Consider the following 109,143-nt stretch of genomic DNA (forward strand, 5'->3'; position numbering starts at 1 on the left):
TCCTTTGGAAAGCAGCTGCCGCCATATCCGCAGCCTGGATAGATGAAGCTATATCCGATCCTTGAGTCGCTGCCGATGCCTTTTCTTACTAAATTTACATCAGCGCCTACGCGTTCACAGATATTTGCTATCTCGTTTATAAAGCTTATTTTGGTTGCCAGCATCGAATTTGCAGCGTATTTTGTCATCTCGGCTGATTTTACGTCCATACAAATGAGTCTGTCGTGATTTTTCATAAATGGCTCATAAAGCTCTCTCATCACGCTAAAGCCCCACTCACTGCTAGCTCCGATAACTACGCGATCTGGCTTTAAAAAGTCCTCAACCGCCGCACCCTCTTTTAAAAACTCTGGGTTTGAGACTACCTCAAATTTAACTTCTACATTTCTCTTTTTAAGCTCAGCCTCGATCACCTCATGCACCTTAGCTCCAGTGCCCACTGGAACGGTTGATTTATCAACTACGATTAGCGGTTTGCTTAAATTTTCTCCGATAGACTTGGCAACCGAGAGAACGTATTTTAAATCCGCCTGCCCATCAGCGCCCATAGGCGTGCCAACTGCGATAAATAGCACATCTGCATGCTCTAGCGCCTCAGTTATCTGCGTGCTAAATTTAAGCGAACCATTTTTGTAACAGTCACTTACGATATCAGCAAGCCCTGGCTCATATATCGGCACGATGCCGTTTTTTAGTGCCTCGATCTTTTTGTTATCAACATCAACGCAGATCACGCTATTGCCCATTTTGGCAAAGCATGCACCGCTTACTAGTCCAACATATCCGGTTCCAATTACTGCTATTTTCATACTTTCCCCTAAATTCTCTTTTCCCACTCAAGGGCAGTTTTTATGATGAGTGCTAGGTCATCTCTTTTTGGCTTCCAGCTAGTTAGTGAGCGTAGTTTGCTTGCGTTTGAGATAAGGATAGCTGGGTCGCCGTCCCTTCTTGGCGTATTTAGCACCTTAAAATTTACTCCACTCACTTTTTTGGCGGTTTCGATGACCTCTTTTACGCTAAATCCTCTGCCATATCCCACGTTAAAAGTTTCGCTGCCATTTTGGCCAATATACTCTAGTGCGCTAATGTGAGCATCTGCTAGGTCACTAACGTGAATGTAGTCTCTAACGCATGTACCATCTTTTGTCGCGTAGTCATCGCCAAAGATGCCCATGCTATCACGCTTGCCAAGTATAGTTTGCACAGCCACCTTGATAAGGTGCGTGGCATTTGGATAGTTTTGACCGATTAACCCCTCTTCGTCCGCGCCTGCCACGTTGAAGTAACGTAAAATCGCAAATTTAAAATTTTCATTTGAAGAGGCATAATCTTTGATGATCTGCTCACTCATAAGCTTACTTCTGCCGTATGGATTTATCGGATTTGTAGGCGTTGTTTCGCTAACTTCTGCCACGTCTGGCTCGCCGTAAACTGCGGCTGTTGAGCTAAATATAAATTTATTTACATTGTAAGCTTTTGCGTATCTTAGCACCCTTGCAACGTTTGCGGTGTTGTTTAGATAGTATTTTATTGGCTCGCTCATACTCTCAAAAACCTCGATAAACGCCGCAAAATGGATGATCGCATCAAATTTACTATTTTCAAAAATTTCACTTAGGTCATCTTCTAAATTTGCGTTTATAAATTTAAAATTTCCGATTTTTTGGAGCGCCTCAAGTGCTTTTTGTGAGCCCTTGCAGAGATTATCGATGATGGTTATCTCATCATTGCCTTGCTTTAAAAGTGCTTTTACTACGTGGCTGCCGATATATCCAGCACCACCTGTTACTAAAATTTTCAAGTTTAAGCCTTTCATAAAAAGTGGTTAATTTTATCAAAAATAGAGTAAAGCAAAAGTAAAGCAAGGCTTTTGAATAAAATTTAATCCTCTCTAACCCTTAAAAATATAGGAAATCTTGGCTTGCCATAAGACGTTAAATTTTGAAATTTATATGTGATTATGGAGCCTATCTTTGGGGGATTTGTGCGTTGCTCGTCGCTTAGTCCAGAGCCTATTTTAAAGATAGTGCCAGCTTTTGCCTCACTATCCTTGCCACCAATCGCTTTACAAGTGAGCGAGCCAATAAGATTAGCGTATTTACCGCTGCCTTTATTTATGGAGACCACTTCGCACTCAGCGTCTTTAAATTTCTTAAATTTAAGCGCATTCTTGCTTCTTTTTCGCTCATACGGCACATTTGGCTCACGCACGACTGCTCCCTCGCCGCCTTTTGCTACAATGTCCTCTGTAAATTTTAAAAACTGGGCGTTATCTCGCATTTTTATCTGTTTTATGATGATTAAATTGTGATTTGGCTCATTTTTTAGAAATTTGGCCAAAATTTCAAGCCTATTAAGCAAGCCACCACTTGCCTCTGGCACGTCAAAAATATGAAATTTTAGCCTCTGCCAAGCTTTTTCATCGGGTAGCTTATCCATCACGGTCGCTTGAATTTCTTCAAATTTAAGCTCTTTTGCGTAAAGCTCGCCATCGAGCGCAAATTTTGGGAAATTTTTAGTAAAACTTAGCGGTGCATTTAGCTTTTTACCCTGCCTTGAGAGTAAATTCTCTCCGTCCCAGTAGGCACGCACGCCATCAAGCTTCTCGCTAGCTAGCCAACCTGAGACGTTTTGATCTTTATACTCGCTAAGTCGCAGCAGGTCAAGAGAAAATGCAAAATTTAAAAGGAGTAAAACCGCAAAAATTATTCTGATCAAGCCTTGCTCTTACAAAAACAATAGTCCATATGATCGTCTATAACGCCCACACTTTGCAAAAAGGCATAGGTGCTAACAGAGCCCAGAAATTTAAACCCTCGCCTTTTTAGCTCCTTTGCCATAAAGTCCGACATAGGCGTAGTAGCTGGCACTTGTTTGATATTTTGATAGTGATTTATGATCTGTTTGCCGTCAAATTTGGGGTCAAATTTTTTAAGTAAATGCCCCCACAGATACTCGTAAAAGCTACCAAATTCTTTGGTTACGGATAAAAATGCAATGGCGTTTGCAGAAAGCGATTTTAGTTTTAATCTGTTGCGGATCAACCTCTCGTTTTGCATAAATTTCGCTATTTCGTCCTCACCGTAAAGCTTGATCTTTTCTGGATCAAAGCCGTCAAACGCCTCTCTCATAGCCTCTCTTTTTTGAAGCACCCCATGCCACGAAAGCCCCGCTTGAAAGCCCTCTAAAACTATCATTTCAAAAAATTTTCTATCATCTTTTACGACTTTGCCCCACTCGTTATCGTGGTAAGCTATATCAAGCTCGCCTTTTGCCCATTCGCATCGCCTCATCTGCTTTCCTTAAATTTTAACTCCGTAAAACTCGCAATACCACTCGACAAATTTAGCCACGCCGTCGTTTACTTTTGTATTTGGCTTGTAGTCAAAGTCAGCTACCAAATCGCTCACATCAGCAAATGTCGCTGGCACATCGCCTGCTTGAAGTGGGAGGAAATTTTTCTTGATCTCGCGGCCGATCTTTATCTCAACCGCCTTTATGTAATCCATTAGCTCGACTGGGCTGTTGTTGCCGATATTATAGACCTTAAACGGCGCTTTTGAAGTGGCAGGATCTGGGTGCTTTGCATCCCAATTTGGATTAGGTTTTGCAGGATTATCGATGCACTTAATGATACCCTTTACGATGTCGTCCACGTAGGTAAAGTCACGCTTCATCTTGCCGTAGTTAAAGACATCAATAGTTTTATCTTTAAGCGCTGCATCAACAAATAAAAATAGCGCCATATCAGGACGTCCCCATGGTCCATACACTGTAAAAAAGCGAAGTCCAGTCGTTGGTACGTTGAATAGATGGCTATAAGTGTGCGCCATCATCTCGTTGCTCTTTTTAGTCGCTGCGTAGAGGCTTATAGGGTGATTTACCGCCTCGTGCGTAGAAAATGGCATGTTTTCATTTAGGCCATAAACTGAGCTAGAGCTTGCATAGACTAAATTTTTGATCTCATTGTGACGGCAGCATTCGAGGATATTCACAAAGCCTGTGATGTTGCTGTCAATGTAAGCTTTTGGATTTATGAGCGAGTAGCGAACGCCAGCTTGTGCGGCTAAATTTACCACTACGTCAAATTTTTCTTTAGCAAAAAGCTCTTTCATCGTCTTTTCATCAGCGAGATCTGCTTTTATAAATTTTAAATTTGGATGCGTTTTTGAGACGATAAGCTTGCCATAGTCTATCTCGCTCACGTCAAAGCCTGCCGTTTTTAGGCGTGCAAGCTTTAAATTTACATCATAGTAGTCATTTATAACGTCATACCCAACAACCTCATCGCCACGTGCTACAAGGGCATTCGCAAGGTGAAATCCTATAAATCCAGCTGTTCCAGTTACTAAAATTTTCATATTTTTCCTTTCATTTTTGGCTTATTTTAGTGCAAAAATATAAATTTACGTATTTAGATCAGGGTAGTCCCAAGCGTTAAATTCGGCTCTTAAGTCGTCATTTTCCCAACCTTTGCAACATAACCACTCAAGCCCTGCACGTCTTTCCATAACGACCTCTTCGTCAAGTCCAGCAACCTTTTTACCATTTATCCTAGCATTTACACACGCCCAGTGATAGCGATAAACTAGGTCAAGCTTGCTTAAAATTTCATCCAAGCTGCGCAGTTTTGAGCGGTTTTTGAGCCCACCCTCTCTAAAAACATTCATCACAAAATCACAGTCACAAATTTTATCCATCTCACCGATATCTTCAGCTATGCCAAGCGCCCAAAGCAAGATCCAAAGCGACTCATATTTCCAGCCCATATTTACAGCAGCGTTTATATCAGCCCTGCCCTCTACGACCTCTTTTTCTTTTACACTTAGATCGCCATAAAAATCGCCCAAAAAGTCTTTAGCCCAGGCTATCTCATCTTCGCTTAAGTGGCCATTGTCTCGGATCGTGCAGGCACACATGATCGCCGTAAATGAGCAAACCGCACGAGCAATGATCTCATCAACGCTTCTTGGCGTAACTTCACTATTGTCATACCTTAGTGACAGACTCTCAAGCACAGCCACGCCCTCTTTTTTTAAAATTTTTATACTTTCATCTTTTCTTTGTTGTGCTGTTTTTGGCATATCCGCACCCTTTTTAAAAATATCAAACACTCCCATTTTTATTCAAAAAACTCAGCGTTAAATTTCTCTTCGTTAAAATTTTTACCTAAAAATTTACAGGCTTCGATCATATCAGTTCTTGCTATTTCAAAGCAACTCGTAGCACCAGGACTTGGAGTCATATTAAAACTTATGCCCTCGCCTGTGCTTATCTTGCCCTCGCCAAGCTCAAGGCACTTTTTATTACGGTCGATAACTTGTGGCCTTACACCGCCAAAATTTACAGCATAGCTTAGGTCATTTTCACTTAGGCTTGGTACGATCTTTCTAGCATCTTTTACAAATTCTTTTTTATTGATAAATGGCACTTCAAATAAGAAATTTCTTAAAATATAAGATCTGATGTCGCTATCTTTTAAGAGATTTGTAAAGACTTCAAAGACATTTTTATCAAATTTTAGGCATTTACAAAAGTCAAAAAAGCTTGAACAGCCGTGGTATCTCTCTAGTTTTGGTATGACTAGAGCTGTTGGTCCAAAGCGAGTGTTTCCGTTAGCTAGGATATCTGGATCGCCGTGAAGCGCGGCAAATGGTAGCTTATCGTTTTGCACCATATAGACTTTGCCATTTAGCAGGCGTTTTTTTGCGAAATAAAAGCTTCCAGCAACGGGCAGCGTGCTAAGATGAAGCCCATAACCCATTTTGTGAGCCAAAAATAGCGAGTGTCCTCCAGCATCTACTACGACGTAGTTTGCAGTAATCACTTCGCCATCATTTATCTTTATGTGAAATGTATCACCCGCCTTTTTTATATCAGTTACTTCTGAGTTTAGGCTGATCTCGTAGCCGTCTGCGCCTAAATTTAGCGCATTTTGCACAAGTGAGTTTGCTAAGCCACCAAAATCCATCGTCGTAAACTGCCCATTTTGCGTGCCTATGGCGATGATGTTTTCTGTCCTCTCATTGCCATTTGCGTCAAAAACGACGTTTGGCTCGATTTGTTTTAACTTCTCTTTGTCATAAATTTCAAGATAAGGAAAAAGCCCTCTAAAACTCTCATATCGCTCTTTCATGCGCTCTACTTCGGCATCTCCGATAGCTAGTGCCATCTTTTGATGAGCGAACATATATTTGCCATCAAGATTGTATTTTAGAGCATATTTTACTGGCATATTTGCCACACGAGAGACTTTTTTTGCTTTTTCTAGTGTGTAGTTTGTCTCGATATCACCACAGTGAATAGTCTGTGAGTTGCCTTTGCCGTTTGAATTTAGAGTAGCTACGCCGTCATATTTTTCTAAAAGTGCGACCTTTTTTATATCGCTAAATGCAGCCAACTCGTAAAAGAGCGCCGTCCCACTAATGCCTGCTCCGACAATTACCACTTCAAAGTGCTTCTGCCTCATTTTTTCTCCCAAAAAAGTTTAGTCGCCAAAATGATACTATATTAATTTTAAAACAAACAGTATGGTGAAAAAAGCTAGGATTTTTATATAAAAGAGAAATTTGGCAAGGCTTTCACCTTGCCTTGAAGTTAAAATTTATAAGATACGTTTACTTTGAAATTTCTACCCGGCTCCCAGTCTACATAGTTTGGATTGCCTGTATAATCAGCCATTCTTTGAGACTGCGAAGCATAAGTTTTATTAAAGAGGTTATAAATTCCAGCATTTATCTCTAGCCCTTTAAATTTGCCGCTACTTGGCGTATAGCTAGCATAGATATCGCTAACTGCATAGCTTGGTATCTTAGCGCTCTTATCATTACCGGCTGAGACGGTATTTTTTGATGCAAAGTAGATTAGGTTGTAGCCTATTAGCGTATCAATGCTAGAAAATGCGTACTCTGCGTTAAACGTATATTTATCGCCCTGATCGCGGTAACCGATAACGTTTGAGGTATAGTATCCGCCCCATTCTGTGTTTGCAACTCTATCTTTATATTTTACCTTTTGGTGAGTGTAGCTAGCAGCTAGGCTTAGTGCGTCTAAATTTAGCCTTGCAAGTAGCTCGACACCACTTATATCAGCTCCACCAGCGTTTATACGTCTGTATATAGTTATTTCATTTGGCGGCGTTCCAACTTTATAAGAGCTGTTATCTACGATTAAGTTTTTATATTTTGTCATGAAGTATTTTGCAGATAAGCTATATGAGCTAGCTTCATTTATATCGCCATGATATTTAAGACCAGTTTCATAGCTATTACCAGTCGTTGCTTTTAGATCTTTATTTGCTTCAAAATTTTTTGCTCTACTAGCATACATAGACTCCATGACATCAGGCCCTCTAAAGACTCTTGCATAGCTTGCAAAAGCGTTAAGACCTTTAAGTATCTCATAGTCAAGCGCAAGCGCTGGGGTAAATTCATTGTATTTATAAGTGTAGCTCTTTACATTTCCGGCTCTACCATCGTAGCTTTTTAGCTCGTAATGGGTGTATCTGATGCCTGGAGTAACAGTTAGCGAGCTAAAATTTAGCGCATCTTCTGCATAGATTGAGTAGTTATTTACCTTTTCAGGGTAGTGGTTGTTTGGCTTATTAAAATTTTTACTTTGGTAAAACTCAGCGCCGTATCTAAGCGTCTGTGTCAAAGCACCGGTCTCTACTACACTTTTAGCCTTTGCATTTATGCCGTTTGTTTTTACGCCTAAAATTTTTAAGACCGGGTCATCTTTTTTATGCTCGGTATTGTATACCGTTACATCTAAATTTAGAAGATCACTTGGTTTATACTCGTATTTTAGCGTTGTAGTATCACGTTCATATTTTCGGTTATCAACAGGAAATTGACCAGTATACCAGCTGCCAAACTCGGCTCTCATTGGATACATGCCTTTAAATTCATTATGTTCTCTTGAGATAGAAATTCTATGTGCATCAAGGAAGCTATAACCAAGCTTTAAAAGATAGCTAAGATCGTTGCCATCGCCGCCTATCTTTCTTTTGTTGCCGCTTTTGCCGTAGTCGTAGCCCTTGTGATTAATAGCAGCTATAAAATCAAGCCCTTCAACTGGTGCAGTAAAGAGCATAAGGCCTTGAGAAAATTCGCTGTTATTTGAGGCGTATCCTGTCTTTATCTTTGCGCCTATAATCTCACCATCATTAAGCAAGTCCTTTGTATCGACCGTTTTAAAGGCGACTGAACCGCCAAGCGCACCCGAGCCATTTACCACTGATCTTGAGCCAACCTCGACATCGACTGCTTTTATAAGATCTGGATCGATCAGCAAGTCAGCGTTGTGGTGAAATGTATTTCCGTTTTGCTTCGCACCGTCTATCGTGATATTTAGACCGCGGTCGCTAACGCCCCTCATATAAATTTTTTGGTTCATGCCGTTTGTGCCGCCTACATAAACGCCAGGAATATCTCTCATCACGTCTTTTACTAGGCTAGCGTTTCTGGTTGAAATTTTGATGTCATCAACGCCGTATCCACCACTGCTACTTGTTACCTCAACTCCGCTTAATACGCTCTCGTCTGCCCCGTTTGCACAAACTGCTATGCTTGCTGCAAGAGAGAGTTTAAATAAGCTTTTAAATCTCATATTTTCTCCTAATTTGGTTATTAAAATTACTATTTTAATTTTATAGCATAATTTTGAGATTGAATATTATAATTTTAAGTATAAATTTTGGATAAATTTTTGAGTTTTTTGGTAAAAATATAAACTATTTTTAAATTTTAATTATCTAATAAATTAATTAAATATCGAGATAAACAGCTAAATTAAATAATTTTATCAAAGTAATAAATAAGGTTAATTTTTAATAGAAAATTATTATAAGTATAAAAATTCTTAAATTTTGTAGATAATTTTTATCAAGAGAGGCTTAAGAAATTTAAAATAAATTTTACTTTTTTTAGTATTCGGAATTGTTTTTATAAACACTCTTAAGTAGCTTATGAATAATTTTTATAAATTTTAAATAAAATAGAGCAAAACTCCTGGATCTGCTGGAAGTATCATATAAATTTACTAGACACCCCTTAAAGGCAAAAATGAAAAATTCATTAATGCAAATGCTATCTTTTTTCATATCTTTTAGTCTTAGGCTTACGTTGATGTCTTGCTAAAGTATAGGTGGTAGCGCAAATATCGTCCTATCAAGACTAAAATTTCTCACATCCTCACACCAGACGTCCCAGCGATAAAGCTTGTAAAATTTAGATATACCGCCGCATAGCGCCCAGTATAAAAACTACGAGTAGCCAAGCTGTGCATCTTCCCATTTGCCGCTTGTCTGGCACGCAGTAAAAGATATTGCCGGCTTTGCCACCAAAGTCGACGCCATTTAGTGTGAAAAATTTACCCAAAATATCGTTTGCTACGAGCAAATAGCTAGGCATCTGTCCTACCTCGCTAAAGCTTTTGCCAAGGTTAAAGCTATAAATTCCACGCTTCATCTGCTCACATCCTGAACCAAGTAGGCGCAGCCAACCTCCATTCATCACGATGCCACCACACCCATAAACAAGCGCTCCCATCGGTGAGCAAGTAGTTACCTGAAGTCCTAAAAGCTCGCTTTGCGCCCCGCCCTCATCACGCAGTAAAATTTCACCCATTTTTAGCTTATTTAGCCGTTCTTCGACCAAGCTCCCAAGCCCGGCTTATTTGTATCTATAAGCCACCCTAGAGCTCTTATTGCGTACCGTTACAATAAATTTGATGAAATTTAAAAGAAGAATTTGGCGAGTCGCCCCGCCAAAAATTTGTATTAGCAGATTATTTTGCGTCCCAAGCTAGGATCGTATTGCCCTCGGCATCGGTAGCCACGTCGCCCATGCCCATGATGTTATAGCCGCAGTCTACGTAGTGAACTTCGCCTGTTACGCCGCTAGCAAGGTCGCTGAGTAGATACATCGCGCTGTTACCGACATCTTCAGTCGTGACGTTTCGTTTTAGTGGGCTATTTACTTCGTTGTAGCGCAAAATCATCCTAAAATCGCCTATTCCGCTTGCAGCAAGCGTTTTGATAGGGCCTGCGCTGATCGCATTTAAGCGAATATTTTTAGCGCCAAGGTCGTGCGCTAGGTAGCGAACCGAGCTTTCAAGTGCCGCTTTGGCAACGCCCATTACGTTGTAGTGTGGCACAAATTTTGGTCCGCCTAGATACGTGAGCGTAAGCACCGAGCCGCCCTCTTTTAGTACTGGCAACACCGCGCGCGTGAGGCTTAGTAGCGAATACACGCTCGTGCCCATCGCGATGTCAAAGGCCTCTTTGGTAGTATTTACGAACTCGCCCTCAAGCGCCTCTTTTGGTGCGTAAGCCACTGCATGCACGACGAAATCAATCTCGCCAAGGTCTTTTTTGATTTGACCCGCAAGCCCATCTAAATGTGCCTGATTATTCACATCAAGTTCGTAAACAAATTTGCTACCAAACTCCTCTGCGATTGGCTTTACACGCTTTTTAAGAGCATCATTTAGATATGTAAATGCCATCTGCGCACCCTGGGCGTAACAAGCTTCGGCAATGCCGTAAGCGATAGATTTGGCGTTAGCGACGCCGACGATGAGGCCCTTTTTGCCTTTTAAAATCATTATTTCTCCTTTAAAATTTACAATTCGAATTTTAAACCAAATTTGATAGCGGCAGTATCGCGAAGCTAGACTAGGCAACTTGAAATTTTGCGACGGGAGTTACCATATAGGTAATGACCGAGCAAAATTTTAAGACAACGAAGTATAGCGATGCGAGTGGGTGCTAATAAGTTCCAAGAAACCAGAGGCATCCCAGCTGGCTGTGCCTACCAAAACCCCATCGCAGCTTTTTATACCTGCGATATCAGCGATGTTTGCTGCATTGACGCTTCCGCCGTAAAGTAGCGGCACGTTTGCCTTTGTCTTTAAAAAACTTAGCACCTCATCTATCTGCTCTATGTTAGCGCTTTTACCGGTTCCTATCGCCCAGATCGGCTCGTAGGCGATGACTAAATTTTTATAATCTAGGTCTATATTTTCAAGCTGGCGGCTTAGAAATTCTTTGGTCGCTCCGCTTTCATTTGTGCTTAAATTTTCACCGATGCAGTAGATGACATTCCAGCCATTTTTTGCAGCAAAGTCAAATTTCGCTCGCAAAAAATCCTCGCTTTCGTTTAAAATTTCACGCCTCTCAGAGTGGCCGATCAGCACATCTTTGATCTCAAATTCATCAAGCATCGCCTTGCCGATCTCGCCAGTAAATGCCCCACTCTCGCATGGGTAGAAATTCTGCGCCCCAAGCCTAAAGAGATGCCTTTTTTCATCAAAGGCACTAGCTGGAGCAAACACGCTCACGTCGTCGTTTGCGCTTAAATTTGCGTCTAAAATTTTCGCGTACTCTCTAAAGCTTGCTCTTGTGTGGTTGCACTTTAAATTCGCTAGAAATTTCAAGACCTACTCCTCTTTTCTAAGCGGCTTTATGCCAGGCAGCTCTTTGCCTTCAATGAGCTCCAAGCTAGCACCGCCGCCAGTCGAGATAAATGTCATCTCATCAGCGTCTCCTGCGCGCTCGACCACGTCAGCCGTATCGCCACCGCCAACGACGGTTGTCGCGTGAGTGTCGATGATAGCGTGGCTCATTTTGATGCTACCTTTGCTAAATTTATCCATCTCAAAAACGCCCATAGGTCCGTTCCACCATATGGTTTGCGCATCGGCGATGACCTCTTTAAATAGCCTAATCGACGCAGGCCCGATGTCAAGCCCCATCCAGCCATTTGGGATCTCTTGAGCTGGGACGTATTTTACGGCACTTTCAGCTGAAAATGTCTGAGCAGCGACGACATCTACTGGCAGGTAAATTTTCACACCTAGCTCTTTGCCTTTTTGTAAAATTTGCCTTGCATCTTCGATGAGCTCTTCTTCAAGGAGCGAATTTCCGATGTTTTCACCAAGTGATTTTAAAAATGTAAATGCCATGCCGCCGCCGATTATGAGCTTATCGACGCGTGGCAGAAGGTTATGTAGGGCTTGAAGCTTGCCGCTCACCTTGCTACCGCCCACAACTGCGACAAATGGACGAGATGGATGTTTTATCAAATTTTGAGCGAAATTTATCTCTTTTTGTAGTAAAAATCCCGCTGCCTTGTGTTTTTCATCGTAAAATTTAGTGATCGCCTCGACCGATGCGTGAGCTCTGTGGCAAACGCCAAATGCGTCATTTATATAAAATTCGCCAAATCCTGAAAGCTCTTTTGCCAAAGCCTCATCGTTTTTGGTTTCGCCCTTTTCAAAGCGTAAATTTTCTATCATTAAAATTTCGCCAGCCTTTAGAGCTGCAGCCTTTGTTTTAGCGTCATTTCCGATCACATCTTCAGCAAATATCACCTCTCTATCAAGCAGTCTTGATAGCCTCTTAGCCACGCCTTGAAGTGAAAATTTCTCTTCATAGCCGTTTTTTGGACGCCCTAAGTGACTAGCCAAAACCACGCTGCAGCCATTATCCAAGCAGTAGCGGATAGTTGGTATCGCTGAGCGGATCCTGCGGTCATCAGTGATGTTTAAAAACTCGTCCATAGGCACGTTAAAATCGCACCTTATAAAGACTTTTGCACCATTAAGCTCAAGGTCGTTGATCGATAAAATATCACTCATTTTTCACCCTTTAAATTTACTTTGTAGCCACGATCTTAGCAAGATCGACAAGCCTTGTTGAGTAGCCCCATTCGTTGTCGTACCACGCAAAGACTTTTACCATATCATCAGCGATGACCTGCGTAGTGTCGCTCGCTACGATGCTGCTAAAGGTACTTGTGCAAAAGTCGCTGCTAACTCTGTAGTCATCATCAACAGATAAAATTCCCTTTAAATTTGACTCCGCAGCCGCTCTAAATGCCTCGTTTATCTCATCTTTGCTAGCTGGTCTTTTTAAAACCGCCGTTAGATCGACCATAGAGACGTTTGCCACTGGCACGCGAACCGCTTGACCGTGCAATTTGCCGCTTAGTTCTGGAAGCACTTTAGCGATCGCTTTTGCAGCTCCAGTTGTCGTAGGTCCGATATTTAGCGCTGCTGCGCGTGAGCGGCGGAAATCTTTAGCTTTTACATCAACTAGGCTTTGACCATTTGTATATGCGTGGATCGTGGTCATGAGCCCTTTTACGATGCCAAATTTATCGTTTAGCACCTTTGCAACTGGAGCTAGGCCGTTTGTGGTGCAGCTTGCGTTTGAGACGATCGCTTCGCCTGCGTATTTATCGTCATTTACTCCAACTACAAATGTCGCAGTCTCATCTTTTGCTGGAGCGCTCATAACGACTTTTTTGACACCGTAAGCAAGATATGGCTCACATTTTTCAGTGGTTAAAAACTTGCCAGTGCACTCTAAAACCACGTCTACGCCGTAGTCTGCGTAGCTAAGCTCGTTTAGATCTCTTGTAGAAAAAACTCTTATCTTTTTGCCATTTACTTCTATAAAATCGTCGCTTATCACCTTAACGTCTTGCTTAAATTCGCCATGTACGCTGTCGTATTTGAGCAAATACCTCGTCATATCCCTTGTTGCGGTGTCGTTAATAGCGACAAGCTCAACATCATCACGCTCTAAAATAATACGAGCAGCACACCTACCGATACGCCCAAAGCCGTTTATTGCTACTTTAACTGACATCTTAGCTCCTTTTGATATAATTACGCCTAATTCTACAAAAAAGAATTTTAAAACAAATATAAACAAGGTACTTTGATAGATGAAGTTAGCACTTTTTGGCGGGAGCTTTGATCCGGTTCATTTAGGACACGATAGCATTGTGAAAATGGCACTAAGCGGCCTTGACATCGACAAGCTCATCATCATGCCAACTTTTATAAGTCCCTTTAAGAGCGAATTTTCAGCTCCGCCAGAGCTTCGCCTAAAGTGGATAAGAGAAATTTGGGGCGGCCTAGAGAAGGTCGAGATCTCAGACTATGAGATAAAATTAGCTCGCCCAGTGCCTACCATAGAGACGGTTAAGTATTTGTATGAGAAATTCAAGATAGAGAAATTTTATCTCATAATAGGCGCAGACCACCTAGCCACGCTTGATAAGTGGCACGGATATGAGGAGCTAAAAAATTTAGTGCAGTTTGTGATCGCCAAGCGCAATCACATAGAAATTCCACGTAATTTACAAAAAATGGACGTGCACGTGGATGTTAGCTCGTCGCAGATCAGGCACCAAAAGGGGCTTGATGAGCTGCCTAGCGAGATAAAAGATGAAATTATAAATTTTTACCAAGGATACAAAATGCAAGAGAGATCGATGCAAGAGCGCACCGAAAGTATAGTTAAGGTTTTAGACGCAAAAAAGGCTGAAGAGATACAAGTGTTTGATATGAGTGGAGATGATTATTTCGTAAAAGCCGTAGTTATCGCTACTACGCTTGGCGAGAGGCACGCTTACTCACTGAGCGAGGATCTAAAAGAGGAGCTTAAACCTCTTGGAGAAAAATTTATAGGCACGGAGAGCTCGCCTGATTGGATCGTGATGGACCTTGGTGACATTTTGATACATCTTTTAAGCCCAGCTTATAGAGCAAAATACAACATCGAAGAGTTTTTGCAAAAGCTAAAAACTAGCAAAGAGTCTTAACAAAGACAAGCGAAGAGCAAATAAGCCATAAAAATATAAAAAATGCTAGCAAAAATGGCTTTTTGCCAGTCGCTTTAAATATACTCTTATCTATCCCAAACCCCAATGCACACATCGCAACGCAAAGGCAAATGCTAGCAGCTAGCTTCAAAATTTGCACCAAATTTTCAGGGAAAAATGACAAAGATCTAACGCATATCGCCACTAGGAAAAATAGCGCAAACCATGGTATGCTCTTTAGCTTTGAACTACCACTATTTTGGCTTAAATTTAAGAAATTTAGCAAAAACAAAAATGGTACTAGCATGATGACGCGAAGCATTTTTATGATGACGGCGGTGCTACTTGCTGTGCCGTCAAATGCTGCTGAAGCTGCAACTACATGGGCCACTTCGTGAAGTGAGCCTCCGATAAAAAAGCCAGTTTGGTGTGGCGTGAGAGCTAGAAATTTAGCGATAAATGGATAGATAAACATGCCAATCGTCCCAAAAAGCACCACCGTGCAAATAGCGATAGCAAGCTTGTTTGCGTCTGCTTTTATCTCATTTTGAGTAGCCATAACAGCAGCTGCGCCGCATATGCTAGCCCCTGAGCCAATGAGCACAGCACTATCCTTGCTAAGTCCCAAAGCTTTGGCGGCAAAAAGCGCAAAGCAAAAGGTTACAAAGACCATAAAAGCTGCATATGTCACACCAAGAGTGCCAACACTTGCGATCTCGCTAAGGCTTATGTTAAAGCCAAAAAGTACGATACCAAGTCTTAAAATTTGCTTTCCGGCAATCGCTACGATGCCGCTTGATTTTAAAATTTGAGTCTGTTTGGTGAAAAGATTTGCAAAAATGGCGCCAAGAATGATAGAGATGATGAGCGGGCTAGTGTGAAATTTGGCTAGAAGCGTGTTTGAGAGTGCAAAAGAAATGGCACAGATCAGCGCCAAAACAAGCACAGCAAGAAATTTATGAGACATATTTTAACCTTAACTCTTTTTTTAAAAATGCAATTAGCACGTTTGGGTATAATTGGACGAATTTTATAATGTGAATTTAAAATAAAAATAAAGGGATAGGACCATGATCATCCTTGGCGAAAAATATACTTTTACCAGCCTATAACTAAAAAAGCTTAGAAAGAAATTTGGCCAAGTAAATTTTTTATCCCATGAAAATAGCGACGCAAAAGCCTTGCGAAGTGCACTAGAAAATCTTATAAAATCAGGTGATCAAAGGCTTACTTAGTTATATTTTAATAAAACATAATAAATATTTTTTCGCAAAAGTTTTTAATTAGATTACATCCTATCTTTAGCTGTGATTCCCATTATATTAAATGATGTTTTTATAGAAACTGCAACGACTGCAAAGACTTTTAACAAACTATCTTCATTTTCATTTCCAACCACGCGGTTTTCATTATAAAATTTATGAAAGCTAGCAGCCAGTGACTTCAAATAGTCTGGGATCTTTTGAAGCTGTCTTGAGATAAAAGCGTCCTCTAAAATTTCAGGCAATATCAGTGCTTCAAAAAGTAAATTTCTAGCATTTTCATCTAGACACTCAAAGTCCGCATTTATCACATCACTAACGCTTTTTTCAGCCTTTGCAAATACCTGATTTATCCTAGCGTGAGCGTAGTTTATGTAAAAAATAGGGTTTGAGCTATCCTCTTTTTTAAGCTCATCCACGTCAAACTCCAAGCTACTCGTATTCGCCTTGCTTATAAAGATAAATCTAAGCGCCTCAGCACCGATCTCACTCGCGATATCGCTCATCAGCACCGCATTGCCAGCGCGCTTGCTCATTTTATATGGCTTGCCCTCTTTTAGTAGGCTAACCATCTGCATGAGTATCACTTCAAGCCTGTTTTCATCGTAACCAAGGAAATTTATCGCAGCCTTTAGCCTTGCGATATATCCGTGGTGATCCGCGCCCCAAATGTTTATGTAGTGGTCAAAATTTTTCTCAAATTTAGCGTTATGATAGATGATGTCGCCAGCTAAATATGTCGGTCTGCCGTCATTTCTAACCACAACCCTATCGTTGTCGTCACCAAGCGTGGTCGAAGCGATATAAGTAGCGCCCTCTTTTTCATACATTTGATTTGAACGTTTTAGCTTGTTTATAGTTGGCTCTAGGCCGTCATAAAGAGCCTTTTCACTAGCCCAGCTCTCTATAAATATCCCAACGTCCGCCAAATCTTTTTTAATGATTTCAAGTACGATATCCTTGCCAAACTCGGCAAGCTCAAGGTTTCTGCTCTCGTCATAAAAAATTTCCTTGCCAAATTTCTCACTTGCAAGCCTAGCAATATCTAAAATATAATCCCCGCGGTAGTATTTCTCTGGATAGACAACGCTTTCATTAAAAAGCTGCTCTTTGGCTGCAAGTGATATCGAAGTGCCAAGTAGGTCGATTTGATTTCCAGCATCGTTTATGTAGTATTCTGTTGAGATAGCGTAGCCAAGTCTTTTGCCAAGTCTTGCCAAAGTATCGCCATAAACTGCACCTCTAACGTGTCCGATGTGAAGTGGTCCAGTTGGATTTGCACTGATATATTCTATTAAATAGCTATCTTTTTTTGCATCTTCTTTTGCAAAATTTTCGCTGTCTAGCAAAATTTGCTTTGAAATTTCATCTAAAAACTCTCTTTTTAGCTTGAAATTTAAGTAGCCATTTACTGCACCAGCTTCAACTATTTTGCTATCACTAAATTTATCAGCAAACTCGCTAGCTATCATGGCTGGTGACTTTCTTAACTCCTTTGCTAGGCTAAAAAGTGGTGTAGCATAGTGGGCTAAATTTTTATCCTTTGGCTTTTCAAGCACAAATTCACGCTCTAAAACCCTTGAAATTTCAGCTTTTATTTTATTTTTCAACTCTAAAACCTATGCGTTTTTAGTTGTTTCTTCTATTTTTTGACTATCGGCATTCTCTTCTTTATGCTCGACTTTCTCACTTTTTTCAGTGGTTGTATCCTCCATCTCAGCCTTAAAAGTCTTTATACCTTTGCCTAGTCCTTTTGCAAGTTCTGGGATCTTCTTTGCTCCAAAAAGTAAAACAATAATCGCTAAAACAACTAGCCAGTGACCAATACTAAAAGAACCCATTTTTTCTCCTCAATAAATTTTTCAAAATGTTATCATAAATTCCTGAATTTCTAGCAATCTATCCACTCATCAATAACGCGTCTTAAGTCTATTTTCGCGCTTTTTAGCCTCATCGCTCTAAGAATTGATTTTAGGCCCTTATAACTCTTTTCAATGTCATCATTTACCAAAAAATAATCATATTCTAAGATGTGTTCCATCTCACCAACTGCGTTCATTAGGCGATTTTCTATCGTTTCGTCGCTATCAGTTCCGCGGTTTTTCAAGCGTTTTTTAAGCTCTTTTTTATTTGCAGTCGTGATAAAAACTGAAGTTATGTAGCTTCTAAATTTTTCAAGTGCGATGTGAAAGCCTTGTACGTCGATATCAAATATAACTATCTTCCCAGCCTCAAGCGCTGCTAAAACTGGTTTTAGGCTCGTGCCATAATAGTTTTTATGTACCTGCGCCCATTCTAAAAATTCGCCCTTTTCTATGCCGCTTTTAAACTCATCTTCTTTTATAAAATAGTAATCCACTCCATCGACTTCACCTTCTCTTTTTGCCCTTGTCGTGCTTGAAATAGAAAAATAAAGATCCTTCTCTTCCTTTAAAAGACGGCCCAAAAGCGTACTTTTTCCACTTCCACTAGGTCCAGAAACTACTAAAATTTGTCCTTGCAACTACTTTTCCTCAAAACTTATATTTATCTTTATGTTCATATCTTTTAGCACATCTCTTAGCGAGCTTTCATTTAACGACTCATGGACGTGTTTTGTGATCTTTTTGGTTAGCTCTTCTTTATAGTCAGCATCGATTTTTGTTTCATCGCATGAGCTAGTTTGTGGTGCATTATTTAATCCAAATGCTGCTTGCATCGTATTTTCATCTATTTCCTCAATAGACGCTACATCAAAATTTAGGCTACCCAACGTCTCTTCTTTAAAATTTTCTTCCTCAAACACCTCATCTACCATACCTAGATCTTCTTGAGCAAGGACTTCTTCAGAAATTTCTTCATGATCTTCTTTAGTTGGCTCTTTTTCGGGGTCTATATCTTCATCCAAAGAAATCTCCTCTGCTTCTTTGGTAGATTCTTCGTCTATATCTTCCTCTAAATTTTGACTAGCTTCATCTATCAAATTTGCCTCGCTGCTTTCAGGCTCAAATTTTTCATCACTACCAAAATCAGTCTCTAGCTCATCAAAATTTTCACTATCTTCGCTAGCTTCTTCGTTTAGCTCTTTATCCAAAGATTCGATCTCGCTGAGCTCTTTTTTACTTTGACTTATATCATCTACAAAATCTTCATTAAGCTCGGCAGTTTCTAAATTTTGAGAATTTTGCTCGACCATTTTATCAAGCTCGTTTTTAGCCTCTTCATCCGCTAAGTCGCTCTCGCCCATATCATCTATCTCATCTACAAGCGAACTAAGCTCATCAAAGTCATCGCTATGCTCTTCTTTTACCATAGGCGGCTCATTATTTTGTTCTAAGGATTTGTCTATATCTTCTGAATCAGCCATATATTTGCTAGCTATGTCATTTATAATATCATCATCTATGAGTTCAGTGTCTGTTTCATCAAAACTGATATCTTTATCCTTTAAATCCTCGGTCTCCAGTTCACTTAGCTGCTCTTTTAAAAACTCATCGTCTAAAGCCTCATTATCAAAATTCTCTGCTTCATCATCTTCTTTTGCTAAATTTTCAAGACCCATATCAATTTCTGGAAGCTCAAAATTTTCTAAATCATCAAAGTTTTTATTGCTTTCGTCAAAGTCATTAAAATTTGCAGACTCATCTAGCCCAAGCTCAAGTTCTTTATCATTGTCAGTATCTTTGTTTTGTTCAAACAAACTAATAAATTCTGTTGGTAAAAAGGGCTTTTCAAGCATAACATCAGCAAAATCTGGCTTTTCACCGCCTCTAGGTGCTAGATACATTATCTTTTGATTTAAATTAACATCGCTGCTATCCATATCACTATCGATGATAATATAATCAAATTGATCTCCAACACTATTAACATCGTCAAATTCGCTATATTCTATGCCTAGCTTATTTAAACTTAACGTTATAAGACGAGAAACTGCTGGGTTTTTGTTTACAAGTGCAACTTTCATGATCCCTCCTTGAAGAGCTTGAGGCTGTATTCTATGATAAATTTCATTGCTATTTACTTAAAAAAATAGTGCTGGCATATCGTTTAAAATCTGCACCATCATATCAGTTATGATTTTTATAATGCCAGCTAAAATAGCTATCAAAACCGAAAAGCCGATACTTACCTTAATAGGATAACCAACGACTAATAGGTTAAATTGTGGCATAGTTTTCATAAGCATGCCAAAAATAGCATCTGAAAGTATAGAAAGCGCGATAATAGGAAAAGCCAGAACAAATCCAAACATAAAAAGATTGCCAAAAAGCTTTAGGGTGTAGCTCATCACACCGCTTCTTGGATAAAAATCTCCAAGCGGTATAGCAGAAAGTGAAGTGGAATAAAACTGCAATATTAAATGGTGCCCATCAAGCATCAAAAATGCAAGAAGCGCAATAAAATTTAAAATATTTGCAATCACTGGCGAATTTGTACCAGTTTGCGGATCAAGCACCGAAGCCATCGAGAAACCCATAATCATCGAGATTTGCTCGCCAGCCATTTGAAGTATGGCAAAAACGATATTTAGCAAAAGTCCAGCGCAAAGTCCGAGCATGGCCTCACTTAAAATTTCCATGATCAAAAAATTTATAGCGTGCTCATGGGTGTGAGATAATGGAAAAAGCACGATACAAAGGGCAAAAACTAGTAAAGTTTTTACACTAAGCGGGATTTGATTGTGAGAAAAAAATGGAAAAAATACGATAAGCCCACTAAGACGTGCAAAAAGGAGCATAAAGGTTATGACTTTATCAGCTCCAAAAAACTCGACTAGTTCCATTCTTTTATATTAATGCCTCGTCCATCTCAGCTGGAATTTCAAGCCCCATGATCTTTAAAACACTAGGAGCGATGTTGTTTAGACCGCCGTTTTTTACTTTTTTTACGCCATCAGCCATCACAAAACAAAAGACATCATAAGTCGTGTGGTTTGTCAGTAGCTCACCGCTGCTATCGCGCATCTCTTCGCAGTTTCCGTGATCGCTCGTGATGATCATCGCATAGTTTTTCTCTTTTGCCTTAGTGTAAATTTCTCCAAGAGCCGTATCTACTGCCTCTACTGCTTTGATTGCGGCCTCGTAATTTCCAGTGTGCCCTACCATATCGCCATTTGCGAAATTTACCACGATGAAGTCTTGTTCATCATCCATACCCTTTAGCACAGCTTTACAAACTTCTGCTGCACTCATCTCTGGCTTTTCGTCATAGGTCTTTACCTTTGGGCTAGGGATTAGCACCCTCGTTTCGTTGCTGGCTAATTCTTCGACGCCACCATTAAAGAAAAATGTTACATGGGCGTATTTTTCAGTCTCAGCCGTGTGAAGCTGCCTTAGACCAGCAGCCGCTATGACCTCGCTTAGGGTGTTTTTTATCTTTTCATTTTTAAAGAGCACTTCAAATTTAAAATTTGCGTCGTATTCGGTCATGGTGATTAGATTTTTGATAGCAAAAGGTCGCTCAAACTCGCTAAATTTCTCTTCGCCCAAAGCCTGGCAAATCTCTCTTGCTCTATCATTTCTAAAATTTATAAAGATCACGCCGTCATCTTCGCCCATGCCCTTAAAGCCATTAAAGCTTGCTGGCTTTACAAACTCATCTGTCACGCCCTCATCGTAGCTTTTTTGTAGATACTCACTTGGCGATAAGCTGCTTAAATTTGCTCCCTCTACCAAGCTATCATAGGCCTCTTTTACGCGCTCCCAGCGTTTATCTCTATCCATCGCGTAAAATCTTCCACAAACCGTCGCTACCTTAAATTTAGTCTCCAAGTTTTTTATTAAATTTAGACCGCTGTTTGGGCTAACGTCGCGTCCATCGGTGATAGCGTGGGCAAAAACTTCGCAGCCATTTTTGCTAGCAAGCTCGCACATGCCATCAAAATGCTCCATATGTGAGTGCACGCCGCCATCGCTATAAAGCCCTATGACGTGAATTTTTTTGCACTTTTTAAAAAGAGCTTTTAGGGCTTCATTTTCTGCTATCGAGCCATCAGCGAAGCTGCGTGAAATTTTGACCAAATTTTGATACAAAACTCGCCCACTTCCTATACACATATGCCCTACTTCGCTGTTTCCCATCTGCCCTTCAGGTAGTCCCACAGCGTTTCCAGAGGTTTTTATGAGCGAGTTTGGAATTTCTTTAAAAAATTTCTCGTAATTTGGCTTTTTAGCCGCCTCAAATGCGTTAAATTTAGCGCTTTTATTAAATCCAATACCATCAGTTATTATTAAAATAGTTTTTTGACTCATTTTGAAAATTTATCCTTAATTTTAGATAATTTTTAAGGCCATTATACTAAAATTGCTTTTTTTTAAAAATAAAGGCTCTCATGTTTTACTATATCTATGAAATTTTAAATTTTAATATCTTTCAATACATCACCGTTCGTGCTGGTATCGCTTTTTTCATCGCTTTTGCACTCACAACTTATTTGATGCCCAAATTTATCACTTGGGCAAAGGCAAAAAACGCCGCCCAGCCTATCTACGAGCTTGCCCCACAAACTCACCAAAAAAAGGCCAAAACGCCGACCATGGGCGGACTTGTTTTTGTCTTTACAGCCGTACTTTCCACGATAATTTGCGCAAGGCTTGATAACGCATTTGTCTTAACATCACTCTTTTGCCTAGTTTGCTTTACGCTGCTTGGCTACAAGGACGATTACAGCAAAATTTTAGGCGCAAAAAATCACGCCGGCCTAAGCCCAAAAGCAAAGCTCTTTTTTCAGTTTTTAATAGCCTTTGTAATTTCTGTTTTTTTATATGCAAGTCACGAGCTTAGCACCGAATTTTATCTACCTTTTTTTAAGCAACCTATTTTAGATTTAAAAATTTTTGCCATTTTCTTTTGGACGCTAGTCATAGTCGCTGCTTCAAATTCAGTAAATTTAACAGACGGGCTTGACGGGCTAGCTACTGTGCCATCGATATTTTCACTTTTAACACTTGGCGTTTTTGCTTATATCTGCGGACACGCTGTCTTTAGCTCATATTTACTCTTACCAAAGATCGTAGGCGTTGGCGAAAGCGTTGTTGTCTCTTCAGCTCTAATTGGCTCATTGATGGGCTTTTTATGGTTTAACTGCCATCCAGCTGAAGTCTTTATGGGCGATAGCGGTAGCTTAAGCGTTGGAGCATATATCGGTTTTATGGGTGTTGCGACCAAAAACGAAATCTTACTCATCATTATTGGCCTTATATTTGTCGTTGAAACCCTAAGCGTCATCTTGCAAGTGGGCAGCTTTAAAATTTTTAAACGCAGAATTTTTCTCATGGCACCTATACATCACCATTTTGAGATAAAAGGCTGGGCGGAAAATAAGATCATCGTTCGCTTTTGGATCATCGCACTTTTAGCAAACCTAATCGCACTAACTGCGCTAAAGATCAGATAAGGAAAGTCATGAAAAAATCGCTATTTGGCTACGGTGGCACGATAAAGGCGATCGCAAAGAATTTCACAAAAGACGGCCTTTGGGATATCTATGATGATAAATTTAGTGAAATTTCAAAAGATGAGTTTGGCAATGCTCTTTTGCCAGTTAGCGAATTTGACCCAGCAAAAAGCAGCCTAGAGATACCAAGCCCAGGTATTCCACCTCATCACGAGCTTATTAAAAAAGCTAGAAATTTGGTAAGCGAGTATGACTATTTTTATGAAATTTATAAAGAAAATCTGCCATTTAATATCTGGATAAGTGGCACAAACGGCAAGACTACGACCACAAAGATGACGCAGCATCTACTAGAGAGCAAGGGCTCAGTCATGGGCGGTAATGTTGGTATCGCGCTGGCAAATTTAGATCCGCATGCTAAAATTTGGATACTTGAGACTAGCTCATTTACTCTTCACTACACAAATCACGCCACACCTGGTATCTACGTGCTTTTGCCGATCACTCCAGATCATCTAAGCTGGCATGGCGACATGAGTGAGTACGAAAAGGCTAAGCTAAAGCCGCTTGCTAGCATGAGCGAAAGTAGCGTGGCGATCGTGCCTGAAATTTACGCTAGCACGCCAACAAAGGCAAAAGTGATCACTTATAAAGACGAGAACGACTTGGCTAAATTTTGTGGTGTAAATTTGGGCGATATAGCCTTTAAAACGCCGTTTTTGCTTGATGCGCTGCTAGCACTTGCGGTAGAGAAAATTTTATTTGACCGCTGCGATGTCGCGCTTTTAAATACCTTCGTTATCGAGGCAAATAAGCTTGAAGAATTTAGCGATAAAAATGGCAGAATCTGGGTCAATGACACAAAAGCGACTAACATAGATGCGAGCATACAAGCTGTTAAACGCTACAAAGATCATTTCATACATCTAATACTTGGTGGCGATGATAAGGGTGTTGATATGACGCCACTTTTTGAAGGCTTAAAGAGTTTAAGAGTAAAAATTTACGCCATTGGCTCAAATAGTGACAAACTCATGAAATTAGCGACTAAATTTGGCATACCGGCTTTGAAATGCGACTTTTTACAAAATGCTGTCAATGAGATAAATAAAGAACTAAAGACTAGCGAGATAGCGCTTCTAAGCCCGGCAGCTGCAAGTCTTGATCAGTTTAAGAGCTATGCCGAGCGAGGCGATAAATTTAAAGAGTTTATAAAGGCGCTTTAAATTTACAAGCCCTTTTAAGTAGCCTTGTCAAAAATAAAAACATGCAAATTTATGTTTTTGATATAAATTTTTACTATAAAGTTTTATTGTTGAATACTTTTTAAGTTTGTGCTAATATTTAGCAAAAATTTCTAAGGAAGTTTAATGCCTCTAACGCCCAGAAATGATGTAAATTTTAAAAGAAATTTAATAGATATTATAAAATTTTCATATGACAATGACATAAGCAGACCATTTATATCTAACAACAAGTTACTTATTGGATATGGCTTTAGCCTAAAAGATGATATAGAACTTATTTGTACTCAAATTTATAAAAACAACAAAGACAAAGTCATAAAAGATGTCAAGCAAACTATTGCTAACACCACGAGTAAGACTACCATAGAAAAGATAAATACAGATGAACTTTTTAAAAAGATAAATGATGCCGCAAAAGGGGCTTATGCAAAGTCTGGAGGTGCCGATACTTTACCTGAGTTTGAATTTAGCTCGGAAGATCAGCTAAATGCCATCTTAGGGCAAAAGCTTACGCCGCTAATCCAAGAGATAAATCAAAAATTAAACAACTCTCCACTTAAAAATTTACAAGCCGTTTCACTTACTTCCGATACGCAAAACAGCCAAATTTCAAGAGAGCATGTCGCACTTTTAGCACTTCTTTATATCAGTAAAAAAGGCAATATTGATCCATCCCTAGCAAGCTACATCAAAAGCAAAAATCGTTTTAAGGCTTGGTTCTGGCTAGCATATGAAAGCTTTAGTGATGAAGTAAGCAATAAAACATCTCTTTTACGAGAAAAAATTTCAACTCAGTTTGGGCTTTATGAAAGTGATGAACAAAATGTTAATTTTGCCGAGTGTATAGATGTTTTTAGCCATTTAAATATATCCAAAGCAAAATATAAATCAAAAAATCAAAACAATAAAGAGATCATCCAAAACGTCACTCATTTAGAATTTATGAAGCTTCAAGAAAATGGATCAAATTTAAACGCATCAGATGCATCAAAATGTGAGGCATTATTTCAGCCATTTGTTACAAAGATAAATTCTTTATTAAGCACTCAAAGTATAAAGACCTTTAGCCTTGAAAACATATACTGCGTAAATTTGATCAGCTCAAATGCTTCAAACACTTCAAGAATAAATAAGCTCTTAAGGCAAAGAGAGGAGGAATTTTATAAACAAGAAAATATACTCTTGCTATGCCCAAGAAAGATGACAACTCCTATTAGAGTCTTTCAACCTAAAAAGAGCGAATTTACCGTCGTGCTAGCTAGTCAGACTCCATTTGATTGCAGTGAGCTAAACCCAAAAGAGCTAAATTTTAGTAGGCCAAACTATGGCAAGGTAAATTTATGTGAGCTAATACTTACTGACTTTAAATTTGACTCTTACGAAGATAGTAAAAATGAAGAGATAAAATTTAAAAATGCAAAGAGCAAAGACACGGTAATACTCTATCAAGAAAACAAAAATGAAGAAGACAAGATAAATGGTGCTACCTTTACTAGTATAAAGCAAAATAGCGATGATATAGAGTATAAACTAGAAGATGGCGTTATAAGCATGAAGTACTTTGAAGACCAAACGTCTAACAACAAACACCTAAATTTCTCTTTATTAAATTTCGCCAAAGAGAATAACTTTACCCTAAGAGATGATAAAGATTCAGCTATGTTTGATATAAAGCTTCGTCTAGCTCATGGCAACAATGTAGTGCCTACATCAGCATCAAGCTCAGGTCTTACTCTTACAATAAATAATCTCATCATTGAAAACGAAGATGGTAAGGTAAGTGAAGATATAGATAAGATATATCTTCATCACTGCTTTGATAAAAGTATATATGAGAGTATATCTTTAGTAAAAAATGAAGACTCAGATATCAAAAACTCATATACAGCTACATTTAATATCCCAATAGACAAAGAGAATAAAGGAGATACTAAATTTATACTTTATTCAAGTGATCTAAGTAAAGTTTATAGCACTAAAGATATTCATGCTCACTCTGATACAGCTGTAATATCTTTAGGATATCAAGATAAGAGTAGTTCTAACTTTTGCTATAGCAATAAGGTCTCGTTAAGAGATATAACAGATCATATAACAACTGTAATCTCTGATAGTGAGTATCCATTTAAGACAAATGAGATAATAAGCTTAAAGGCTATATATAAACAAGAAAAAGGCAGTAAGAGATATAAAGAGATACTTTGGGGATATAAGGTCATAAAAAGTAAAGAGTATGATGAGCTATCCAAATCAAATCCAAAAGATGTAGTAGCTCTAAAAGATCAAAAGGGTAAAGAGATAACATTTAAAATTTCAGATGTTATACAAAAAGATGATCTAGATAAGCTAAAACAGGGTAGTCATACTATAGTATTTTTTGCATATCTTGAAGGTGATAAGGATAAATTTAAGTTTTATACAAGATATGGCAAAAATCATATAAGAATAGATATAAAGATACCTTTATATATTAAATTTAAAGATGATAAGCTATTTATATATGAGTTTGAGCATGCTATAAAAGAGAAGGCATTTGATGCTAAATTAAAGCTTAGTGATAATAAAGACGATGCTTTAATAAAAAATGATAATTACTTATATATGAATAAAAATATCTCATCAAATGAGATAAATATATATGAAGACGACAAACTAAGCAAAGAGCTAAAAAGTGATGAGAAGACAGATAAGAGCTATCAAATTTATGCAAAAGAAGAGAGCTCTAATAATCAGTCTAATGCAGATAAAGATGATAAGCTTGGTATAAATTTATTAAATAAAGAGAATATGAATAAATTTATTAACTCTTTTAATGAATCAAAGAGTTTAACTAGAGTAGATAGTGGTATGTGGAAAGATGGAGATGAGGGGGTTGGGGTTGATTTAAAAACAGACAATAAAATTGCTTGGGGTAAAAAAGTTTCTTTAGAATTTAAGGAAAAAGTTATAGAAATATGTATAAATTTAAAAATAAATCCTGACTTTTTAATGTCATGCATGGCTTTTGAGACAGGTGAGACTTTTTCAGCTAGTATAAAAAATCCAGTTGCTAGTGCTATAGGACTTATACAATTTTTAGAAATAACAGCAGCTAGCTTAGGGACAACCACATTAAAACTAGCAAATATGTCTGAAGTTGAACAACTTGAATATGTAGAAAAATATTTTATGCCTTATGCTGGAAAAATTGAAACCATAGAGGACATTTATATGGCAATTATTTATCCAAAAGCTATTGGCAAGTCGAACGATTACGTATTATTTAGTTCTAGTAGTTCTAGCTATATAGCAAATAAAGGATTAGACAAAAATATGGATGGAAGCATTACAAAAGAGGAAGCTGCGGCAAAAGTTAAGGAAAAATTAGAAAAGGGTCTAAAAAAAGGCTATAAAGGTTAATTCTATGAAAAAATTTTTATTTTTATCACTACTCTTTATCGTATTTTCTAATGCTCAAAACTTAAGTATAGAAACATATAGCAAGGATAACAAATGCTCCATAAGTATAAACGATGAAAAGATTTATAGCAGAGAGTGTGAGCATGAGCTTGAACCAAATTTAATATTTTATACCAAATTGAATCACAGTGAAGTGTGGATATTTCAAGACATACAAAACTATGCTGCTTGCAATGGACACGGGCCTTTGAGAATTTTTGAAAAGAAAGATGACGACAAGATAAAATTTCAAGGCGAGATAGATTGGTGCGCGAGTGTGCCATTTTTCGAAGTCACTAATGAAGGCATCTTGATAATAGACAAACCACACAAAAATGCACTAACCAACAACGGCGACCCAAATTTTAAAGGTAGCGGGAAACTATCTGACGAAAGCAAATATAAATTTGAGAATGGAAAGGTCAAAAAGATATAGTTTTGCCTTTGTTAAATAGATATAATGCGACTAAAAAAGAGCGGATAGATATGGTAAAAAAGATAGTTGTTTTTTATTTTATGGTGCTAGCCTTTATGGCGCATAATGCCTACGCAAAAGATATAAATTTAACTGGGTTTTACAAAAATGAGCCTTGTAATATTTCAATAGAAATAACGAAAAATACCAATAAGGCAAAGTATTTTTACAAGATAGTTGATAATAATCAGACAAAATCACAAGGCTATATATCAAGCATAAAAAGCAATGGCGAAGGTGGATTTTATATAAAATTTAAAAAGATTGACGGGATGTATGAAAATGATAGCATAGTCATACAAAACTATGGAAATTCTATGAACGAGTATAGTCATTTTGAAGATTGCGATAGTAAATATTTAAAATTTGATAAATAGGGCTAGCGTGCGTGATTTTGTAATTACTTTTTTTTAAAGCCGAAGAAATAGGATATTGCTATGAAAATGAAAAAATTTTAATAGCTATTGCTATGTTCGAATGCGAGGGTGACATACATTGTACAAATGGTGGTTATTTTTGGGTAAATAAAAGAAATACCAAAAGTTTAGAAATTTTATCAAAACCAACACCAATAAAAAATAATGTAAATGAGCACTTGATGGGAATAAATTTAAAAATTCAAACTACATATATGAAATTTATGGCGACATAATATCTGGTGAAAAAAATGTATTTGAACATTTTTAAGTGAGAAAAAACTATTTTTAAAAGCGATGATTTACAACAGATAGAACAAGAAGAATTCCTATCCAAATTTAAAGAAATAGATAGTGGGCTACCCGCGAGCTTTGATAAATTTTATAAGAAATTGAAAAATAAATATCAATAATAGTCTATAAAAATATAGAGATTATAACAATAAACAATCTCATCATTGAAAACAAAGATGATAAAGATGATAAGCTAAGCAAAGAGCTAAAAAGTGATGAGAAGGCAAATAAGAGCTATCAAATTTATGCAAAAGAAGAGAGCTCTAATAATCAGTCTAATGCAGATAAAGATGATAAGCTTGGTATAAATTTATTAAACAAAGAGGATATGGATAAATTTATTAACTCTTTTAATGAATCAAAGAGTTTAACTAGAGTAGATAAAGGTATGTGGGAAGATGGGGATGAGGGGGTTGGGGTTTGCGCCATAAATGATAATATAATTTATATTACTAGAAAGTGGGAATATAAAGCATCCAGTCACTCATCCAGTTCTACAATAAGTGAATTTAAAATTAGCGATAGTGATTTAACAGGCTATATATTAGAACCATATGGCGAAAGCACAAAACAGTCTGGTCAAGACAAAAGAATACCTACAGGAAAATATAATCTAGTATGGCATGTTTCTACAAAATATTCAAAAGACAAATACTCCAAAAATAAGCGTGGAAATTTTTTAGAAAATGGATTTCCAAAATTATATAATAATGATGTTCCTAAAAGTAGAGCCATATTAATACATGTTGGTAGCAAAGGAGAGCACTCTGAAGGATGTTTGCTGCCAGGGAGTGATGTCGTTGTTAGTGAAATAAATGGAAAAAGATACGTTACAGGTGTTTCTGGCAGCATAAACAAATTCTATCAGCTTATAGAATATATAGAGAGCAATGGAATAGATAACGTAAAAGTTGTGATTGAGGAAAAGTATGAAGATTATAAATAAAATAATTTTTTTATGGTTAATGGTGTTTGTGTCGCCAGCTCTTTTTGCAGAGCAAACCGCCGAGAAGTGTTTTAATGGCTTTTTAGATAATAAAGCACATTTTGCTAAACAAGACAAATTTGACGATTTTGATTTTTCTAACATTTTAGCTGACAAGCGTATAAAATTTTTGGGTTATATCGGAGCCAATTATCACAGACTACATATAAATTTTGATAGCATTAAAAAGATATCAAGGTCAAAATATGTAGTATCTGGCAACTATAAAATAACCGAAGAAGCTCGCCCATTTAACGGCGAAATTCAAATATCTGAAATAAGAAAATATACAAATTTTAACTACGGTGTTGATGATTTTATGAAAGGCAAAATAAATGCCCAAGGTATAGCCTTAGCGACATATTTGATAAAAGGCGAAACAGAAAAATTTCAAGCTAAAGGCTGTATGCTAACAAGATGGTACATTGATAACGACGAAAAATTGCTATACAACGATATATCAGAAGATGAGGATTTGTACGCAAATAATTTATTTTGTGGAGAGTGTAAGGTGGACAAGGTACAAATAAAGCCATGCGCATGGGATCATTGCAGGATACCAAATAGCGGCGATCTTGACATAGGGGCTGGGGAATTTAGCCCGAACCCAAAATATATTGGCAACGACTGGAGCGACTTTAATAAAGATGAATAAAATTGCAATGAAAAGCTTTTTAATACTATCTCTAATTTTAGGTTTTCTAAATTTAACAGCCAGTGAAAATTTACCGCGCACAACGAGCATAGACAAAATCAAAGTAGGTAAAATTTTACCTACAAGTAATTTATCATCTAAAAAAATCAAATATTTTTTAGACGGTGAAAAAGCAAGCTTCATAAATTTATCAAGAACACAGATAATGACGCTCGATTTTTGTTGTGGTGGTAGCGGTGGGGTCCAAAGGATAAATGTCAAATTTTTTGATAAAAATTTGACTAAAGATTATATAAATTCCAGCAAAATAAAAGATTTCACTACAAATTCTGACATAAAACTTGGCGACAAACAAGACCAAATTTTAAAGAAACTAGGTAAACCAAACGATCTACAAGAAGAAAATGCCACCTCTATTGTCACCTACATCACTGAGTAAAATGAAAGCAAACTCTTACAAGAATTTGATATGCCACTCTACTACGAGAAATTCATCTTTTCTAATAGAGTTTTAAAAGAGTATGAATTTGGATTTGAGTACCCGTGATATTCCGCGGATCAGGATATTAATTTCATAGAGTAGCAAAAGATATTTTTACGGTCTAAAAGCGTAGAATTTCTACTCTTCGTCCAAATTTATTTCAGGTAGTTTCTCTTCGGCAAAACTCTTATCTTTTTTGGCAGCTGACGCAACCTCGCTAGCTTTTTTTAAAAGCCCATCAAGCCCTTGTCTTGCCAAACGCTCCTTTAGCTGCTCTGGTGTATCTTTTGTGCCGCCAAGATCACTAAAATTATTAAATTCCTCGTAATCCTCACTCTCTTTTTGAACCTTGATCTCGTAATCAAGCTTGCCATTAAGTCTAGCTAGCTCGTCGCTTATCGCAGCGCAAAAGACCTCAGTGTATTCTCTGTGAGCGCAGTTTTTAGCTAGAAATTCACTCATCACATTTAGGTGATTTATGTAGTCATCTTGCAAGATATTTGCCTGTAAAAGCTCAAATTTTAAAAATAGCCAGTAGGTGTTAAGCACGTCGCTTTCGCAGTATTCGTTGATCTTATCAAGCTCGCCTGCGTAGTAAAGCTCAAGCACCTGATCGCCGTGCACATCGTATTTGCCGGGCAAATTTAAACTAGCACAAAGCGTATCAAGCTTTAGCCCCCTAACGCTTCCAAAATCGCTTATAAAATCAAGCAGATCAAGGTGAAATTTAGGCGAATATCTCGCTCTATAGTTTTCCCATTTGTTTTTGTTTAGCTCTTTGTTCTCGCTCTCGTAATATGCCGCCGCATTTAGGTTGTAGCGCATCGCGCGCACCATTAGCATAGGCAGGTCAAAGCCACGGCCATTAAAGCTAACAAGCCTTGGGTTATAGTCATTTATAAATTTTAAAAATTTAGCGATGATCTCGCGCTCGTCTTTGCCCTCCATCGTGCTAACTTTTAAAAATTTGCCGTACTCATCAGCCATAACAGCAGAGATCGCGACCACTCTATGAAACATCACAGGCAAAAACTCACTACCACTGGCCTCTTTTTGTAGCGCCATCGCTTGCACGCTCACATCTTCATCGCTCCCATCAATGCCATAAATTTTTCTTATCAAATTTGCATCAGGTATCGTCTCGCAGTCAAAGACACAGATGTAACTTTTCGCCATTTTAGCCCTTTTTTAAGCATTTTTTTTTAAAATCATACCAAAAATTTATATCTAAAGTGATCAATGCAAAACAAAAATCAACTAAAAATAGCCATCGTCAAACTCTCCGCTCTTGGGGATATCGTGCATGCAGCTATTGTGCTTCAGTTTATCAAAAAGCACTATCCAAATGCCCATATCACGTGGCTAGTTGATGCTCGTTTTGCAAGCCTTTTAAAAGATCATCCGCTTATCGACGAGCTAGTCGTTTTGCCGCTTAAACAAAGCTTTAAACAAAGCTACAAGATACTAAAAACCCTTGGTAAATTTGACAAAGTAATCGATCTGCAAGGACTTTTTAAATCGGCCGTCGTTGCAAAAATAATAGGCAAGCAAACTTATGGCTTTAGTAGAGAGAGCGTCAAAGAAAAGATCGCAGCTAGGCTTTATAGGCATAAATTTAAAATTGATTACAACGAAAATATAATCATTAGAAATTTAGCGCTTGTGGCTTTTGCTCTAAATTTTAGCTTTGAAGTAAGTGAAATTTTAGAAAAAGCACCTTGCTTTGAAGCAAGTGAAATTTATAAAAATGAAAGTGGTAAAAAGCGTGTATTGATTGCTGCATTTGCGAGCGAAGAGAGTAAAATTTATGACAAATTTAAAGAAGTGATCGGACTACTTGATGGATGCGAAATTTGCCTTTGCTACGGAAGTGAAAGCGAGAAAGTAAGGGCTGAGGCGATCATCTCAGGCACCTCGGCAAAGCTACTTGAAAAACTTAACATAAAAGAGATGATAAGCTTCATTGCAAGCTGTGATTTAGTAATTGGCAACGATAGTGGCCTAACACACCTTGCTTGGGCGATGAATAGGCCTTCTATCACACTTTTTGGTAACCGTCCAAGCCACAGAAATGCTTACATCACGGATAAAAATTTAGTTATAGATATGGGCAAGCAAATAGACGCCAGAAGTATCGATAAAAACGACTTTTGCATAAGAGAGATTTTCCCAGAAACGATTGCAAATTTTGTAAAAAGGCTACTAAATGGATAGGCTCTATCTAGCTGGCTTTTATACTTTAAAAATTTTTATATTTTTACTGCCTAGCTCACTTAGAGATTTGCTCGCTAAATTTTTAGCTTTTTCGTATATGAAGCTTAATAAAAAGCGACTTCACGTCGTTATGACAAATTTAAACCTTGCTTTTAGTGATACAAAAACCAAGAAAGAGAAGCTAGAGATCGCTAAAAAATGCTACTACAACTTTGCAAAATACCTTGGTATAAATTTCATCCTAAATCAAAATACAACAAAGCAAAAAGTGCTTGAAAAAGTTAGCTTTAAAAATGAGCATAATCTGCTTGAAGCGCTTAAGCTTGATCGTCCGATTATTGTGACGACTGCGCATTTTGGACAATGGGAGCTTTTTAGTCTAGCGATGGCTGCTCGCTTTGGTGCAGTCTCAGTGCTTGGCAGAAAGCTTGATAGTAGCGTCATGGATAAAATTTTAAGTGCAAACAGATCACAGTTTGATGTGGAGCTCATTGACAAAGATGGCGGCGCAAAAGATATTTTAAAAGCGCTAAAAGCTAGGCGAATAGTGGGAATTTTAGTCGATCAAAATACCGCTCCAAAAGATGGCATAAAGGTGAAATTCTTTGAAAAAGATGTGCTTCACACACCAGCTGCAAGCGTGCTAGCTCAAAAAACAAACGCACTAATAATTAATGCATTTATCTATCAAAAAGATGAAAATATAAGTGAAATTTGCTTTTTGCCAGCCATTGATATAAATAAATTTGATAAAGAAGAGGCGGTACAAAAAGTAACGCAAATGCAGTGTAGCGCGTGCGAAGAGATGGTTAGAGCAAGGCCTGAGGAGTACTTTTGGTTTCACAAACGCTTTAAAAGATTTTACGAAAAAGAGTATGAATGCTAAGTGTCGTCATCTTAACTTTTAACAGCCAAAAATATCTGCAAGAAGTGCTAGAAAGTACAAATTTTGCGGATGAGGTCATTGTGGTTGATAGTGGCTCAAGCGATAGTACAAAGCAAATTTGTCAAAATTTTAGTAATGTTAAATTCTACGAGCAAGTATGGCTTGGATTTGGTGCGCAAAAGCAAAAGAGCGTGGATCTAGCTAAAAATGAGTGGATCTTTGTGCTTGATAGCGACGAGGTGATCACGGATGAACTTAAAAACGAGATCATAGATACATTAAAAGAGCCAAAATTTATGGCTTACAACGTAGCTAGGCTAAATTTTTTCTTTGGTAAAGCGATCAAAAATATGGGGCTCTATCCAGACTACACGGTGAGGCTTTTTAACAAAAATTTTGCCAAATTTGATGGCAGAGCCGTGCATGAAAAGGTTATTTTAAATGACGGCTCGCAAAAGCTTGGAGTACTTAAAAATCACTTCTTGCACTATGCATATGAGAGTATCGAGCAGTTTATCGCTAAGCAAAATCGCTACTCAAGCATGGGCGCAAAGAGAAATTTACTAAAGGCGCTTACAAGCCCAGCGTGGACATTTTTTAAGCTTTACGTGCTAAAAGGTGGCTTTAAAGAGGGCTTTGCGGGCTATGTTATCGCTAGACTTTACGCCCAGTACACATTTTGGAAATATATAAAATGAAAATACTTGTAATTAAATTTAGAAACATCGGCGACGTACTTTTGACTACGCCTCTTATTGAAAATTTGCACCATTATTACCCAGATGCGACCATCGACTTTGCCCTAAACAAAGGCACAGAAGCGATGATAGAAGGAAATCCTTACATAAATAAAATTCACATTTACGATAGACAAAGTGCAAATTCTGGCTTTTTAAAAAAACTAATTACCGAGATAAAATTTATAAAAGCCATCAAAAAAGAAAAATACGATATGGCGGTGCAAACAACCACGGGGGATCGCGGTATAATCATCTCAAAATACGCAAAGATCAAAAAAATAGTAGGCTTTCTTGGCAAAAATCAATCAATAAATACACTTCTAAACGTCAAAGCAAAATACTATGAAAATTTTTCACATACGATCGATCATAATCTAAATGCTTTAAGGGCTTTGGGATTTGAACCAGTCAGCAAAAAGGTGAGTGTATTTTCGGACGAGAGTGTGGAGCATCTAAATTTACCAAAACGCTTTGTACATATGCATCTTACAAGCCGCTGGATGTTTAAATGCGCAAATGATGAGAGTATGGCAGAGCTCATCGACTACTGCGAAAATGAGCTTGGTGTAAAGGTCGTACTAACAAGCGACAATAAAGAAAATGAGCTAGAAAAGCTAGCAAGCGTACTAAAAATTTGTAAGAGCGAGCCTATAAATTTAGGTGGCAAGCTAAATTTGAAACAAACGATCGCCCTATCAAAGCACTCAAGCCTTTTTATCGGTGTTGATACTGCTATAATGCACATCGCTGCGGCAAATGACGTGCCAGTGATCGCCTTTTTTGGCCCTAGCAATGCTTATGAGTGGGGGCCATGGGACAACTCGCTCATGGAAAATGGCTATACAGCCCAAAATGGTATACAAAGTATGGGCAAACACATCGTCTATCAAAAAGACTGGGACTTTGTGCCTTGTGACAAAGAAGGCATAGCAAGACATGGTGTAGAAAAAACATTGATGGATTTTAGCGACGAAATGCCAAACATAAAAGCCAAAATAAAAGAAATTTTAGGATAGGCAGATGAATATTCTTCACACGCAGACACTTTTTAATTGGGGTGGCGAGCAAAACAAGACGCTAAATGAGATGCGTTTTATGCGTGAGATGGGTCATAATGTCATACTTTTTTGCAACCCAAACTCTCAGATAGAAAGCATTGCAAAAGAAGAAGGTTTTAGTGTTATAGCACAAGAGATGAATAAGAAAAATTTTTATAAAAGCGTACCAGCACTTTGCGAAGTGATAAGTTCAAACAAGATAGATATCGTAATCACACATGGCTCGACTGATAGCTGGGTTGGGGCAATTGCTGGACTATTTTACCGAAGTAAAGGCGTTAAATTTTACAAGGAAAGGCATAATCTTTTTCCTATAAAAGGCTTTCTTTCAAAACTCATGCACAAAAGACTATTTGATAAAATTTTATACATCTCAGATAGTGTCAAAGAGTACCTGCTAAGCATCGGTGTTAGCGAAGATAGGCTCTTTTTTATGCCAAGTACGGTCGATGTGGAGGCGATAGATGCTACAAAAAGTACTTTTAGAGATGAGTTTAATATATCTCAAGATGAGCTAGTTATCGGTACATTTACTTCGCTTTACCGCAAGAAAGGTGTCTACGACTTCGCAAATGCAGCAAAAGAGATTTTAAAGTCAAAGGATGCGACTATTGTATTTTCTGGCAACATTAGCGACAGCACAAAAGAGCAGATCGCCTCTATGTTTGACGAAAAAGACAGGATCATCTTCACTGGCTTTAGAAATGACGCGGCAAATGTTATAAAAAGCTTTGATATATACGTATTTGCCTCGCACTCCGAGGGGCTTGGTACGGTATTGCTTGAGGCGATGAGCTCAAAAGTACCTATCGTGGTCTATGACAACGCGCCGATGAACGTGCTAGTTAAAGATAAAGAGCGTGGGCTTTGTGCTAAAAATTTAGATGAAATTTTGCTAAAAGAGTGCATTTTAGAGCTGATAAATGAGCCTGAAAAAGCCAAAATCTACTCTCAAAACGCCTTTAAATTTGTGGATGAGAACTTTAGCCACAAGGTGCTAAAAGAAGCTATTAAAAATTTACTGGAGCAAAAATGAACTACCCAGTTTGCGTGCTAACTATGCATCACTGCAATAACAATGAAAACGACTTTGCCATTAAACCAGAGCTATTTAAAAAAGCACTTCTTATGGCGCTAGATGAGGGCTATAAATTTATAAACTACAGCCAGTTTAAAGATATAGCTAGTGGCCGAGTAAAAGCCTCAAGAAAGAGCATTTTACTAACTTTTGATGATGGATATTTTGATAATTATAAATTTGCATTTCCTATCCTAAAAGAACTAAAAATTCCAGCTGTGTGCTTTTTGATAACAGATAAGATCAAAGATTTTAAAAGACAAGATTACGACTTTGCATTTAAAAAACATAAAGAGATCGATTATGATAAAGACGCGGAGTATTTTTTAAATTTAGACGAGATCAGACAGATGCAAGAGAGTGGGCTTTTTGAGTTTGATAGCCATACAGCAAGTCACTTCTCTTGTAAAAGTAACGATGAAGCAAAATTAAGAGAGGAATTTTCTAGCTCGCTAGCCAAGATAAAAGAGCTATTTCCCGAAAAACAAGAATTTGGCTTTTGCTTTCCAAAAGGGCACTTTAACGAGCTTTCACTAAAAGTTGTGAGAGAGTATTATGACTTTGCTTTTAGTGTGATAGATGGTGGATTTTGCGCAGGAGATGATAAATTTAAGATAAGACGCATAGATATATCAAACAATGCAAAGAGTGAGAACGACTACATTTTTAGAGTTAAAAAGAAGCTTTTTATCTATTCTACGCCGGTACTAGGAAATTTATATTCAAATTTTAGAAATAGAGGCTATAAATAATGCTTGAAGCATTAAATGAGGCTTGTAAAGAAATTTTAAAAGATAAAAAACGAGCCTTAATCGCTCTCACTGGGCTTCATGGTAGTGGCAAAAGCACACTTGCAAAACAAATTAGAAAAAATGGATTTAAAAACTTTAAACCTTATCAAATCGCTGTAATCGATGATGATGTAATGAGTCTAAATTTATTTATAGCTCGTCCAAAGATAAAAATCAAAAGCGATCATCAAGATGAGTTAAAGCCATTTTTTAAATTTATCATGCCATTCGTAAAAATCGTAATATACGTAAGCGCAAATCCACTTTTACGTATAAGTAAATGTGATATTCTTTGTATTTTAAACGCTGATGAAGAAGCTCGAATCGCTGGAATTTATAAAAGAAATTCTAGTGGCGATTTAATCAACACACAAAAACATATAAATAAAAAAGAGCTTGATCTAGCAGGCCTTATATATAAAGTCAAGTTAGAATTTGACTTAAAAGTTGGAGCAAAAAATGAATAATCCCGTCTATGTAATATCATTAAAAAGAGATGAAGAGCGAAGGCAAAATTTACAAAGACAATTTAAAAGATATGATGAATTTAAAATAATAGATGCGGTTGATGCTAAAATTTTAGTGTCAATGAGTATTACAGCGCCATGATAGATTGCTTGTTAAAATCTTGTGATGAAGATTATAAATTTAAAATACCGCCATTAATTGCGACTCCAGGTGAGCTAGCATGCACAATGTCACACATAAAAGCTTATGAGGATTTTTTGCAAAGCGACGCAGAATTCACTTTAATATTAGAGGATGATGTTATTGGAAATGACGAATTAATAAATGAGGCCTTTTTGCTATGCAAAGATATAAGTAGTAATAGCATTTTGATATGCGGTGTGCAAGATGGATTAAATAGTAGATTTCGTGCTTTTGGTAAAAAAATAAAAGAAAATTTATATCTTATCTCACCATACTCATACGCTAGTATATATAGAACGGCTGCTTACATTCTAACAAGAAAGAGTGCAAAAGCTCTACTTGATTTTTACAAAGATGGTCTTTACGGGGCCGATAAATGGGAGGCAATCTTAAAAAACACTGATCTAAAAATGTATTTTAGCAACATCTTTTCTCATCCAGAGGAGCTAAATAGCTCTAGCCTGGAAATCCAAAGAAAGCAAAAAGATAGGATAAATTCTCTTTTTAAAAAATATAATAAAAATTTCTCATACAAAATTTCAAGATTTTATGAAAAACATATTATTAAAAATGAGAGAATTTTTACAAAGTAAAATTTCTCTTAAGATTTTAGCGTTGAATATAGTGAGCCTAAAAAGTCATTTTGATAGATAAATAGTGTCTTTTTTAACCAGCTTGCATCTTTTTTTACCGCTATGCGCCTTATGTCATCAAGTATACCATCAGGTTTATTTATTCCACGCTTTGTTGTAAAAAAAACCTCATAGCCAACGCTTTTTGCCACATTTTTTAGCTCATCATTAAATTTACCTCTTGGCCAGCAAAGTAGCTTGTCATCAAAGCCAAAATTTTTATACATAAATTCTTTGCATTTTGTAAAATTTTCTTTCATTTCACAAATGCCAAAATAATCATCAAAATGCGTGTAAGTATGCGAGTGAAAGTCAAAGCACTCTTTCATCTTTACTATTTCCTCGTAGTTTAAAAAGACATCTTCAGGTCTAGTTGGTGCAGCATTTTTGTATTCGTTATGATCTAGCTCAATAAACTCGCCACTTTTTCTACTCGCCTGCTCTATCCAGCCAGCAACTAGAAAAATAGTCGCTTTAAGATTAAATTCCTTGATAATAGGATATGCGTAGACAAAATTATCCTTCCAGCCATCATCAAATGTGATAAAGACACTCTTTTTAGGCACACTAAGCTCACCTTTTTTATATGCCACAAACTCAGCCGAACTTAGCGATTTGTAGCCATTTTGAGCCAAAAATTTCATCTGATCTCTAAACTCATCTACGCTACTTGCAATAAACCCACTTTTTTTAAGCACATGATGATACATTAAAACTGTTACGCTCATTTTGCAAGTTCCATATATAAATTTTGAGTGTTTTCTATCATTTTTTCGATACTAAAAATTTCTTTTACGTACTCTCTGCCAAACTCACCCATCTGTTTTCTTAAATTTTCATCCAAAATAAGCCTTTCAAGCACTTTTTTTAGCCCCTCTTTATCGCCATTTTGAAATAAAAATCCACTCTTTCCATTACTCACTGCCTCGCCAAGACCGCCCACATCGCTTCCAATAGTAGCTAGCTTGCACGAAGATGCCTCAAGCAACGCTCCACCGATAGCCTCCATATCTGAAGGCAACACACAGATATCAAGTGAGCCCAAAAAATCGCTCACATCGGTTCTATTGCCAAGCATAAAGATATTTTTTTTATCTTTTATATATTCGTGTAAATTTTTATTTTGCGGGCCATCACCTACGATAAAAAGGGCTGATTTTTCTAAATTTAACTCGCTAAATGCATCGATTAAGAGCTTATGATTTTTAGCTGCTCTTAGCACCGCCACAATACAAATGCCTACTACATCGTCACTTAGGCCAAATTCTTTTTTCATATTTATCTTAAATTCTGGTGTATACTTTTGCGTATCGATGCCTGTATAAATTTTGACGACTTTTTCCTTTTTCACGCCTCTTTTTATAAGATCCTCGCATACTGAGTCGCACACGCCGACTACTTTTGTACTTAGGTTGTAAGGTAAGGGCGATGTTATAGGCAGCTGTAAATGCCTAGTGCGAACCACGCTAACGCCGCAAATTTTACCTACAATCGCTCCAATAGTACCGTCCTTTCCTGAGTGAGTTGAGATTATTTTTATGTTATTTTGCTTTACAAATTTGCAAATTTTTAAAATTTCAAAGATATTAAAAGACTTTTTGAGATTAAACTCAACGAATTCACACTCTATTTGCTTCTCAAAGCTTTTTGAGCCAGGATTTAGCCCATAAAAAACCTTAAATTTGCTCTTATCTAGCCCATTTATCACACGCTGTGTGCGGTGCTCCTGCCCACCAAATCCAAGAGAGCTTTCAAGCTCAAGTATATTTATCATCTTCTACTCTTTAAATTCTTTCATTTTTTTATTTGACAAAAAGCCATTTATTGTATTAAAGATTTTTAAAATTTTTGATACATTTTCGTACGATTTTACATTTTTTAGCACTTTAAGCAAAATTCTCTGCTTTAGTCTAAGTTTTGAAAAACCAGATGAGTTTATGATGCTATCAACATCTGCATAAAAAAGATCAAGTGCCTTTACATAGCTACTATTGTTTAGATTTGGTCTAGCCGAAATAGCTGGCATATAGACGCTTTTTATCTTTCTAAATTCTAGATCTGGCACCATTTCAAGAGCTAAATTTTTGTTTTTTAGAATTGAGATTATGTCGTCATAAACAAATTTATGATCCATCACAGCTTTTAGTTTTTCAAAACCAGCAGTGTTGTTGTTTCCTATCTTATAGCAATAAAAAGTCTTATTTAGCTTTACAAGAGTTTTTGAAGCGATAACATTTCTCACTACAGTGTGAAAATCTTCAGCTTGCGTGATCCCAACTGGAAATAAATTTTCTTTTAAAATTTTAGTCCTAATCGCCTTATTTGCCGCATTATGCAAGACTTTGTTGTGCCTTGAGGCTAAAAGCCTTTTTAGGTACTCGTTTTTATCGATTGTGCCATCCTCTTTTGTCTCAAAATCCTTAAAAAGGAGCTTTTTATGACCATAGACCTTACACATATCTGTTATCACTATGTCGGCATCAAATTTTTCTGCGATATCATAAACGCATGAAGCATAATCTTTTTCCACATAGTCATCAGCATCTACGCAGATAGTATATTTCCCACTAGCTAGTAATATACCGTCATTTCTAGCAGCGCTAACACCGGCATTGCTCTTTGTTTTTAATATTATTTTATCTTTATATTCTTCTAATATCTCTAGCGTATTGTCAGTACTTCCATCATTAATAACTATAATCTCAATATCATCCATGTCTTGAGATATAAGCGAATTTAAACAATCCCCAATGTGCTCTTTTTTGTTAAAAACAGGCACTACAAAGCTTATTTTTACACCTGGCACGATACTTCCTTTTAATTTTTGTTTAATTGTATATTATTTTTAGTTCAGCAATGATAAAATGTCCACTTAAAATTTAAAGGATCTGCATGAAAAACGACATCGTGTCTAAGCTCTACAATCTTTTTTTAGTTATTGTCTTATTTACACTACCAGTAACTGAGGGCTTAAAGCAAATTTCACTTACACTTTTCGTCTTGGCTGGAATTTATATTTGTGTCAAAGAAAAAAGGCAATTTAAATTTGATCTCATAAATATCTCACTTTTTATCTTTGTTTTGGCTACTTTTATAAGCTGCCTTATAAATGGAGTTTCTGTATCAAGAGCGCTTGATCCGCTAAGGTGTATGCTATTTTTCTTTGTAGCCAGAAGTGTTGGCATAGAAAAAATAAATTTTAAAATTTTATTTTTTGCCTTATTTGCTGGTTTGATTGCTGCATTTATCCCTGCTTGTGTAGAAAAATTCACTTCAAATGATCCTTTAGCACTTTTTGAGCTCAAATCAATAGGACACGTAAATCATAGCGCTATTTTTATGCTGCTAGTTTTTTGTGTAGCATTAGTTTCGATAAATAGCAAAAAAATTTTTGAAAAGTATATAGGCATAAGTGTTGCCGGAATTTGCGTCCTTGGAATAATGATAGCTGGCTCTAGAGCTACAATGTATCTTTTACCAATCATTATTTTTGCTTACTTACTTTTTGAAATTTTAAATAAACAGATAAAAATAAAATTTTTATTAGGCTTGATAATTTTATTTAGTGTAATAGCTATTTCTTATATATATATATCAACGAATATTACTCAAGATCAAAGATTTTATAGTCAACTAACAAAGGGGGTCACTGGATCAGAGACTAGATATCCGATCTTTGCTAGCGCGTTTTATACATGGTTAGAATGTCCTTTATTTGGGATAGGTTCTGGTGAATTTAGGATTATTGATATAACAAAATATTTTCCAGGCAATGTTGAAGTTCATGTTGGTCACGCACACAATACCTTTTTAACATTTTTAACAGAAAAGGGCATCGTTGCCTTGCTTGCATATTTGGTGTTTCAACTATCACTCTTTATAAAATTCATTAAAAATTTTAGACAAAATAGTATAGTTTTTCTTGCATTTTTAATACTTATGGCTAATAATATAATCTCACTTGCAAATACAACATTTCACCATGAAAATGCCCTTTTAATGCTACTATTTTGGGCTCTGGCTTTAAGTGCGATAGATGAAAAATCGACCTTAAAAATTAGCTAACGCTCCAACACGCCTCAACCGTTTTAAATTGTATAAAGAAACGGTTGAGCTAAATTTCTACTTTTTCTTCATTTCCTCAAGCTCTTGTGCTAAAAATTCTCCAGTGTAGCTACCAGTTTTTTTATAGTTTTTAGCTACCTCTTTGACACTGCCACAAGCTATCACTTTACCGCCTTTTGCGCCGCCTTCCGGTCCCATATCAACGATGTAGTCACAATTTTTAATAACATCCATATTATGCTCGATCACAAAGACTGAATTTCCAAGATCAACTAAGTGATTTAGCACCTTTACAAGCCTATCGACATCGGCAAAATGAAGTCCAGTTGTTGGCTCATCAAGGATGTAAAGCGTATTTCCAGTGTCGCTTCTACTAAGCTCTTTTGCTAGCTTCACACGTTGCGCCTCGCCGCCACTTAGTGTGACTGCATTTTGTCCGAGAGTGATGTAGCCAAGCCCTACGTCTTGAAGTGTGGTGAGTTTTGAAGCGATCTTTGGCACAGCCTTAAAAAACTCAACTGCCTCGTCGATGCTCATATTTAGCACCTCAGCGATGTTTTTGCCCTTGTATAAAATTTCCAAGGTTTGAGCGTTATATCTAGCGCCATTACAAACGTCACAAACCACGTTTATATCAGGCAAAAAGTGCATCTCGATCGTGATCTCGCCCTCACCTTGGCACTTCTCGCAGCGCCCACCTTTGACGTTGAAGCTAAAGCGCCCTATTTTATAGCCCCTAAGTTTAGCTTCTTTGGTCTGTGCAAATAAATTTCTTATCTCATCCATCACGCCAGTATATGTCGCTGGATTTGAGCGTGGGGTGCGGCCGATCGGGCTTTGATCTAGGTATATGACCTTGTCTAAATTCTCAAGTCCACTTAAATTTACCCCAGCTATCTTTTTTACCTTTTTTGCTCTATTTAGCTGTTCCTGCGCCTCTGGAAGCAAGGTCTGAAGTATTAGCGAGCTCTTGCCAGATCCTGAAACGCCAGTGATACCTACAAGGTTTTTAAGCGGAAATTTCGCGGTTAAATTTGAGATATTATTGATATTTACATTTGAAATTTCGAGCCACTTCTCAGCTTTTCTATTTTTTTGATAGTCGATCTTTTTCTTACCATTTATATATAGGGCGGTCTGAGTGTCTGAGTTTAAAAGCTCTTTTGAGCTACCAGCAAAGACCACGCTACCGCCAAATTTACCAGCTCCAGGGCCAATATCTACGATAAAATCGGCCTCTTCTATCGTTTTTTTGTCATGCTCAACGACGATTACAGAGTTGCCCTTGGCTTGCAAATTTCTAAGCGTCTTTATAAGTTTTAGTGTATCTCGCTCGTGAAGGCCGATACTTGGCTCATCAAGAACGTACATGACGCCACTTAGCCCGCTTCCTATCTGGCTCGCGATCCTGATGCGCTGTGCCTCGCCACCGCTGATCGTCCTAGCATCACGCCCAAGTGATAAATAGCCAAGCCCCACGTCATACAAAAAGAAAAGCCTCTCGTTGATCTCTTTTAAGATAGGCTTTGCGATCGCCTTATCATAGTCGCTAAGATAGGCGAAATTTTTCTCATTCGAGAAAAAAGCGGTGCAGTTTTCTATACTCATATCCAAAATTTCACCAAGTCCAAGGCCAGCGACCTTGACCGCTAGACTTTGAGGCTTTAGCCTGTGACCGTTACAAGCATCACAAATTTTCTCACTCATATATTCATCAAAGTCCTTATAATCCTTCAAAAGCCCATGTGAAATTTTAACAACACCATCAAACTTTCTAAGCAGCTTGTTTCGCTTCCAAAAGAACTCAACATCCTTCACATTTCCATATAAAACGAGCCTTTTTTCATCTTCGCTAAGCTCATAATATGGCTTTTTGATATCGATACCATTTTGCTCGCAAAAAGCAAGTAAAAATTTATAGTAATAGCTCATGTTGTAGCCATAAAGTAGCTTGATCGCACCGTTTTCTATTGACTTCTCTTCGTCGATGATCTTACTCATGTCTAGGCTATATCTTATGCCAAGTCCGTCGCAGTGCTCACAGGCACCCTTTGGCGAGTTGAAGCTAAAGCTAAGCGGCTCAAGCGGCGTAAATGAAATTTTACAGTCAAAGCAAGCCATGTGCTCGCTGTAATGTATAAAGCTCTCTTTAAGTCCTAATTCATCAGCATTTGCGATCTCTATCTCGACCTCACCAAAGCTCTCATTTAGCGCCTTTTCCACGTCGCTTGCAAGGCGTTCGTGATTTTGCTCATCGATAGCGATCCTATCAACGATGACCTTGATCGTGTGTTTTTTCGTTTTAGCTAGCTCGATCTCTTCATCAAGCCTCACCACAACGCCATCTATCTGCGCTCTGACAAAGCCTTTTTGGCGTAAATTTTCGATCAAATCTGCCCATGTGCCCTTTTTCTCACGCACTAGTGGTGCATAGATGATCACTTTTGCGCCAAGCGGGAGCTTTGAGATTTCGTTTATGATATCGCTTGCACTCATTTTTGAGATAGGTTTGCCACATTTATGGCAGTGTTGAACGCCGACCCTTGCGTATAAAAGCCTTAGATAGTCATAAATTTCCGTGATCGTACCAACCGTTGAGCGAGGGTTTTTAGAAGTCGTCTTTTGATCGATGGCAATTGCAGGCGTCAAACCCTCGATCTTATCAACATCTGGCTTACCCACACGGTCTAGAAACTGCCTAGCGTAGCTACTAAGGCTCTCCATGTATCTTCTTTGTCCCTCAGCATAAAGCGTATCAAAGGCTAGTGTGCTCTTGCCGCTTCCACTAAGACCGGTAAAAACTACTAATTTATTTTTTGGAATTTTAAGATTTATATTTTTTAAGTTATGTTCTCTTGCGCCAGTTATTTCAATAATATCGTTCATTAAATTTATACAACCTTTTTAAAATTTTAATCTGTAAATTTAGTCTAAAAGTGATAAAAGATTTATAAAGTAGTTTTTCTAAAATTTAAGATTGTAGTTAAATTTAAGGGCTTATTTATATCATTTTCAGCTTTTTTTGATATTCTACGCCAAATTTTAATCTAAGGAGAAAAAATGTCTGTAAAAATAACCGATATATGCATAAGCTGTGGTTCATGCATCGATGAATGCCCGGTTTCAGCTATTGTTGATGATAGCGACAACCCAACTGGAGCGGATACATACTATGTTTATTCAAACAAATGCGTTGAGTGCGTAGGTTACAACGACGAGCCAGCCTGTGCATCTGCCTGTCCAACTGATGGCTGCATCGTTTGGGATGCTGTAGTAGCAGGACAACCTTCACGTGATCAAATCGGTGCTGACGCTCGCACTGGCAGCACTCCAGTTATCCAGTAAATTTACAAAATTTAGGCTCAAATTTGAGCCTATTTTATTTTTAAGCTTTATTTGATATAATTGCCAACTTCATTTAAATAACCTAAATTTTAAGGAAAATTTATGCAAAGAACACTTTCTATTATTAAGCCTGACGCTGTCAAGAAAAATGTTGTTGGAAAGATCATAGATAGATTTGAAAGCAATGGCTTAAGAATCGCTGCTGCAAAGAAAATCAAACTTAGCAAATGTGACGCAAAAGCATTTTATGCTGTTCATAAAGATAGACCTTTCTTCAACGATCTAGTTGAATTTATGGTAAGCGGACCAGTTGTAGTTATGGTTTTAGAGGGTGAAAATGCAGTTGCTAAAAACCGCGAGTTAATGGGTGCAACTAACCCAAAAGAAGCAGCTCCTGGCACTATAAGAGCTGATTTTGCTGATAGTATTGATGCAAATGCAGTTCACGGAAGTGACAGCCTGGAAAATGCTGTGAATGAAATAAATTTCTTCTTTGCTTCAAGAGAAATTTGCTAATTTTAGGTCAAGAAAATTGATTATATCTTTTTCTAAAATAGCAAACAAAGATATAAGCTTTGAGCTAGCAGGAAATGATAATTTAGTTTTTAGTGGAATTTTAAAAAGAAAAGACCCTTTTTTGGTAAAATGCCAAGGTAAGATAAAAGGGAATATAAATTATGTTTGCGATCGATGTGGTGAAGTATTTATGCTACCTATTGATCAAGATGTAGAGCTAAATTTAAGCGATGGTATCTATAAAGATAGCGAAAATGAGCTTAGCGATACGATGGAATTTTTTGATGGCAATATTGATTTAAAAGAAGTCTTTGAGAGTGAGTTAGAAGCTTTTAAAAGTGATTATTTCTATTGTGAAAAATGTAAAAATTTATAAAGGAGAGTAAAAATGGCAGTACCAAAGCGAAGAGTGAGTCATTCTCGTGCAGCAAAACGCAGAACACATTATAAAGTTACACTTCCAGTACCTGTAAAAGACAAAGATGGTTCTTGGAAAATGCCTCACCGCATAAACAAAACTACAGGTGAATATTAAAATATGATTCGCATTGCTATCGATGCTATGGGTGGTGATTTTGGTGCAGATCCTATAATATCTGGTGTTATTGATGCACTAAAAGAGATAGAATTTAAAGCTGTATTAGTTGGCGATAGCAATGTCATCAAACCACTCATTCCACAGTCTTATTTAAAAAATATCGAATTTTTAGAAGCTAGCGAAGTTATCTCAATGGCAGATGGTGCAACTGATGCGCTTAAAAGAAAAGATAGTACGATCTACAAAGCAATTGAACTCTTAAAAAATAAGGAAGTTGATGCTGTAGTTTCTGCTGGTCATAGCGGTGCAACTATGAGCTTAGCTACTCTAAGAATTGGTAGACTAAAAAATATATCTCGTCCAGCAATTGCAACACTTATGCCAAATTCAAAAGAATCTGCGACTTTAGTTTTAGATGTTGGTGCAAATGTTGATTGTAGAAGTGAACATTTGTTTCAATTTGCCATAATGGGTGAAGCCTATGCAAAAGAAATTTTAGGTAGAAAAGAGCCAAAAGTTGGTCTCTTGTCAAATGGCGAAGAAGAGAGCAAAGGCAATGAAGTTAGTAAAGAAGCATTTAAATTAGTTTCTAGGCTTGATAGCTTTGTTGGCAATGCAGAAGGTAATCAAATTTTTGACGGCAGTATAGACGTAATGGTTTGTGATGGTTTTATGGGAAATATTCTTTTAAAAACTAGCGAAGGCGTTGCAGATGCTATAGGTAAAATTATCAAAAAACAAATTAGAAAATCACCTCTTGCTATAGCTGGCTCTGTACTCATGAGAAAAGTTTTTAAGACACTTAAAAAGCAGGTTAGCTATGACGAATATGGCGGTGCACCGCTTCTTGGTGTAAATGGTTGTGTTATCATAAGTCACGGCAAAAGCAATTCAAAAGCTATAAAGAATGCAATTTTTCAAGCAATAAAATTTGCTAATTCAAATATAAATAAAGTTATCGAAGAAGAACTTTCGCACTTTGCAAGGTAAAATATGCCAAAAGCTTCACTGATTTCTATTGCTTCTTACATTCCAGAAAAAATTCTAACAAATTTTGACTTTGAGAAAATGGTTGAAACAAGTGATGAATGGATAGTAAAGCGAACAGGTATCGAGCAAAGGCATATTGCAACTAACGAAACAACAAGTGACCTTGGTACAAAAGCTGGTGAATTAGCCATAAAACGCTCAGGACTTGATAAATCTCAGATCGATGCAATCATCTGTGCTACGATATCTCCAGATCATCTTTGCATGCCATCTACTGCTTGCAAAATAGCTGCAAATTTGGGTCTAAATTATGGAGTTACAGCATTTGATATAAGTGCGGCTTGTACCGGTTTTATTTATCTTTTAGAGCTTGCAAATTCTCTCATTATTAGCAGTGCCAAAAAGAATGTCTTAATCATTGGGGCCGAAAAATTAAGCTCTATTGTTGACTATACAGATAGAAGCACTTGCATACTATTTGGTGATGGAGCAGGTGCAGCTGTAATTAGTAGTAGTAATGGTAATGAGATCATTGATATTCATACAGCAAGTGACGGCAAGCAAGCTGAACTTTTAATAACTCCAGGATGCGGGAGTGTATTTCCAGCCAGTGAGGAAACACTAAAAAATAGGCTAAATTTTATCCATATGAGTGGAAATGAAGTTTTTAAAATAGCAGTTCAAACACTTAGCAAAAGCGTAATAGAAATTTTGCATGCAAATAAAATGCAAAGCGAAGATATTGATTTTTTTATACCTCATCAAGCAAATATAAGAATAATAGACGCAGTAAAAAATAGATTAAATTTTAAAGATGAGCAATGTGTCTTGACTGTTGCTAAATATGGCAATACAAGCTCCGCTTCAATTCCGATGGCTATAAATGATGCCTATGAAGACGGCCGTATCAAAAATGGTTCAGTTTTGCTTCTTGACGCATTTGGTGGCGGCTTTACATGGGGATCAGCGATTCTAAAATTTGGCGGAAAGAATTTTAGTGATTTATGACAATCGCAATAATTCATTTTCTAAAATTTTTAGCAATGCTTTTACTAATTTTTTTCAAATACTCTCATTAATAAATTTTTAAAATTCAAATTTTTACTACTTTTAACAAGAATCCATTTTCTATTTTTACCAATAACACTAAATTTACTAAATAAAAATTTCTAAAATATGTTTAAACTAAATTTAATTTTGAATAGATATAATTTCGCAATCAATAAAATTTATTATTAAGGAGAACAAATGTTAGTAACAAAAAAAGCACCTGATTTTACAGCTGCAGCAGTTTTAGGAAACAATCAAATCGTAAATGATTTTAATCTTTATAAAAATATTGGCGAGAAAGGCGCGGTTGTATTTTTCTATCCAATGGACTTTACTTTTGTTTGCCCAAGCGAAATTATCGCATTTGATAAAAGATATGACGAGTTCAAGTCACGTGGTATCGAAGTTATCGCAGTTTCATGCGACAACCAATTCTCTCACTTCGCATGGAAAGAGACTCCAGTAAACAAAGGCGGTATTGGTAAAGTTCGCTTCCCTATCGTAGCTGATATGACAAAATCAATCGCTCGCGGATTTGACGTACTTCTAGAAGATGCTGGTGTGGCACTTCGTGGCTCATTCTTACTAGACAAAGATGGCACTGTTCGCCATGCAGTTATCAATGATCTTCCACTTGGCAGAAACATCGATGAGATGATAAGAATGGTAGATACTATGCTATTTACAAATGAGCACGGCGAAGTTTGTCCAGCTGGCTGGAACAAAGGTGATGCTGGTATGAAACCAAGCACTGAAGGTGTTGCTGACTACCTTTCACACAACGAAGGCAAACTATAATCAACAGAAATTTCTAGGTATCCTTTACCTAGAAATTTCTCCTCCAAATAAATTTAAATACTTTTTTAATATAACTTTTTATATCATAGCCTTGGCTTTAATCAATAACATTCCGGAGACTACATGGATTTTAAAGGCAGGCAAGAGCTTGTAATAAATTGCGAAGATAGCATACTTAAATTAAGAGATAAATTTATCGACGATGGTATCAAATTTTGTAGACAGCTAACATTTATCGTACCGCACGATCAGGTAAAAATTTGTCTTGAAAACATCTTTGATACACTGCTTATTCAAAAGCCAAATGCTACGCAGCTACAAGATGATTTAAATAATCTAATACCAAAATCAAACGCAAGAGACGAATTAATAAATTTCCTACTTTTAAATTTGACTTTAAATTTTAGTCACTCTTGCGACAATAGCACCTTCGTAGGTTATTTCGTAAACGCCGTTTCAAGAATCAAAGAAATTTTATGTGACGTTAAAGACCAGCAAGAAACAAATGTAAAAGATATGATTGAAACCGGAACATTTTTTTATGAAGATCCGATCAATACATTCACTCGCATGAAAAAGGCCAAGGTAAGGCCAGAGCTTTTAAATTTATATGATGGACTAAATATAAAATATGAGGCTGAAATTTTAGAAGCTAAAGAAGATAGTGTCGTTTTTCGCGTGGATATGATGCAAATTTTAGCTATGAAGCAAGACGGCAAAGGTTTTATTTTGCCAAATAGCTTTTTCTCAAAGCCTTTGTGTGCAGATATCATAAATTATAATATAACAGATAAAAGTGTTACTTTTTCAAATTTCTCGCTAAATACAACAATGTATGCGTACAAAAGAAAATTCCAACGTATTTTACCAAATCGTTTTACTAAAACTATTATCAAAGGCAAACAAGACAAGATCGAAGGTAGCCTTTATGATGTTTCCGAAGGCGGCATAAGTGTATTAAGTTCACAATCTGCAAATTTTAAAGATAACGAAGAATTAGAAGTCAATTTTGATCTCTTGATGTCTGAAAAAATGGTAAAAAGAGTTTCTTTAAGGCTAAAATTAGTTACTGAAATAACCTATAAAGGTTACATTAGATACTGTATGAAACTCATTGATGATGATGAAACGATAAAAGATTTTACGCAAAAGCGCATAAAAGAGACGCTTGACGAGCTTCGCTCACGTATAAATTTATACGAATAAGGCAATTAGTGAAAACCATACAAGAAAATTTAAAACTTTTTTACATCGGACTAAAAGATAAAGAGCCATTTTTTTATAAAAACAAGGACTTAACCACTCACGCAGCCATTATCAGTATGACTGGTAGCGGCAAAACAGGCCTTGGCATCACGCTTTTAGAAGAGGCCTGCATAGACAATATCCCTTCCATTATCATCGATCCAAAGGGCGATATCACAAATTTGGCCCTCACCTTTCCGCAGATGAGGCCGGAGGATTTTTTACCATACATAGATGAAGCAGAAGCAGCTAATAAAGGTCAAAGTGTAGAGGAATTTGCCGCTGCTCAAGCCGAGCTTTGGAAAAACGGCATAGAGTCGAGTTTTCAAGATCTTGAGCGAGTAAAAATTTTAAAAGAGAGCGCTAGCTTTAACATCTACACCCCAAAAAGCTCAGCTGGTATAGGCGTAGCGCTACTTAGTGACTTTGCCTGCCCAAATATCACTGACGAAGAAATTTTTAGCAACTATATAAATTCGCTTGCAGCCTCGGTATTATCTCTTGTAGGTATAAATTACGAGGATATGAACTCAAAAGAACAGCTGCTCATCTCAACCATATTTGATACTAAATTTAAAGAGCAAAAAGATGTCAGCATAGAAGAGCTCATAAATTTCATCGCAAATCCGCCTTTTAAAAAGATAGGCGTTTTTGACGTGGATACCTTTTATCCAAGCAGTGAGCGCCTAAAGCTTGCCATGAAGATAAACGCGCTCATCGCAAGTCCAAACTTTAAGGGCTGGACGCAGGGCGTTAGACTAGAAATTTCAAAGATGCTTTTTGATGAAAATGGCAAAGCAAAGTGCAATATCTTTACGATCTCGCACCTAAATGACGCTGAGAGGATGTTTTTTGTCACCCTTTTACTAAACGAGATCATCGCGTGGATGCGTGGCACAGAGGGCACTAGCTCACTTAGAGCGATCCTTTATATGGATGAAATTTTTGGATTTTTCCCACCAAATGCAAATCCACCATCAAAAACGCCTATGCTCACACTTTTAAAGCAAGCTCGTGCATTTGGTTTAGGCTGTGTCTTAAGTACGCAAAACCCAGTCGATCTTGACTACAAAGGCCTTAGCAACATCGGTACTTGGTTCATTGGCCGCCTCCAAACAGCCCAGGATAAAGCACGCGTTATAGACGGATTAAGTGGCATCGCAGGCTCAAGCTTAGATAAAGCTTCACTTGAAAATCTCATATCAAATTTAGCCAAAAGAAATTTCTTACTCAAAAATATAAATGAGGACGGCCTAAACGTCATCTCCACGCGCTGGGCACTTAGCTATCTAAAAGGCCCACTTAGCCGCGAACAAATTTCAAATTTGATGAAAAAGCAAAAAGAAAATTTATCTGATACAAGGATCGATAAAAGCGAGATGAAATTTAGTATAAAGCCCATAATCTCAAATGAGATTACGCAGCTTTATGCTAACTCGAAAAGCCTCACGCCAAATTTACTAGCAAGCGCAAAGGTGAGAATTTATGATGCCAAAAAGGGCATAGATAGCATTTGCGAGGTGAGCTATCTTTATGAGCTTAGTGAAAACGACAAAGAGCCAAACTGGAGTGAGGCTAGCGAAGGCATGCGCGTTGATGCAAGCGAAAATGAGCCAAGCGGTGCAAGCTTTGCAGCTGTGCCAAATTTTATAACGAGTGCTAAAAATTTTGACGCTTTAGAAAAAGAATTTAAAGAGTTTTTATATAGAAATTTCAAATTTAACACCTTTGAGGCGATGGGAATTTACTCAAAAGAAAACGAGTCAAAAGAGGAGTTTTTCATAAGGCTTCAGGATAAGTGCAATGAAATTTTAGAGGAGCAAACCGCAAAACTCACGGCTAAATTTGAAAAAGAGCAAAAGAGCTTGCAAGATAAGCTAAATAAAGCCCTTGCAAAGCTTGATAAAGAGCAAAAAGATATGACAGCAAGCGGCCTTGACGCAGCTATAAGCATAGGCGCAAGTATATTTGGAGCGATATTTGGCAACAAGCTCTTATCTCGCCAAAACGCCGGCAAGATAGCCTCAAGTGCTAGAAGCGCAAACAAGGTCTTAAAAGAGCGAAGCGACGTCAAGCTTAGCGAGCAAAGCGTAAATGATATAAATTTAGCCATAAGCGAGCTTGAAGAGAAATTTGCAAAAGAGTGCGATGCGCTAAAAGAGGCAAATGATGTCAAAAACATCACCATCAACGAAACGCAAATTTCACCAAAGAAAAGCGACATCTACGATGAAAAAGTCGTGCTTTTGTGGAGATGATTTATAAAAAAATTAGTATTTTTTTAATATCATTTCTCTTTAAATTTAAAAGGTAAAATATGCAAAATTTAATACTTTATGCCATTAGCTACCTGCTTGGCAGCATCCCATCTGGGCTCATACTAGCAAAAATTTTTGGCCATGTTGATATAAAAAAAGAGGGTAGCAAAAGCATAGGCGCGACAAATGTTTTAAGGGTTTTAAAACAAACTAACCCAAAACTTGCCAAAAAACTAGCCATTTTAACCGTAGTTTGTGACGTATTAAAGGGCGTTTTGCCACTCATCGTAGCCTCTTCTCTTGGAGCTAGCCAAAGTGTGCTTTGGACGATGGCGGTTTTAAGTGTTGCGGGGCATTGTTTTTCTATATTTTTAGGCTTTCAAGGCGGCAAAGGAGTGGCAACCGGAGCTGGCGTACTCGCATTTTTCTTACCAGTTGAGATAATAATCGCTCTTGTCGTTTGGTTTTTGGTTGGTAAGTTTTTAAAGATAAGCTCTCTAGCCTCGCTATGCGCGCTGATAGCTCTCATCGCATCAAGCTTCATCATCCACCCAGAGCTTGATGAAATTTACACTCACGCGCCGATCCTTATCATCGCATTTTTGGTAGTTTATAAGCACATACCAAATATCGTTCGCCTGCTTTCAGGCAAGGAGCAAAAAGTCGTATGAAAAGTGAAATAACAACGATTATTAAGGATTATAAATTTCAAACCGTCATCGGGATGTTTGACTTTGAGCGAGTTGCAAAGCAAGAAGTAAAAGTGAGCTTAGAATTTCGCTCGACTAGCTTGATTGATTATGTTTTGGTGGCTGATTTTATAAAAGAATTTTATAATGAGATGAAATTTCAAAGCGTAGAAGAGTCACTGGAAGCAACCTGCAAAGCGCTAAAAGAGAGGTTTAGCTCGCTTACTAGCTTGGATATGGAGATTTTAAAAACCGAGATTTTACCAAATGCAATTGTCGGTGCAAAAATCAGCACTGTTTTTTAAAAATTTATTAAAGTATCTTGAAATATTTCTTAATTTATGATACAATCGACCATAAATTTTAGTTTAAGGAAAAGAAATGCGTATTTTAATAGTAGAAGACGAAGTAACGCTAAATAAGACGATTGCTGAGGGGTTGCAAGAGTTTGGTTATCAGACAGATAGCTCTGAAAATTTCAAAGACGCTGAGTACTACATCGGCATCAGAAACTACGACCTAGTTTTGACTGACTGGATGCTTCAAGATGGCGACGGCGTTGATCTTATAAACATCATAAAACATAAATCTCCACGCACCTCAGTCGTAGTTCTTTCTGCAAAAGACGACAAAGAGAGCGAGATAAAAGCACTTAGAGCTGGCGCTGATGACTACATCAAAAAGCCATTTGATTTTGACATTTTAGTAGCTAGACTTGAGGCTAGACTACGCTTTGGCGGCACAAATATCATCAAGATAGACGAGCTTATCATCAACCCTGACGAAGAGAAGATCACATATCTTGGTCGCGACATCGAGCTAAAAGGTAAGCCATTTGAGGTATTAACTCACCTTGCAAGGCACTCAGATCAAATCGTATCTAAAGAGCAACTACTTGACGCTATCTGGGAAGAGCCAGAGCTTGTAACTCCAAACGTTATCGAGGTTGCTATCAACCAAATTCGCCAAAAAATGGACAAACCGCTAAATATTTCAACAATAGAAACTGTTAGAAGACGCGGATATAGATTTTGCTTTCCCAAAAAAGCTTAAGAAATAGATTTATACTGCAATTAGCATCTGGTGCTATGATGCTAATTGTAGTTATTTCGGTAATGCTTTATCACTATATAAGGGTTACCGTTTTTCAAAGTGTAGTTAATGAGCTAAACTATCAAGCAGAAGCTTATAAAAAAAATCCTCAGAATTTCAATCCTTTAAATTTAAAAACCTTTACGATAGAAAATCCAAACAAAACTCTAGCAACGATAAAAACAGACGAGGCACAAAATAAAGAAACATATATCGTAACGCAAAAATCAAAGGATCAGAGTAAAACTTTTTTAATAACAAAACTCGATGAAAGCAGTTATTTAAGCCTAGAAAAAGATACTACTCTTCAAGCCCGTATAGTAGAAGAAATTTTTATAGATATTATAATCGTAAATGTATCAGCGATACTTTTGGTGCTTTTTTATGCACTATTTTTATCAAGAATGCTTTTAATACCTATAAAAATTTTAAGTCACAAGCTTACAAATTTAGACGAAAAATTTCTTCATGAGATAGATATAAAAAGTCTACCAGATGAGTTTTTACCGCTTGGGCAGAGCATAAATAGGCTAATCTCTCGTATACAAACATTTGTCCTATATCAAAAAGAGCTTTTTGTAGGCGTGGCGCACGAGCTAAAAACACCACTTGCCGTAATGAAGACAAAAAATGAAGTTACGCTTTTAAAACCACGTGAGTGTGAAAAATATATTGAGGCTTTAAAGTCAAACAATGAAGCCATAAATGGCATGAATGCAATGATAAGCTCCATACTTGAGATCGGTAGACAAGAGGGAGCTCAGTTTGAAGAGCCTGTGAGTATTGACATTATAGGATTTTTGAAAAAGCTTGCGAAAAATTATAATGTGCTTGCAAAAAGTGACGAAAAAAATATTGAATTAAACCTAGAACCAGAAATTTTAAATATAAAAATTCAAACTAGCCTACTAACCCACATCGTACAAAATTTTGTCCAAAATGCTATTAAATTTTCGCCAAAAAATAGCACTATCATAATAAACTCAAGGCTTTTAAAAAATAAATTTACTATTGAGGTAATAGACGAGGGTATAGGCATCGATGAGAGCAAAGATTTGTTTGCTCCGTTTAAAAGATACGGCAACAAAAGTGGTGCTGGGCTTGGGTTGTTTCTAGCTAAAGGTGCGGCACAGGCTCTTGGTGGCGAAGTAGACATTAAAAATAGAAATGATAGAAGCGGTGCAGTCGCAAGCCTAGTTTTAAATATAAAAGGATAAAAATGGCAAAGAGAACCGCAGTAATCGACCTTGGCTCAAATTCTATGCGAATGGCGATATTTGAAAGAACGTCACGCTTAGCGTTTTTTATACTAGCTGAATATAAAACAAAAGTGCGTCTAGGCGAAGGTGGATATGGTTCAAACAATGAAATATCCGAAAGCTCAATGGAAAAAGCGCTAAAGGCTTTTAGCGAATTTTCAAATATCATAAAAAGCTACAAATGCAATAAAGTCTTATGTGTTGGAACCTCAGCGCTTAGGGACGCTCCAAACGCAAATATTCTGATCTCTCTTTTAAGAAAAAAACTTGGCATAAATTTAAAAGTCATTGACGGCAAAGAAGAGGCTACTTTTGGTGCGATCGCAGCCAAAAATTTACTCCATAACATCGATGAATGCGTCACTATCGATATCGGTGGCGGATCAACTGAACTTGCCAGAATAAGCAAAGGCAAAATAATAGATACGCTCTCGCTTGACATTGGTACAGTTAGGTTAAAAGAGCTTTTTTTTGATAAAAAAAACTTAAATAAATTACCAAAATTTCTAGAGCAAGTTACAAAACAGATAGATGAGCGATTTAAATGCCAAAATATAATCGCTATTGGTGGCTCTCTTAGAGCGATATCATCTGCCATAATGAGCAAAAATTTATATCCACTCTCATCACTGCATGGCTTTTGCTACAAGCTTAGCGATGAGCAAGCCTACATCGAGAGCATTGCAAATGTTAGCGTGCTTGAGCTAAATAAATTTCCTATAAAAAAAGATAGATACGACACCATTAGAGAGGGTGCACATATCTTTTTGGTCCTCGCCAAAGCTCTAAATGCCAAAAATATTATAACAAGTGGGGTTGGCGTAAGAGAGGGAGTGTTCTTAAAAGATTTTTTACGCCCTAGCATTAAATTTCCGCAAAATTTTAATCCAAGTATCAAAAGTTTGCAAGATCGTTTTATATTATCATGCAATAAATCGGTCACAAGATATGCAAAAGATATATTTATGGTATTAAAAAAGCTTCACGGTTTAAGCGATAACTATCTTGAAGTGCTTTTAGTTGCTACAAAACTTCACAATGTCGGTCAAGAGATTGGCTTTTATGGCGATCATAAAAACTCAGCCTATATAGTCCTAAATGCCTTAAATTATGGCTTTTCGCATGAACAAAAAGCATTGATTGCAGTAGTAATTGGCACAAACGGAAAGAAAAACATCTATGAATTTGAGCGATATAAAAATTTACTTCCAAAAGCCGAGTGTGTAAGATGGCTAAGTTTTATACTCTCACTAGCAAAGGCACTTGATTTAACCTGTGAAAGGCTAAATTTAAACTTCGAATTTAGTGGGCATACGCTGAAAATAGAAGGTGCAAAAGAATTTGCTATGGCAAAAGAAGAGATAAAAAAGATCACAAAACCTGAAATTTTTGCTATTTCGTTTGTATAAATTTTGAAACTAGCTTTAACGCATAAAAATTTAAATTGGATGAGAATTTTAGCTAAAACTACTAAAATTCTCCGCTCATTTTATCTTTATAGTTACTTAAACTATTTTTTCGCTCTTCTAAAAATGAGCTTAGTTTTTTCTTGTTCTCTTCGAAAAATATAGTAAAATCTTGCTCATTTTGTATCTTGTCTTCACCAAAGCTATCAAGCATTACATTTGAGCTACCAACTATCACTAAATAACGCCTATTTTCATAGCTTAATAGCATTAGTTTATTCGTGCGATCAAGATATTTTTCATATATTATATTGACGTTACTATTTTGATTTTTAAGTAGCCAGTTCATTGATTTTGTATCATTTTGAGACTGATTTCTAGGTGCTTTAAAGCCGCTAAAATCATTACTCTTTGAAGTAATATATCTTTTAAATACATATAAAAATACAAGAAGCGCAATAAGCACACTTAAGACTATAAAATACCTTGAGTCTATATTCAGCATAGGCTCTTCATCCATCTTTGGAGTGCTAGGGGTCTCTATTTTTGCACTAGCTTGAGGCATATTTTGTATTTGAGGTTTTGCATTTTTTAGAGTTACACGAATGCGGAGTCCAAAACTATCAGTCGTCTTTGAAGCATTTACGATAATAGCATCATTTGAGCGCAAATTTAAGACAAGTGAGTTTTGCTTTGGCTCTATCTCAAGCTCTTGAATAATCTTTGAGTTTATATCTTTGCTGGCACTTTGATCGTAATTTAGCGAATTTAATATCAAAGATGTTGTGTCCTTTTCGCGCTTTTGAAAGATATTTCCTTCATAAGGTGCATCAAAGCTAAGCATAATATCGACTCTATCAGCACGTTCATAGATATTGTAAGTTAATAGGTTTGAAGCTAAAATTTGAGTTGCAAAAAGTAAGAAAAATAGTATAAATTTCATAAAAGTTCTTTTTTGAAGTACTGAATAACTGACTTTGAATCCAAAATTTCATTTATCCTGATGGCTAAATTTTTCTCATAAACCATTACTTCACCTTTTCCAAAAATTCTATTATTTATATATAGCTCCACGCTCTCACCAGCTGGCTTTTCGAGGTCTATAACCGAGCCAGCTTCAAATTTCAAAAGCTCATTTATACTAACCGTGGTAGTTCCTAGCTCAGCTATAAAATCAACGCTTATATCCATAAGCTCATCATAGCTCTTAAAAAGCCCTAGCTGCTCTAGCGTCTCTATCGCACTCTCGTCGTTCATTGTATGTCGTAGCCTATTTGAAATGTTCTATTTTTTATTTTATATACAAATTTCTCTTTTAGTTTGATACCAAAATTTGCAACTTCACCTAAAAATTCAGGTGTCCCAAGTTTATAAGCATTTGGCTCTTTTTCATTTAGTAAATTTTTAGCTTTGCCAATGATTTGATTTGCTATCTCTTTGCAAAGATCGTCTAGATCACCACCATCAACATCTTCGTGACCAAAAAAGGCATTCATGAAAATTTTCAAAGTATCTTTTTTAAAAAATAGGTAAAAATGATACTCGCTTTTGCTCTTATAGACTGGTATGCTAGCTCCGTAAAATCCTTTGCCCAGACTCTTGCCAAACTCTAAATCTAGCCCTAAAGTATCCTTGCAAAGATAGCTTGTAGCTTCATCTATAACTTTTCTCATATCTCTTCCTTAAGACTCGAAATTGGTTCTCAATTATACTTTGGCTTTACTAAATTAGCTATAAATTTATTAAGCATTTTAAAAGAGTTTATCTATCTCTTTTATCAGATCTTTGCCACTATATTCCGCAAAAAGCCTGACTATTTGCGTACCAATTATCGCTCCATCAGCATATTTTTTTACTTCATTAACATCATCTTTGTTTTTGATACCAAAGCCCACAGCCACCGGCAAATTACTCTTTTTCTTAAGCTCTAGGACCAAATTTTTTATCCTATCTTCATCAGCCCTCTTTGAGCCACTAACGCCTATCGCACCAAGAGCGTAAATAAATCCTGAGCCAAATTTTAAAATTCCATCCGCTCTACTACCAGATGTGACACTAATAAGTGGTATCAGACTTAAATTTAACTCTTTGCATTTTAGAGCAAATTCCTCGCACTCCTCGCAAGGCAGATCCGGCACGATAAAGCCGCTAACTCCAGCCTCAACTGATCTTTTTAGAAATTTATCAACGCCGTAAGCAAAGATGATGTTGTAATAGACCAGAAAAACAAGTGGCTTTGTCACTTTTGCCTTACAACTCTCAAGCATATCAAAGACAAAGTCCGTATTTACGCCGTTTTGCACCGTCTCAAAACTAGCTTGCGCGATGAGCTTGCCGTCAGCCAGTGGATCAGAGTAAGGGATGCCGATCTCAACTAGATCAAGCGTGCTCTCATCTAAATTTTCTAAAAATTCCTTCGTTTTTTCTAAGCTTGGATATCCAGCCACGATGTAGCCGATGTTTGCTTTTTTGCCACTAAATGCACTTTTTATCTTATCCATAAATTTTTCCTTTTTCGTAGCCGATGACTGTGTTTATGTCCTTATCGCCCCTGCCTGAGATATTTACGACGATGACGCTTTTTTTATCAAGTTTTGGACAAAGCTTCTCCAGATACGCCACCGCATGCGCGCTCTCGATGGCTGGGATGATGCCCTCCATCTTGCTTAAAAAATACAAAGCATTTATACACTCATCGTCAGTTACGGCCTCGTATCTTACCCTTTTGATGTCGTTTAGGTGAGCGTGCTCTGGGCCTATGCCTGGGTAGTCTAGGCCTGCTGAGATGCTGTGAACTGGCGAGATCATGCCATACTCATCTTGCAACACGGTCGTTTTCATGCCGTGGATGATGCCGGTTTTACCTTTGCTAAGCGTAGCTGCGTGATAAGGCGTCTCTATGCCAAGGCCGCCAGCTTCTATACCTACCAAATTTACGCTCTCATCGTCCAAAAACGCACTAAAAATACCAATAGCATTACTGCCGCCGCCAACGCAGGCAATGACGTAGTCGGCCTTTTTGCCGTAATCTGCAAGCTGAGCTTTGGCCTCTGTACCGATGATGCTTTGGAAGTCACGCACGATCTTTGGATATGGGTGCGGACCAACGGCTGAGCCAATGACGTAAAATGCGCTCTCTATCTCATTTACCCACGCTTGAATAGCCGCCGTAGTCGCCTCTTTTAACGTTTTTAAGCCGTCTTCTACGCTCACCACTTTTGCGCCAAGAAGCTGCATACGAAAGGCATTTAGCTGCTGTCTAGCCACGTCTGTTGCGCCCATATATACATCACACTCTAAGCCCAAAAGTGCCGCTGCAGTTGCTGTTGCCACACCGTGCTGACCAGCTCCAGTCTCAGCTAAAATTTTCTTTTTACCCATTTTTTTAGCAAGTAGCGCTTGAGCAAGAGCGTTGTTTATCTTATGCGCGCCCGTGTGGTTTAGATCCTCTCTTTTTAGGTAAATTTCATGTCCGTAGTGCTCGCTCAGGCGCTTTGCAAAAAAGAGCGGACTAGGCCTGCCAACGTAGTTTTTCAAAAGATCATCAAGCTCATCTTTAAACTCTTTTGTCTTTGCGATGCTCTCATAAGCATTTTCTAGCTCATCAAGGGCAAACATAACCGTCTCAGGCACGAACTGCCCGCCAAATTTTCCAAAATACGCCTTACTATTCATCTTCTACCTCACCTATGATCTTTAAAATTCTCTCTATCTTTTGCGCATCTTTTATGCCGTTTTCGTCCTCGACTTTGGAGTTGATATCGACTAAATATGGCCTAAATTTCAGCGCCTCTTTGATGTTGTGCTCACCTATGCCCCCAGCCATGCCAAATTTAAATTTAACCTCTTTTAAAATTTCCCACTCAAAGCTAGTGCCGTTTCCGCCGGCATTTTCGCCCTTGCAGTCAAAAAGCGCCATGTCAAAATGCTTAAAATCAACCTCTGGCAAGCTATCTTTCACGCTAAAAACTTGCCAAATCTCAAGCCCCATATCTTTTAAATTTGCACCTAAATTTTCACTCACCACTCCATGTACCTGAGCCACGTCAAGACCAGCAAACTGGCAAATTTCCATTATCTCACAATCACTTTGCTCCGCAAAAACGCCAACTACTTTTTTGCCCTTGCTGTGAGCAAATTTTGCTATCTGCCTAGCTAAATTTAGCTCAACCTTTCTTTTGCTTTTGGCAAAGATTAATCCGATAAAATCAATATCCAAAGCACAAACCGCACTTGCCTCATCTAGCGTTTTGATGCCACAAATTTTAACTAGCGCCATTACACTTGCGCCTTTATAAACTCTTCATAAAATTTATACGCCTTACCAGAATTTATGGCCTCTAAAACCATTTTTTTAGCCTCGTCTGGGCTCTTTGTACCATCAGCTGCGTAGAGTGCAAACATTGCATTAAAGACCACGATGTCAAATTTCGCCCCCTGCTCCTCGCCTTTTAGCGTGCGGATCAAGGTTTTGGCGTTTTCTTCAGGTGTGCCGCCCTCGATATCGCTGTGAAGCGCTCTTTTAAAGCCAAACTGCTCTGGCGTGATGCTGTACTCAAAAATTTCTCCATTTTTTAGCTCAACAACGCTTGTTTCGCTACAAAGTGTGATCTCATCTAGTCCGTCATCACCTCGAACGACTAAAGCGTGCTTTCTGCCAAGGATCTTAAGCGTCTGGGCGTAGAGTTTTAAGACAGGTTTATGATAGACGCCAACTAGCTGATTTGTAAGGTTTAAATTTGGATTTAAAAGCGGCCCAAGCACGTTAAATACGGTCCTTATGCCAAGTCTTTGACGCACTTCTCTCACCTCACCAACTAGCGGGTGGAAAAATGGTGCGTGAAAGAAGGCTAAATTTTTACTAGCTAAATTTTCACGCTGTTTTGCCAGTGATTTTTCACTTTTTACGCCTAAAATTTCAAGCACATCAGAGCTGCCTGACTTACTTGAAACTGCCTTGTTGCCGTGTTTTGCGACCTTTACGCCAAGACTTGCAAGAATAAATGCCACCGTGGTTGAGATATTTATCGTCTTAAAGCCATCGCCTCCAGTGCCGCAAAGATCAATCATAGGCGTATCGTCGCGGTAAGTTTGCGAGTATTTTAGGATATTTTTTGCAAGTGCAGCGAGGCTTTTTGGATAGAGGCTCTTTTCGCTAATTAACACCAAAAGGGCTGAAAGCTGCACGATCTCGTACTCTTTACTAGCTATTATCTCGCAAATTTGCTCAAAGTCGCTATCATCAAGCGGGATACTTTCTTGAAGCTTGATAAGATATGGCTTAAGAGAGCGAATTTTAGGCTCTCTAACCTCATCTTTTGCCTTGTAATTTACAAAATTTTCAACGATCTTTTTGCCGTATTGCGTAAAGTAGCTCTCAGGGTGAAACTGGATGCCAAAGATCGGCTTATCTTTAACGCTAAGTGCCATAACTACACCATCATCACTCACCGCATCAGCGCTTAGTCCAGCTGAGAGCTCATCGACATAGAGCGAGTGGTAGCGCATAACCTCAAAGCGCTCAGGTAGCCCAGCAAAAAGCGGCTCTTTGTTTTTCACGTCAATAAATGAGGTTTTGCCGTGTAGTGGGTCATCTAGCCTTTTTATCTTTGCGCCAAAACTAAGCCCTATGGCTTGGTGTCCAAGGCAAATTCCAAGCACCGGCACGCCAAGGTCTGCCCCCAAAATTTCTAAACAAACTCCGCTATCTTTTGGGTGCTTTGGCCCTGGGCTTAAAATAATCTTGCTTGGATTTAGTTTTTTGATCTCGTCAAGCGTGATCTTGTCATTTCTAACGCATCTAACCTCTTCATCTGTAAGCTCTTTTACATATTGCTCAACATTAAAAACAAAACTATCGTAATTATCTATGAGTAAAATCAACCTATATCCTTTAAATTTAGCAGCGGTTCAGCCTTGGCTAAATTTCTATAAATTTAGGCAAAATTATAACTAAAAGAAAGTTTAATTAGGCTTTTGTACGGCTTTCGTAGGCTTTTAAAAGTGAAAGCATGTCGACGTTTTCTAAATTTACACCAGTTGGCACGCCCTGTGCGATCTTGCTAAATGAAATTTCACTCATACCAAGCTTATCCTCGACGTAAAGCATAAGGGCGTCTGAATTTAACCCCGGCGTAAAGGCAAAGACGACCTCTTTTGAGCCATTTTGTTTGATTGCACTTCGCAACCTCTCTATGGCATCCTCGTCAATCTCGTCAAGCACGAAGTAAAGGCCATTATAAATGCCATTTTGCTCAAAAACTAAGATATCTTTTGGGCTCTCAACCAACAAGATGACCTCACTGTCTCTGCTCTCATCGCTACAAATGTCACAAATTTCATTTTCGCTTAGCCCGCCACAACGCTCACAACGTTTGATAAACCTCACTGCGTCTTCAATATTTTGAGCGAGCCTTAGCCCTGCAAAGCTATCTTGCATGCAGACAAAGTAGGCAAACCTTGCGGCTGATTTTTTACCGACACCTGGCAGCTTAGCAAAAGACTCGGTTAGCTCGTTAAATTTTTCTAAGCCTCTTTTCATGTGCGTTTTGCCTTTGCTTTAAGTAAAATTTTAAAGACGTGATAGCCGTCTTCGTAGTCATAAACTAGCTCAAATTTTTGCATCTGACAAATTTGCTCGATGATATAAAGTCCAAGCCCCATACCACTTCCTGCACTCACCTTATCGCCTCTAACAAAGGCTTGTTTGTAGTAGTCAATCGGATGATTTAGCTTTTTGCCTAAATTTTTAACCGCTATAAATTCGCTATCGCAGATCAAGATGGTCTTTTTGTCCTCTGCGTATTTTAGGGCATTGTCTATCAAATTTTTAATCGCCAAACTAAAAAGCTGAAAATCCACTCTTAATATGACGTCATCTCTGATGTCACAGCTCACTCGCTCTTCAAATTTATCAAGCATGAGCATATCCTGCACCTGCTCTAAAATGAGCGAGAAATGGCACTCTTGATAGTTTAGCGCGTAGCTTTTAGAAAGGAGCTGCTCGACCTTGCTAAATTCATTTATCAGCATCTCAAGTCGCTCAAAAACGTTTATGAGCCTCATCTTTTGAGTCTCATTTGCAACCATTTCAGAGACGATCCTGCCCTTGCCAATAGGAGTCTTTAGCTCATGCATGATCGCACGCAAAAATAGCTGCCTTGAGCGGATGAGCTCTCTTATCTTGCAAACGGCGTTATCAAACTCCACTGCAACCTGCCCGATCTCATCTTGCTCAATTTCATTTAGCCTAGCCGTCATCGCCATTTCCATATTTCCACTGGCAAATTTTCTGATATCTTTACTAAGCCTTCTAAGTGGCGAAAGACTTCTAAGAACAGAAACATAAAGTGAGATGAGAAGGGCTGAAACTATCAAAAATGCGACCCAAAGCGGATCATTTACGTGTCTTGCGTCGTTACTTTCAAGAAGCAGCTGAAAAGACGGATTTTTAATAAGCAAATACAAATCGCCTTTGTAATTAACCGATTGCACCACTCCAAGAGGCGTGTGCTGTGTAAAAACAACAGTCCCATTTGTAGCTATTGAAGTGGCTAAATTTTTATTTCCAACATATTCTAAATAAAAATTTTTAAAATAATGTTCTAAATCTCTTGGGGGATTTCCACGTTCATAGAGTGCGACAAGATAGTTCATCGCACTTATTTGTCTATCTTTTAGCTTTTCTAAAGCGCTTTCTTGCTGAATGTTTGCAAAAGTTACAAAGAGCAAGCACATCAGCGAAAAAGCTATGGCAAAGATAATAGTTATCTTCGTAGTTATGGAATATTTCATCCGATAAGCTTATATCCTATGCCTCTTACTGAAAATATATGTTTTGGGGCTTTTGAGCTATCACCGATTTTTGATCTAAGGCGTCCGATAATAACATCTAAGCTCTTTGAATCTTTATCTTTTAGGCTTTTGCAGTTATAAACCAACTGCTCACGAGAGACTGAAAAGCTGTGTTGTTTGATAAGATATGTCAAAATTTCATACTCAGCTGGCGTAAGAGCTAATGGCTCGTTATTAAAATAAATTTCGTGACGTTTATCATCGATCCTAAATGCGCTATCAACGACCTCTTCTTGTACTTCATTTGTCTTTTTATATCTTCTTATGAGACTTGTGATACGAGCATACATCTCTTTTGGATCGTATGGTTTTGGCAAATAATCATCAGCACCAAGCTGAAGTCCAACAACCTTGTCGCTAATATCGCTTCTAGCTGAACTTATGATGATAGGAATGTCGTATTTTTGGCGAATTTCTTTACAAACCTCAAGCCCATCAATGCCCGGCAAAGTAAGATCAAGTATTAGCAAATCATAGTTTTTTATCCCAGCGCTAAGCCCTAAATATGGATCTTCAAAATTCGTAACTTTTATATTAAAACTATCAAGATATTCAGATAAAATTTGTGCAAATTCTGGATCGTCTTCTATCATTAAAACATTAACCATGAATTATCCTTTTTATTAAAAATAGTAGAGATTATACGGCAAAAATGTAAATTCTTTTTTAAATTTAAACTTTTTTGGGTAAAATCCCATATTTAAAATAAGCTTAATTAACAAGGAAAAATGTGGAATTTGACTATTACGAAATCCTTGAAATTTCAAGAAATGCAAGCGGAGATGAGATCAAAAAAGCCTTTAGAAGGCTTGCTTTAAAATATCATCCAGATAGAAATTCTGGCGACAAAGAGGCTGAACTAAAATTTAAACAGATAAATGAAGCTTATCAAGTTTTAAGCGACGAGCAAAAACGCTCTATCTACGACAGATATGGCAAAGAAGGCCTTGAGGGTCGATTTGGTAGCGGTGGCGGGTTTAGTGCCGATTTTGATCTTTCAGATATTTTTGACTCATTTTTTGGTGGCGGTTTTGCAAGTAGTTCTAGGCAGAGAAAAAGATACTCTGAAAAATACTCAGCCGATCTTGAAATTCCTATAAATTTGGAGTTTAACGAAGCTATTTTTGGTTGTGAAAAAGAGATAAAATTTGATCAAAAAGTGCCTTGCCCAACATGCAATGCAACCGGCAGTAAAGATGGCAAGAGTAAGACTTGCCAGCACTGTGACGGAAGTGGCAGGATAACACGCGGAAATGGCTTTATGAATATCGTCCAAGAATGTCCATATTGCCATGGAAGCGGTGAAGTAATAAGCGAGCCATGCCCCGATTGTAATGCAAAAGCTTATAAAATCCAGCAACAAACTGTAAAGATTACCATCCCTGAAGGCGTTGATAGCGGCATGAGAATGAGAGTAGCTGGCAAAGGCAATATCGGTACAAACGGCGTTCAAGGCGATCTTTATGTAAGCATAAACGTAAAAGAAGACAAGCATTTTATTCGTCACAATGACGATGTTTATCTAGAAATTCCTGTCTTTTTCACACAAGCTATACTTGGCGAAAGCATAAAAATTCCAACGCTTCGAGGAGAAACTGAGCTAAAACTACCTGTTGGAGCAAAGGACAAGCAGCAATTTATCTTTGAAAATGAAGGTATCAAAAGCGTAAATTCGCGTAAAAAAGGTAGGCTCGTAGCACAAATTTCTATTCAAACGCCTGAAAAAATAAGCGATGAGCAAAAAGAGCTTTTAAATAAGCTTCAAGCTAGCTTCGGCATAGAATCAGGCAAATCAAATACCGATGAAAGCGTCTTTGATAAGATAAAAAGCTGGTTTAAAGGCGATGAGCCAAAAGGCAAAAAGAAAAAATAAATTTAAATTTGTGGCGTTAAATTTTGCGTCACAAATTCTTTTAAAATAAATTTTATATATCCTAATTTTTACAAGTAAATTTCACACAAATTTTAAAATTTCATGAGCGAGTAATTTAGGCTCTAAAATTTGAGCTAAGCAAAAAGCAAAGACAAATTTTAGAAGTCAATTCTTGCGAGTGAATGAAAGTTTTAAAATTTGCAAAGCAATCTAGTTAAATTTAAATGTTTGTTTCTTTTGTTAAGGGGGAAGAGGCTTGAATTACGAAGTCGCTCCATTCCCCCTTAACAATCCCCTAGCCCCGACGACGTTAGAAGTGGCATGCCTCAGTACTAACGCACTGCATGCGTTATATTAAATTTCCAGCAAATTATAAAATTTATTATCGATCATATCACGGCTCTAAATTTAGTGCTAAACACAATGCGGCCTAAATTTAGTAGCCTGCTAAGGCGAGTAAGTAAGATTTTAAAATTTGCAAAATTGCTTTGTTATATTAAGTAGGCATCAGGCAAATTTAAAATTTCATGAGCAAGTAATTTCGGCTATAAAATTTGAGCTAAGCAAAAAGCAAAGACAAATCTTAGCAGTCAATTTTTACAAGCAAGCAAAATTTTAAAATTTGCAAGAGAGTATATAAATTTACTCAGTTGCAAGCTCCAAATAATAATCAAGCTGATCGCGTCTGATGATGCGTATAAGGTTTGTGCTACCCTCAACGCCCGTAGGGTGACCTGCTGTGACAAGATAAGTCTTGTCGTGTTCGACATATCCCTCTTCATACGCCTTTTTCATGACATTTGCTAAAAGTGAGCTAAGCTTTGTTTTTTCTAGTACAAGCGCTGGCGTAACACCCCAAGCAAGGGTAAGCATGTGAGCTGTTTGTTCATCGTGAGCTACTGCGATGATGTCGATATTTGTGCGGTTTCTAGCTAATTTTATGGCCGATTTTCCTGAGCCAGTGATTGAGATTAAAGCATCTGCTTTTATGCGAACGGCTAAAGATGCGGCGCTACTTGCCACCATATCAGTCTCATCAAAAAAGTCAAACTCATCAAATTTATTATATGGATAGATGCTTTGAGTTTGGATGATCGTTTTACTCATCGCCTCCACAACCGCGACTGGGTTTTTGCCTATCGCACTCTCTTCACTTAGCATAACAGCATCAGTGCCGTCTAATACAGCATTTGCTACGTCGCTGATCTCCGCTCTTGTGGCAGTTTCATGCTCTGCCATGCTTAGCATCATTTGAGTTGCTGTGATGACTGGCTTGCTTGCTGCATTTGCTTTTTTGATGATGAGCTTTTGGATAGTTGGGACCTTATAAAATGGCACTTCTATGCCAAGATCGCCACGAGCTACCATGATACCATCGCTCTTTGCGATGATATCGTCTATATTTTCAACCGCGTCAAATTTCTCGATCTTAGATAAAACAGCAGCTCTTGAGCCAAATTCTTTTAAGATATTTTTTGCCTTTATTACGTCATTTGCATCTTGAACGAAGCTAATGGCGACAAAATTTACACCATGCTTTGCGCCAAATTTCATATCTTCTTTATCTTTTGGCGTTATGATTTCTATGCCAAGAGCCGTATTTGGAAAATTTACGCCTTTGTTTGAGTTTAAAATTCCATCATTTTCAATGATAGTTTTTACTATTTCTTTACCTTCACTAACGACCTTTGCCCTTATAGAGCCATCATAGAGATAGACATACTCGCCAACCTTTAGCATAGGCAAAATTTGAGGCTGATTTAGGCTTACTTTATAAATTCCTTTTTCCACTTTTTCACCAATAATCTCATCAGCATGGATACTAAGTTCATCACCAGCCTTTAGATAAAATGGCTCACTAAGCTTACCAACTCTGATCTTTGGGCCGCAGATATCTTGTAAAATTCCTATTCTTTTATTTAGCTTTTTTTCGATATTTCTTATCTTGTCAATGTTTGATTTATGGTATTCGTGTGTCCCATGGCTAAAATTTAAACGAAAGACATTAACGCCTGCTTTTACCATCGCCTCCATTGTCTCTTCATTATCACTTGCTGGCCCCAAAGTAGCTACAATTTTTGTCTTTTTTATCATTTTATGCCCCATAAATTTAATTTTTGCGATTATAACACATTTTAATAATGTATTTTTTTGTATAATAGGCAAAATTTTAAAGGAGAAGATATGAATAAATTTTTATTAGCGTCTCTTGGTTTAGCAGCTGTTGCTTGCGTTGCTATGGGAGATGATAAAGTTTATAAGCTAAAGCTTGCTAGCTCATGGGAGAGCACTATGCCAGTGCTTGGTGATGTACCAAAAGAGCTAAAGGACAAAGTTGAAAAGATGAGTAATGGCAGACTTGAGCTAAGGATTGATTATCCATCAAAGCATAAATCACCTTTTGCGATGCTTGATTTTGCTAAAAGCGGTCAATACGACATTACCTACACAAGTAGCTATTATTATAAAGGCAAAGATGCTAAAACTATATTTTTTACAGCAACTCCATTTATGATGAATACTGATGAGCAAACAGCTTGGTATGAATTTGGCGGTGGCAAGGAGCTTGAGGCAAAAGTTTACGATCCATACAATATCAAAATTTTTAGAGCTGGAAATACCGGTATGCAAATGGGTGGCTGGTTTAAAAAAGAGATCAAATCATTAGATGACATCAAAGGCTTAAAGATAAGAATTCCAGGCTTTGGTGGTGAAATTTACGCTAAACTTGGCGCTAACATTAACACTATCCCAACTGGTGAGCTTTACATGGCTCTTGAGATGGGAACGATTGACTCAGTCGAATGGGTTAGCCCAGCTTATGATATGGCTCTTGGCTTTCACAAAGTGGCAAAATACTACTACACAGGCTGGCAAGAGCCAAACGGTGAAACTCAGTTTTTCTTTAATAAAAAATCATACGAGAAGCTTCCAGATGATCTAAAAGCGATCTTTGAAGCAGCTGCAGCTGAAGTAGCAAGAGATGCAAATACAAAAGTATTTTATTCAAACGTCGAGTACTGGGATAAAATGAAGAGCGAGTATCCAGACATCCAAGTAAAATCTTTCCCACCAGAAGTAATCGCAGCTCTTAAAAAAGCTACAAATGAACTTCTTGATGAAGAGAGTGCTAAAGATCCATTATTTAAAGAGATCGTTGAGTCTCAAAGAGCCTTCCTTAAAAAAGCAAGAGAATGGACTAAAATTTCAGACTACGCTTATATCAAAACAAACGAATAGTAAAATTTAGCAGGGATCTTCCCTGCTTTTTATATTTACTCCAATTACTTTCAATAAAAATTTTAATCAAAATGTTTTTATACAAGCCATAAATTTTTACAAAAATAAATGCTGGTAGCTATTATAGATAGAAAATTTCTCTCATTGAGCGCTCGATCTTTGACTCATCAAGTGTATTGTTAAAAAATAAATTTAGTGCTAGAACTGCTTGATATAAAAGCATATCGGCGCCATCTTTTACGTCAAGGCTATTTTGCTTGGCCATTTCTAAAAATGGTGTTTGCTTACCATAAATCACATCAAATGCGAATTTAGCATCCTTAAAAATGCTTTTTAAAATTTCTTTAGGTGCCGGCAAAAAATCATCCTTTAAACCAGCAGAGGTCGAGTTAATGACTAGATCAAATTTTTGCTCTTCGTAGTTATCCCAACTAAAGCATTTGTACTCATCTTTAAATTTCTCAAGCCTATCTTTGCTTCTATTTAGTATGCAAACATCAATGCCTTGTTCTTTTAATGCATAAGTTATGGCATTTGCGGTACCGCCAGCTCCAAGGACAATAGCTTTTTTTACATCTTTAAAATTTTTTATTGCCTTTAAAAACCCGGGCGCATCTGTGTTATATGCATAAATTTTGTCATTTTTAAGTACAAGAGTATTTGCAGAGCCTATTTTGCGAGCTATATCTGAAGCTTCATCGGCTAAATTTAAAGCCCACTCTTTATATGGAAGTGTTACATTTGCACCGTTTAATTTTAAGGATTTAAATTTATTGATTAATTCGCTGCCATCTTTTAGCAAGACTCTTGTGTAAAGTGCTTTTAAGCCAAGGTCCGCAATGGCTTTGTTGTGCAGCCTCGGAGATACCGAGTGAGCTATTGGATCTCCAAAGACTGCAAATGTTTTCATTTTGCTCTAAAGATAAAAGCGTCTTTATTGATATCTTTTCTAATATCGCCTACTGCTTTTTGAAGCGTTGTTTCATCAAATGGACCAACTAAAATTTTAGTCAGTTCACCAACTTTTATAGTTTTGTAGCTATATCCCTTAGCAGCGATCTTCTTCATATATTCAGCATTTGGATTAAATTTACTAGTCACAAATACTTGAACATAAGAGCCTTTTGCAGCAGGTTCACTTTTAGCTACTTCAGCTTTTTTATCCGTTTTTTCTATTTTGGTTTCAGCCTTTTTCTCAATCTTTTTATCTACTTTATTTTCAGTTTTGGCTAGTTTTGCCTCACTCTTTTTATCAGTAGTTGCTACTTTTTCGACTTTTTTAACTGGAGTATCCACCTTTGTCTCAGCTTTTTTTGCTGGTATTTCTGCAGGCTTTTCGATAGGCTTAACTATCTCTTTTGGCTCTTCAGTTTTAGAAACAGGCTTATTGTTTTCTTTATCTTTTAGCTTTTTGATCATATCTTCAAATTCATCTTGTTGCTTATTTTCAGGCACGATCGGTACTTGCTCAAAGAGCTGTGTATCGCCTTTTTTATTGTCTGAATTTGTATCAGCTATCGGAGCTTGTCTATCTACTGGCTGCTCGGCTGGTACTGGAGGAAGCACTAGTCTTGAATCAGCTTCATTTTGCGCTTGTGAAGGATCGCTTGAATTTACTAGCTTCATAGCCACTACAATGATCAAAAAAAGTATAATAAGAGCTGCTATAAATATAAGAAGTTTTTTTAGCTTCAATCCTCTTGCGTTATCATCTCTTTCTAAAAGAATATCTTTTAACTCATCGTTTTCCACTTTTTATCCTTAATTACATATATTTTGACCAACTTGCCCCACGCTCTTTTTGATAGAGTTTATAAGGTAAAGTTAGTATGTTAAATTCTTTTGGCATATCGATATTTGGAAACATCCTCCACTCTTTAGGTAGCTTCTGTGAAAGCTTTGCGTTGAGCACGTTTGCCAGCTGACAAGCCTCATTTAGCGTAGTGTGACCTTTATGAACATAAAGATGCAGATGTCCTGGCGTCTTACTCTCGTAGGCTGTAAAATTTATAAAGCCCTCTTCTCTTAGAAGAAGCTGTGCTTTATGCCAAAATCTATCTGGGGTTCTGCCGTTATAGTCAAAGACTATATTTTCAACTTTATCATTTGCATTTATTAAAGAGTGTGCGATAACAGCTTTGCCCTCTTCATGCTCTTTCATAATATTATAGGTCAGTGGCTCATTTATCTTTTCAAATTTATCAAAGAAAATTTTACCTCTGTATTCTATTTTATTAACGATCGTATCACGCTTGATATAGTAGTGAGTTGTAATAATCTTTATAAGTGCCGTATCAATACTTTGCATCAAAATGTCGCTTTATCATAGATTATAAATTTATGAGCAAGTTCAACTAGCTCAGCTTTTGTCTTCTCTTGCAAAGATGTGTTGTTTATATCGCTTAATACGTCAGCTATTTTGTTTGCTATTAGTTCAAACTCAGCCTCTTTCATGCCACGAGCCGTAAGTGCAGGACTACCAACACGTATACCACTTGTGATAAATGGACTTCTTGTCTCGCCTGGAACTGTATTTTTATTTACCGTTATTCCAGCATTTCCAAGAGCGATATCTGCGTCTTTACCGCTAAAATCTCTATTTAAAAAGCTCATTAAAATTAGGTGATTATCAGTGCCACCACTTACTAAATCAAAGCCTCTTTTTATTAGCACTTCGCCTAATTTTTTAGCATTTGCTTTTACTTGTTTAGCATAAATTTTCCACTCAGGGCTAAGGTTATGCTTAAAGCCAACTGCTTTTGCTGCGATAACATGAACAAGTGGTCCGCCCTGGATGCCTGGAAAAATAGAGGCATTTATCTTCTTAGCATACTCTTCATTATTTGTCATAATGATACCGCCTCTTGGGCCTCTTAATGTTTTATGCGTAGTTGAGCTTACGACATCACAGTATGGGAAAGGACTTTGATGCTCACCAGCAACAACAAGACCAGCAATGTGAGCAACATCTGCAAAGAGTATCGCCCCAACAGCATCGGCTATCTCACGAAATTTTTTAAACTCAATCTCTCTTGTGTATGCGCTTGCGCCACAAACGATCATTTTTGGTTTTACTATCTTTGCGATATCCATGACTCTATCGTAGTTTATGCGGCCATCAAGCTCGACGCCGTAGAAAAAGCTCTCATACATCTTACCGGAGCTGCTGACCTTTGCGCCGTGCGTTAAGTGTCCACCATGACTTAGATCCATGCCTAAAATTTTATCACCTGGATTAAGTAAAGCGCCGTAAACGCCTTGGTTTGCTTGAGAGCCTGAGTTTGGTTGAACGTTTGCAAATTCACATCCAAAAAGCTCTTTACATCTATCAATCGCTATTTGCTCGATCTCATCTACAAATTCGCAGCCACCATAATATCTCTTGCCAGGATAGCCTTCAGCGTATTTGTTTGTTAGGATTGAGCCCATTACTTCCATAACTTCTGGATATGTAAAATTTTCACTAGCGATCATCTCAAGGTGATCACATTGGCGTTTTAGCTCTAAATTTACTAGATTGTAAATGTCCTTATCGTAACTTTGCAAACTCATTTTTCATTCTCCTTTGTCTCAGTTTTTAGTGGTCTCATCGCTGGGAAGAGAACAACGTCGCGGATTGATTTTTTATCTGTTAGAAGCATGACAAGTCTGTCGATGCCTATGCCTTCGCCTGCAACTGGCGGCATGCCGTATCCTAGGGCTTTTACATAGTCTTCATCCATCTCGTGAGCCTCGTCATCACCTGCGTTTTTAGCATCGATTTGCGCTTTAAAGCGGTTGTATTGATCGATTGGATCATTTAGCTCATTAAAGCCATTTGCTAGCTCACGACCAGCGATAAATAGCTCAAATCTCTCTGCCACATCAGGATTTGTATCGCTTCTTCTTGAAAGTGGGCTTATAGAGATTGGATAGTCGATGACAAAAGTTGGATGGATGAGCTTGCTCTCTACGTAGTTGTCAAAGAGCTCAGCCTGCAAGTGGCCAAGGTCAAGCTTCTCGTTTGCTTCAAAGCCATCAGCTCTTAGTTTTGTTAAAATTTTTGCTTTATCACTTACGATATCTTCAGCAAGTCCACCGATCTCAACGAGAGCTTTTTTGTAGCTTATTCGCTTAAATGGCTTACTAAAATCAATCTCCATACCGTCAAAATTTACAACTTTTTCCATATCTAGCTTGTCTAAAATGACATTAAAAAGATCCTCTGTAATGCCCATTAAATCGTGGTAGTTGTGGTATGCCCAGTAAAACTCTATACTTGTAAACTCAGGGTTGTGAGTAAGATCCATTCCTTCGTTTCTAAAATTTCTATTCATCTCATAAACAGCCTCAAAGCCACCTACTATAAGGCGTTTGAGGTATAGCTCAGGTGCGATCCTTAGATATCTCTCGACTCCAAGAGCATTATGAAAAGTGATAAATGGCTTGGCGTTTGCACCACCTGCTATTGGGTGTAGCATTGGTGTTTCAACTTCTAAAAAGCCTTTTTCTTCAAAAAATCTTCTAATCGTACTAATAATCACTGAGCGTCTTTTAAAATCAGCTCTAACTTCTGGGTTCATTATCATATCAAGATATCTTTGGCGATATCTTGTTTCAACGTCAACTAGACCATGATACTTCTCAGGAAGTGGACTTATCGACTTTGAAGCAAGGCTAAGCTCGCTTACATGCATTGAAAATTCGCCAGTTTTTGTTATAAATGCATAACCTCTGACATAGACGATATCGCCTATCTCTACGTATTTTTTAACAATTTTAAACCACTCTGGATCAAGCGTTTTATTGCTAAAGTAAATTTGTAAATTTCCATCTTCATCTTCGATATTTGCAAAAACCGCTTTTCCAGCATCACGAATTAGTTTTATTCTACCTGCAAGACCCACTAGCTGACCCTCAGCCTTTTTCTCTTCCGTATCATTAATGTAGTTAAATTTTAGTCTAAATTTAGAGATATTCATATCTCTTCTAAGAAAATGCGGATATGGATTAATGCCTAAATTTCTTAACTCATCTATGCTTTGTAGTCGTTGAATCTCATGTTGGTTGTCAAATATCACCTTACTTTCCCTTTATATTATTTTTTGAGCATTTTTCACAAATTCCATAAAGCTGCATCATGTGACCAGTTAGTTTAAAACCATGATCTTTTGCGATACTGATTTGTCTTTTTTCTATCATTGGATCTTCAAATTCTATGATAAGACCGCACTTTCTGCATATCATATGGTCGTGATGTGGCTTTGTGGCAAGCTCAAATTTTTTACCTTGTGAACCAAAGCTGATTGATGTCACCATCTCTGATTCTTCAAGTAGATTTAGTGTTCTATAAACAGTTGCGATACCAATATTTAGCTCAGGGTGCGTTTCTTTTATAAAAAGATAAAGTTTTTCTGGAGTAAAGTGTTCACCATTGTTGTATAGCGTTTTTAGTAAAATTTCACGCTGTTTCGTGTATTTTAAACCATTGTCGCGAAGCACTCTTTTGAATTTCTCAAGCAACGCATCATATTCTAAATTTTCTATCATCTTATTCCCCTTTTGTGATATTAGAGTCAGTATTTACACTAGCATTTGCATCCGTTGAGATAAATGCGTCAGTTTTATTTGTATCCATTGGTCTTGCCACTATCTCATCTAACTCACTTTTGATATTTTTTACATCAAGATTTGTTATCCATTTGCCAGTTTCTATCAAAACCGGATAAACTTTACTGTTCGCAAAATAAGGAGCAATTATATTATTTAGCGAAGTGCCAGATATTACAGCAACTACTGCCGAAAATGTTAAGAAAATTTTTCCACTTCCCATAACAAATCCACCAAGTCTATCCAAAAAACCAAGTCCGCTTACTGAAACTATTTTTGATAAAAATTTACCAACTAGCAAGCAGACTATCCAGAAAACTAGCCAAAGAGAGATAAATGCGACAAACTGTAAAAATGAAGGATTTTCAAATTTATATATATTTTTAGTTATAAACTCACCAGATAGATCTGAAAACCTACTAGCTATAATTAAGCCTCCGATAAGTCCGATAAGTCCGAAAGCTTCTTTGATAAGTCCATTTAATATGCCTTTTATGCCAAGCATCAAGACAAGAGCAATAATAATAATATCAAACCACGTTACTAAATCCATTATACAGTTCCTATTAAATTTTGAAGTTCTTGCTGACTAGTTGAATAAGCTAGCGCATTTTCTTTTGTAATCTTACCCTCTTTTAGGACTTTCATCAAAGCCTGAGTTTGCGTACTCATGCCAGTTTGTTGTTGATTTAGCTGCATCTGAGAGTAAATTTGATGTATTTTATTTTCACGTATCAAGTTCGAGATAGCCATATTGTTTATTAAAATTTCATGCACAGCACACCTTCCACCGCCTATCTTTGGGATTAGACTTTGTGAAACGACAGCAGTTAGCGAAACGCTAAGCATATTTCTTACTTGTAATTGCTCGCTCCCATCGAAACTATCAACGATCCTATTTATAGTTTGAATGGCTGAATTTGTGTGAAGCGTACCAAAGACCAAGTGTCCAGTCTCAGCCGCAGTTATAGCTGTAGATATCGTTTCTCTATCTCTCATCTCGCCCACAAGTATGATATCTGGATCTTCGCGAACCGCAGATTTTAGAGCCCTTGAGTAAGAAGTTGCGTCAGTGCCGATATTTCTATGAGAAAATAGAGCTTTTTTATTGTTATGCACAAACTCGACTGGATCCTCAATTGTAATAATATGCTTTCTATAATTTAAATTTATCTCATTAAGCATGGCTGCTAGAGTTGTTGATTTACCACTTCCTGTCGGTCCAGTAACCAAAATAAGACCTTTTTCACGCTTAATAATATGCTTAAAAATTTGTGGGGCATTTAACTCATCAAGAGATGGGATATTGATTGGGATTATACGAAAAGCAGCAGCTAAATCACCATTCATGGTATAGTAATAGTTGCCACGAAAGCGACCAATATCTGGAAGCTCAATCGCAAAGTCAAGCTCTTTATTATTCTCAAGTTCACTTTTTTGTTCATCAGTAATCAAGGCAAAACATAAATTCTCTATATCCTTACCACTTAATATGCCAAAATCAATGGGCTTTAAAGCACCGTCTACTCTTATTTGCGGCTCGGATCTTGAAACAAGGTGAAGATCGCTTGCCTTATCACTCACAACAGTTTTTAAAAGTGTTTTTATATCGCCAGTAAGATTATTAAGGTTATTATCTTCTGGTATTTTTACACTTAAATTCTTTGCTTGAAGCTGTTCGATTAGATCCATATTTTTACCATTATTCTATTATTTTTGGTACAGCAAAAAAATGCCCTTCACGTGAAGGAGCGTATTTCAAGATCGTATCAATCACATCACTTAGTCTTGGCTCATCTTCTCTTAAAGGCGTGCCACCTTTTATAGAGCTAACTACAGCTTCATCGCTACTTAGATCAAGTTCATTTAAAATATCAACAAAAGATACAATCTCACTTAGTTGTTTTTTTACCTCTTCTCTTTTTTCATCACTGATTTGTAAGGCAGAAAGTTTTTCTAATTTATTTAAAAGAGTATCATCTATTTGCATTATATAAGTAACCTTATTAATTAATTTTGAGCCATTATATCACATTCAAGCTTTAATTTTGGGATAGTTTTAATTTAATTATGTTAAAATCTGCGAATTAAAATTTTTTAAAAATAAAGGAAAAGCGTTGGCTATAAAAGAAGATCTAACACAGATAAAACAAGAGATTGGTGCTCAAGAACAGTTTTTAGAAAGCATGATCAAAGGTGAGCGTTTCTTTAGAAAGTATAAAAAATTTATGATAATTGCCATTATCGTTGCCGTCATTGCAATTATTGGATTTTATTCGAACAAAATAATAAATGATAATAGAATTGAAGATGCAAATTTGGCTTACTCAAAGCTCATTTTAAATCCAAATGATACAAATGCCTTAAGCATTTTAAAAGAAAAAGAACCAAATTTATATGCACTTTTTTCACTTCAGCAAAAGCTTGATAAAAATGAGACAAATGGCATTAGTGAGCTTGCAAATTTAAAAGTAAATCCTATAGTAAAAGATATCATTCTTTCACAAAATGGTAATGCAAACACTCAAATTTTAAGCGAATATAGCACACTTTTAAAAGGTTTTGAGCTTTTAAAACAAAACAAAATCAAAGAAGCAAATGATGAGTTTAATAAAATTTCACTTGACTCTCAACTTCAAACTTTAGTTAAAAATTTAAAACACTATCAGGGAATAAAATAATGAAAAAAATTACTCTTTTCTTGGCTTTTGCCTTGGCTTTAGTTTTAAGCGGATGTGGTACAAAAAGACAATATTTCGAGCCAGCTCAAACCTCTGGCAAAATTTCTTTGTCAAAAGATATGCCATCTTATATCAAATCAGCAAATGCAAATGGTGCCACTCTTGATAACGGCAATATTATCACCAAAAATGGCCTAAATACAAACATTAAGTTGCCTGAAAATTTTAATTTCTTAAATGAAAACAACGGCTTTATCATCTCAGCTAGTATAAATGGCGATCTAAATGTGACAGATCCTAACGGACACAGCGTTTATAGCAATAAATTTCCAACAGCTATCGTTGCTGCCTCTCTTGATCAAAACCTATTAGCAGCTATCAGCGCGGCAAACCATATCTATCTAATAGACATAAATACCGCAACAACAATAATGGAATATAGCTCGTCTAATATAGCAGCAGTTGATTCAAGGGTCATAGCACCATTTTTTATGAGCTCACTTATCGTTTATCCGGCATTAGATGGCAAAATTTACATAGTACAAAAAGAGACTGGTAGAATTTTACGTGACGTGGTCGTAAGCTCTGAAAATTTCTTTAACAACATCATATTTTTAGGCGTTGAGGGCGATAATCTAATTGCAGCAACAGCGAAAAAACTAATCGTTATAAATCCAAACCAGACAGTTTATTATGACGGCGAGATCAAAGATGTATTAGTTAATAACGATGAAATTTATATCTTTAAAAAAGATGGTACAATCGTAAGAACAAATCTTATGTTAAAAGAGCAAAATAAAGTAAATTTCAAATTTGCCATCTTCTCAGCAGCTACTATTATCAATAATAAGCTTTACGTAATCGAAAAAACAGGCTACGTTATAAAGACAAATTTAGACCTCAGTGGAGCTGAAATTTATGAGTTTAGCGATGAGATAAAAGATAAAAGCTTTATGGGCAATAGTGCCTTTTATTATGATAATGAGCTTGTTAATTTAGGACAATGAACCAAAAAATTTGGGAGCTTTTTGAAGCCAGAAAAATCCTTTTAAAAGATATAAAAGTACTTAATACAAGTGAATTTAGCACAAAAAAGACGCTTGATATCTTTTGGGGAGTGGACAATAAGAGCTTTTACAATCTTGTTTTTTTAAGAACAGCAAAAAGTAGATTACTACGCAAAGAGGCTTTGGAGCTTGAAGAAATTTCTAAAAAAATAGAGATAAAATTCCAAACAAACCTAAGAAAAAAAACTATATTTTATAGCTCTGGCATTTGTTCTAAAGCCTTAAAAGAACTACAAGATAATAATTGGCGATGTTATGATTTTGTGTAATATAGGCAATACCAATGCTACATTTTTAGAAGATGGCAAAATCTCACGTATGAAAATTTCTGAGTTTAAAAGCTATAAGCCAGAAAAAAAAGTATATTTTATATCCGTAAATGATGAAATTTTAAATATTTTAAAAGATAATAAGATGTTTGTGGATCTAGAACCATTTTTTACTATTGATACGATATATCAGGGTCTAGGTGTAGATAGAATCGCAGCATGTTACTCTATAAATAATGGCGTAATCGTTGATGCTGGAAGCGCCATAACAGTTGACATTATGGCAAATTCTATCCATCTTGGAGGATATATCTTGCCAGGCATTTCAAGTATGCTAAACGCCTACAAAAGTATCTCGCCACGACTTGATATCACTATAAATTCACAAATTGACATAGATGCACTACCACAAAAAACAGCTGATGCCGTGAGTTATGGCATTATTAAACCGATAATAACTCTACTAGATAAGCTAGCCGGTGATAAAAAAGTCTATTTTACTGGTGGAGATGGCGATTTTTTGTCAAAATTTTTTAAAAATGCTATTTGCGACAAGATGCTAGTTTTTCGTGCCATGCAAAAGCTAATAACTGAAAAGAAAGATATGATAATATGATAACAGTAGCACTACCAAAGGGAAGAATAGCTGAGGCAACACTAGAAATTTTTAGAAAAATTTTTGGTTCAAGTTTTTTATTTGAAGATAGAAAATTAATCCTTAAAGAAGGAAATTTTAGATTTTTAATGGTTCGCAACCAAGATATCCCAACTTATGTCACCGAGGGCGCAGCTGATATTGGTGTGGTGGGACTTGACGTACTTGAAGAGCACAAGCCAAATGTTGTAAGGTTGCTAGATTTGAAAATCGGACAGTGTAAAGTTTGTATTGGCATAAAAAATGACTCTGAATTAGATCTAAGCCAGCCAGAGCTAAAAATAGCTACAAAAATGCCAAATATAACAAGAAATTATTTTACGAAACAAGCCGTAGCTGTAAAGATCATCAAGCTTTATGGCTCGATCGAACTTGCACCACTAGTTGGCTTAAGCGATGCGATAGTTGATGTCGTTGAGACTGGCTCGACTATGAAACAAAATGGACTAAAGATCGCTGGTGATATCATGCAAAGCTCAGCTTATCTAATAGCAAATAAAAATAGTTTTATCATTAAAAAAGATGAGATTTTAGAACTTTACAAAAAAATCAAAGAAGAAATTTAAAGTCCTTCTTTCTTATCATAAAGTACAAAATTTCTCTAATTATAAAGTCCGACTATTCGCTTATAAATTCTTTTGGAATAACGTAGTAGTAGCTATTGGCGCATCTTAGTACTTAGCAACACAAATTTAATCACGAGAGATTATTATTTAATCAAATTTTAGTCTATTGTTAATTTATCTTAATAGAATTAGTACTGACATACCAAAGAGCGATCTAAATATTACAAAGATAGTAGTTTCTGACGAGCTAAGAGCTAAGCATAAGCTAAAGCCTCATTACGAATATCTAAGCTTTGATTGCATTGATTGCCATCAAAATCAAGGCGATAATCCTAGCAAATTTAAAGAGATCGGTGATAATGGCTGCACTAGCTGCCATACAAATATGATAGATAGCAATAAAATATCAGCACAAGCTCAAAAGATGTATACTCACTATAAAAAATTCTTGGCAGTGACAAAAAACTAAAATTTGTAAGTTGCCACTATGAAGCAGGACATAGCACTGGCTTTAGAAATTACCTTGAATACTGGAAGCCAATATATAAAAATTTATGAAAATAAGATGCTTGAGCAAAAGATTGATACTAAGAAAAAATTTTGAAAGATGATTATAACTATCGGCGCGCATTTAAAATAAGAGTATCTTGTATATAAAATGAGAGCGAGGCAGAAACCCATGTTCTTTCACTCTCATTTTATATGCCGATTTTGTCCTTTTAAACGCCCTTTAAAATATCTTTTAAAACTCTTGTTCGCTTTTAATCTATATGCTTCATATCTCTAAGTAGACCTACAAATTAATGTTTTACCCCTCAAATTCAATCTCTATTTCGTAATTATCCGTACTTAATCTATGGCTTACGCTTTTGATACTAAATTCATTTACCTCTAGTCCCGCTATGCCACTAAATTTAAGCTTGCCGCCTGCTACTATATTTGCGCCAGGCAAAGAGCACCTGCCGTTTATGCCGCCGCGCTGCAATTCGTTTAGCTTTGCTTCACCCATTTTAAAGGCTTCATTGTCGCTCTTTGGTTGGGCTATTTGCATCTTGTAGATTTGATCTCCTGCGCCTACCTTAATACTCTTTGTTTTACCCGCTTCTATGTCTTGCCACTCTACTATAACCGCTCCGTAGGAGTTTCTGTTTGCCTCCGTAATCTCTAACGAGTAAAGCTCGGCTAAATTTAGGGTAAATTTAGGCAAACTCTCGTTTTTAGGAGTATTTGACGTTTGCATTTCGTCTCCCTTTGCATCTTTTGCGGCTATGACGATGGTGTTATTTTTGACAGCCATGATAAAGCCGTAATCAAAGCACAGCCCATACAAGAAATCTAGATCTCCCGCGTCGTTTTGCAAGACGGAGGCGATATTTTGATCTTGTCCGGACGTTTTTACGGCAAGCTTATTTTCGCCAGCTATTTTTCTTGCTATTTCAAATACGGTGGTGTTCTCCCAGCTTCTGCGCTTTTTGATTTTTTGAGGGCTTGCGAAGTTTACGGCAGTGGCTCTTACTTCCGTAGCGTAGTTTTTGTAGTCTCTGCTTGCGGTCTGGACGCTAAACGAGCCGCAAAGGTAAAGATCGTCCCCATATCCTAGCCAAAGTTTAAGACTATCTCCGAATACGGGCTTAGCGTATATGCCACTAACGCTAAAGCTTATCTCGTCGCTTTTGCTGCCTTCCTTGTCGTCGAAATTTAGACTGATGAGATTTGCTTTAATGATCTCCGTAATATCTTTGCCGTTTGCTTCGAGTTTGAAATTCGGGTGTTTTACCATAATTTGGCCTGTTCTTTGGCTTTCTCTTTTATCTCGGGCAAAAATACTTTATCGCCCGCTTTAAGCGTAGCGGCTAGTTTTGGATTTAGAGCTAATACTTGCTCGAAAAATCTTAGATGCCCGTAATGGTTATAGACGATAGTATCGAGCCTATCGCTATCCTTCGCTATGTAAATTTTAGTCATAATCTCTCCTAAGCTCCAAACTAAAGCTCTGTGTAAAAAACGCTCCGTTTGGGGTAAATACGGCTTGTTTTTCGCTGATTTTAATAACCGCAAACCTGCCGAAATATTTGCCGTTTCCGTTGGTTAGCGGATAACTTTGCCTTGAGTAAGCTATATCGTAAAGTCTTTTAAGTGCCGTTTGTTTGTCGCCGTTATAGGGCATAGTCTGGCCCTCTATGCTCACGGTTTGGTTTCCTAAATTTGCCGCAAATAAAACGGGGTGATTTTGGATGCGGTCCTGCGAGCTTATGCCAAACTCGGTCTCCAAAGATATACCGCCTACTTGTTTCCAGTTAAATTTAAAGCCTCCTAAATTTAAGACCATATCTCTACCTTTGCTCTCTTATTTCTGTATTGACGCTATTAAATTCATCTCTTTTAAGCGCCTCTTTGACGCTTCTTGTGATTTGAGCTTTAAAGCTTTCCAGATCGAATTTGCCGTTATTTGAATTGAGTAAAAAATCGCCGTTAAAGCTTATATTGATATTTGCCCCGCTTGCGGTAGCCGCTACTGCGGCGGCTTGCGGGGAGGCGGGGTTAGACGCCGCGAATAAGGTCTCTTTGGCCTTTATCGGCGCGTTTTGAGGTTCTTCGTCGTTAAACCAAGAAAAGGGGTTATACCAGTTACTCTCTTTGCCGTCTCCTATACCAAGAGCGTCTTTCGTCCAATCAGTAGCCGCCCCGAGCACGTTGCCGATAGAGCTAACGGTATCTACGACCCACTGAAATTTCTCGGATACCCAATCAAAAAAGCCTCCGAATATAGATCTCCACCACTCTACGACCCCGTCAAATATCGAACTAAAGAAATTTGAAGTAGCCTCCCAATAAGGCTTTACGTTCTCCCAAATGTTTTCAAAAAAGGTTTTCGCCTTATCCCAATTTTCTATAATCCATGCCGCGCCCGCCCCGAGAGCTACTACCAAAGCCCCGATTCCGGTAGAGATGAGGGCTAGGCGCATTATCTTCATGCCGGCCGCGGCGGCTATAAAGCCGGCACGTAAAAAAGCTAGCCCTCTACCTAGTATCAAAGAAGCACCCGCGGCGATTTTCGTAGCCCCGCTCCAAGCCGCGGTTAGTATTAACGCAGATCTTAGCCTAGTGCCTACTAATAGCATACTAAACGCATGGGCTTTTGCTGCTAGCGTCGCGCCAGCTAAACTAAACGCGTGAGCGCTCCACCTAGCCGCCGCTACCAAATTTAAAGGATTTAAAAATTTAAGCATTTTAACGACGCCCAAAAAGCCGTCCGCAACGCTTAAAAGCGCGATTTTACCGATAAGCAAAAGCGGCTTAAACATCATAAAACCCGCAACAGCGCTTACTATTACGGCGCTCGTCGTAGGAAACTTAGAGTTTAGCTCGCCAAGCGTACCGGCTATCCCGCCCAGCGCCGAAGCAAGGAGGTTCGCAAGCGGTAAAAACGTCTCTCCAAGATTTGAGCCTAAATTTCTCCACGCCTGCGTCAATCTTTCTATGCCTGATTTCGTAGTATCTAGCTTGGTTTGAAGCTCTTTTTGCATAGATCCTATCGCTTCGTTCGAGCGGGCTAATCTCATGTTTTCTTTAAGGGCGCCTATGTTGGTGACGAGCCCCGCGATTTCATCGTTAAAATTTCCGCCCACTAGATCGTATAAAAGCCCCGCTTGCTTATCCTTATCGGCTTTTGAAATCGCTTCTAAAAACGTAGTTATCGCGCCCGCGGCGTCTTTAGCCAGAGCCGCTTTTAGATACCCGGCGTCCATACCGATACTAGCTAACGCTTCTTGAAACGCTTTGCCTTTTTTATCCGCCATCGATAGGGTCGAATAAAGCGCATTTAAGCTAGTGCCCACGACCGACGTAGCTTTACCGGTGCTTAGCATGGTAGAGCTAATCGCGGCGGCGTCGGTCGCGCTTAATCCGATTAGACTCGCATTTGCGGCCGTTAGCGCCGTAGCTTCGAATATCTCGTCCGCGTTTGCGTTGGTTACTTTGTTATCGAGCAAATTTACTCGGTCGAAAAAGTCGTTTAAAAGCTCTAAATTATCCATTTTAAAGCCGACTTTCATATTATTGGCCGCGCGAGACAAGGCGTCCGCGCTCATTTCAAACGCGACCGAGCCGGTAGCTAGCATCTTCGTATAGGCTACTAGTTCGTCCCCTTTTAAATTTATTTTACCGCCACCTACGGCTATTTGAGCGATATCGCCGAAGCTTTTTCCTAGCGAGGTGCTTAGTCCTCTCATACTATTTTTTAACGTAGTTAAATTTTCATCGGTGTCGTCTACGTATTTTTTAACGTTAGCAAACGCCGCTTCGTCGTCGATGGCTAGCTTAATAGGCAAACCGATAGCCGCAGAGTTGGCGATAGCGCCTAGATTTGAGGTAAGTTCGCTAAAAAGCTCTTTTCTTGCCGATTTTATTTGCGCCGATAGGCTGGAAAGCTTGGCGCTATCTAGGCTCGTAACGGCGTTTTTGGCCTGCGAAATTTTACTTTTTAAACCGTCGAATCCCTTTTTTAACTCCGAAATTTGACTTAACCCTTTAACGGCTAGGCCTATACTAATACCGATTTGCGAGTTGTCCATAATTTTCCTTTAATATGCTATAATCCGTGAAAAGGATTTAAAATGGCTTTTCTTGTTCCGATTTTTATATTTTTATTTTTCTATGCCTCGCCGGTAGGGTTTTGGCAGACATTAATCGCTTTGTTTTTCGGACTAGGTTTGTTAGGCGGCTTAATAGGCGGAGTTGGCGCCGTTTTAAACGCTCCTAGAATATTAAAAAAATCTAACTAACTCCGCTTTTGACCTTTAAAATTCGCTCCGAAATTTTAACGAACTCGCTAAAATCTATTACGTCTAAATCTAAAATTTCGTTATAGCCGAACCCCAAAACGTAAGCTACCGACGCTACGGCCTCGTTATTTATGCCGATTTTTTCGCAGGTTGCAAAAAATCCTTAACTACCTCCTCGATCGCTTTAAAATCAAGCATATCAAGGCTTTCTACTTCGTCGCTTGACATATTAGCGCAGCTAACTACTAGCTTGATCGCTCTCTCGTCGTCGCTTTTTTCAAGCCCGGCTAGCTTCATAACTCTAACCGTAGGCGCGAAAATTTCTACTTCTTTGCCGTTAATAGGCAACTTAATCGTCGTTTTTCTCATCATATATCCTTTTAAATTTTAGTTTTATTTATTCGCCCAAATTTGAGCGCACTTGCGCCAAATAATCCACACCGCCTATAAGACATATCATGTTTTCGACGTCTAGTAGCGCTACTGGGACTTTACCTATATTTATATCTAAAAAATGAACGGCTAGCTTGACGCTCACTTCCATCTCTTTACCGCTTTCAAAGCTTCCCGGATCTATCTCGGTAATATCCCCGGTAACCGCCATAGAAAAAGGTTCGGGAGCGCCTTTGCCGGATTGAAAGATGCTAGCCTTAAACAAAAAAGGAATTCTGTTATTCCAAGTGTTTAGCCCGTATCCCAGATAGGTATTTTTATCAAGCACGCTTAGCTTAAACTCCATTTCCACCGGCTTTATCGTTCCGCTTGCGAAATTGCCTCCAAGAGCCCCTTTGGCTTCGATCGTCTCTTGTTCTATCTTTGGTATAGTGAGCGATTTAACTACGCCCAAATATCCTTGACCGTTTATGAATACGTTTGCTTCCTGGATAACCTGAGGAATTTGTCTTTTTACCATTTTTTACTCCTTATTTATTTAAATCGTTCATAAGCGTTTCGCCGTATTTATCCACGTAGATAAAATCAAGTGTAAGCTGCTTAACGATCGGATTGTTTTGCATTCTGACGTCTAGATAAAATTTACCGTCCGTGATATTGGCCAGCGTATTTTTCTCGCTCCAGCTAAGTTCGTATCCGAGCAATACTTTTGCCCCGATTAGACCGCGCAACAGCTCACTAACGCTTCTTTTAGCGTGATATAGCTGGTCTGCTTTTTTATCTATCGCAAATAGCACCCCTTTTTGGCAAGCCTGCGAAATACGGTCAAATACCCTTACTCTTGCAAGATCTTTCCATATAGTATCTTGATCGCTAGTCTCTCCGCCCCACGCTCTAAAGCCGCTTTCTCTGATGACGGTCGAAATTTTTGCCGCCCTTAGCTCATCAGCCGTGCAAGTTTCGCCTAGCTCGAAATCTACGTCTATTTCCGTGCCCGAAACTCCTATCATAACCCTATTTGAGTAGCTGTCGCTATATCCAAACTCGCTTGTGCCGTCCGTATGAGCTATCATGCCCGCTATTCTCGCGCTTTGCCCCTCATAGACATAAGCGTTGGTTTCATCGTCCCAAACTTTGACGTTAGGATACGCCGCAACGAGCCTTCTAGTGCCGAAGTCTCCCATCTTTACTATCGCTGCGGCCGCGTCCTGGGCTTTTAGATCTACGATGCCGGTCGCTTTTAGCCTGGTGGCTACTTTTTCTATCTCGCCCTTTACGGCGTCTTCTTGGCTAAATCCAGGTGCTATGATTAGATTAGGGTTATATCCGAAGCGAGATTTTGCTTTGGTTAGCTCCGCTACGGCCTTTTTGCACTCGGTGATCTCGTCGTTTGTATCGCTATCGTCGTCTTTGGTGAATACGCCTAATATTATTTGCGTATTTACGGCCTGATCTTCGATGCCCTTTAGTGCCCTATAAATAGAGCCTTTTTTAAAAGCTTGGCTCGCGTCTCTTTTCGCCTTGTATTTTGCCTCTAACGCTTCAAGTGCCTTTGCTGTTGTCATATAAAAATGTAGACCATTTTCTAACACCTCTTCATACCCTGCTATACCAATAGGCGTAGTACTTTCTACCGCTATAGGTCTTGCCGCCTCAGCTGATACGGTTACGTTTACACCAAATTTTGCTGCCATTTTTATTCTCCTTTTTGATTTACTCTCTTAAATGGGTTGATTGCCCACACTGATTTTAAGATAGGCTTGTCGTCCGCCTCAAGATACTTTTCTGCGTTTATCTCATTCATACCTGCCACGTCCATCAGCTTCCAACCTAGGTATATGCGGCAATAGAAATTCTTGAAAATTCCTTTGTATCTGATAGTTTGGTAATACCCGAAACGCTCTTTGCCGTTTTTGAGCTTGCAGATCACTAGACACCAGTCAGAGACTATGCCGCCGTTTGATGTGACTTTCGGATTGCCTTGCGTGATCACACTTGATGGCACGATGTCTTTTACTTTCACACCTAAAAATTTGATCGAAAAGACACCGATACGATTTCTAAGCAACCAGCGCAAACGAGCGTAGTATGTCCTTTCTTTTCCCAAAAAGTGCTCGCTTTTCCAGCCCTCATCACCATTTATGCCATAGTCAGGATCATCAAACCAGCTCGCCCACTTTGGCAAGTGTTCGTCCTCTTTTTTGCAAAAAGCCACTGCGATCGGCACTATGAAAAATGCCAAAATTTCAAACGGCAGTTCGATGATTATATTTTTTATGACTTGGCAAATTTGTTTAGCTGTTAGTTTTCTCATTTTTTACCTTTTTCGGTTTTTTCTGTGTTTTCCAGCTCTTTTGAGTCGGTTTCATACTTCGGGCTTTTTGGGCAGCCATTCCAAGTGCAATCGCCGTTTTTGTCTAGCTTTGAGCTACAAATCTCGCAGCGTTTGATTTGTTTTCTCATTGTTCGTCTCCTTTTGTCAAATTTTCTTTTTGAGTGAGAAGCTCTTTGTATTCCTCGCGAAGTTCAGGCAATACGCTATCGTTTCCAATCAGTATGGCGTGTCTGATATATCCCTCGGTCTCTTTGATTTGCTCATCAAGCTCGGCTAGCTCTTTTTGCTTTTTATCTTGTTCGCTTAGTACTTTTTGTTTATATACGAGCTTACCTTTTTCTATATAGTTTGCACCCGTGTTAATCGCCTCTTGCCACTGCTCGTCTGTAATCTTTATATTTGGTTCAGGTATGCTTTCGTGGATACTGTCATCGTAATAACCTAAAATTTCAAAAGTATCCTTATTGAAATAAGCGTATTTGCTTGATTGTCTTTGCTCTGTTTGTTCTATTTCTTCCATTGTTCTTCCTTGTTTTTAAATTAACCCTATGGCTATCCATCTTAGTGCCGACGCTGCTATGTCGTCACACATATCAGCGTCGAAAAAAGAGTTCGTCACATTGGCACTTTTACACAATCCATCATGCGTTGTATTGTTGTATTCTGTGCTTTCGTTTTGAACGCTTAAAGTTAGCCCTTGCAAAGCTTTAAACGCAAATGGAAATACGACTCTAGTCCTTGAATTTGCAGAAACATTGTATAAAGCGCCCGAAAAGATCATTAGGCTGCCTATTTTTGTACAAATGACGCCACCAACGTTTTGAGTTATCACTAGATTTTGTTTAAATTTTTCAAGGCTTACGAACCTAAAATGACTTAAATTTTCTTTGTCACTTTCTTGTCGTCCTCTAAAACAAATCTCAGATGTATCACCAAAAAGATGATCTTGTGCTTTGGTTTTCATCAGGTAATGTCCAGCTGTTGGATACCTGCACGCGAAGTCGCCCTCGGCATTTAGTTTTATTACTTTGCCTGCTTCGCCTGTTGAAGTTGTGTCAGTAGTTTTTATGAAGTCATTTGATAAAGTATTTTTAAATGTGTTCCACCCGACTACTCTTAGATGATTGCCCTCACTGCCGCCATTTCTAAAAACTATACCTCTACCACTACCAAAAATATCATCTTGTTCTGGTGCGCTTAAGATAAAGTGGTCTGCGCTTACAAACCTGCCTCCAAAGTCGCCGTTTGTATCTGTTGCTACTATTCTGCGCCACGGATGCCAGCCTTTATCATTATTGTTGACGCGGTAGTAGGTATCGCTGCTTCCAGTGCTTGAAATAGTTGATATGGTCTGCTTTATCCAGTCAACATTAAGCCTTTGAACTAGCACGAAACAATTCTTTTGGCCTCCAAAGTCAGGGAATGTACCTTTTGTGCTTGCATCTGTCCTATAAAAGCCTGAAAAGGTATCCGTAGCATCTAGGTTGGCTAATAATGTGACTGTATTTGCTCCTAGTCCATATTCACCTTTTTTGATGAAAGCTGAACTATCAAACCCATCTAGCTTATCGCTATCAGCTGCCTTAGCCGATTTATCAAGCTTTCCATCATTTAGAGTAGTTATACTCTCTTTTAAAAACTTTGTTCTGTTCGCCAGCTGTTTTGCTTGCTTGTTACTGATGCCATCTATCCCGCCTACTACCGGATCGGTTACTTCAAGCTGATAGATGCCTTCTTCCCACTTGTTTTCTTCTTTTAGATTAGCCATTGTATGCTCCGTAATTGAATTGATCGTTGTATTTTATTTGCCCGTCATAGACCACACTGCTTGCTCTATGATCTATGCTTACAAGCACACACCTTGCAGGAGCTGCACTCTTGGCGGCGTCGCTTATTTGTTTTGCTTTTTGTTTTGAAAGAGGAATGCTAGCAATGATGCTATACTCCGCCCAGTGAGTGTTAGAGCCGTAAAACCTACTTTTGTTATGTTTTATGGATCCGTCATATTTTTGACTTAGATTGCCTTCGATGATCACAGCTCCACTATCTACGCTTTGCACCGCCTTTTTGACCGCGTAAAAAGAACCGCTATAAAAGTGAATTTTAAATGCGTTTTTTATAAGCCACCTAGCGTTCGTTTCATTTAGTCCGTCTATATCCACATCAAAGCTAGCGGCTAAGATTGGCAGCAAAGAGGCCGGGCAAGAATCGGCAAGTGTATTGATTACTCCAATGTCAAGACCACCCAATCTAAGCCCGAATAGCTCATCAAGTAGCTTATCAAATTTGCTTTTGTGATTTGGTAGCAGGCTCATAGCTCGGCCTTTTTGTAGCTTAGATTAAAATTTAGCCTTATGAAGCTATCATCATTTACTTTTGTGTCTGTAGCGGGAGCTTTTAAATTCACCCGATATACTCCGTTTTTATGAAGCGTGGAGTAGATATAGCTTAAATTTAGATCCTCGCCTAAGCTTAAACTGCTCCTGCCTGCTTTTATCGTTTTATCGATCTCATCTTGTAAAAACATATCCGTTAGTTCAAGCTGCGCACTGATTGTTATATCTTTGATAGTCGCGTTTTTGACATTTACCGTATCGGTGAGCGGTCTGACCTTTTCACCGTTTAGATGATCCTCTACGCTTTGACGCGTAGCCTCGTTCATATCGGAGGTTTTCAAATAGACATTCACGATACCGGGCCCGCCGTTTAGCACGCTAACTTCTTCGACCTTTGCATTTGCAGAAAGTGCTTGATAGATATATGCTTTTGCGCTTCCAGCCGTTGAAAATCTCTCCAGCGAAAGCACAGCTCTTTGCCTAAGCCTATCATCGCTTTCTTTGTCAGCTCCGCCGCTAAAATTTGATGTTTGTTTGGCTTTGAGCACAAAAGGTAGCGGAGTTTGAATGAGTTCGCATTTAACCGTGCTTTCCTTAATAAACTCATCGAGTATGATTTTACCGGTGGCTTTTAGTTCGCCTCGTTTGATAGTCACACTATCTTTGAGAGTGGCCGTGTCTCCCTTTTCGCTCCTGAATACGCTTTTTGCAGGTACGATGGTATCGCTATCCTTTGTGATAGACAGGCAAAGCTCGATGCCCGCTGTCGGTTTTTCTCCTTTTATCCTTTCTATACCGTATATCGCAACTACGTTGTCAAGATCGCTGCCTGAGGCATAAGGTAAAAGCATACTTTTCACGCTTTCATTTATCCTGGCCCTTAGCAAAAGCTCACGATATGCAAGCGTTTCAAGAAGCGCGGAGAAACGATCGCTTTCAAGTAGTGTGATTTCTTCGTCATTCAAATAGCTTTTAAAAAGCTCTTTAATACCCTTTAAAATATCGTTAAAATTTAGCTTTTCGATAACGTTTGGATATGGTAAATTTTCTAGCTTCATATTTCAATTCCTATCTCATTACCGCTCGTTAAGATGATCTTAAAATTTAGCCTATGGTCTTTTAGGCTGATGAGTTTCACTTCATCTATTTTTACGCGGGGTTCCCACTTTTCAACGGCTTCAATAACGTAGCAGGCAAGATCGGCACGAAATTCATCATCTACTTTTCTGTCTATGAGATCAAATAGACGGCTACCGTAATCAGGTAGCATGACGCGAGATCCTAGCGGAGTGAGGAGTATGTCTTTGATGCTTTCTTCAATACTTGCTAGATATTTCATCTTAGTCCCTTGTATATCCGTTATTTGTATGATTTGTAAGATCTCCGCGTGCATCACTCACATTTCCACCAAATTTAGCGTTACCACCCGTGCTGATAGAACCCGTTATCTTTACATTTCCGTTTATTTCAAAGCTTCCGCTACCCCCACCAGCACCTGCTGTGTTTATGCTGCCCTCGATGAGCGTATTGCCAAGAAGCTTTATGCTATGGCTTTTTACGACGGTGTCGTTTGCCGTTACGGTTACGTTTCTGGCGTTCAAATTTGCGTTTTCGCAGGTTATATTTATCAATTTTGGACTTTTGATTTCAAGAGTCGATGCGGCCGTATCGTAGCTCATGCTTACGCCGTCTTCGAAGCTTACGCGAACCTTTTTATCCGTCGGCTCCTCTTTGTGCGCGCTTTGGTAGAGTCCGCGAAGTATAACGCCGCTATTTAGATCGCCTCTAATAGGTAAGACTAAAACCTGTTCGCCCGCTCTAATGGGCGAAAAGCTTACGGCAAAGGAGTTTGAGAAGCTTTGAAATACCGGCAAAAAATCGGTAACCATCGAGCCTACGGCTACTCTTGCCTTATCGCCGCGAACCTCGCTAATCGTTGCGACTTCTATAAAATATTCTCTACTCATCGCCAATATGCTCGCTAAATTTATTATTTTTAATAGGTCGCCTTCGTCTCACGTTTTGTTTTATCTCTTTTACGTCGTCGTGAATTTCGTTTAGTTTTTGGCGGTTCGCGCCGTTTTCGGTGCGTAGCGTTTCCACTAGCTCTCTGGTGGCGGCCGTGTTGTTATTTATAGCTTCGTTGCTTCTTACGGAAATATCCACCAAAATTTCGGAGTTTTTGTTCGCGGTTTTGTTTAGTAGCCAAAAGATCACTACAAATACTATAAAGCCGAAAATCACCATAAAGACCAAAAATTCATTCGCTCCCCAAGCTCCGGCGGAGTTTATAAGTCCCGTAGTTTCTTTGATTTCGTCGCTAAAATTTAGGCTATTTTCCATTTTATTCCTTTATTCCCAGGCATTGTTTTAGTTTTTTTTCGCAATCGCGGTAATAGATCATCTTTGCCTTATGCGTCTCAAATTTGCCGTCGTCTTTTGGTTTATCGGGCATCTTTGCATTGCATTTTACGGGCACGTATTTTTCTTGATAAACTATGTGCGGCTCGCTCGTTTGAGGTTTGGCCGCGCAGCCCGTAAATATCAAAACAAACAGACAAAAAATCCAAATCCTAATCATGAAATAGCTCCTTATATGCAGCTAGTTCAGCCTCGCAGCTTTTATCTTTGACGTAGATTTTCTTTATTCTCTCGGCCTCTTTTGACGGAGTATCGTCGATCTCTACCGCGGCGGCCTTTATAGCTTCGTTTTGCAAAGAAAGAGACACGTTGCAGGCGTTTAGGTTATTTTTGGCCGTAGCGTAGTCCTTGGTCAGTCGCTCGTTTTTCTCTTTTGCGCTTTCAAGGTCTTTAAGCAAGACGGAATTTTCGCCCTCTAGCCTTGATTTTTCGAGAAACAAATTTACGCAAGCAAAACCCAAAAGCGCAGCTAAGGCAAAGCCTACAATAGAAAGTTTAGTTGTTGAAAAGCCCATCAAACACCCTTATTTATGATTTCTACGGTTAGCGGCTTATTTTTGGCTCGCTCCATAAAGGCCTCAAGCGTCTTTTTGCTATCGTAAATCCCTCTTTCGTCCGCTTTCGCGCCTAGCAAAACGCAGCCTAGCGTATCTTTGGGGTAGTTCCCCGCGTGAATGAGTATACGGCGGTTTTTGCTTACCTTTTCATTAAAAAGCGTCGCTAGAACCAGTCCGAAGCGCGGGCTATACTCCCACGCCGTCTCGTATACTCCTTGCGGCACGCGTAGATCTCGCCCCGGCGTTACACAGTCTTCGCCAGCGGGTTCAAGAGTATAGCCTGAAAGTAGCGACTTTTCGTCCGCTTCGCACAGTTCGAACTTTCCTATCGTACCGTCACTTATATTTTTAAAGCGCGTTATCGTTAACTTCACAATAAGCCTCCTAATACCTTTTTTGCTCTGTTTGGAGTTTGTTTCGCCCAAAGAGAGCTCATGCCGCTTTGATAAGCGGCTTCGTATTCGCCCATTCTTATATAGTGCATCGTGGTTACGAATTTCTTCACCTTTGAAACGCCTAGCTGATAGGCCATTTCTATCACTACTTCTTGGATGTTTTGCGGTTTTTCCTTTAACCAATCAAATGTCGCGAATACCGCGGCGGTTAGTTTTTGGAGCTTGAGCTCTAAAATTTTATCGGCCGTTTCTTTGCTCATGGGTTCGTATTTGCCGCCGTTTAGTGCTAGCTCGTCGGCCGTAAGTGCGGCAAGCAAAAAGCCGTAGCCGATAGTCGGTCTTCCTAAGTTGTCCTCGTACCTATGGTCTTCAAGGCCCTCATTTTCTTTGATTTTTTCTATTAAGGTCATGGCATTCTCCAAACTTTTGCCGCAATATTACGCCATACCCATCCCAAAATCTATCACGATTTTTTGTCAAAAAACTTTGTCAAAGTCCTGTAATAGATTTTCGGCGCGAAACATTTCATAATTGCGCCAAAAATACACCAAAGGTGCTAAATGCTAGAAGAATTTGAAAAAGAACTTATAAACACGATTAAAGAAGCGGCCGAACCCAAAAACTCGGTAATTAGAGCGTATTTGGGCGAGTTTAACAACAAAGAAGAGATGGAACTATTGATAAAAGGAGGCGAGAGCTTCGTATTCGTAGAGTTCGTGGATGAAAAATACGAAAACGTAGTAGAACGAAGCGCGACGTATAATATCCATATACTAGCCTGCACTTCAAACAAAAATCAAAACTACCGACAAGCCAATAAATTTAAAGCCTACGCTCTATGCGAGGCGATAGATGAAAAGCTAAGAAACTCAAATTTATGTAACGAGTTTAGGATAGAGCCCCAAAGCGCTAAGGCGTCGCTAAACGATATTACCGACTACGGCTACGTCTACGTGCTCACCAGGCAGATACGAACACAATTTTTAGAAAAGGACGAATTCTTATGCTCATAACAAAAGACTTAATCGCGCTAAAGGACGATAAAGAAGAAGTTTTAAGCGAAATTTGCCTGGCCGTAACCGGCTTTTGGCAAGGACATGCTGGAGGAACGTTTAGTATAGACGCTGCAGACATAGAAAAAATGAAGCTAAATTTCGACAAGCGTAGCCTAGATATAGTGATCGACTACGAGCACCAAACTTTAAGCGGAGAGATAGCGCCCGCGGCGGGCTGGATAAAAGAGCTTTTTATAAAAGACGGTGCGCTTTACGGGCGCGTAAGTTGGACGGCCAAAGCAAAAGAATTCATCAAAAACGGTGAATATAAATATCTTAGCCCGGTTTACGACTTTATGGGTGTAGACGAAAAGACAGGAGCTTGGCAGGGCTGCACATTGCACTCGGCGGCGCTAACCAATAAGCCGTTTTTAGACGAACTCGGAGAAGTAAGAGCGAATAAAAATTTCACAAAGGAGACGAGCATGGATGATACGAAAAATCCAAAAGGCGAGCCGCAGGCTCAGGCTGCTATGCAAAACGGCACGAACTATGAGGCTCAGATAGTCGAGCTAAAAAATCAGCTTAACACCTCTAAACAAGAGGTTGCTGCGCTAAAAGAGCAACTAGCTCAAAGCGCGGTAGACGGAGCCATTATCGCAAATAAGCTGCAAGAAAGTCAAAAGCAGTGGGCACTCAGTTACGCAAAAGCCGATTTAAAAGGCTTTAACGAGTTTTTAAAAGGCGTTATGCTGCCGCAGCAAAAAACGAGCATACCGAGCAACGATATGTTTGCCAACAAAAGCCAATCGGACGCAGAAATAGATGTCGTTAAATTTGCATTAGGAGGAGAATAAGATGTCAAACGAACAGAAAAAGCCAAAGACCATCGGAGATGTGGTCGTAAACAAGGTGCTTGGCGTTAACGCCAAAGTAGAGACTACAAAGACCTTAGAGTGCGGAGCCGTGCTGTTTAGTATTAACGGTGGCGAGAGTTTTGCGGCCGTAACTAGCGACAATCAAACCGCTACTATCGCAAACGCTTCCGCGGTATTTGGGGTACTTTGCGACAACGTAGAGGCCACAGGGGACGCAGACGTGCTGGTGCTTGGCGAAGTGATGCTGGAAAACGCCGCCGCGGAGCTAAAAACCGCACTGTTCAAACAAAAAATTATAGTGAGATAAGGAGATAAAAAATGGATGAACTTTTAAAAAAATTTACGGTCGAGGCGATGACTGAGATCATAATTCAGACTAAGGTCGATCAAAGTTTTATAACGGATACGTTTTTTAAAAAATGGACTCCGACGCTTTCCAATACCCATAACATTATCATCGAAAAAGGCGCGAGCATAATCCTTGAAAGCGTTAGCGAAAACGGAGAGCACTTGGTGACGAAAAATCCCGACCAAACTATTATCTCTGTACCGCTTCCTCGCTTCCCGCAGTATGATCCACTCCCGGCTAGCGAGATGAATTTACTAAGAACGCTCAATACTCAAAGCGAGCAGCTTAAATCATTGTCTGCGGCTATCGGCAAAATACTAGCTAGCCAAAAGAGCAAGATCACCAACACCGTAGAGTATATGGCCATAGGCGCTATTTTCGGTAAGGTAATGGATGGCAAAGGAAAGGTGCTGTTTGAGCTTAGTGCAAATAGAAAAGAGATAACTATCACGAATGCGACTAAGATATTGGAATTATTGAGCGATATCGAAGCAGCTCAAAAAGAGGTATTGGGCGTTGCAAAGCCGTATATCGCGCTAGTAACTAGAGAGCTTTTTGGCGAGCTGCTTAAACTAGCCGAAGCCCAGGAGATTCTAAAGCTAAAATCCTGCGAAGTCATTGACAGTAACGGCGTTTTAACCCTTAAACTTTTTGGCAAGACCTTTATGCCTTACGATGCCTCGTACAAAAACACAAAAGGCAAAGATACGAGCTACATGAGCGGTAAAAAAGGCGTAGTAGTGCCTTTGATGGACGATATCTTTGAGATAGTTTATACGAGAGCCAATCACACGTCTGCCATCGGCAAAGCTCCGACTAAATTCTTTGCTGCGGCTCCCGAGGTGCTCGACAAAGGTATGGGCTGGGGAATTGTTAGCGAAAGCAGACCGCTTCCGATCTGCAATAGGCTTGACGCGATCATCGAGTTAAAAATGTAATAAATCAATTTAAAAGGGCTTCACGCCCTTTTAAATCAAAAACGACTAAAAATACGAGAAAAATATTTTAAACGTTTTAACGCGCTTTTAACGCTCGCTAAAAGCTAATAACGAATACGGTCAAAAGGTTTAAAATATTTGGAGACAAAATAATGGTTTTAACAAACGAGGATCTACTAAAAGAAGTTTCTACTAGAGAGTTGCAAGAGCTCAGCGACTTTGAAGGAAGCGGCGCCGTTAATCAAGGCATCATAGACGATAGCGTAAACGATGCCTTGGCTTATATCTCTTCTTTTATCAAGCTTCCGCAAAACCCTACGCCACTACTAAAAGACATCGGCGTAAATTTGACTATTATCGAGCTCAAAAAGCGCAATAACTTTCCCAAAGAGGCGCTGAATGAGCAGATAGAAAAGATGGATACCCTACTTTTGAAGATGGCTAACAAGAAGCTTCCGAGCCAAATAGAAGACGATAGTGCGCCCAGGCTCGGCATAAGAGCATTTAGGCACAGCGAGAAAAAAATGGACTTAAAGGATTTAAATGGCTGAGAAACCGAATATCAAAGAGCTAGCAAAAGAGCTATATTTAAAAGGCTTTAGCCTTGAGCGCATAGCTGAAATTTTAAACAAGACCGTAAAAACCATAAAAAACTACAAATCTCAAAACGGCGACTGGGACGAACTAAAAGCCGCAAGCTATCTAAACAAAAGTGGCGAAGATAAACAAAACATCTATCAAAACTTTATCGAAGAGATGCGCCTGGCGGTCAAAGATATAAGAGAAAGCGAACTGCCCGCGGGTAAAAAGGCCGAGGCGCTTTCAAAGATAGGCGACAGCTTCGTGAAGATGACCAAAGTTGCAAGCTACGAAAATCCGGCGGCGTACCGCTTAAGCATCGCTAAAAAGGTCATTATGCTGGTAGTCGATAAATTTAAAGACGACGAGAACAAAGAGTGTATCAAAAAACTCGTAGAGCTCATCGAGAGCGAAAAATTTATTAAAGCTATCGAAGAGCTCGACGTTTAGGAAGAATACATGCTTTTTTCAAAAGACGAACTAGATAGCTTTTTAGAGGATAGCCGCGAAAGCCATAGGCAAGCGGGCGCCGTGGAACCAGAACTCAGCAAGCTCACGCGCAAAGACTTTTATGGCTGGCTGGAGGAGCTTAGTGGTGAGCTAAAAGAGCAGATACATCTAAATAGTCCTCTATCTCCTAAAGATAGGGTCGCAAGAGTAAAACGCGCCGAGCACGATTTTATGTTTTTTGCAAGGACTTATTTCCCACACTATTTTAGCATTAGCAGCTCTTGCGCGCTTCACGAAGATCTAGCGCAGATTTTTGAAGCTATGACGCAAAACACAAGCGGAGACAAATATGCCCGCGCCGCGCCGCGCGGTCATGCAAAGACCACGTATTGCTCACAGCTTCTTCCGCTTTGGTGTATTTGTTTTGGCAAGAAGCGATTTATAGTCGAAATTTCAGATGCTGTGGAGCTCGTCGAGGGGTGTCTTGAAGCCATTAAAGCCGAACTTGAGGACAACGCAAATTTAAAAATGGACTTCCCGCACGTTTGCGGCGCAAGCAAAAATTGGAAGATAGGCGAGTTCGTATCCAAAAACGGAGTCAAGCTTAAGGCGTTTGGCTCTGGTAAAAGACTGCGCGGTGTGAAGTTCGGCGTATACCGCCCCGATCTAGTAGTCCTAGATGACCTAGAAAACGATACCAACGTGCGCAGTAAAGAGCAGCGCGACAAGCTCGAGGAGTGGCTAGACGAAGCGGTTTTAAATTTGGGCAGCGTAGACGGTAGCCTCGACGTGCTTTATATTGGCACCGTACTTCACGCGGATAGCGTTTTAGCCAGGAAACTCAAACTCAAATTTTGGAACGCCAAAAAGTACCAAAGCATCATAAATTTCCCAAAGCGTATGGATTTATGGGAGAGATGGAGCGAGCTTTACAAAAATGTCTCGAAAGAGGCTAGCGAAACCTTTTATTTAAAAAACAAAGCCCTTATGGACGACGGGGCGCGGGTACTTTGGGAGGATGCACTACCGATTTTAAAACTCATGCAAAAGCGCTCCGAAAACTTAAAATCTTTTAACAAAGAGCAGCAAAACGATCCGCGTATCGAAACTCAAATTTTCACCAAAGAGAGTATGCATTTTTACCGCGAGCTTCCGAGGTGCGATTACTTCGTTATGTATATCGACCCCGCAGGCGAAAAGAAAAAGAGCGACTACACGGCTATAACGGTGCTAGGAGTAAGCAGGGCAGAAGCCAAGATATATGTAGCAGAAAGCATAGTAGAGGTCATGAAGACCAAAAAGACAATCAAAGAGATCATTAGGCTTAACCAGCTCTATAAATGCCGCATTTGCGCGATAGAGAGCAACGGCGGGCAGGAGTTTTTTAGAGGCTGGATCAGAGAAAAGGCCTTCGAGATAGGCGTTAAACTACCTTTAAAAGGTGTGAATAATACCGCAAGCAAAGGGCAAAGAATAGAGGAGCTTGAAGTGCCTATAGAGGACGGCGAAATACTCTTCCATCAAAGCCAAAGCCTGCTTATCGAGCAGCTTACGGAGTATCCCGAAGCCAAGCACGACGACGCGCCCGACAGCTTGGCGGGCGCATACGACTTAACGAAACTAAAAAAGAAAGTAAAAAGGCGCAATAGATGAGTAAGAAAAAATCAAATTTCAAACGATTAAAATTAAACAACAAAAACGAAAGCCAATCTCAGACGATACCCATAAAGCGCAAAACGGCAGCTCTCATCCCCCAAAACGGTACCCTGATAGATTTGCTGATAAATACGGGAGTTTCCAGCATTGGCGACGACGATATGGATATGATACTAGCCGATCTTACCGTTACGCAGTGCGACGTGAGCCGCAAGTCCGTGACCGAGAAAAAAGAGATCCAAATCGTTTGCGACGATGAAAAAATTAAGGACGAATTTAAAAAGATTTTTAACCCCGACGTCGTCAGCCAAATTTTAGAGACCTATCTTTACGGGCTAAACGTATTCGAGGTTAACTACAAAGAAAAAGAAGGGCTTGTGTACCCAAGACTCGTGCAGCGTGATTTTAGGCAATTTAAATTTAACGACGTGGGCGAGTTCACATTTAATGCAAGCGGAAGCGAGCGAAGTATTCCGCCTTTAAAAGTTATATACGCATTAAACAGAGCGAATTTTAGAAAGGTATACGGAGATGGGCTGCTTAAAAAGCTGTATTTCCCCGTCAAGATGAAAAACGCCAGTTTAAAGTTTTGGTTTAGGTTTTTAGAAAAATTCGGATCGCCCTGGGCGATAGCAAAAACTAGCTACGAGCCCGACGAAATGGCTGCGGAAGTGCAAGCTATGCTTAGCGGCGATAGCGCGGTCATAGACACGGACGAGGAGATCACGCTGGTGCAGCCTACCTCAAACGTAGATTTCACTAGGCTTCCCGCATACCTCGATAATCAAATCAGCAAGGCTATTTTAGGCGCAAATTTGACTAGCGACGTAAAAGAGGGAAGCTATGCCGCAGCGAAGACGCATAACGAGATTAGAGAGGATCTGGCCGCAAACGATGCTAAAATTTTAATCTTCGTGATGAACAAGGTCATAAACTTTTTTAAGGAGATAAACGGCTATAACGGCGAGCTTTACGCCAAACTATTCGACGAAGACGCTCCTAATACTGAGCGCGCTACAAGAGACAAGACGCTATACGATATGGGCTTCACGCCTACGAAAAAATACATAACCTCTGTATATAATATCGAGCTGGACGATAACGAGCAAGCGCAAGAAAAAGACCTAAATTTAAAGGCTAATAAAGCGAATTTAACGGCTTTAAAAGGCTCTTTAAAGGCTTTAGATAGGTTTGATAAGGCTACGGACGAGATGGATATAGAGGACGGCGAGATAGAAGCGGTCTTAAATAAACTAATCGCAAGTAGCGAGACTTACGAAGAGGCTTTCGATAAGCTTTACGAGCTTTACGATCTACCCTTTGAAAAGCTTGAACCCTTGATGTTTAAAGCCGTAGCCAATGCTCAGATGTTGGGATATCTAGATGAAATTTAGTTTTTTCGAGGAGCCTACGGCGGTTTATGAATATTTAAAGAGCAAAAAGCCGGAGATCCATTTCGATTACGACGAGATCATGCACGACGCCCACAAAAAGGCTTTTACTGTCGCAAAGATGATGAATTTAGATCTTTTAAAGGATACGCAGGCTTCGCTCGCCAAAGCCTTTAAAGAGGGCGTTGGGTTTGACGAGTGGAAAAAGAGCGTAAAGCCTATGCTTGCAAAGAAAGGCTGGCTAGGAAATATCAAGGTAAAAGATCCAAAGACTGGCGAAGAAAAAGGAATTTACGTAGGCAATAGAAGATTAAGAACTATATTTAACACCAATATGAGAACGGCCTATGCCAAGGCTAGGTATGAAAGCCAGATACAAAGCCTAGGCGAATACTTCCGCTATACCGCCGTGCTAGACGGCAGGACCAGAGAAGCCCACAGGAAGCTTCACGGCAAGACCCTGCCCAAGACGGATAAATTTTGGGATACCAATTATCCGCCAAACGGCTGGGGGTGCCGCTGCAAGGTGCAGGTGCTTACAGAGGCTGAGTGTATAGCTAGAGGCATCGTGCCGCTTGCAGATGGATCGTTTTTGCCACAAGCTGCAGAAAAAGATTTTAGATACAACCCAGGTAAAATCGATAAGACAGACGAAATTTTAAAAGATAAGCAAAATAAGGCCTTGGGCGCCATTACTTCAACTCTTGCAAAGAAAAATTTAAAGCAGGCATTAGAAAACTTCGAGCATGAAAGAGATATTTATGTTTGGCAAAAAAGCTTAGATGATATGGTAAATGCCGTAATTGGCGGTAAAATCATCAAAGATAAAATTTATCAGGTGGCTCAAGTAGGGGAGTTAAAGCAAAGTATCAAGAAAAATCTAAAAATCATCGACGTAGAGCCCAAAGCATCCAGTATAGCCGTTTATCAAAACACCATCTCGCACATCACGAGAGATAGCAAGCCGAAGGGAAAAGAGCCCAATATCGATGAAATAAAAGCCGTAGTAGGCGTATTTGACGAAGCTAAACGCGTATTTTACGATAAAAAGGACAATGTTTTACTATATTTTTATAATAGCCTACAAAACGATAACATGGTAAATTACGCCGTCATCCGCCTAGACTATACACTTAAAAAATTTAAAACCGATAATTTTATAGCGACTATTACGAGGATACCCGTAGAAAATTATAAAGCTATTTTGAAAGATAAAAAAAGATATATAAAGATAAAGTAGACAAGGCCGGGCATCGAACCCAAGTCATATACAGCTTGCTTTTGCAACTGGAACCCTGCCAAATCTGGGCCATCTCTTATCTACTTTGTGTAATTATACCACATTTTAAGGGGACAAACGCAATGATAGAAGTTAAAGGCCTAGAAGAGCTGCAAATGAAGCTAAAATCTCTGCAAAATATCGAGAAAAAAACCAAGCCGCTAATGCAAACGCTAGGCAATATCTTACAAAACGAAATAGAAGCTAGTTTTGAGAACGAGAGCAGTCCGTTCGGACAAAAATGGCAGGCCTTGAAACCTAGTACGATTAGGCAAAAACAAAAACTAGGAAAGTCATCTAATATTTTAAGATCGGACGGAAATTTGGCGGATAAATGGATAGTTAAAGCAGACGATAAAAAAGCCACGGTATCTAATAATACGAATAAAAACGGCTTTGCTTACGGGTTAGTTCATCAATTCGGCACCAATAAGGCGGGACGAAGTAAAAACGTAAGAATCGCGGCTCGCCCGTTCTTGCCAGTGGATAAAAGTGGACATTTGCCAAATAGGACAAAGCAGGCTATCGAAGATGCAACGATAGAATTTATAATCAACAAGTTAAAGTAAGTATATCCGTCAAATTATCTTTAAAATCTTTGAGTGTCTTGATGATAGAATTTGCAGCTCCTATTTTTGCATATATCCACTTTATTTTTTCTAGTATCCGTGGATCTTTTATGTTTAAAATAGTTTTACCATATAAAAAGAATTTGCCTATAAAAAGAGTATGAAGTTTATCAATCGCTCTATTAGAGCCAATTATCTTACTTTCTTCCTTTGCCTCTTTCACGATAAGGCAAAGTTGTTTTAAAGTCTCTTTTTGTTCTTCATTGATGTCTGCATCTTGTATTTCACTTTCAAACTCTACGACAATATCAACTATCTCATCAATATTTACTTCGTTTTGGAATTTATTTTTATCTTTGTAATGCGAGAATATAGATTTAATAAGCTTTTCTTGCGTTAAATTTAACGTATCTCTAAAAAGTATCATTTCTCTTTTTGCATTCAGGGTAGATATGATCTGTAACACATCTGTTAGAGTATCATCCGCAGCTCCTATTTCTTTTAATACATATTTGCAATGCTCACAAAGCAAATTACGCTTTTTAAGTAGCTTTAATTCATCATATTCGTTGAATGCTTCTTTTAAAATTTGCTCAAGAGATGCGCCACCATCTTTTCGCGCCAGCTCACAAAGCTTGATTAATATCTCTTCTGCTGCCATTTTCCGCCCACTTTATAAGAGTTTCTACCTCATCCATCTTTATCTTTAAGGCTTTTACACATACACTAAATGACTTACCTGGTAATATATCGCTTTGGCTTAAATTTAAGATAGATTGCTTTATTATATCAATACTTTCATCGATCGTTCTTAAATTTTCGTATATTTCTTTTTGCATTTTCATCCTTTCTTATTGTTCGCATTCAAACAAACTCGGCTCTCTAACTTCTTTTGTGATGCTGCTTATAGTGTTGTAGCTTAGATTATGAACTTGGGCTAGTTCTCTTATAACTACGGAGCTATTCTTGCCTGCTCTTATGCCTTCATCGTATTGTCTTAGTATGTCCTGATTTCTAAATGTCGCCTTGTAGCTTGGTACATAGATACTAGCTCCACCATATTCTTTGATGATCTCGCTTATATCGGAGCTTTCCTTGACCTTATTATAAAATTCAACGAATAGATCGAAGTTATTTATCATTTGTAGTATTTGTCTTTCATTTGAATAAGGGCTTGCACGACGTCGGCAGCATCAGTCCTTGACAAAAATTTAAGATGCAAAGGCCTGATTTTAACTATCCTAAAAATAAACTCTCTTAGAGCCATACCCGTTTTTACGTTGGCTATCTCTTCCCAGATACCGGCAATAGTTTCAAGTTGTTTTTTAGTGGCGTATAGGCTTCCTTTAGCGGGCGTTAGATCTTCGCCGGCTATAAAAGAAGGACTAGACGTTTTGTGTACTTTGGTTTTGCGGGTTGCTTTGCTTTTTCGCGCAGGTCTTTTAAAATTTGTGTCTTTATGGGGCTTATATCCCACAACCTCTAGCACGACCCTAAGCTCCTCTATACTTAGCTCTTTTAGGCTATCTTTGCCAAATTGTGCTTGTAAATACACCTTCCTGCACTCGTCATCCACGAAATAGTTGTGCTTTAACGTTTGTATCATCTTGATATAGTACTTTTTAAGCTCGCTCGTATTCATTCTAAACCGCCAAATTTAAGGTATTTTCTCTCATAGTTGTAATAGTTGTATCGGTTGTAGTCTCTGCTTTACAACTATATATCACGCTCTTGCCCATTTTACGGCTAAACCATAGCTTGCCGTCGAATTTATCGAGGCAATCCCTAGCCGTTCTATCGTCTTTTTCGTAATTCATAGCGTTTAGCAGCTCGGTCTTGTTTAGATCTCCGCCGGCTAGTATCTTTTGCGCTAGAGTAGTAAAATTTAGCTCGTATTCGCTCATTCTAGCTACCTCTACATCAAGCTCGTTTAGTTCTAAATTTAGCGTTTTTACGCAAAAACCGCTATCTTTTACTCCGGCTCTTTCTTTGGCTACTTCAAGTAAGAAATTTAACTCGTTTTCCTTACTAGGGCGTTTTAATAGATGATACATAACGTCGAGAGAATTCCTTATATGGTTACTGCCTTGATAGTTTTTACCGTCTTTGTTGGAGTGATGCAGGATGATCACGGTGGCTCCCGCTTCGCGCAAATTCTTAAGCGCGCCAAATAGTCTATTTATACGGTTATCGTTGTTAATGTCTACGAAATCACGCAAACTATCTAGTATAAAAACGCAATCTTTATAAGCTTTACCTACGGCGTTTTCTTCTAGCTTTAGAACAAGTTCAAATCCGCAAAGCTCCAAAGTAGAGCGCTGGATATAATTCATATTCTCGTAGCTTTCTATAAGTAGCCTATCTACGCCGCGCTGTTTGAGTACGCCTACGGGGTTGTCGTAGTCTATAAAAAACACCCTTTGACCCTCTTTGCAAAGTTTTTTAGCTAGAGCAAAGGCCATATAGCTTTTGCCCGTGCCGCCGTCCGCGTAGATTAGTGTGATTAGCTGCTTTACTAAAAAGCCCTCTATCAAAAACTCGACCTTTTCGTTGAAACTATCCTTGGTTAGGCTAGAACTTTTTAAAAACTCGAAAATTTCGCTCATTATAATCCTTTTTTCCACAGCTCTTTTTCTAAAAATGCACGGCTTAAACCACTACACCTAGCTAGTTTTGACACGTTTAGCCTTCCGTTTTTAAAGCGGTAAAAACTAAGATCGTAGCTTAGGACATTATTAAGTCTAGCTTGATACAATGATCTCTTTTTTGCGTGTAGATTATTGAGGTGATTTTTTTGTTTAGTCGTCATTAAACAATCCTAAGTCGGGTTCTTTTTGGGTTTTTATTCCATTATTTATCGCGCACCTAAAAACGTATTCTCCAAGCTCATAATTAACCTCGTTTCGCAATACTTGACGCTTATTTTTTATATCCTTGAAGGTCGTTATATCAAAGTCTTTAAAATTGCCGAGCTTAACGTCTGCTATGGCTATCTCGGATTTAAAATATTTTTTGGCGATATGAAAATTGCACCAAAAATAGTGCCTACCGAGTAAAACGTTAGGCGTTATCAGCGGAGTATAAAAGGGTATCACGTTTTCGACCACCCACTTTGCTCGACATCTTTTTTGAAGATACGTTATCAAGGCATAAAGGTTAAAATCGGGCAATTTTCTTGAATTTTTCCATCTAACGTTGCCGAAATTTAGTTTTGAATGCGTTTGACATGGCGGCGAGGCCCAGATAAAATCAAACTCGTCGTAATGCTTTGCCACATAATCATACGCATCGGCAATAATTATCTCATCGTTTGGGTAACGGAAAGCGTAAGCGCGCGCTACGGCTTCGTCAAGCTCGACGGCCGTTACATTTATATTCGTTATGCTATCCCATAGTTTTCGGTTTCCGCCGAGCCCTGCGAATAAATTTAGAACTCTCAACTATTGTTCCTTAAAATTAAACCTTTTAAAGAGCGTTAAAGTGGTTTAAAACGCTCTTTAAAGGGCTCAAAGCCCTTTAACGCGAATTCTTAACTTCGCTCGCCTTACAAATCTAGGCAAAAGCCTATCTTTGCTATCTATTAACTTTTTATATTCACTCCAATAGATTTGAAAATCACTTTTTATATACTTGTTCATTTCCCTACCTCCAAACTCTCTATTTTAGGCACTATCCTAAAATTATCTTTTACCACCCTTTTAAGACCGAGCTTTACCAAATCCTCGTCTTTTAGCTCTGCAAGCGCTTCTTTGTTAGGCTTTTCCTCGTATATAATGCACTCTTTACCTAGCCCAAACGCCTTTATGGAGTTTAGCAAACTCTCAAGCTTGGCTTTTACGCTAGGTACTCTTACGCTTTTGCTTATGCGGTAGCCGATCTCGCCGAAAGTAAATTCTTTTGAGCGTTTTTCGGCAAATTCGGCCTTATTATCCTCGCAAAAAAGCGTTATTTGCTGCTCTATGTAGCTTTTTTCGCTTTCTAGCCTTTCGACTTCGCTTTTTCTAGCTTCTTTTATGCGGTTGCACTCAAGCGTTACTTCTCCGTTTATCTTCTCTATCCCTACGCTTACCTCGCAAAGCCTTTTTAAGGCAACATCAACATCGCTAAAACTATTTATTTGCATCTTTTACTCCTCATTAAAAATTTTTATTAACCCTATCACTCAAACAAACTAAATCTAAGCTCACTAAGACCATATTCTTTAGCCCATGCTGCCTCTTGTGCCATGCCCTCGCTCTTATCGCTCCACTTGCATGTATAGCGGTAGTAGTAGCTGCACACTCTAAGCAGCTCTTCGCAGTTTTTCATTACTCTTTCACGCTCAAGCTCGCTATATATATCCATCCACGCAAGCACGGGCGAGATAGGCTCGTAGCCGTTTTGCCTGACGATAGCGCAAGCCTGCTGCGCTATTTGCTTTGCATAATAGTTTCTGTCTTTATCTTTGCACTCGATGCTAGCATAAGGCGTAGAAACAAAGACGAGTCTTGCTGT

At 38.3% G+C, this 109,143-nt stretch carries 128 protein-coding genes; 53 read left to right on the top strand and 75 right to left on the bottom strand.

Features of this window, described 5'->3' with window-relative positions; translation table 11 throughout:
- The 14 genes from B9N62_RS01355 to gap form a co-directional block, all read right to left on the bottom strand.
- Nucleotides 1–809, bottom strand: an 809-nt coding sequence (locus tag B9N62_RS01355; protein ID WP_141083194.1) for a UDP-glucose dehydrogenase family protein, incomplete at its 3' end; no start/stop codon positions are given.
- 8 nt (nucleotides 810–817) lie between these two features.
- A complete protein-coding gene (gene galE, locus B9N62_RS01360) occupies nucleotides 818–1,801 on the bottom strand; it encodes a UDP-glucose 4-epimerase GalE (protein ID WP_087584042.1) in 984 nt (327 codons plus the stop codon).
- A gap of 80 nt (nucleotides 1,802–1,881) precedes the next feature.
- Nucleotides 1,882–2,715: a DNA ligase gene (locus B9N62_RS01365; protein ID WP_087584138.1), complete on the bottom strand. Its 834-nt coding sequence runs from the start codon at nucleotides 2,713–2,715 to the stop codon at nucleotides 1,882–1,884.
- A complete protein-coding gene (locus tag B9N62_RS01370; protein WP_087584043.1) occupies nucleotides 2,715–3,293 on the bottom strand; it encodes a DNA-3-methyladenine glycosylase I in 579 nt (192 codons plus the stop codon). Before B9N62_RS01370 ends, B9N62_RS01365 begins: the two co-directional genes overlap by 1 nt.
- Nucleotides 3,294–3,302: 9 nt before the next feature.
- Nucleotides 3,303–4,361, bottom strand: a complete 1,059-nt coding sequence (locus B9N62_RS01375; protein ID WP_087584044.1) for an NAD-dependent epimerase — start codon at nucleotides 4,359–4,361, stop codon at nucleotides 3,303–3,305.
- A gap of 45 nt (nucleotides 4,362–4,406) precedes the next feature.
- Entirely contained in the window at nucleotides 4,407–5,084 is a 678-nt protein-coding gene (locus B9N62_RS01380) for a DUF4272 domain-containing protein (protein ID WP_257640156.1), read from the bottom strand.
- Nucleotides 5,085–5,122: 38 nt separating this feature from the next.
- Nucleotides 5,123–6,469: an FAD-dependent oxidoreductase gene (locus tag B9N62_RS01385; protein ID WP_087584046.1), complete on the bottom strand. Its 1,347-nt coding sequence runs from the start codon at nucleotides 6,467–6,469 to the stop codon at nucleotides 5,123–5,125.
- 128 nt (nucleotides 6,470–6,597) lie between these two features.
- Nucleotides 6,598–8,610 (bottom strand): TonB-dependent receptor domain-containing protein, encoded by a 2,013-nt coding sequence (locus B9N62_RS01390; protein WP_087584047.1) that lies wholly within the window; start codon nucleotides 8,608–8,610, stop codon nucleotides 6,598–6,600.
- 526 nt (nucleotides 8,611–9,136) lie between these two features.
- Nucleotides 9,137–9,238, bottom strand: coding sequence for a hypothetical protein (locus B9N62_RS10935; protein WP_307772217.1), 102 nt, complete (start codon nucleotides 9,236–9,238; stop codon nucleotides 9,137–9,139).
- On the bottom strand, nucleotides 9,231–9,659 hold the full coding sequence (locus B9N62_RS10690) for a DUF2625 domain-containing protein (protein WP_257640157.1): 429 nt from the start codon (nucleotides 9,657–9,659) through the stop codon (nucleotides 9,231–9,233). Before B9N62_RS10690 ends, B9N62_RS10935 begins: the two co-directional genes overlap by 8 nt.
- A 130-nt stretch (nucleotides 9,660–9,789) precedes the next feature.
- Nucleotides 9,790–10,608 carry an enoyl-ACP reductase FabI gene (gene fabI, locus B9N62_RS01400; protein WP_087584048.1) on the bottom strand — a complete coding sequence of 273 codons (819 nt, stop codon included), beginning with the start codon at nucleotides 10,606–10,608 and terminating at the stop codon, nucleotides 9,790–9,792.
- A gap of 129 nt (nucleotides 10,609–10,737) precedes the next feature.
- Nucleotides 10,738–11,439, bottom strand: coding sequence for a triose-phosphate isomerase (locus B9N62_RS01405; RefSeq protein ID WP_087584049.1), 702 nt, complete (start codon nucleotides 11,437–11,439; stop codon nucleotides 10,738–10,740).
- A 3-nt stretch (nucleotides 11,440–11,442) separates the two neighbouring features.
- Nucleotides 11,443–12,642, bottom strand: coding sequence for a phosphoglycerate kinase (locus B9N62_RS01410; RefSeq protein WP_021092107.1), 1,200 nt, complete (start codon nucleotides 12,640–12,642; stop codon nucleotides 11,443–11,445).
- A 16-nt stretch (nucleotides 12,643–12,658) separates the two neighbouring features.
- Nucleotides 12,659–13,657, bottom strand: a complete 999-nt coding sequence (gene gap / locus B9N62_RS01415; RefSeq protein ID WP_087584050.1) for a type I glyceraldehyde-3-phosphate dehydrogenase — start codon at nucleotides 13,655–13,657, stop codon at nucleotides 12,659–12,661.
- Between the two features lie 79 nt (nucleotides 13,658–13,736).
- Here gap and nadD point away from each other — a divergent pair, with 79 nt between their 5' ends.
- Nucleotides 13,737–14,618 carry a nicotinate (nicotinamide) nucleotide adenylyltransferase gene (nadD, locus tag B9N62_RS01420; protein ID WP_087584051.1) on the top strand — a complete coding sequence of 294 codons (882 nt, stop codon included), beginning with the start codon at nucleotides 13,737–13,739 and terminating at the stop codon, nucleotides 14,616–14,618.
- Here nadD and B9N62_RS01425 read toward each other — a convergent pair.
- The 7 genes from B9N62_RS01425 to gpmI form a co-directional block, all read right to left on the bottom strand.
- Entirely contained in the window at nucleotides 14,602–15,585 is a 984-nt protein-coding gene (locus B9N62_RS01425; RefSeq protein WP_087584052.1) for a YeiH family protein, read from the bottom strand. The two genes, nadD and B9N62_RS01425, sit on opposite strands and share 17 nt — an antisense overlap.
- A 321-nt stretch (nucleotides 15,586–15,906) precedes the next feature.
- Nucleotides 15,907–17,490 carry an arginine--tRNA ligase gene (gene argS / locus B9N62_RS01430; protein ID WP_087584053.1) on the bottom strand — a complete coding sequence of 528 codons (1,584 nt, stop codon included), beginning with the start codon at nucleotides 17,488–17,490 and terminating at the stop codon, nucleotides 15,907–15,909.
- 9 nt (nucleotides 17,491–17,499) lie between these two features.
- The gene (gene tatA, locus B9N62_RS01435) at nucleotides 17,500–17,721 is read right to left on the bottom strand and encodes a twin-arginine translocase TatA/TatE family subunit (protein WP_087584054.1); all 222 of its coding nucleotides are present in this window, start codon (nucleotides 17,719–17,721) and stop codon (nucleotides 17,500–17,502) included.
- 50 nt (nucleotides 17,722–17,771) lie between these two features.
- Nucleotides 17,772–18,383 carry a guanylate kinase gene (gene gmk, locus B9N62_RS01440; protein WP_087584055.1) on the bottom strand — a complete coding sequence of 204 codons (612 nt, stop codon included), beginning with the start codon at nucleotides 18,381–18,383 and terminating at the stop codon, nucleotides 17,772–17,774.
- A complete protein-coding gene (locus tag B9N62_RS01445) occupies nucleotides 18,384–19,826 on the bottom strand; it encodes a Highly acidic protein (RefSeq protein ID WP_087584056.1) in 1,443 nt (480 codons plus the stop codon).
- Between the two features lie 57 nt (nucleotides 19,827–19,883).
- On the bottom strand, nucleotides 19,884–20,645 hold the full coding sequence (gene fliR, locus B9N62_RS01450) for a flagellar biosynthetic protein FliR (RefSeq protein ID WP_087584057.1): 762 nt from the start codon (nucleotides 20,643–20,645) through the stop codon (nucleotides 19,884–19,886).
- Between the two features lie 4 nt (nucleotides 20,646–20,649).
- Nucleotides 20,650–22,113, bottom strand: a complete 1,464-nt coding sequence (gene gpmI, locus B9N62_RS01455; protein ID WP_087584058.1) for a 2,3-bisphosphoglycerate-independent phosphoglycerate mutase — start codon at nucleotides 22,111–22,113, stop codon at nucleotides 20,650–20,652.
- An 80-nt stretch (nucleotides 22,114–22,193) separates the two neighbouring features.
- On the opposite strand from gpmI, the gene mraY reads away from it, so the two are divergent.
- From mraY to B9N62_RS10430, 9 genes are all read left to right on the top strand, one after another.
- Nucleotides 22,194–23,258 carry a phospho-N-acetylmuramoyl-pentapeptide-transferase gene (gene mraY / locus B9N62_RS01460; protein WP_087584059.1) on the top strand — a complete coding sequence of 355 codons (1,065 nt, stop codon included), beginning with the start codon at nucleotides 22,194–22,196 and terminating at the stop codon, nucleotides 23,256–23,258.
- Nucleotides 23,259–23,266: 8 nt separating this feature from the next.
- A complete protein-coding gene (murD, locus tag B9N62_RS01465) occupies nucleotides 23,267–24,484 on the top strand; it encodes a UDP-N-acetylmuramoyl-L-alanine--D-glutamate ligase (RefSeq protein WP_087584060.1) in 1,218 nt (405 codons plus the stop codon).
- Nucleotides 24,485–24,628: 144 nt separating this feature from the next.
- Nucleotides 24,629–27,904: a hypothetical protein gene (locus tag B9N62_RS10600; protein ID WP_219336775.1), complete on the top strand. Its 3,276-nt coding sequence runs from the start codon at nucleotides 24,629–24,631 to the stop codon at nucleotides 27,902–27,904.
- 4 nt (nucleotides 27,905–27,908) lie between these two features.
- Nucleotides 27,909–28,379, top strand: a complete 471-nt coding sequence (locus B9N62_RS01475) for a hypothetical protein (protein ID WP_087584061.1) — start codon at nucleotides 27,909–27,911, stop codon at nucleotides 28,377–28,379.
- 2 nt (nucleotides 28,380–28,381) lie between these two features.
- Nucleotides 28,382–28,795 carry a hypothetical protein gene (locus B9N62_RS01480; RefSeq protein WP_087584062.1) on the top strand — a complete coding sequence of 138 codons (414 nt, stop codon included), beginning with the start codon at nucleotides 28,382–28,384 and terminating at the stop codon, nucleotides 28,793–28,795.
- Nucleotides 28,796–28,887: 92 nt separating this feature from the next.
- Nucleotides 28,888–29,070: a hypothetical protein gene (locus tag B9N62_RS10325; protein WP_087586168.1), complete on the top strand. Its 183-nt coding sequence runs from the start codon at nucleotides 28,888–28,890 to the stop codon at nucleotides 29,068–29,070.
- Nucleotides 29,071–29,456: 386 nt separating this feature from the next.
- Complete coding sequence (locus B9N62_RS01485; RefSeq protein ID WP_087584063.1) at nucleotides 29,457–30,074, top strand: DUF5675 family protein; 618 nt, start codon at nucleotides 29,457–29,459, stop codon at nucleotides 30,072–30,074.
- Nucleotides 30,058–30,768, top strand: a complete 711-nt coding sequence (locus tag B9N62_RS01490) for a hypothetical protein (protein ID WP_087584064.1) — start codon at nucleotides 30,058–30,060, stop codon at nucleotides 30,766–30,768. The genes B9N62_RS01485 and B9N62_RS01490 overlap by 17 nt, the downstream gene beginning before the upstream one ends.
- Before the next feature lie 7 nt (nucleotides 30,769–30,775).
- Entirely contained in the window at nucleotides 30,776–31,207 is a 432-nt protein-coding gene (locus B9N62_RS10430; RefSeq protein ID WP_180382140.1) for a hypothetical protein, read from the top strand.
- A gap of 180 nt (nucleotides 31,208–31,387) precedes the next feature.
- Here the strand turns inward: B9N62_RS10430 and B9N62_RS01500 are convergent, their stop codons facing one another.
- A complete protein-coding gene (locus tag B9N62_RS01500) occupies nucleotides 31,388–32,425 on the bottom strand; it encodes a 3'-5' exonuclease (protein ID WP_087584065.1) in 1,038 nt (345 codons plus the stop codon).
- Between the two features lie 63 nt (nucleotides 32,426–32,488).
- Here B9N62_RS01500 and waaC point away from each other — a divergent pair, with 63 nt between their 5' ends.
- Genes waaC through B9N62_RS01540 form a run of 9 tightly spaced genes read left to right on the top strand, consistent with a single transcriptional unit; the run spans nucleotide 32,489 to nucleotide 39,260 of the window.
- Nucleotides 32,489–33,463 carry a lipopolysaccharide heptosyltransferase I gene (gene waaC, locus B9N62_RS01505; RefSeq protein ID WP_087584066.1) on the top strand — a complete coding sequence of 325 codons (975 nt, stop codon included), beginning with the start codon at nucleotides 32,489–32,491 and terminating at the stop codon, nucleotides 33,461–33,463.
- Complete coding sequence (locus B9N62_RS01510; protein ID WP_087584067.1) at nucleotides 33,456–34,349, top strand: lipid A biosynthesis lauroyl acyltransferase; 894 nt, start codon at nucleotides 33,456–33,458, stop codon at nucleotides 34,347–34,349. Before waaC ends, B9N62_RS01510 begins: the two co-directional genes overlap by 8 nt.
- Nucleotides 34,343–35,047, top strand: coding sequence for a glycosyltransferase family 2 protein (locus tag B9N62_RS01515; RefSeq protein WP_087584068.1), 705 nt, complete (start codon nucleotides 34,343–34,345; stop codon nucleotides 35,045–35,047). The genes B9N62_RS01510 and B9N62_RS01515 overlap by 7 nt, the downstream gene beginning before the upstream one ends.
- Nucleotides 35,044–36,105, top strand: coding sequence for a putative lipopolysaccharide heptosyltransferase III (rfaQ, locus tag B9N62_RS01520; RefSeq protein ID WP_087584069.1), 1,062 nt, complete (start codon nucleotides 35,044–35,046; stop codon nucleotides 36,103–36,105). Before B9N62_RS01515 ends, rfaQ begins: the two co-directional genes overlap by 4 nt.
- A gap of 4 nt (nucleotides 36,106–36,109) precedes the next feature.
- Nucleotides 36,110–37,183, top strand: a complete 1,074-nt coding sequence (locus tag B9N62_RS01525; RefSeq protein ID WP_087584070.1) for a glycosyltransferase family 4 protein — start codon at nucleotides 36,110–36,112, stop codon at nucleotides 37,181–37,183.
- Nucleotides 37,180–37,977, top strand: a complete 798-nt coding sequence (locus B9N62_RS01530; RefSeq protein WP_087584071.1) for a polysaccharide deacetylase family protein — start codon at nucleotides 37,180–37,182, stop codon at nucleotides 37,975–37,977. The genes B9N62_RS01525 and B9N62_RS01530 overlap by 4 nt, the downstream gene beginning before the upstream one ends.
- Nucleotides 37,977–38,483, top strand: a complete 507-nt coding sequence (locus B9N62_RS01535; protein ID WP_087584072.1) for a hypothetical protein — start codon at nucleotides 37,977–37,979, stop codon at nucleotides 38,481–38,483. The genes B9N62_RS01530 and B9N62_RS01535 overlap by 1 nt, the downstream gene beginning before the upstream one ends.
- A complete protein-coding gene (locus B9N62_RS10605; protein WP_219336776.1) occupies nucleotides 38,476–38,625 on the top strand; it encodes a glycosyltransferase family 25 protein in 150 nt (49 codons plus the stop codon). Before B9N62_RS01535 ends, B9N62_RS10605 begins: the two co-directional genes overlap by 8 nt.
- Nucleotides 38,622–39,260, top strand: a complete 639-nt coding sequence (locus tag B9N62_RS01540) for a glycosyltransferase family 25 protein (protein WP_219336777.1) — start codon at nucleotides 38,622–38,624, stop codon at nucleotides 39,258–39,260. Before B9N62_RS10605 ends, B9N62_RS01540 begins: the two co-directional genes overlap by 4 nt.
- A gap of 8 nt (nucleotides 39,261–39,268) precedes the next feature.
- Here the strand turns inward: B9N62_RS01540 and B9N62_RS01545 are convergent, their stop codons facing one another.
- The 3 genes from B9N62_RS01545 to B9N62_RS01555 are packed head-to-tail and all read right to left on the bottom strand — an operon-like array spanning nucleotide 39,269 to nucleotide 42,105.
- The gene (locus B9N62_RS01545) at nucleotides 39,269–40,027 is read right to left on the bottom strand and encodes a polysaccharide deacetylase family protein (protein ID WP_087584073.1); all 759 of its coding nucleotides are present in this window, start codon (nucleotides 40,025–40,027) and stop codon (nucleotides 39,269–39,271) included.
- Entirely contained in the window at nucleotides 40,024–41,073 is a 1,050-nt protein-coding gene (locus tag B9N62_RS01550) for a glycosyltransferase (RefSeq protein ID WP_087584074.1), read from the bottom strand. The genes B9N62_RS01545 and B9N62_RS01550 overlap by 4 nt, the downstream gene beginning before the upstream one ends.
- Before the next feature lie 3 nt (nucleotides 41,074–41,076).
- Nucleotides 41,077–42,105 carry a glycosyltransferase family 2 protein gene (locus tag B9N62_RS01555; protein ID WP_180382141.1) on the bottom strand — a complete coding sequence of 343 codons (1,029 nt, stop codon included), beginning with the start codon at nucleotides 42,103–42,105 and terminating at the stop codon, nucleotides 41,077–41,079.
- A gap of 344 nt (nucleotides 42,106–42,449) precedes the next feature.
- Between B9N62_RS01555 and B9N62_RS01560 the strand changes: the two genes are divergently transcribed.
- A complete protein-coding gene (locus tag B9N62_RS01560) occupies nucleotides 42,450–43,364 on the top strand; it encodes an O-antigen ligase family protein (RefSeq protein WP_257640158.1) in 915 nt (304 codons plus the stop codon).
- A gap of 57 nt (nucleotides 43,365–43,421) precedes the next feature.
- Here the strand turns inward: B9N62_RS01560 and uvrA are convergent, their stop codons facing one another.
- Entirely contained in the window at nucleotides 43,422–46,250 is a 2,829-nt protein-coding gene (gene uvrA / locus B9N62_RS01565) for an excinuclease ABC subunit UvrA (RefSeq protein ID WP_087584077.1), read from the bottom strand.
- A 174-nt stretch (nucleotides 46,251–46,424) separates the two neighbouring features.
- Here uvrA and B9N62_RS01570 point away from each other — a divergent pair, with 174 nt between their 5' ends.
- The 14 genes from B9N62_RS01570 to B9N62_RS01635 all read left to right on the top strand — a co-directional run bounded on the left by B9N62_RS01570 (nucleotide 46,425) and on the right by B9N62_RS01635 (nucleotide 58,553).
- Entirely contained in the window at nucleotides 46,425–46,709 is a 285-nt protein-coding gene (locus B9N62_RS01570; protein ID WP_002942606.1) for an NADH-quinone oxidoreductase subunit I, read from the top strand.
- A gap of 102 nt (nucleotides 46,710–46,811) precedes the next feature.
- A complete protein-coding gene (gene ndk, locus B9N62_RS01575) occupies nucleotides 46,812–47,225 on the top strand; it encodes a nucleoside-diphosphate kinase (RefSeq protein ID WP_087584078.1) in 414 nt (137 codons plus the stop codon).
- A gap of 16 nt (nucleotides 47,226–47,241) precedes the next feature.
- Complete coding sequence (locus B9N62_RS01580; RefSeq protein WP_087584140.1) at nucleotides 47,242–47,601, top strand: hypothetical protein; 360 nt, start codon at nucleotides 47,242–47,244, stop codon at nucleotides 47,599–47,601.
- A 12-nt stretch (nucleotides 47,602–47,613) separates the two neighbouring features.
- Nucleotides 47,614–47,760, top strand: coding sequence for a 50S ribosomal protein L32 (rpmF, locus tag B9N62_RS01585; protein ID WP_002942540.1), 147 nt, complete (start codon nucleotides 47,614–47,616; stop codon nucleotides 47,758–47,760).
- A gap of 3 nt (nucleotides 47,761–47,763) precedes the next feature.
- Nucleotides 47,764–48,753 (top strand): phosphate acyltransferase PlsX, encoded by a 990-nt coding sequence (gene plsX, locus B9N62_RS01590; RefSeq protein ID WP_087584079.1) that lies wholly within the window; start codon nucleotides 47,764–47,766, stop codon nucleotides 48,751–48,753.
- A 3-nt stretch (nucleotides 48,754–48,756) separates the two neighbouring features.
- Nucleotides 48,757–49,761 carry a beta-ketoacyl-ACP synthase III gene (locus B9N62_RS01595; RefSeq protein ID WP_087584080.1) on the top strand — a complete coding sequence of 335 codons (1,005 nt, stop codon included), beginning with the start codon at nucleotides 48,757–48,759 and terminating at the stop codon, nucleotides 49,759–49,761.
- Nucleotides 49,762–50,001: 240 nt separating this feature from the next.
- The gene (locus B9N62_RS01600) at nucleotides 50,002–50,601 is read left to right on the top strand and encodes a peroxiredoxin (RefSeq protein WP_021091673.1); all 600 of its coding nucleotides are present in this window, start codon (nucleotides 50,002–50,004) and stop codon (nucleotides 50,599–50,601) included.
- Nucleotides 50,602–50,724: 123 nt separating this feature from the next.
- Nucleotides 50,725–51,807 carry a pilus assembly protein PilZ gene (locus B9N62_RS01605; RefSeq protein ID WP_087584081.1) on the top strand — a complete coding sequence of 361 codons (1,083 nt, stop codon included), beginning with the start codon at nucleotides 50,725–50,727 and terminating at the stop codon, nucleotides 51,805–51,807.
- Nucleotides 51,808–51,815: 8 nt separating this feature from the next.
- Entirely contained in the window at nucleotides 51,816–54,104 is a 2,289-nt protein-coding gene (locus tag B9N62_RS01610; RefSeq protein WP_087584082.1) for an ATP-binding protein, read from the top strand.
- A 59-nt stretch (nucleotides 54,105–54,163) separates the two neighbouring features.
- Nucleotides 54,164–54,775, top strand: a complete 612-nt coding sequence (gene plsY, locus B9N62_RS01615) for a glycerol-3-phosphate 1-O-acyltransferase PlsY (RefSeq protein ID WP_087584083.1) — start codon at nucleotides 54,164–54,166, stop codon at nucleotides 54,773–54,775.
- On the top strand, nucleotides 54,772–55,098 hold the full coding sequence (locus tag B9N62_RS01620) for a dihydroneopterin aldolase (protein WP_002942574.1): 327 nt from the start codon (nucleotides 54,772–54,774) through the stop codon (nucleotides 55,096–55,098). Before plsY ends, B9N62_RS01620 begins: the two co-directional genes overlap by 4 nt.
- A gap of 76 nt (nucleotides 55,099–55,174) precedes the next feature.
- A complete protein-coding gene (gene hsrA / locus B9N62_RS01625) occupies nucleotides 55,175–55,846 on the top strand; it encodes a homeostatic response regulator transcription factor HsrA (protein ID WP_002942555.1) in 672 nt (223 codons plus the stop codon).
- A gap of 38 nt (nucleotides 55,847–55,884) precedes the next feature.
- Nucleotides 55,885–57,102: a sensor histidine kinase gene (locus B9N62_RS01630; RefSeq protein WP_180382142.1), complete on the top strand. Its 1,218-nt coding sequence runs from the start codon at nucleotides 55,885–55,887 to the stop codon at nucleotides 57,100–57,102.
- Between the two features lie 2 nt (nucleotides 57,103–57,104).
- Entirely contained in the window at nucleotides 57,105–58,553 is a 1,449-nt protein-coding gene (locus tag B9N62_RS01635; protein WP_087584084.1) for a Ppx/GppA phosphatase family protein, read from the top strand.
- A gap of 61 nt (nucleotides 58,554–58,614) precedes the next feature.
- Here the strand turns inward: B9N62_RS01635 and B9N62_RS01640 are convergent, their stop codons facing one another.
- The 10 genes from B9N62_RS01640 to B9N62_RS01685 form a co-directional block, all read right to left on the bottom strand.
- Nucleotides 58,615–59,493, bottom strand: a complete 879-nt coding sequence (locus B9N62_RS01640) for an excinuclease ABC subunit A (RefSeq protein WP_087584085.1) — start codon at nucleotides 59,491–59,493, stop codon at nucleotides 58,615–58,617.
- Nucleotides 59,490–59,807, bottom strand: coding sequence for a flagellar motor switch protein FliN (gene fliN, locus B9N62_RS01645; RefSeq protein WP_021091807.1), 318 nt, complete (start codon nucleotides 59,805–59,807; stop codon nucleotides 59,490–59,492). Before fliN ends, B9N62_RS01640 begins: the two co-directional genes overlap by 4 nt.
- Nucleotides 59,804–60,223: a restriction endonuclease gene (locus B9N62_RS01650; RefSeq protein ID WP_087584086.1), complete on the bottom strand. Its 420-nt coding sequence runs from the start codon at nucleotides 60,221–60,223 to the stop codon at nucleotides 59,804–59,806. The genes fliN and B9N62_RS01650 overlap by 4 nt, the downstream gene beginning before the upstream one ends.
- A gap of 78 nt (nucleotides 60,224–60,301) precedes the next feature.
- Nucleotides 60,302–61,051, bottom strand: a complete 750-nt coding sequence (gene trpA, locus B9N62_RS01655; protein WP_087584087.1) for a tryptophan synthase subunit alpha — start codon at nucleotides 61,049–61,051, stop codon at nucleotides 60,302–60,304.
- On the bottom strand, nucleotides 61,044–62,225 hold the full coding sequence (gene trpB / locus B9N62_RS01660) for a tryptophan synthase subunit beta (protein WP_087584088.1): 1,182 nt from the start codon (nucleotides 62,223–62,225) through the stop codon (nucleotides 61,044–61,046). The genes trpA and trpB overlap by 8 nt, the downstream gene beginning before the upstream one ends.
- Nucleotides 62,218–62,829, bottom strand: coding sequence for a phosphoribosylanthranilate isomerase (locus tag B9N62_RS01665; RefSeq protein ID WP_087584089.1), 612 nt, complete (start codon nucleotides 62,827–62,829; stop codon nucleotides 62,218–62,220). Before B9N62_RS01665 ends, trpB begins: the two co-directional genes overlap by 8 nt.
- Nucleotides 62,829–64,433 carry an anthranilate phosphoribosyltransferase gene (gene trpD / locus B9N62_RS01670; protein WP_087584090.1) on the bottom strand — a complete coding sequence of 535 codons (1,605 nt, stop codon included), beginning with the start codon at nucleotides 64,431–64,433 and terminating at the stop codon, nucleotides 62,829–62,831. The genes B9N62_RS01665 and trpD overlap by 1 nt, the downstream gene beginning before the upstream one ends.
- Before the next feature lie 85 nt (nucleotides 64,434–64,518).
- Entirely contained in the window at nucleotides 64,519–65,091 is a 573-nt protein-coding gene (gene recR, locus B9N62_RS01675; RefSeq protein WP_009294391.1) for a recombination mediator RecR, read from the bottom strand.
- Nucleotides 65,088–66,344: an ArsS family sensor histidine kinase gene (locus B9N62_RS01680; RefSeq protein WP_087584091.1), complete on the bottom strand. Its 1,257-nt coding sequence runs from the start codon at nucleotides 66,342–66,344 to the stop codon at nucleotides 65,088–65,090. Before B9N62_RS01680 ends, recR begins: the two co-directional genes overlap by 4 nt.
- A complete protein-coding gene (locus tag B9N62_RS01685) occupies nucleotides 66,341–67,012 on the bottom strand; it encodes a response regulator transcription factor (protein WP_021091583.1) in 672 nt (223 codons plus the stop codon). The genes B9N62_RS01680 and B9N62_RS01685 overlap by 4 nt, the downstream gene beginning before the upstream one ends.
- Nucleotides 67,013–67,134: 122 nt before the next feature.
- Here B9N62_RS01685 and dnaJ point away from each other — a divergent pair, with 122 nt between their 5' ends.
- Nucleotides 67,135–68,277 (top strand): molecular chaperone DnaJ, encoded by a 1,143-nt coding sequence (dnaJ, locus tag B9N62_RS01690; protein WP_087584092.1) that lies wholly within the window; start codon nucleotides 67,135–67,137, stop codon nucleotides 68,275–68,277.
- A 642-nt stretch (nucleotides 68,278–68,919) separates the two neighbouring features.
- On the opposite strand, the gene pyk is transcribed toward dnaJ, so the two are convergent.
- Nucleotides 68,920–70,371, bottom strand: coding sequence for a pyruvate kinase (pyk, locus tag B9N62_RS01695; RefSeq protein ID WP_087584093.1), 1,452 nt, complete (start codon nucleotides 70,369–70,371; stop codon nucleotides 68,920–68,922).
- 90 nt (nucleotides 70,372–70,461) lie between these two features.
- Between pyk and B9N62_RS01700 the strand changes: the two genes are divergently transcribed.
- Entirely contained in the window at nucleotides 70,462–71,517 is a 1,056-nt protein-coding gene (locus B9N62_RS01700; RefSeq protein WP_021091622.1) for a TRAP transporter substrate-binding protein, read from the top strand.
- A gap of 121 nt (nucleotides 71,518–71,638) precedes the next feature.
- Here the strand turns inward: B9N62_RS01700 and B9N62_RS01705 are convergent, their stop codons facing one another.
- Genes B9N62_RS01705 through gatC form a run of 9 tightly spaced genes read right to left on the bottom strand, consistent with a single transcriptional unit; the run spans nucleotide 71,639 to nucleotide 79,096 of the window.
- Nucleotides 71,639–72,427 carry a shikimate dehydrogenase gene (locus B9N62_RS01705; protein ID WP_087584094.1) on the bottom strand — a complete coding sequence of 263 codons (789 nt, stop codon included), beginning with the start codon at nucleotides 72,425–72,427 and terminating at the stop codon, nucleotides 71,639–71,641.
- Entirely contained in the window at nucleotides 72,424–73,269 is an 846-nt protein-coding gene (locus tag B9N62_RS01710; RefSeq protein WP_087584095.1) for an SPOR domain-containing protein, read from the bottom strand. The genes B9N62_RS01705 and B9N62_RS01710 overlap by 4 nt, the downstream gene beginning before the upstream one ends.
- Nucleotides 73,270–73,282: 13 nt before the next feature.
- Complete coding sequence (locus B9N62_RS01715; RefSeq protein ID WP_087584142.1) at nucleotides 73,283–73,825, bottom strand: DUF1882 domain-containing protein; 543 nt, start codon at nucleotides 73,823–73,825, stop codon at nucleotides 73,283–73,285.
- Nucleotides 73,825–75,069 (bottom strand): serine hydroxymethyltransferase, encoded by a 1,245-nt coding sequence (locus B9N62_RS01720; protein ID WP_087584096.1) that lies wholly within the window; start codon nucleotides 75,067–75,069, stop codon nucleotides 73,825–73,827. Before B9N62_RS01720 ends, B9N62_RS01715 begins: the two co-directional genes overlap by 1 nt.
- A complete protein-coding gene (gene lysS, locus B9N62_RS01725; protein WP_257640161.1) occupies nucleotides 75,066–76,574 on the bottom strand; it encodes a lysine--tRNA ligase in 1,509 nt (502 codons plus the stop codon). Before lysS ends, B9N62_RS01720 begins: the two co-directional genes overlap by 4 nt.
- A 4-nt stretch (nucleotides 76,575–76,578) precedes the next feature.
- Nucleotides 76,579–77,046, bottom strand: coding sequence for a Fur family transcriptional regulator (locus B9N62_RS01730; protein ID WP_087577804.1), 468 nt, complete (start codon nucleotides 77,044–77,046; stop codon nucleotides 76,579–76,581).
- A 1-nt stretch (nucleotide 77,047) separates the two neighbouring features.
- Nucleotides 77,048–77,659, bottom strand: a complete 612-nt coding sequence (locus B9N62_RS01735; protein ID WP_087580342.1) for a CvpA family protein — start codon at nucleotides 77,657–77,659, stop codon at nucleotides 77,048–77,050.
- Nucleotides 77,659–78,798 (bottom strand): type IV pilus twitching motility protein PilT, encoded by a 1,140-nt coding sequence (locus B9N62_RS01740; RefSeq protein ID WP_087584098.1) that lies wholly within the window; start codon nucleotides 78,796–78,798, stop codon nucleotides 77,659–77,661. The genes B9N62_RS01735 and B9N62_RS01740 overlap by 1 nt, the downstream gene beginning before the upstream one ends.
- A 10-nt stretch (nucleotides 78,799–78,808) precedes the next feature.
- Nucleotides 78,809–79,096 carry an Asp-tRNA(Asn)/Glu-tRNA(Gln) amidotransferase subunit GatC gene (gene gatC / locus B9N62_RS01745; RefSeq protein WP_087584099.1) on the bottom strand — a complete coding sequence of 96 codons (288 nt, stop codon included), beginning with the start codon at nucleotides 79,094–79,096 and terminating at the stop codon, nucleotides 78,809–78,811.
- Between the two features lie 127 nt (nucleotides 79,097–79,223).
- On the opposite strand from gatC, the gene B9N62_RS01750 reads away from it, so the two are divergent.
- The 6 genes from B9N62_RS01750 (at nucleotide 79,224) to B9N62_RS10330 (ending at nucleotide 82,813) form a co-directional block, all read left to right on the top strand.
- On the top strand, nucleotides 79,224–79,787 hold the full coding sequence (locus B9N62_RS01750) for a hypothetical protein (RefSeq protein WP_087584100.1): 564 nt from the start codon (nucleotides 79,224–79,226) through the stop codon (nucleotides 79,785–79,787).
- Entirely contained in the window at nucleotides 79,787–80,794 is a 1,008-nt protein-coding gene (locus B9N62_RS01755) for an L-seryl-tRNA selenium transferase (protein WP_087584101.1), read from the top strand. Before B9N62_RS01750 ends, B9N62_RS01755 begins: the two co-directional genes overlap by 1 nt.
- A complete protein-coding gene (locus tag B9N62_RS01760; protein ID WP_087584102.1) occupies nucleotides 80,791–81,123 on the top strand; it encodes a hypothetical protein in 333 nt (110 codons plus the stop codon). The genes B9N62_RS01755 and B9N62_RS01760 overlap by 4 nt, the downstream gene beginning before the upstream one ends.
- Complete coding sequence (locus tag B9N62_RS01765) at nucleotides 81,110–81,739, top strand: type III pantothenate kinase (RefSeq protein ID WP_084041953.1); 630 nt, start codon at nucleotides 81,110–81,112, stop codon at nucleotides 81,737–81,739. Before B9N62_RS01760 ends, B9N62_RS01765 begins: the two co-directional genes overlap by 14 nt.
- A complete protein-coding gene (hisG, locus tag B9N62_RS01770; protein WP_087584103.1) occupies nucleotides 81,736–82,344 on the top strand; it encodes an ATP phosphoribosyltransferase in 609 nt (202 codons plus the stop codon). The genes B9N62_RS01765 and hisG overlap by 4 nt, the downstream gene beginning before the upstream one ends.
- A gap of 166 nt (nucleotides 82,345–82,510) precedes the next feature.
- Nucleotides 82,511–82,813 (top strand): cytochrome c3 family protein, encoded by a 303-nt coding sequence (locus B9N62_RS10330; RefSeq protein WP_141083196.1) that lies wholly within the window; start codon nucleotides 82,511–82,513, stop codon nucleotides 82,811–82,813.
- A gap of 339 nt (nucleotides 82,814–83,152) precedes the next feature.
- Here B9N62_RS10330 and B9N62_RS01780 read toward each other — a convergent pair whose 3' ends face one another.
- From B9N62_RS01780 to B9N62_RS01795, 4 genes are read right to left on the bottom strand one after another with little or no spacing between them, the layout of a single operon-like run.
- Nucleotides 83,153–84,124, bottom strand: coding sequence for a phage late control D family protein (locus B9N62_RS01780; protein ID WP_087584104.1), 972 nt, complete (start codon nucleotides 84,122–84,124; stop codon nucleotides 83,153–83,155).
- Nucleotides 84,118–84,309, bottom strand: a complete 192-nt coding sequence (locus B9N62_RS01785; protein WP_087584105.1) for a tail protein X — start codon at nucleotides 84,307–84,309, stop codon at nucleotides 84,118–84,120. The genes B9N62_RS01780 and B9N62_RS01785 overlap by 7 nt, the downstream gene beginning before the upstream one ends.
- Nucleotides 84,302–84,673, bottom strand: a complete 372-nt coding sequence (locus tag B9N62_RS01790) for a phage tail protein (RefSeq protein WP_087584106.1) — start codon at nucleotides 84,671–84,673, stop codon at nucleotides 84,302–84,304. Before B9N62_RS01790 ends, B9N62_RS01785 begins: the two co-directional genes overlap by 8 nt.
- A 4-nt stretch (nucleotides 84,674–84,677) precedes the next feature.
- Nucleotides 84,678–86,918, bottom strand: a complete 2,241-nt coding sequence (locus tag B9N62_RS01795) for a phage tail tape measure protein (protein ID WP_087584107.1) — start codon at nucleotides 86,916–86,918, stop codon at nucleotides 84,678–84,680.
- Between the two features lie 42 nt (nucleotides 86,919–86,960).
- Between B9N62_RS01795 and B9N62_RS10435 the strand changes: the two genes are divergently transcribed.
- Nucleotides 86,961–87,128 carry a hypothetical protein gene (locus B9N62_RS10435; protein WP_180382143.1) on the top strand — a complete coding sequence of 56 codons (168 nt, stop codon included), beginning with the start codon at nucleotides 86,961–86,963 and terminating at the stop codon, nucleotides 87,126–87,128.
- A 129-nt stretch (nucleotides 87,129–87,257) separates the two neighbouring features.
- Here the strand turns inward: B9N62_RS10435 and B9N62_RS01800 are convergent, their stop codons facing one another.
- The 16 genes from B9N62_RS01800 to B9N62_RS01870 are packed head-to-tail and all read right to left on the bottom strand — an operon-like array spanning nucleotide 87,258 to nucleotide 95,975.
- Nucleotides 87,258–87,497: a phage tail assembly protein gene (locus B9N62_RS01800; protein ID WP_087584108.1), complete on the bottom strand. Its 240-nt coding sequence runs from the start codon at nucleotides 87,495–87,497 to the stop codon at nucleotides 87,258–87,260.
- Nucleotides 87,498–87,525: 28 nt separating this feature from the next.
- The gene (locus tag B9N62_RS01805; RefSeq protein ID WP_087584109.1) at nucleotides 87,526–88,041 is read right to left on the bottom strand and encodes a phage major tail tube protein; all 516 of its coding nucleotides are present in this window, start codon (nucleotides 88,039–88,041) and stop codon (nucleotides 87,526–87,528) included.
- Between the two features lie 10 nt (nucleotides 88,042–88,051).
- The gene (locus tag B9N62_RS01810) at nucleotides 88,052–89,215 is read right to left on the bottom strand and encodes a phage tail sheath family protein (protein ID WP_087584110.1); all 1,164 of its coding nucleotides are present in this window, start codon (nucleotides 89,213–89,215) and stop codon (nucleotides 88,052–88,054) included.
- A 2-nt stretch (nucleotides 89,216–89,217) separates the two neighbouring features.
- Nucleotides 89,218–89,835 (bottom strand): DUF7338 family protein, encoded by a 618-nt coding sequence (locus tag B9N62_RS01815; protein ID WP_087584111.1) that lies wholly within the window; start codon nucleotides 89,833–89,835, stop codon nucleotides 89,218–89,220.
- Nucleotides 89,832–89,984, bottom strand: coding sequence for a hypothetical protein (locus B9N62_RS10440; RefSeq protein ID WP_180382144.1), 153 nt, complete (start codon nucleotides 89,982–89,984; stop codon nucleotides 89,832–89,834). The genes B9N62_RS01815 and B9N62_RS10440 overlap by 4 nt, the downstream gene beginning before the upstream one ends.
- A complete protein-coding gene (locus tag B9N62_RS10695; RefSeq protein WP_257640159.1) occupies nucleotides 89,981–90,376 on the bottom strand; it encodes a hypothetical protein in 396 nt (131 codons plus the stop codon). The genes B9N62_RS10440 and B9N62_RS10695 overlap by 4 nt, the downstream gene beginning before the upstream one ends.
- Before the next feature lie 15 nt (nucleotides 90,377–90,391).
- Entirely contained in the window at nucleotides 90,392–91,624 is a 1,233-nt protein-coding gene (locus B9N62_RS10610; protein ID WP_219336778.1) for a hypothetical protein, read from the bottom strand.
- A complete protein-coding gene (locus tag B9N62_RS01830) occupies nucleotides 91,617–92,171 on the bottom strand; it encodes a phage tail protein (RefSeq protein WP_087584112.1) in 555 nt (184 codons plus the stop codon). The genes B9N62_RS10610 and B9N62_RS01830 overlap by 8 nt, the downstream gene beginning before the upstream one ends.
- Nucleotides 92,168–93,250 carry a baseplate assembly protein gene (locus tag B9N62_RS01835; protein ID WP_087584113.1) on the bottom strand — a complete coding sequence of 361 codons (1,083 nt, stop codon included), beginning with the start codon at nucleotides 93,248–93,250 and terminating at the stop codon, nucleotides 92,168–92,170. Before B9N62_RS01835 ends, B9N62_RS01830 begins: the two co-directional genes overlap by 4 nt.
- Nucleotides 93,247–93,531 (bottom strand): GPW/gp25 family protein, encoded by a 285-nt coding sequence (locus tag B9N62_RS01840; protein WP_087584114.1) that lies wholly within the window; start codon nucleotides 93,529–93,531, stop codon nucleotides 93,247–93,249. The genes B9N62_RS01835 and B9N62_RS01840 overlap by 4 nt, the downstream gene beginning before the upstream one ends.
- A 1-nt stretch (nucleotide 93,532) precedes the next feature.
- On the bottom strand, nucleotides 93,533–94,159 hold the full coding sequence (locus B9N62_RS01845) for a phage baseplate assembly protein V (RefSeq protein ID WP_087584143.1): 627 nt from the start codon (nucleotides 94,157–94,159) through the stop codon (nucleotides 93,533–93,535).
- Nucleotides 94,152–94,535 carry a hypothetical protein gene (locus tag B9N62_RS01850; RefSeq protein ID WP_087584115.1) on the bottom strand — a complete coding sequence of 128 codons (384 nt, stop codon included), beginning with the start codon at nucleotides 94,533–94,535 and terminating at the stop codon, nucleotides 94,152–94,154. Before B9N62_RS01850 ends, B9N62_RS01845 begins: the two co-directional genes overlap by 8 nt.
- Nucleotide 94,536: 1 nt before the next feature.
- A complete protein-coding gene (locus B9N62_RS01855; protein ID WP_087584116.1) occupies nucleotides 94,537–94,773 on the bottom strand; it encodes a hypothetical protein in 237 nt (78 codons plus the stop codon).
- A complete protein-coding gene (locus tag B9N62_RS01860; RefSeq protein WP_087584117.1) occupies nucleotides 94,766–95,128 on the bottom strand; it encodes a hypothetical protein in 363 nt (120 codons plus the stop codon). The genes B9N62_RS01855 and B9N62_RS01860 overlap by 8 nt, the downstream gene beginning before the upstream one ends.
- Nucleotides 95,128–95,544, bottom strand: coding sequence for a DUF5675 family protein (locus B9N62_RS01865; RefSeq protein ID WP_087584118.1), 417 nt, complete (start codon nucleotides 95,542–95,544; stop codon nucleotides 95,128–95,130). The genes B9N62_RS01860 and B9N62_RS01865 overlap by 1 nt, the downstream gene beginning before the upstream one ends.
- Nucleotides 95,541–95,975: a glycoside hydrolase family protein gene (locus B9N62_RS01870; RefSeq protein ID WP_087584119.1), complete on the bottom strand. Its 435-nt coding sequence runs from the start codon at nucleotides 95,973–95,975 to the stop codon at nucleotides 95,541–95,543. Before B9N62_RS01870 ends, B9N62_RS01865 begins: the two co-directional genes overlap by 4 nt.
- Nucleotides 95,976–96,125: 150 nt before the next feature.
- On the opposite strand from B9N62_RS01870, the gene B9N62_RS01875 reads away from it, so the two are divergent.
- From B9N62_RS01875 to B9N62_RS01920, 10 genes are all read left to right on the top strand, one after another.
- On the top strand, nucleotides 96,126–96,578 hold the full coding sequence (locus tag B9N62_RS01875) for a hypothetical protein (RefSeq protein WP_087584120.1): 453 nt from the start codon (nucleotides 96,126–96,128) through the stop codon (nucleotides 96,576–96,578).
- Complete coding sequence (locus tag B9N62_RS01880; RefSeq protein WP_087584121.1) at nucleotides 96,569–97,417, top strand: phage protease; 849 nt, start codon at nucleotides 96,569–96,571, stop codon at nucleotides 97,415–97,417. The genes B9N62_RS01875 and B9N62_RS01880 overlap by 10 nt, the downstream gene beginning before the upstream one ends.
- 1 nt (nucleotide 97,418) lies before the next feature.
- Nucleotides 97,419–97,745, top strand: a complete 327-nt coding sequence (locus tag B9N62_RS01885) for a hypothetical protein (protein WP_087584122.1) — start codon at nucleotides 97,419–97,421, stop codon at nucleotides 97,743–97,745.
- Between the two features lie 11 nt (nucleotides 97,746–97,756).
- Complete coding sequence (locus B9N62_RS01890) at nucleotides 97,757–98,725, top strand: major capsid protein (RefSeq protein WP_087584123.1); 969 nt, start codon at nucleotides 97,757–97,759, stop codon at nucleotides 98,723–98,725.
- Nucleotides 98,726–98,877: 152 nt separating this feature from the next.
- Nucleotides 98,878–99,276 carry a phage protein Gp36 family protein gene (locus B9N62_RS01895; protein ID WP_087584124.1) on the top strand — a complete coding sequence of 133 codons (399 nt, stop codon included), beginning with the start codon at nucleotides 98,878–98,880 and terminating at the stop codon, nucleotides 99,274–99,276.
- A complete protein-coding gene (locus B9N62_RS01900; RefSeq protein WP_087584125.1) occupies nucleotides 99,269–99,754 on the top strand; it encodes a DUF1804 family protein in 486 nt (161 codons plus the stop codon). The genes B9N62_RS01895 and B9N62_RS01900 overlap by 8 nt, the downstream gene beginning before the upstream one ends.
- Nucleotides 99,755–99,763: 9 nt before the next feature.
- A complete protein-coding gene (gene terL, locus B9N62_RS01905; RefSeq protein ID WP_087584126.1) occupies nucleotides 99,764–101,407 on the top strand; it encodes a phage terminase large subunit in 1,644 nt (547 codons plus the stop codon).
- On the top strand, nucleotides 101,404–102,804 hold the full coding sequence (locus tag B9N62_RS01910) for a phage portal protein family protein (protein ID WP_087584127.1): 1,401 nt from the start codon (nucleotides 101,404–101,406) through the stop codon (nucleotides 102,802–102,804). The genes terL and B9N62_RS01910 overlap by 4 nt, the downstream gene beginning before the upstream one ends.
- On the top strand, nucleotides 102,794–104,041 hold the full coding sequence (locus B9N62_RS01915) for a phage head morphogenesis protein (protein ID WP_087584128.1): 1,248 nt from the start codon (nucleotides 102,794–102,796) through the stop codon (nucleotides 104,039–104,041). Before B9N62_RS01910 ends, B9N62_RS01915 begins: the two co-directional genes overlap by 11 nt.
- A 122-nt stretch (nucleotides 104,042–104,163) precedes the next feature.
- Nucleotides 104,164–104,649: a phage virion morphogenesis protein gene (locus tag B9N62_RS01920; RefSeq protein ID WP_087584129.1), complete on the top strand. Its 486-nt coding sequence runs from the start codon at nucleotides 104,164–104,166 to the stop codon at nucleotides 104,647–104,649.
- On the opposite strand, the gene B9N62_RS01925 is transcribed toward B9N62_RS01920, so the two are convergent.
- The 9 genes from B9N62_RS01925 to B9N62_RS01965 all read right to left on the bottom strand — a co-directional run.
- Complete coding sequence (locus tag B9N62_RS01925) at nucleotides 104,633–105,310, bottom strand: hypothetical protein (protein WP_087584130.1); 678 nt, start codon at nucleotides 105,308–105,310, stop codon at nucleotides 104,633–104,635. The two genes, B9N62_RS01920 and B9N62_RS01925, sit on opposite strands and share 17 nt — an antisense overlap.
- Nucleotides 105,276–105,488, bottom strand: a complete 213-nt coding sequence (locus B9N62_RS01930) for a hypothetical protein (RefSeq protein WP_087584131.1) — start codon at nucleotides 105,486–105,488, stop codon at nucleotides 105,276–105,278. The genes B9N62_RS01925 and B9N62_RS01930 overlap by 35 nt, the downstream gene beginning before the upstream one ends.
- Nucleotides 105,489–105,500: 12 nt before the next feature.
- Nucleotides 105,501–105,791 carry a hypothetical protein gene (locus B9N62_RS01935; protein WP_087584132.1) on the bottom strand — a complete coding sequence of 97 codons (291 nt, stop codon included), beginning with the start codon at nucleotides 105,789–105,791 and terminating at the stop codon, nucleotides 105,501–105,503.
- The gene (locus B9N62_RS01940) at nucleotides 105,788–106,291 is read right to left on the bottom strand and encodes a phage protein GemA/Gp16 family protein (RefSeq protein ID WP_087584133.1); all 504 of its coding nucleotides are present in this window, start codon (nucleotides 106,289–106,291) and stop codon (nucleotides 105,788–105,790) included. The genes B9N62_RS01935 and B9N62_RS01940 overlap by 4 nt, the downstream gene beginning before the upstream one ends.
- Nucleotide 106,292: 1 nt before the next feature.
- Nucleotides 106,293–107,255, bottom strand: a complete 963-nt coding sequence (locus tag B9N62_RS01945; RefSeq protein ID WP_087584134.1) for an AAA family ATPase — start codon at nucleotides 107,253–107,255, stop codon at nucleotides 106,293–106,295.
- Complete coding sequence (locus tag B9N62_RS01950) at nucleotides 107,255–107,458, bottom strand: hypothetical protein (protein WP_087584135.1); 204 nt, start codon at nucleotides 107,456–107,458, stop codon at nucleotides 107,255–107,257. Before B9N62_RS01950 ends, B9N62_RS01945 begins: the two co-directional genes overlap by 1 nt.
- Nucleotides 107,448–108,089 (bottom strand): DNA cytosine methyltransferase, encoded by a 642-nt coding sequence (locus B9N62_RS01955; RefSeq protein ID WP_087584136.1) that lies wholly within the window; start codon nucleotides 108,087–108,089, stop codon nucleotides 107,448–107,450. The genes B9N62_RS01950 and B9N62_RS01955 overlap by 11 nt, the downstream gene beginning before the upstream one ends.
- A gap of 194 nt (nucleotides 108,090–108,283) precedes the next feature.
- Nucleotides 108,284–108,772: a host-nuclease inhibitor Gam family protein gene (locus tag B9N62_RS01960; protein WP_087584137.1), complete on the bottom strand. Its 489-nt coding sequence runs from the start codon at nucleotides 108,770–108,772 to the stop codon at nucleotides 108,284–108,286.
- Nucleotides 108,773–108,807: 35 nt separating this feature from the next.
- A partial coding sequence (locus tag B9N62_RS01965) for a DUF7768 domain-containing protein (RefSeq protein ID WP_257640160.1) occupies nucleotides 108,808–109,143 on the bottom strand: 336 nt, incomplete at its 5' end.

It is taken from the genome of Campylobacter concisus (genome assembly GCF_002165785.1).
Lineage (GTDB): Bacteria > Campylobacterota > Campylobacteria > Campylobacterales > Campylobacteraceae > Campylobacter_A > Campylobacter_A concisus_W.

Bases quoted from the DNA above. Each gene is read 5' to 3' on its own strand.
- B9N62_RS01370 (WP_087584043.1), bottom strand. From the start codon at position 3,293: ATGAGGCGATGCGAATGGGCAAAAGGCGAGCTTGATATAGCTTACCAC.
- B9N62_RS01375 (WP_087584044.1), bottom strand. From the start codon at position 4,361: ATGAAAATTTTAGTAACTGGAACAGCTGGATTTATAGGATTTCACCTT.
- B9N62_RS01380 (WP_257640156.1), bottom strand. From the start codon at position 5,084: ATGCCAAAAACAGCACAACAAAGAAAAGATGAAAGTATAAAAATTTTA.
- B9N62_RS01385 (WP_087584046.1), bottom strand. From the start codon at position 6,469: ATGAGGCAGAAGCACTTTGAAGTGGTAATTGTCGGAGCAGGCATTAGT.
- B9N62_RS01390 (WP_087584047.1), bottom strand. From the start codon at position 8,610: ATGAGATTTAAAAGCTTATTTAAACTCTCTCTTGCAGCAAGCATAGCA.
- fabI (WP_087584048.1), bottom strand. From the start codon at position 10,608: ATGATTTTAAAAGGCAAAAAGGGCCTCATCGTCGGCGTCGCTAACGCC.
- B9N62_RS01410 (WP_021092107.1), bottom strand. From the start codon at position 12,642: ATGAGTGATATTTTATCGATCAACGACCTTGAGCTTAATGGTGCAAAA.
- gap (WP_087584050.1), bottom strand. From the start codon at position 13,657: ATGTCAGTTAAAGTAGCAATAAACGGCTTTGGGCGTATCGGTAGGTGT.
- nadD (WP_087584051.1), top strand. From the start codon at position 13,737: ATGAAGTTAGCACTTTTTGGCGGGAGCTTTGATCCGGTTCATTTAGGA.
- B9N62_RS01425 (WP_087584052.1), bottom strand. From the start codon at position 15,585: ATGTCTCATAAATTTCTTGCTGTGCTTGTTTTGGCGCTGATCTGTGCC.
- tatA (WP_087584054.1), bottom strand. From the start codon at position 17,721: ATGGGTTCTTTTAGTATTGGTCACTGGCTAGTTGTTTTAGCGATTATT.
- B9N62_RS01445 (WP_087584056.1), bottom strand. From the start codon at position 19,826: ATGAAAGTTGCACTTGTAAACAAAAACCCAGCAGTTTCTCGTCTTATA.
- fliR (WP_087584057.1), bottom strand. From the start codon at position 20,645: ATGGAACTAGTCGAGTTTTTTGGAGCTGATAAAGTCATAACCTTTATG.
- gpmI (WP_087584058.1), bottom strand. From the start codon at position 22,113: ATGAGTCAAAAAACTATTTTAATAATAACTGATGGTATTGGATTTAAT.
- mraY (WP_087584059.1), top strand. From the start codon at position 22,194: ATGTTTTACTATATCTATGAAATTTTAAATTTTAATATCTTTCAATAC.
- murD (WP_087584060.1), top strand. From the start codon at position 23,267: ATGAAAAAATCGCTATTTGGCTACGGTGGCACGATAAAGGCGATCGCA.
- B9N62_RS10600 (WP_219336775.1), top strand. From the start codon at position 24,629: ATGCCTCTAACGCCCAGAAATGATGTAAATTTTAAAAGAAATTTAATA.
- B9N62_RS01475 (WP_087584061.1), top strand. From the start codon at position 27,909: ATGAAAAAATTTTTATTTTTATCACTACTCTTTATCGTATTTTCTAAT.
- B9N62_RS10325 (WP_087586168.1), top strand. From the start codon at position 28,888: ATGTTCGAATGCGAGGGTGACATACATTGTACAAATGGTGGTTATTTT.
- B9N62_RS01485 (WP_087584063.1), top strand. From the start codon at position 29,457: ATGGATAAATTTATTAACTCTTTTAATGAATCAAAGAGTTTAACTAGA.
- B9N62_RS01490 (WP_087584064.1), top strand. From the start codon at position 30,058: ATGAAGATTATAAATAAAATAATTTTTTTATGGTTAATGGTGTTTGTG.
- B9N62_RS10430 (WP_180382140.1), top strand. From the start codon at position 30,776: ATGAAAAGCTTTTTAATACTATCTCTAATTTTAGGTTTTCTAAATTTA.
- B9N62_RS01500 (WP_087584065.1), bottom strand. From the start codon at position 32,425: ATGGCGAAAAGTTACATCTGTGTCTTTGACTGCGAGACGATACCTGAT.
- waaC (WP_087584066.1), top strand. From the start codon at position 32,489: ATGCAAAACAAAAATCAACTAAAAATAGCCATCGTCAAACTCTCCGCT.
- B9N62_RS01510 (WP_087584067.1), top strand. From the start codon at position 33,456: ATGGATAGGCTCTATCTAGCTGGCTTTTATACTTTAAAAATTTTTATA.
- B9N62_RS01515 (WP_087584068.1), top strand. From the start codon at position 34,343: ATGCTAAGTGTCGTCATCTTAACTTTTAACAGCCAAAAATATCTGCAA.
- rfaQ (WP_087584069.1), top strand. From the start codon at position 35,044: ATGAAAATACTTGTAATTAAATTTAGAAACATCGGCGACGTACTTTTG.
- B9N62_RS01525 (WP_087584070.1), top strand. From the start codon at position 36,110: ATGAATATTCTTCACACGCAGACACTTTTTAATTGGGGTGGCGAGCAA.
- B9N62_RS01530 (WP_087584071.1), top strand. From the start codon at position 37,180: ATGAACTACCCAGTTTGCGTGCTAACTATGCATCACTGCAATAACAAT.
- B9N62_RS01535 (WP_087584072.1), top strand. From the start codon at position 37,977: ATGCTTGAAGCATTAAATGAGGCTTGTAAAGAAATTTTAAAAGATAAA.
- B9N62_RS10605 (WP_219336776.1), top strand. From the start codon at position 38,476: ATGAATAATCCCGTCTATGTAATATCATTAAAAAGAGATGAAGAGCGA.
- B9N62_RS01540 (WP_219336777.1), top strand. From the start codon at position 38,622: ATGATAGATTGCTTGTTAAAATCTTGTGATGAAGATTATAAATTTAAA.
- B9N62_RS01545 (WP_087584073.1), bottom strand. From the start codon at position 40,027: ATGAGCGTAACAGTTTTAATGTATCATCATGTGCTTAAAAAAAGTGGG.
- B9N62_RS01550 (WP_087584074.1), bottom strand. From the start codon at position 41,073: ATGATAAATATACTTGAGCTTGAAAGCTCTCTTGGATTTGGTGGGCAG.
- B9N62_RS01560 (WP_257640158.1), top strand. From the start codon at position 42,450: ATGCTATTTTTCTTTGTAGCCAGAAGTGTTGGCATAGAAAAAATAAAT.
- uvrA (WP_087584077.1), bottom strand. From the start codon at position 46,250: ATGAACGATATTATTGAAATAACTGGCGCAAGAGAACATAACTTAAAA.
- B9N62_RS01570 (WP_002942606.1), top strand. From the start codon at position 46,425: ATGTCTGTAAAAATAACCGATATATGCATAAGCTGTGGTTCATGCATC.
- ndk (WP_087584078.1), top strand. From the start codon at position 46,812: ATGCAAAGAACACTTTCTATTATTAAGCCTGACGCTGTCAAGAAAAAT.
- rpmF (WP_002942540.1), top strand. From the start codon at position 47,614: ATGGCAGTACCAAAGCGAAGAGTGAGTCATTCTCGTGCAGCAAAACGC.
- plsX (WP_087584079.1), top strand. From the start codon at position 47,764: ATGATTCGCATTGCTATCGATGCTATGGGTGGTGATTTTGGTGCAGAT.
- B9N62_RS01595 (WP_087584080.1), top strand. From the start codon at position 48,757: ATGCCAAAAGCTTCACTGATTTCTATTGCTTCTTACATTCCAGAAAAA.
- B9N62_RS01600 (WP_021091673.1), top strand. From the start codon at position 50,002: ATGTTAGTAACAAAAAAAGCACCTGATTTTACAGCTGCAGCAGTTTTA.
- B9N62_RS01605 (WP_087584081.1), top strand. From the start codon at position 50,725: ATGGATTTTAAAGGCAGGCAAGAGCTTGTAATAAATTGCGAAGATAGC.
- plsY (WP_087584083.1), top strand. From the start codon at position 54,164: ATGCAAAATTTAATACTTTATGCCATTAGCTACCTGCTTGGCAGCATC.
- B9N62_RS01620 (WP_002942574.1), top strand. From the start codon at position 54,772: ATGAAAAGTGAAATAACAACGATTATTAAGGATTATAAATTTCAAACC.
- hsrA (WP_002942555.1), top strand. From the start codon at position 55,175: ATGCGTATTTTAATAGTAGAAGACGAAGTAACGCTAAATAAGACGATT.
- B9N62_RS01630 (WP_180382142.1), top strand. From the start codon at position 55,885: ATGCTAATTGTAGTTATTTCGGTAATGCTTTATCACTATATAAGGGTT.
- B9N62_RS01635 (WP_087584084.1), top strand. From the start codon at position 57,105: ATGGCAAAGAGAACCGCAGTAATCGACCTTGGCTCAAATTCTATGCGA.
- B9N62_RS01640 (WP_087584085.1), bottom strand. From the start codon at position 59,493: ATGAAATTTATACTATTTTTCTTACTTTTTGCAACTCAAATTTTAGCT.
- fliN (WP_021091807.1), bottom strand. From the start codon at position 59,807: ATGAACGACGAGAGTGCGATAGAGACGCTAGAGCAGCTAGGGCTTTTT.
- B9N62_RS01650 (WP_087584086.1), bottom strand. From the start codon at position 60,223: ATGAGAAAAGTTATAGATGAAGCTACAAGCTATCTTTGCAAGGATACT.
- trpA (WP_087584087.1), bottom strand. From the start codon at position 61,051: ATGGATAAGATAAAAAGTGCATTTAGTGGCAAAAAAGCAAACATCGGC.
- trpB (WP_087584088.1), bottom strand. From the start codon at position 62,225: ATGAATAGTAAGGCGTATTTTGGAAAATTTGGCGGGCAGTTCGTGCCT.
- B9N62_RS01665 (WP_087584089.1), bottom strand. From the start codon at position 62,829: ATGGCGCTAGTTAAAATTTGTGGCATCAAAACGCTAGATGAGGCAAGT.
- recR (WP_009294391.1), bottom strand. From the start codon at position 65,091: ATGAAAAGAGGCTTAGAAAAATTTAACGAGCTAACCGAGTCTTTTGCT.
- B9N62_RS01680 (WP_087584091.1), bottom strand. From the start codon at position 66,344: ATGAAATATTCCATAACTACGAAGATAACTATTATCTTTGCCATAGCT.
- B9N62_RS01685 (WP_021091583.1), bottom strand. From the start codon at position 67,012: ATGGTTAATGTTTTAATGATAGAAGACGATCCAGAATTTGCACAAATT.
- pyk (WP_087584093.1), bottom strand. From the start codon at position 70,371: ATGATAAAAAAGACAAAAATTGTAGCTACTTTGGGGCCAGCAAGTGAT.
- B9N62_RS01700 (WP_021091622.1), top strand. From the start codon at position 70,462: ATGAATAAATTTTTATTAGCGTCTCTTGGTTTAGCAGCTGTTGCTTGC.
- B9N62_RS01705 (WP_087584094.1), bottom strand. From the start codon at position 72,427: ATGAAAACATTTGCAGTCTTTGGAGATCCAATAGCTCACTCGGTATCT.
- B9N62_RS01715 (WP_087584142.1), bottom strand. From the start codon at position 73,825: ATGCAAAGTATTGATACGGCACTTATAAAGATTATTACAACTCACTAC.
- B9N62_RS01720 (WP_087584096.1), bottom strand. From the start codon at position 75,069: ATGAGTTTGCAAAGTTACGATAAGGACATTTACAATCTAGTAAATTTA.
- B9N62_RS01730 (WP_087577804.1), bottom strand. From the start codon at position 77,046: ATGATAGAAAATTTAGAATATGATGCGTTGCTTGAGAAATTCAAAAGA.
- B9N62_RS01735 (WP_087580342.1), bottom strand. From the start codon at position 77,659: ATGGATTTAGTAACGTGGTTTGATATTATTATTATTGCTCTTGTCTTG.
- B9N62_RS01740 (WP_087584098.1), bottom strand. From the start codon at position 78,798: ATGGATCTAATCGAACAGCTTCAAGCAAAGAATTTAAGTGTAAAAATA.
- gatC (WP_087584099.1), bottom strand. From the start codon at position 79,096: ATGCAAATAGATGATACTCTTTTAAATAAATTAGAAAAACTTTCTGCC.
- B9N62_RS01755 (WP_087584101.1), top strand. From the start codon at position 79,787: ATGAAAAAAATTACTCTTTTCTTGGCTTTTGCCTTGGCTTTAGTTTTA.
- B9N62_RS01760 (WP_087584102.1), top strand. From the start codon at position 80,791: ATGAACCAAAAAATTTGGGAGCTTTTTGAAGCCAGAAAAATCCTTTTA.
- B9N62_RS01765 (WP_084041953.1), top strand. From the start codon at position 81,110: ATGATTTTGTGTAATATAGGCAATACCAATGCTACATTTTTAGAAGAT.
- hisG (WP_087584103.1), top strand. From the start codon at position 81,736: ATGATAACAGTAGCACTACCAAAGGGAAGAATAGCTGAGGCAACACTA.
- B9N62_RS01780 (WP_087584104.1), bottom strand. From the start codon at position 84,124: ATGGTAAAACACCCGAATTTCAAACTCGAAGCAAACGGCAAAGATATT.
- B9N62_RS01785 (WP_087584105.1), bottom strand. From the start codon at position 84,309: ATGACTAAAATTTACATAGCGAAGGATAGCGATAGGCTCGATACTATC.
- B9N62_RS01790 (WP_087584106.1), bottom strand. From the start codon at position 84,673: ATGGTCTTAAATTTAGGAGGCTTTAAATTTAACTGGAAACAAGTAGGC.
- B9N62_RS01795 (WP_087584107.1), bottom strand. From the start codon at position 86,918: ATGGACAACTCGCAAATCGGTATTAGTATAGGCCTAGCCGTTAAAGGG.
- B9N62_RS10435 (WP_180382143.1), top strand. From the start codon at position 86,961: ATGGCTTTTCTTGTTCCGATTTTTATATTTTTATTTTTCTATGCCTCG.
- B9N62_RS01800 (WP_087584108.1), bottom strand. From the start codon at position 87,497: ATGAGAAAAACGACGATTAAGTTGCCTATTAACGGCAAAGAAGTAGAA.
- B9N62_RS01805 (WP_087584109.1), bottom strand. From the start codon at position 88,041: ATGGTAAAAAGACAAATTCCTCAGGTTATCCAGGAAGCAAACGTATTC.
- B9N62_RS01810 (WP_087584110.1), bottom strand. From the start codon at position 89,215: ATGGCAGCAAAATTTGGTGTAAACGTAACCGTATCAGCTGAGGCGGCA.
- B9N62_RS01815 (WP_087584111.1), bottom strand. From the start codon at position 89,835: ATGAGAAAACTAACAGCTAAACAAATTTGCCAAGTCATAAAAAATATA.
- B9N62_RS10440 (WP_180382144.1), bottom strand. From the start codon at position 89,984: ATGAGAAAACAAATCAAACGCTGCGAGATTTGTAGCTCAAAGCTAGAC.
- B9N62_RS10695 (WP_257640159.1), bottom strand. From the start codon at position 90,376: ATGGAAGAAATAGAACAAACAGAGCAAAGACAATCAAGCAAATACGCT.
- B9N62_RS10610 (WP_219336778.1), bottom strand. From the start codon at position 91,624: ATGGCTAATCTAAAAGAAGAAAACAAGTGGGAAGAAGGCATCTATCAG.
- B9N62_RS01830 (WP_087584112.1), bottom strand. From the start codon at position 92,171: ATGAGCCTGCTACCAAATCACAAAAGCAAATTTGATAAGCTACTTGAT.
- B9N62_RS01835 (WP_087584113.1), bottom strand. From the start codon at position 93,250: ATGAAGCTAGAAAATTTACCATATCCAAACGTTATCGAAAAGCTAAAT.
- B9N62_RS01840 (WP_087584114.1), bottom strand. From the start codon at position 93,531: ATGAAATATCTAGCAAGTATTGAAGAAAGCATCAAAGACATACTCCTC.
- B9N62_RS01845 (WP_087584143.1), bottom strand. From the start codon at position 94,159: ATGAGTAGAGAATATTTTATAGAAGTCGCAACGATTAGCGAGGTTCGC.
- B9N62_RS01850 (WP_087584115.1), bottom strand. From the start codon at position 94,535: ATGGAAAATAGCCTAAATTTTAGCGACGAAATCAAAGAAACTACGGGA.
- B9N62_RS01855 (WP_087584116.1), bottom strand. From the start codon at position 94,773: ATGATTAGGATTTGGATTTTTTGTCTGTTTGTTTTGATATTTACGGGC.
- B9N62_RS01860 (WP_087584117.1), bottom strand. From the start codon at position 95,128: ATGGGCTTTTCAACAACTAAACTTTCTATTGTAGGCTTTGCCTTAGCT.
- B9N62_RS01870 (WP_087584119.1), bottom strand. From the start codon at position 95,975: ATGACCTTAATAGAAAAAATCAAAGAAAATGAGGGCCTTGAAGACCAT.
- B9N62_RS01875 (WP_087584120.1), top strand. From the start codon at position 96,126: ATGCTAGAAGAATTTGAAAAAGAACTTATAAACACGATTAAAGAAGCG.
- B9N62_RS01880 (WP_087584121.1), top strand. From the start codon at position 96,569: ATGCTCATAACAAAAGACTTAATCGCGCTAAAGGACGATAAAGAAGAA.
- B9N62_RS01885 (WP_087584122.1), top strand. From the start codon at position 97,419: ATGTCAAACGAACAGAAAAAGCCAAAGACCATCGGAGATGTGGTCGTA.
- B9N62_RS01890 (WP_087584123.1), top strand. From the start codon at position 97,757: ATGGATGAACTTTTAAAAAAATTTACGGTCGAGGCGATGACTGAGATC.
- B9N62_RS01895 (WP_087584124.1), top strand. From the start codon at position 98,878: ATGGTTTTAACAAACGAGGATCTACTAAAAGAAGTTTCTACTAGAGAG.
- B9N62_RS01900 (WP_087584125.1), top strand. From the start codon at position 99,269: ATGGCTGAGAAACCGAATATCAAAGAGCTAGCAAAAGAGCTATATTTA.
- terL (WP_087584126.1), top strand. From the start codon at position 99,764: ATGCTTTTTTCAAAAGACGAACTAGATAGCTTTTTAGAGGATAGCCGC.
- B9N62_RS01910 (WP_087584127.1), top strand. From the start codon at position 101,404: ATGAGTAAGAAAAAATCAAATTTCAAACGATTAAAATTAAACAACAAA.
- B9N62_RS01915 (WP_087584128.1), top strand. From the start codon at position 102,794: ATGAAATTTAGTTTTTTCGAGGAGCCTACGGCGGTTTATGAATATTTA.
- B9N62_RS01920 (WP_087584129.1), top strand. From the start codon at position 104,164: ATGATAGAAGTTAAAGGCCTAGAAGAGCTGCAAATGAAGCTAAAATCT.
- B9N62_RS01925 (WP_087584130.1), bottom strand. From the start codon at position 105,310: ATGGCAGCAGAAGAGATATTAATCAAGCTTTGTGAGCTGGCGCGAAAA.
- B9N62_RS01930 (WP_087584131.1), bottom strand. From the start codon at position 105,488: ATGCAAAAAGAAATATACGAAAATTTAAGAACGATCGATGAAAGTATT.
- B9N62_RS01935 (WP_087584132.1), bottom strand. From the start codon at position 105,791: ATGATAAATAACTTCGATCTATTCGTTGAATTTTATAATAAGGTCAAG.
- B9N62_RS01940 (WP_087584133.1), bottom strand. From the start codon at position 106,291: ATGAATACGAGCGAGCTTAAAAAGTACTATATCAAGATGATACAAACG.
- B9N62_RS01945 (WP_087584134.1), bottom strand. From the start codon at position 107,255: ATGAGCGAAATTTTCGAGTTTTTAAAAAGTTCTAGCCTAACCAAGGAT.
- B9N62_RS01950 (WP_087584135.1), bottom strand. From the start codon at position 107,458: ATGACGACTAAACAAAAAAATCACCTCAATAATCTACACGCAAAAAAG.
- B9N62_RS01960 (WP_087584137.1), bottom strand. From the start codon at position 108,772: ATGCAAATAAATAGTTTTAGCGATGTTGATGTTGCCTTAAAAAGGCTT.